Below are 113,708 nucleotides of genomic sequence, written 5' to 3' on the forward strand. Positions count from 1 at the left end.
CAACGGCGGTCACCAGACGTTGATAAACTTCCGGTGTCATTGCTTCTAACATCTCGTCCAGGTTCATCATGCGGCAAGTTCCTGTGGAATAATTTGCTGAATCGATTTTTCAACCTTCGATTTGCTCACCGTTTTGGTCGTCGGTGAAGTTTAATGAGGCTGAATTCACGCAGTAACGTTCACCTGTTGGCTGCGGGCCATCCGGGAAAACATGGCCTAAGTGGGCTTCACAATTGCCGCAGCGGATTTCAATCCGCTCCATACCATGTGAGAAGTCCTTGATGTAGTTAATAGCGCTGTCGCTTACTGGTTCATAGAAGCTAGGCCAGCCGCAGCCTGAGTCATACTTAGACTCTGACATAAACAACGGTGCGTCGCAGACCAGGCAGTGATACACCCCTTCCCGTTTGTTATGCAGCAGACGCCCGGAAAACGGTGGCTCAGTGCCATGCTTCTGGGTGACATAAAACTGCATCTCAGAAAGGTTTTTTTTCGATAAATCAGGAGGTAATTGGTTAGCCATATGCGTACATCTCGGGCAGTGGGAACTGTAACTGATAACAGCATGATTCTAACAAAAAATTAACAACACCGTGCTGTTTTTTGTTCTAAACTTAGCCCTGAATTTCTGGCGCAGCGTCAATTGTGATCGCCGTCACATTCTTGTTGGAATGGTCCTTTAAAATTCCTCGCATCGTCCCCATTTGGATAAAGAGCCAAAAGGGAAGCGCGAGGCGGTTCAGTCGTTCAAATGATGTCCATAGGATTGATTTGTCGCAATGATTGACACGATTCCGCTTGACGCTGAGTAAGGTTTTTGTAATTTTACAGGCAACCTTTTATTCACTAACAAATAGCTGGTGGAATATATGACTATCAAAGTAGGTATCAACGGTTTTGGCCGTATCGGCCGTATTGTTTTCCGTGCTGCTCAGGAACGTTCTGACATCGAGATCGTTGCAATCAACGACCTGTTAGACGCTGAATACATGGCTTACATGCTGAAGTACGACTCAACTCACGGTCGTTTCAACGGCACTGTAGAAGTCAAAGACGGCCACCTGGTTGTTAACGGCAAAACTATCCGTGTTACCGCAGAACGTGACCCGGCTAACCTGAAGTGGAACGAAGTCAACGTAGACGTTGTTGCTGAAGCAACTGGTCTGTTCCTGACTGACGAAACTGCTCGTAAGCACATCACTGCTGGCGCTAAAAAGGTTGTTCTGACTGGTCCTTCTAAAGACAGCACTCCTATGTTCGTTAAAGGTGCTAACTTCGAGAAATATGCTGGCCAGGATATCGTTTCTAACGCATCTTGCACCACTAACTGCCTGGCTCCACTGGCTAAAGTTATCAACGACAACTTCGGTATCGTTGAAGGCCTGATGACCACTGTTCACGCAACTACCGCTACTCAGAAAACTGTTGATGGCCCGTCTCACAAAGACTGGCGCGGCGGCCGCGGCGCAGCTCAGAACATCATCCCTTCTTCTACCGGTGCTGCTAAAGCTGTAGGCGTTGTACTGCCAGAGCTGAACGGCAAAATCACTGGTATGGCGTTCCGCGTTCCAACTCCAAACGTGTCTGTAGTTGACCTGACCGTTCGTCTGGAAAAAGCTGCGTCTTACGAAGAAATCAAGAAAGCAATCAAAGCGGCTTCTGAAGGCCCAATGAAAGGCGTTCTGGGTTACACCGAAGACGACGTTGTATCTACTGATTTCAACGGCGAAATCTGTACTTCTGTGTTCGATGCTAAAGCTGGTATCGCACTGAACGACCACTTTGTGAAACTGGTTTCCTGGTACGACAACGAAACTGGCTACTCAAACAAAGTACTGGACCTGATCGCTCACATCTCCAAATAAGTTGAGATGAGCTATTAGTCCTGAAGGCGACCCATGCGGTCGCCTTTTTTTTGCCTTCGATTGATAGGTGAGTCAATGATTAACAAAATTTTTGCCCTTCCAGTAGTTGAACAAATCACTCCTTCTATTTCCCGCCGTCAAATTGATGAGCTGGAAGTTATCGTGGTTGAACATCCACAAGCTCGTGGTGCTGTGACTTTGCAAGGCGCACACCTTTTGTCATGGAAACCAGCTGGTGAAGAAGAAGTGCTTTGGCTCAGCGGCAATACACCGTTCAAGCACGGCACGGCCATTCGTGGCGGCGTGCCAATTTGCTGGCCATGGTTTGGCCCTGGTGCACAAGCAGACCTGCCAGCACATGGTTTTGCCCGCAACCTGCCATGGACTCTGACTGCGCATAACGAAGATGAAAGTGGCGTTGCCCTGACCTTCGAATTGCAAAGCAGCGATGCGACTCGCAAGTACTGGCCACATGACTTTACCCTGTATGCTCGTTACAAACTGGGTAAAACCTGTGAGATGGAACTGGAAGCGCACGGCGAGTTCGAAGTTAACTCCGCTCTGCATACTTATTTCAACGTTGGCGATATTGCTGATGTGAAAGTGAGTGGTCTGGGTAAAAAATATATCGATAAAGTGCTTAACGCTTCTGAAGGTCAGTTAACCGACGGCGTGCAGACCTTCCCGGATCGCACAGACCGTGTTTATCTGGAACCAGAAGAGTGCAGCGTCATTCATGATGCGAGCCTGAACCGCACCATCGACGTTGTTCACCACCACCACGTCAATGTGGTTGGCTGGAACCCAGGCCCGGCACTGTCTACTTCAATGGCAGATATGCCAGATGATGGTTACAAGACTTTTGTGTGTGTTGAAACCGCATGTGCAAGCGCAACGCAGAAAGCGACCGCTGATAAACCAGCTCGTTTAGCGACAACTATTCGTGTAGCGAAAAAAGCTTAAACCATATCTAAAGGCGTTTTGCGGCCCGGTGCCGGGAACGCCTTTTCCATCAGTGCTATTTCTTCCTGACTCAAGGCAATTTCGAGTGCCGCCGCATTTTCTTTCACATGCGCCACACTCCCCGCTTTCGGAATGGCCATCACACCATCATGGTGAATGACCCACGCCAGTAATAGCTGCGCGACGCTCACACCCTTATGGTTTGCCAACTCATTGAGCGCCGGATGGTTCATCAACCCACTACGCAAACGTCCAGCTTGAGCTAACGGGCAATAAGCCATAACAGGCATATGTTGTTGCTGGCACCATGGCAATAAATCATGTTCAATCCCACGAGATGCAAGGTGATAAAGCACCTGGTTGGTAGCACAACCACGCCCACCAGACGTACTCCATAACTCCTGCATATCTACATAGTCGAGATTCGAAACACCCCAGCGGCGAATTTTGCCTTGCTCAATCAGTTGCTGCATAACACTGACCGTATCCTGCAGGGGGATCTCACCACGCCAGTGCAGTAAATAGAGGTCGAGATAATCTGTTTTTAGCCGTTTCAGGCTCGCCTCGCAGGCGGCAATTGCCTGCTGCCCCGACGCATTCCATGGGTACACTTTTGAAACGAGGAAAACGTCATCGCGTCTGCCGCTAATAGCTTCACCCACCACTTTTTCCGCCTCGCCATCAGCATACATTTCAGCGGTGTCAATAAGCGTTAAGCCGAGATCAAGGCCCGTTTGGAGCGCACGCACTTCATCCGCACGTTGCGAGGTGTTTTCACCCATATACCAGGTACCCTGCCCGATACCAGGCAAAGGTTTTGATGCAGAAAAAGAAATTTGATTCGCCATGACAACTCTCCTTAAATCATTGCACCACCATAATGAAAACGGGGCGCAAGCGCCCCGTTGAAGTGCATGAGTTGCACCATCAGAAACTGTAGGTCACGCCAGTCAGCAATACCCCAGTCCACTGCTTATCGATCATTGGGCTGTCAGTAACTTCGTCTGCCAGACGAACATAACGACCCATACCGAATACATTCCAGCTGTCTGTCAGCTTGTAATTCACTGACAGCTCAACATACGGTGACCAACTGCTTTCAGCTTCGTAAGAACTCAGGCCACTGCGGCTGGACTCTTTCTTGCTGACACCATAGTAGTAATCGTTCTGGTTATCGCTACTCCACTGCACACCGATACCTGGTGTCAGAGTCAATCTGTCGCTGTTGTAGCGATATAACCATGCGGTATCCCAGGTGATGCCATTACTGTTGTCCAGGGTATCACCTGCAAGCACGGTACGCAGGAAACCATAATCGGTGTAATGCACATAAGAAAGGCCAGCCATCAGCGTCGCGTGACGATTGTCCAACTGACGCATACTTTTTGAATCACTGTCTTTCGCACGGAAGAAGAGCGGTGAATAATACGCAGTCACAGACAATTTATCGGTCTTGTCATTCCACAGGTAGTAACCCGCATTTAAACCACGTAAGTAAAAACTATCACCTTCGTAACCCACCATCGGAACTGGATACACACGATCCTGATCGCCTTTATATGGATTTGGGGTAACGAGGGCTGCAGCGCCTAAAGACCATGGGCCGTCAGCGGCATGCACAACAGAAAAAGATGAGGCAAGCAATGCCCCTAATGTCAGAATTTTGAATTTGCTCACAATCCATTAAGTCCTTTAATCAAATAATCAGCGGTAAGAGTGTAACCTCCGAAGCTCCTCACCCCAAATTTTTTACTCAAATTAAACCTAAAAGCAACTTATCAACATCTCGCATACAGGTTTCACCTTCTTTTCATTTTTATGAACGACATATGAACGCCGTAGCTTCCTTTAACAACAAAAGGAGAAATAAATGGATGAGTTATTGATATGTCATTGAAATTGGCTTGTGGCCGTATGCAAGTTTTGCAAATGCCATCTACGCTTTATTTTAGGAAGATGAAATACGCTGAACGCAGCAATAAAACTGCCACTAACGAAGTTGGCATAAGGGTTGCTCAAGATTCAGGAGACGTCTTCCGGGAGCCCCCATTACTATTACCTTCGGCTCTCTAACCTGTGCTAAAAACGAAAGGACGGCATGCCATGAATATATTCGATCACTATCGCCAGCGTTATGAAGCTGCCAAGGACGAAGAGTTCACACTGCAGGAGTTTCTTGCTGTATGTAAGCAAGATCGCAGTGCCTATGCTAACGCGGCAGAAAGGCTATTGATGGCCATTGGTGAGCCAGTGATGGTGGATACTGCCACTGAGCCACGGCTATCCCGTCTCTTTTCGAACCGTGTGATTTCCCGATATCCGGCGTTTGAAGAGTTCTATGGCATGGAAGAAGCCATCGAGCAGATTGTTGCCTATCTCAAACACGCAGCCCAAGGGCTGGAAGAGAAGAAACAGATACTCTATTTACTCGGGCCGGTCGGTGGTGGTAAGTCCTCACTCGCTGAACGTCTGAAAGCATTGATGCAGCGTGTGCCGATTTACACATTGAGTGCCAATGGCGAACGCAGCCCGGTGAATGACCACCCGCTGTGTCTGTTCAATCCGCAAGAAGATGCCTCGATTCTTGAAAAAGAGTACGGCGTCCCAAACCGCTATCTCGGCACGATTATGTCACCGTGGGCGGCAAAACGGCTGCATGAGTTTGGTGGCGACATCACCAAATTCCGCGTGGTAAAAGTCTGGCCGTCGATTCTGGCGCAAATTGCCATCGCCAAAACCGAACCGGGTGACGAAAACAACCAGGATATTTCGGCGCTGGTCGGTAAAGTGGATATCCGTAAACTGGAAAACCACGCGCAAAACGATCCTGATGCTTATGGTTATTCCGGTGCTTTGTGCCGCGCAAACCAGGGCATCATGGAATTCGTGGAGATGTTCAAAGCCCCAATTAAAGTGCTCCACCCGTTGCTGACTGCAACTCAGGAGGGGAACTATAACGGGACTGAAGGTATCTCCGCCCTGCCGTTTAACGGCATTATTCTGGCGCACTCCAACGAATCTGAGTGGGTGACGTTCCGTAATAACAAAAACAATGAGGCGTTCCTTGACCGTGTTTACATCGTCAAAGTGCCTTATTGCCTGCGGATTTCCGAAGAGATCAAAATCTACGAGAAACTGCTGACTCACTCTGAATTGATGCACGCGCCATGTGCCCCTGGCACGCTGGAAACACTGTCGCGCTTCTCAATTCTGTCGCGCCTGAAAGAGCCAGAAAACTCCAGTATTTACTCCAAAATGCGGGTATATGACGGTGAAAGTCTGAAAGATACCGACCCGAAAGCGAAATCCTACCAGGAGTATCGTGATTACGCCGGTGTAGACGAAGGCATGAACGGGCTGTCGACACGTTTTGCGTTCAAAATCCTCTCCCGTGTGTTCAACTTTGACCACGTGGAAGTAGCTGCCAACCCGGTACACCTGTTCTACGTCCTGGAGCAGCAGATAGAGCGCGAGCAGTTCCCGCAGGATATTGCAGAGAAATATCTTGAGCACTTGAAAGGCTATCTGATCCCTAAATACGCTGAATTTATCGGTAAAGAGATTCAGACGGCGTACCTCGAATCTTACTCAGAGTACGGGCAAAACATTTTCGACCGTTATGTAACCTACGCTGACTTCTGGATTCAGGATCAGGAGTACCGCGACCCGGATACCGGCCAGTTGTTTGACCGTGAATCCCTGAACGCGGAACTGGAAAAAATTGAAAAACCGGCTGGCATCAGCAACCCGAAAGATTTCCGTAATGAGATCGTTAACTTCGTCTTGCGTGCCCGAGCCAACAATAATGGTCGTAACCCTAACTGGACCAGCTACGAGAAGCTGCGCACGGTTATCGAGAAGAAAATGTTCTCGAACACCGAAGAGTTGCTGCCCGTTATCTCGTTCAATGCCAAAACCTCGACCGACGAGCAGAAGAAACACGATGACTTTGTCGATCGTATGATGGAGAAAGGCTATACCCGCAAACAAGTCCGTCTGCTGTGCGAATGGTATCTGCGGGTGCGCAAATCTTCATAACGTCTAAGTCAAAATGGGTGCCACAACCGTGGCACCCCTGCGCAGTTGGCAAAGAAGTTTGGGGGAAATATGGCCTATTTTATTGACAGGCGACTGAACGGAAAAAATAAAAGCGCGGTAAATCGCCAGCGTTTTTTGCGCCGTTATAAAGCTCAGATTAAACAGTCGATTTCCGAGGCCATCAACAAGCGTTCGGTAACCGACGTGGACAGCGGCGAATCCGTCTCTATCCCAAGTGAAGATATTAGCGAACCGATGTTTCATCAGGGGCGTGGTGGACTGCGCCATCGTGTTCACCCGGGTAACGATCACTTTGTACAGAACGACCGTATCGAGCGCCCGCAAGGTGGTGGCGGTGGTTCAGGTGGTGGCCAGGGCCAGGCAAGTCAGGATGGTGAAGGCCAGGATGAGTTCGTCTTTCAAATCTCTAAAGATGAATATCTCGACTTATTGTTTGAAGATCTGGCATTGCCGAATCTGAAGAAGAATCAGCATCGCCAGATAACCGAGTTTAAATCACACCGTGCGGGTTACACCTCGAATGGTGTACCGGCGAATATCAGTGTTGTTCGTTCATTGCAAAACTCACTGGCACGCCGCACTGCAATGACTGCCGGTAAACGGCGTCAGTTACACGAACTTGAAGACAGTCTTGAAACGGTGAGCAACAGCGAACCCGCCCAGTTGCTTGAAGAAGAACGCTTGCGCAAAGAGATTGCCGAACTGCGCGAGAAAATAGCCCGTGTGCCGTTTATCGATACCTTCGATTTACGCTACAAAAACTACGAAAAACGCCCTGAGCCTTCAAGCCAGGCGGTAATGTTCTGTTTGATGGACGTTTCCGGTTCGATGGATCAGGCAACCAAAGATATGGCAAAACGCTTTTATATTTTGCTCTATCTGTTCCTGAGTCGAACCTATAAAAACGTGGAAGTGGTTTATATTCGCCACCACACCCAGGCCAAAGAGGTCGATGAGCACGAGTTCTTTTACTCGCAGGAAACGGGGGGTACGATTGTCTCAAGCGCCCTGAAACTGATGGATGAAGTCATGAAGGAGCGCTACGACCCGGCACTGTGGAATATTTACGCCGCACAAGCTTCTGATGGTGATAACTGGGCTGATGATTCGCCGTTGTGTCATGAATTACTGGCGAAGAAATTACTGCCAATGGTGCGTTATTACAGCTATATCGAAATTACGCGCCGTGCACACCAAACCCTGTGGCGTGAATATGAGGATTTACAATCTACATTTGATAACTTCGCGATGCAGCATATTCGCGACCAGGATGATATCTACCCTGTATTCCGTGAGCTTTTCCAAAAGCAGGCGAGTAAAAGTTACAACTAACCCCAAAATCAGCCAGCCTTATACTGGCTGATTTTCTTTATATCCCTCAAATAAAGTCATTTGTTTTTTTATATTCCTCAGCAAAGACATAACCTGCGAAAAACCTGCAATATCAATAAACATCATGCATTTGCACAAAAGCACAGGGAATAACTTAAAAAGGCTGACGCCATAACCCTCGTGCGCGTAAAGTGGTTAATAACAATAAAAATAGTTTTCTCTTATTATATTTCGCAAGGAACAAAAATGATTTTCGACTCCACGTTATTAATCCTGCTGGCTCTCGCCGGGCTTGGGTTTGTCAGCCATAACACCACCGTTGCTGTATCAATTCTGGTACTGATTATTGTCCGCGTAACGCCTTTAAGTCATTTTTTCCCGTGGATTGAAAAGCAGGGTCTGACTGTGGGGATAATTATTCTGACTATCGGTGTGATGGCCCCGATTGCCAGTGGCACTCTGCCCGCCAGTACCCTTTTGCACTCTTTCACCAACTGGAAATCGCTGGTTGCTATCGCTGTGGGTGTATTTGTTTCATGGCTTGGCGGACGTGGCGTTACGCTCATGAGTAGCCAGCCGAGTTTAGTGGCGGGCCTATTAGTAGGCACTGTTCTTGGCGTAGCTCTATTCCGCGGTGTACCTGTAGGGCCGCTTATCGCAGCCGGACTGGTTTCACTAATCATAGGGAAACAGTAACAGCGCTACTGTGGTTCCAGTGATGCAAGGTAACGCCCTGGCGTGTTGCCAAGCGCTTTCTTAAACATGGTGATAAAGGCGTTGGTCGAGTCATACCCGAGTTCGCTCGCTACCTGTTGCACAGACGAACCACTAATTAATAACCTCAGCGCGATGATTAATTGCAGCTGTTGCCGCCAGCGCCGAAAACTAAGCCCTGTCTCTTTCACCACCAGGCGGGCCAGATTGCGCTCACTCATCGCCAGTTGTGAAGCCCATTGTTGCAGAGTCTGACGCTGCTGCGGATGCTGCGCCAGTTGGTCAGCGATAAAGCGAATCTTCGGATGCCCTGACATCGGTAAATGCAGTGGCTCTACCGCCTGGCGCGGCAATTCATCAAACAACACCTGCACCAGTCTTTGAGTTGTGGGCTGCGATAAATCACCTTCATGTTGTTCAGTCAGATGCAGGATAAGCTCGCGGACCAACGGTGAAATTCTCAGTGTGCAGCATTGAGCGGGCATCTCTACCGCCCCCGGTTCAATAAACAGAAAACACAGGCGTGCATTAGCCGTAGCCCGGTTACTGTGAGGCATTTCTCCGGGGATCCAGACCGCATGCTGAGTTGGCACCATCCACAGCGCCTGTTCAACTTCGCAGGTAATCCCACCGTGCAAAGCCAGAATCAATTGCCCTTTTCTATGCTGATGGAAGGCAATTTCGTTCTCACTTTCTGACACCAGGATACGAAATGCCTGCGCAGGATGGCAATTGCTATCAGGGTCGAAACCTTCGAGGGCTAAACCGCGCTCCATAACCTTGTCCGAATTTAGGGATAAACTGGCATTTTACGTTGATTCCATCCATTCCTAAAGCGTGTATCTTGAGCGCTTCGTATTAAGGGATATTTCTATGACGTCAATTTCTTCCACAAGCGTGAAAAAACACGGCTTGTTGCTGCTCGGCATTTTAATGATTGCCACAACCCTTCGCGTTACGTTTACCGGTGCAGCACCATTGCTGGATATGATTCGCGATACTTTTGGGCTGACTACGGCACAAACGGGCATTCTTACCACTCTCCCGCTATTAGCGTTTGCGATAGTTTCTCCACTAGCTGCAGGTATTGCCCGCCGCTTCGGTATTGAACGCAGCCTGTTTGCTGCCATGGTGATTATCTGCGGGGGGATAGCACTTCGCTCTGCAGGAAATACTGCACTGTTATATATCGGTACCGCTGTTATTGGCAGCGGGATTGCGATGGGTAATGTGCTATTACCCGGCCTGATTAAGCGTGATTTTCCAGGCCAGGTCGCACGCCTGACTGGCGCGTACTCTCTGACCATGGGCGTTGCGGCGGCGATTGGCTCAATGATGGTGGTCCCGATCGCACAGCATGGTTACGGCTGGCCCGGTGCACTAATGGCGTTAATGATTTTCCCAATAGTCGCTTTGCTTATCTGGCTGCCACAGCTATCGAACCACACCAAAGCTGCGTTGAGTTCAAGTAACGCTCTCCATAGCCGTGGGATCTGGACATCCGCGCTGGCGTGGCAGGTCACGCTTTTCCTGGGTATTAACTCGCTAATTTATTATGTCGTGATTGGCTGGTTGCCTTCGATACTTATCAGCCACGGTTATAGCGAAGCGCAAGCCGGTTCACTCCACGGGCTGATGCAACTGGCGACCGCCGCACCGGGTCTGCTGATTGGTTTGATGCTAAGCCGCCTGAAAGATCAACGAGGGATCGCGATCCTGATGGCTTTGCTGTGTGCGGCCAGCGCCATCGGCTTACTGTTTATGCCAGCGCTTGCCAGCCTCTGGGTGGTGTTATTTGGTTTTGGCACGGGTGCGACGATGATCCTCGGCCTGACGTTTATCGGGTTGCGTGCTAACAGTGCGCACCAGGCGGCAGCGCTGTCTGGCATGGCACAATGCGTCGGTTATTTACTGGCGGCGTTCGGCCCGCCAGTCATGGGGAAAGTCCACGATATTACTGGCCAGTGGAGCCTGCCGTTACTTGGCTGCGCGGTGCTGGCATGCGTGATGGCGATATTCGGTAGCCTCGCCGGGCGTGATGCGGAGATCAGCCCAGCTCGTTCTCATCACTCTTCCTGACTAACGCTGCGCCGCTATGAGCAACGCCTCAACCAGCGGCGCAGGTTTGTCCTTCAGGGCGTTACGCTCATGCTGGAAAAGCGTTGCGACGAAAAAGGGATGCCCGCTTAACTCAACGACACGAATATCACCTTGTCCATCCCACCCAGTAGCATGTAGTTGAGACTGATTCAGCTGTTCGGCAAAATTTTCGGCTATCCCATAATTACAATGGTAGCCTTCCTCAATTCTCCCCCTGCCATACGCTTTAGCAATTATTGAGTTGGGTTCAAGTTCTATAACGTCGGATTTCTCCACCAGCGAACAGATGAGTGGCGCAATAACCAGTCGGCCCTGGCTTTCAGTTTCCGCATGACCAGCATCTTCCCAGCCCATTACGTTTCGCGCGTACTCGATAATTGCGTGCTGGAACCCACCGCAGGTTCCCAGGAATGGAATCTGGTTCTCTCGGGCAAAACGAATTGCCAAAAAAGCACCCTTCTCATTCTGATAAGGACTGGCTGGAACACACCAGATAGCGTCATACCCCACCAGGTCTTCCGGACTTGTGACTTCTGGTGTTGGCAACCAATCGTAGTCAACAGTGACGCCAACATATTCAGCAGCATTATCTAAAGTAAGAGGAATAGCCTGATGTGCAATGACCGACGGGTTATAGTCACCAACCAGCGCAACGCGAAGGGTTTGTTTCAAAGGTAATGGAGGCATTTAATTGATTATCCTTATGTTTAACAGCATCTACTACATAAGGAATGATAGAGTATGCCATTACCTTTTGCCCTGCAACGCCCAAAATTAGCAGGGTGGCGTAAGCACAACATACTGTAGTAACGTGCATTGTCTCTCACTTCTGCGTGATGTAATGAAAACAAAAATACTGGTCAGTGCCTGCCTGATGGGCTTTAAAATTCGCTATAACGGTCAAGATAAGCCGCTGATTGCAGAGGTGTTAGCTCGCTGGCAGCAAGAGCAACGTCTGGTCGTTCATTGTCCTGAATTAGCCGCGGGGCTTGCAACGCCGCGACTCCCGGCAGAGTTGGTTGGCGGCGGCGGGCAGGAAGCACTAAAAGGCATGGCAACCATTCTGGAAAGTGATGGGACGGACGTTAGCCAGCACTATTTATTAGCCGCATGGCTTGCGTTAAAAACCGCACAAGATTCCGGGTGCCAGCTGGCTTTAATGACGGATGGCAGCCCTACCTGTGGCAGTCAGAAAATTTATGATGGTTCTTTTCAGGGGGTAACGCAGCCTGGAATGGGCGTTGCAGCCGCATTGTTGCGACAGCACGGTATCGAAGTTTATGCGGAAACTGAACTCGTCGAACTGATTGCCAGAGTCGACGAGCTAGATAAGGCTAACGGCTGATAGTCGTGAATGAAGGCAATAGTTGCGAGTAGCTCACCTCCTCTGCCTTCATACTCTTTAATAAACCACCTGCGCTTCATCAACCTCAGGCAATAATGTCTTATCCAGTGGCATCAAATATTCGCCGCGAACAAAGGTATAACCTTCGCGACCATCAAATGCCACGACATTGCCCGTGACCAGCCACAGCGGATAATTCGCATCATGTGGGAGTTGTGTCACAACACCGGTTACTGGGTTCAAAAAGCTTTCACCCGGCTCACACAGCCCAAAAAGCTCGACTGATTTGCCCACATTCACACGCCCGGCGGCAGTACGGGAACCGATGATTATTGCCAGCATTCCCGGTTTTAACTGAAACATAAAGTAACTCTGTAGCTCATTAAATAATTGGCTATATCAGAACATTCTTAGGCGAAAATGTAAACAGGGTGGTGATGAGTGGTAATGCGAGGAACACGGCAAGTAGGGTTGCCGCTCGTACGTTACGCCACTTTATATAGTTTGCGTAACGTACGTAAAAAACTAGCCTGCGTGTTTTATTTTATTTATCGCGGCTTTGCACCCAGAACGCATGAATCAGGCCAGGGATGTAACCCAGTAGCGTTAGTACAATATTCAAAAGAAATGCCCAACCGAACCCTTTACCCAGCAAGACACCAAGCGGTGGTAAAATAATCGTAAAAACAATACGCCAAAAGCCCATAAAAAAACTCCAGTTATTAATGCATGCGAAGCTGAAATAAGTATATTTCACTGGAAGCATAGTCTACCTGGTGTAAACCTACTGAGGGTGCAGCGTTATTTAATGTAAATAATTGAGTAACCACATAAGATATATGGCATTGATAATAAGGAAAAAAGGTGGGATTCAGGAAATTCAGACAACAAAAAACCCGCACCAGGCGGGTTTATTCACTTCGACTTAACGGCTCGGGTTATTCACCGTCTTCGCATGCGTCAGTCTTAGTATGCGTTAGCAGTCTTACAGAGCAACAACGTTAGTTGCTGATGGACCTTTAGCGCCGTTCTCAACAGAGAACTCAACTTTCTGGCCTTCGTCCAGAGTTTTGAAATCATTGCTCTGAATGGCAGAGAAGTGAACGAACACATCTTTGCTACCATTGTCAGGAGTGATGAAGCCGAAACCTTTTTCTGGGTTAAACCATTTTACTAAACCAGTCATTTTAGACATAGATACTTCCTCGATATTTTATAGCCATTTAATATGGCGAACGTGGTCTGTATTGCAGAACGTTTCTTATTTAGGCACTTAGGAGGAGACTCACGAAGAAGGGTATCTGATGACTTGATAGCGCTTGAACTGAGGACTGCTTTACTAAAACTGCTTTCATAAGGTCTGTCTTCCAAACCGATGACGCATTTACTCATAGACGCTCATTGGAAGCAAGAATTATTTTCAAATAATAATTTTCTCATCCAGGCGGCAGACCGTTCTCTGTGACTCTCACTCCGATCATAAATCGTGCATTTATTAATCAAACCATCAGGGTGCAAGCTATAGTTAAACAGTACCCGGCTGGAAGGCTTAGATGGTGTAGCCATGATCCGCTTGCTGTTGGTAGTACTATTGATCACCACGTTTTTGCCGATGACGCACGCAGCCACCGAAGACCCCCCTTTGAAATTCGAAACCAAAGTTAATACCGTTCTGGGCGACTTTGATGTGATGCAAAAAAGGCGCGTCGTGCGCGTTTTGATTCCATACAGTAAAACTTTCTACTTTATTGATAACGGCGGCACACAACGCGGCATCATGGTCGAACTGATGCAAGAGTTTGATAAACAAATTAATAAGGGTTTAAAACCCTCTCAGAAAACACATCTTCTATTTATTCCGACCGCACGCGATCAACTTATCCCTCAACTTGTCGCCGGGCGTGGCGATATAATTGCGGCTAATATGACGATTACAGAGGAGCGCGAAAAACTCGTCGACTTCAGCGCGCCATTGGCGCAAAACGTCCGCGAGGTCGTTATTGCCAGTAGCAAAGCGCCTGAATTAAAGAATGTTGAATCCCTGTCGGGTAAGTCTCTGTTTGTGAATCCTTCGACCAGTTACATTTCCAGTATTGATGCACTGAATAAAAGCTTAGTAGCGAAGAAACTCCCTCCAGCGGTCATCACTAAAGCCCCTGGTAATTTTGAACCAGAAGATATTCTTGAGATGGTGAATGCGAACCTTGCGGATTACACCGTTGTCGACAGGTACCTGGCACTATTATGGAAGCAAATTTATCCCAATCTAGTGGTATATGAAGACATTACTCTTCGTGATGATGGTTCTATCGCGTTGGCAATGCGCAAAAACTCCCCTCTCCTTCGTAAACAATTAGATAAATTCACCACCGCACATAAAATTGGTACTTCATTCGGAAATCAACAAGTTTATAAATATTTGCGTAATACAAAATGGGTGAAAGACTCCCGCTCACAAGAGGAGTTAGATAAGTTTTACCAGGTAACCGAAATTTTCCGCAAATATGGCGAACAATATAATATCGACTGGCTATTGATGGCAGCGCAAGGCTATCAGGAGTCTCGCCTTGACCAGAAGGTGCGCAGTAAAAGCGGTGCGATTGGCGTAATGCAAGTGCTCCCCACGACCGGGAAAGAGTTAAAAGTCGGTGATATACGGTTAATCGACCCAAACATTAACGCGGGTGTGAAATATATCCGCTTTATGTGCGACCGCTATTTTGCAGACCAGCCCATGACCGAAATGAACAAACTGCTGTTCACCTTTGCTTCCTATAATGCAGGGCCGGCTAAAATTGCCCGGCTACGTAAAGAAGCCGAGGCCAAAGGTCTTGATCCCAACGTCTGGTTTGATAATGTCGAACGCATCGCACAACTGCGCATTGGCAATGAAACAGTGCAATACGTGAGCAATATCTTCAAGTATTACATTGCTTATCAATTAATCATGGAACAGATGAAAGCACGTGAACATGAGACTCCGCTTACAGGAGTTAAAGCAGAATAACCCTCACCTCACCTCTGCACACACTGTGTTTTTTGGGAACAGGCTTGCCTTAAATACCGATATTTATTACTGTATATAAATACAGCTTTAGAAGGAGCATTTTAATGTTCGTTGAATTGGTTTACGACAAACGAAATGTAGCGGGCCTTCCCGGTGCAAATGAAAAAATTCTTAATGAACTGACTCGAAGGGTTCAGGTCATTTTCCCCGATGCCGATGTCAGGGTAAAACCGATGCAGACTAATGCAGTTCACAGCGACTGCACCAAGAATGAAAAAGAAAAGATTAACCGTCTGGTTGAAGAGATGTTCGACGAAGCCGATTTTTGGTTGGTTTGCGAAGAGTAGAACCACACCAATTCAGTAAAAACGTTAGGTTTTCCGTCTTCAACTCCTGATATCATCCTCGCCCCTCATCGTCAGTTGTTTTAAACGGGTTTCGCAGTTATGAGAAAAACAACCATCGTATTAATAGTGGTAGCAATTCTTGTATGGCTAGCAAGCCAGCAGGGTTGGATCTAGGAAATTAGAAGGAAGTGCTATCAACAGCTAGCCTTCCTTTTTCACTAAAATACAGACGAAAAAAAACCACCTAAAAGGTGGCTTTTTTAATGTATGGTGCCGACTACCGGAATCGAACTGGTGACCTACTGATTACAAGTCAGTTGCTCTACCTACTGAGCTAAGTCGGCGTGGAAAACATATTATACAAAGCCGGGCAGCTATGCAAACCCCTGTGAATCGTTCGCTCAAAAATTCAACTTATTGATTTTAAATGAACCATTTCAGGCATAAAAAAGCAGCAAAGCATTTAAAAAGGGCTAAATTATTCAAAACCAAAGCACCATTTGCAGATTAATATCTCATGATGCGAGTAACCCGTGAAGTTAAACTCCATAGCGAAACGTGTTACCTTATTATTACAATGCATTACAAATAAGATATTTTATGAAACTCATTCTCTTAATTACCCTTCTGGGTTTTGCTCAATCTTCCGCTTTTGCTGCTACAGCGACCCAGCTTTCATGCCCCCAACGCGAAAATGTAGTGATATCACGGTTTAGCCACAATCTTTCGACAATGAAATGGGACGATCACTTTATGGTTGCGTCTGGCATTAGGGTAACCAAAACAAAAAATAACGTTCCCTTTCGCGTAACTAGTTTCCAGAATGGAGATGATCTGGTTTTCTTCCCGGAGAAACAGCAGTATTTTTTGTTTTATTCAGGAATACCGACGCCGGACAGATGCACCATCGAAAGCACGAAAGTTTATCAAGTCACCCAATTGCCACGTTACGAAAAACCTGAAGTATAAATTTGCCCATAAAAAAACGGGAGCACCAGGCTCCCGTTTTAGCATTAGCAAACTTTGCTAATTACATATGTTCGATCATTGCATCGCCAAACTCTGAACATTTCAGCAGCTTAGCGCCTTCCATCAGGCGTTCGAAATCGTAAGTCACGGTTTTGGCGTTAATCGCGCCTTCCATACCTTTAACAATTAAGTCAGCCGCTTCGAACCATTCCATATGACGGAGCATCATTTCTGCGGACAGAATAATAGAACCTGGGTTCACTTTATCCTGGCCTGCATATTTTGGTGCGGTGCCGTGGGTGGCTTCGAACAGGGCACATTCATCACCGATGTTCGCACCTGGTGCAATACCGATACCACCAACCTGAGCGGCCAGAGCGTCGGAGATGTAGTCACCGTTCAGGTTCATACAAGCGATAACGTCGTATTCAGCCGGACGCAGCAAGATCTGTTGCAGGAACGCATCAGCAATCACGTCTTTTACAACAATCTCTTTGCCAGTATTTGGGTTCTTCAGTTTCACCCATGGGCCGCCGTCGATCAGCTCGCCGCCGAACTCTTCACGCGCCAGCTGGTAGCCCCAGTCTTTGAAAGCACCTTCGGTGAATTTCATGATGTTGCCTTTGTGAACCAAGGTCACGGAATCACGGTCGTTGGTGATTGCGTATTCGATGGCTGCACGAACCAGGCGTTTGGTGCCTTCTTCAGAGCAAGGCTTGATGCCGATACCGCAATGTTCTGGGAAACGAATTTTCGTCACACCCATTTCATCACGCAGGAATTTGATGACTTTTTCAGCTTCAGCGCTGTCAGCCTTCCACTCGATGCCCGCATAAATATCTTCTGAGTTTTCACGGAAGATAACCATGTTGGTCAGCTCTGGGTGTTTAACCGGGCTTGGTGTGCCCTGGTAGTAACGCACCGGACGCAGGCACACGTACAGGTCAAGTTGCTGGCGCAGAGCAACGTTCAGAGAACGAATGCCGCCGCCAACTGGCGTGGTCAGTGGCCCTTTAATCGCCACACGGTAATCACGAATCAGGTCCAGAGTTTCTTCTGGCAGCCAGACGTCCTGGCCATAAAGTTGGGTAGATTTTTCGCCGGTATAGATTTCCATCCAGGAAATTTTCCGCTCGCCTTTGTAGGCCTTCTGCACAGCGGCATCAACCACTTTAATCATAGCTGGCGTCACGTCCACACCGATACCATCACCTTCAATGAAAGGAATGATTGGGTTGTGAGGAACATTCAGTTTGCCATCTTGCAGGGTGATCTTTTTACCTTCCGCCGGAACAACTACTTTGCTTTCCATTAACCTTCTCCTTCGAGCGCTTCTTTTTGTTAATGATTTGTAATGTGCGTGTCAATACTACTTGAATATCAGGCCCGCGCCAATCACTGGTGATTTCCGTTATAATGCGTTAATACCTAACGTCTGAAAACACTATGAATAAAACTTCTTTTAGAAACCAGCAAGTTAAACGATTCAGCACACAACGACCTGCCAAAAAACCACAGCATAGCGGACCGAAGCGGCTGGTTATCTTCAATAAACCCTATGATGTGCTACCGCAATTCACCGACGAAGCAGGCCGCAGCACGCTGAAAGATTACATACCGTTACAAGGAATTTACGCGGCGGGCCGTCTGGACAGAGATAGCGAAGGTTTGCTGGTGTTAACCAATGACGGCGCATTGCAGGCAAAACTGACGGAACCCGGTAAACGCACCGGTAAAATTTATTTCGTGCAGGTTGAAGGCGTGCCGACGGAAGAGGCGCTGGAATCTTTGCGAAATGGTGTGACGCTCAACGATGGTCCGACTCTGCCAGCAGGCGCTGAGTTAGTTGATGAGCCAACATGGATATGGGCACGTAATCCTCCAATTCGTGAGCGTAAGGCCATTCCAACCAGTTGGTTAAAGATAACGTTGTATGAAGGCCGTAATCGCCAGGTTCGGCGGATGACGGCGCATGTCGGTTACCCGACTCTGCGCCTGGTGCGTTATGCAATGGGGACGCTGGAACTGGCAGATTTAGCGCCGGGTGAATGGCGCGAAATCCCCATCGACACGCTATAAAAGGTGTTGAGTATTCACGCCGTGTTGAGTGACATGCGAAACGCGGCTACTGAGGAAAGCATCGCCATCAGGCACGGTGATTTCCAACGCCTGCTCAAAGAGCGACGAGTGAATCAAAAAGTTAGCGCTACATGCGTTGCTGGCAATCGGGATATTCCAGGCCGTTGCTAGCCGCATCAAAGCTTTGACATCAGAATGATGTGGCACTGCGCTGAGCGGGTCCCAGAAGAAAATCAGCACATCTATCTGGCCTGATGCAATCAGATATCCTAGCTGTTGGTCGCCCCCTATCGAACCACTCATCAGCGCCAGAACGGATAACCGAGTGTGCGCCTGCAATAAGTTTCCGGTGGTGCCAGTTGCGTAAATGATATGTTGGCTAAGAGCCGTCTGGTTATCAACCGCCCAGTTCAACAAGTCGGGTTTACAAGGATCGTGAGCTACTAAAGCGATACGTTTCTGTTGCGGCATAATACGCGTGGTAAGCTGCATGATGGTACCCTCGTGGGATTTTTGAAATCCAACAGAGTATAGGTCACAGAAAAAATATGTGATCCAGATCGCTTTCTAATGATCGCACTAACGAATTTGAGACAGGAAGAATAACGATGTTTAAACCGCACGTTACCGTCGCCTGCGTGGTTCAGGCACAAGGGAAATTTTTGGTTGTTGAAGAAACAATCAATGGCAAAGCCACGTGGAATCAGCCTGCCGGGCACCTGGAAGCTGACGAAACGTTAATAGAAGCGGCTAAGCGCGAATTATATGAAGAAACCGGTATTTGTGCGCAACCGCAGACGTTTATCCGCATGCACCAGTGGATAGCCCCGGATAAAACCCCTTTCCTGCGATTTCTGTTTTCCATCGATCTCGACGAACAACTCCCGACAACGCCACACGATAGCGACATCGATCGTTGTTTATGGCTCGATGCGCAACAAATTGTTAACGCTGATAATTTGCGCTCACCGCTGGTTGCCGAAAGTATCCGCTGCTACCAACGTGCTGAACGTTATCCGCTCAGCATTCTGGGTGCATTTAACTGGCCGTTTAGTTAGGGGTGATAGCTTTGGGGATGCGTGATAGAATACGCCGCCTTATAAGTTCAATGTCGTGAGTTACTCCAATGTCTGAAAGCCCAAAAAAAGTGATCGTCGGGATGTCCGGCGGTGTCGATTCCTCCGTTTCCGCGTACCTGTTGCAACAACAAGGTTACAAGGTGGAAGGCCTGTTCATGAAGAACTGGGAAGAGGATGATGGCGAGGAGTACTGCACTGCAGCTGCTGATTTAGCGGATGCACAAGCCGTTTGTGACAAACTCGGCATTGAACTGCACACCGTAAACTTTGCCGCAGAATACTGGGATAACGTGTTTGAACACTTCCTGGAAGAGTACAAAGCCGGGCGCACACCAAACCCGGATATTCTGTGCAACAAAGAGATCAAATTTAAAGCTTTCCTCGAATTTGCCGCCGAAGATTTAGGTGCCGATTACATCGCCACCGGTCACTACGTGCGTCGCGAAGATGTGGACGGTAAAAGTCGCCTGTTGCGCGGCTTAGACAGCAACAAAGATCAGAGCTACTTCCTTTATACGCTGGGGCACGAGCAAATCGCACAAAGCCTGTTCCCGGTCGGCGAGCTGGAAAAGCCAGAAGTGCGTCGCATCGCCGAAGAGTTAGATTTGATCACCGCGAAGAAAAAAGACTCCACCGGTATCTGTTTTATCGGCGAGCGCAAATTCCGTGAATTCCTCGGCCGCTACCTACCCGCGCAACCCGGTAAAATTGTCACCGTTGATGGCGAAACCATTGGTGAGCACCAGGGTTTGATGTACCACACTTTGGGCCAGCGTAAAGGTCTGGGCATTGGTGGCACCAAAGACGGTAGCGAAGAGCCGTGGTACACCGTCGATAAAGACGTTGAGAACAATATTCTGGTTGTGGCTCAGGGTAGTGAGCATCCACGACTGATGTCCGTTGGCTTAATTGCACAGCAACTGCATTGGGTTGACCGTGAAACGTTGACCGAACCACTGAAGTGTACGGTCAAAACCCGCTATCGCCAGTCTGACCTTCCATGCGTGATTACACCGCTGGATGCAGACCGTATTGAAGTGCGTTTTGATGTACCTGTTGCTGCCGTCACACCAGGCCAGTCTGCCGTGTTCTATCTCGGTGAAGTATGCCTCGGTGGTGGTGTTATTGAGCAGCGTCTGCCGCTCACTGTTTAAAAATTGTCAGCAAGGAAGAAGCTCCGTGGCCAAGAATTACTATGACATCACCATCGCACTGGCAGGAATCTGCCAGTCTGCCCGTCTGGTTCAGCAATTGGCTCACCAGGGGCATTGCGATAACGATGCGCTGCATGTCTCGTTGAACAGCGTTATCGATCAAAACCCAGGCTCCACGCTGGATGTTTTTGGTGGCAACGAAGCCAATCTTAAACTCGGTCTGGAAACCTTGCTCGGCGTGTTGAACGCCAGTAATCGCCAGGGTCTGAACGCTGAACTGACGCGCTACACATTAAGTCTCATGGTGCTGGAACGTAAGCTTCACGGCAGCAAAGGCGCCATGGACAAACTCGGCTCAAGCATTGCCGGGTTGCAGCGTCAGCTTGATCATTTTGACCTTGAGTCCGATACGCTTCTGAGCGCCATGGCCGGGATTTATGTTGATGTTATTAGCCCACTTGGCCCACGTATTCAGGTCACCGGCTCCCCTGCAGTGCTGCAAAGCCCGCAGGTGCAGAGCAAAGTTCGCGCCTCATTATTGGCCGGTATCCGTGCCGCCGTGTTGTGGCATCAAGTTGGCGGTGGCCGCTTGCAGTTAATGTTTTCTCGTAGTCGCCTGTGTGCTCAGGCCAAACAAATTCTTGCTCAATGTTAACCTCTCTGGAGTTGTAACTTATGGAATTATCCTCACTGACCGCCGTTTCCCCCGTTGATGGACGTTACGGCGACAAAGTCAGCGCTCTGCGCGCTATTTTCAGCGAATTTGGTTTGCTGAAATTCCGCGTACAAGTCGAAGTACGTTGGCTGCAAAAACTGGCCACGCACGCAGCGATCAAGGAAGTTCCTGCTTTTGACGCAGACGCAATCGGTTACCTTGATAAAATTGTTGCTGAGTTTAGTGAAGAAGATGCAGCACGCATCAAAACTATTGAACGCACCACCAATCACGACGTAAAAGCGGTTGAGTATTTCCTGAAAGAAAAAGTAGAGGCCGTTCCTGCCCTGCATGCGGTATCTGAATTTATTCACTTCGCCTGTACTTCTGAAGATATCAACAACCTGTCCCACGCGTTGATGCTGCAAACTGCACGCCAGGACGTGGTACTGCCGTACTGGCGCAAAGTGATCGACGCGGTGAAAGATCTGTCGGTTCAGTATCGCGATATTCCACTGCTTTCCCGTACCCACGGCCAGCCAGCCACCCCATCAACAATGGGTAAAGAGATGGCGAACGTGGCATACCGTATGGAACGCCAGTTCCGTCAGTTAGAGAAAGTGGACATTCTGGGCAAAATCAACGGCGCTGTGGGTAACTATAATGCCCACATGGTTGCTTACCCGGAAGTTGACTGGCACCAGTTCAGCGAAGAGTTCGTGACTTCACTGGGCATTCAGTGGAACCCGTACACCACACAAATCGAGCCGCACGATTACATCGCTGAGCTGTTTGACTGCATCGCACGCTTTAACACCATTCTGATCGACTTCGATCGTGACGTCTGGGGTTACATCGCGCTGAACCACTTCAAGCAGAAAACGATTGCTGGCGAAATCGGCTCCTCTACTATGCCGCACAAAGTTAACCCAATTGACTTCGAAAACTCCGAAGGCAACCTGGGCCTGTCTAACGCGATGCTGCAACATCTGGCGAGCAAACTGCCTGTTTCACGCTGGCAGCGCGACCTGACTGACTCCACCGTGCTGCGTAACCTGGGAGTTGGTATTGGCTATGCGCTGATTGCATACCAGTCAACCCTGAAAGGTGTGAGCAAGCTGGAAGTGAACCGTGACCGTCTGCTGGCAGAACTTGATCTCAACTGGGAAGTGTTGGCTGAGCCAATTCAGACCGTGATGCGCCGTTACGGCATTGAAAAGCCTTACGAGAAGCTCAAAGAACTGACTCGCGGCAAACGCGTTGATGCGGAAGGCATGAAGCAGTTTATCGACAGCCTTGAGCTGCCAGAAGAGGAAAAAACTCGCCTGAAAGCGATGACCCCGGCTAACTATATTGGCCGCGCAATCACCATGGTTGACGAACTGAAATAACTTTCCTACGCCACCCTCTGCGGTGGCGTTTTTTTCATCCCCGCCTGTTTACGCATGGTTTATGCCCCCTCGTTGATAATTAGCGTTAAACTATCAATGCCGTTTATATTCTGGGGGATAAAGAATGCGAGTTCTGGTTGTAGAAGATAATGCTCTGTTACGTCACCATCTCAAGGTTCAGCTTCGTGAGTCCGGGCATCAGGTCGATGCTGCTGAAGATGCCAAAGAAGCTGACTATTTCCTGAATGAACATACCCCCGATATTGCCATTGTCGATTTAGGCCTGCCCGATGAAGATGGCCTGAGCCTGATTCGCCGCTGGCGCAGCCACGACGTGACAATTCCTATTCTGGTGCTTACCGCGCGTGAGGGCTGGCAGGACAAGGTCGAAGTGCTGGGAGCAGGTGCTGATGATTACGTGACTAAGCCGTTTCATCTTGAAGAAGTGGTCGCACGCATGCAGGTTTTAATGCGCCGCAACAGCGGCCTGGCATCACAGGTTATTTCCCTGCCCCCTTTCCAGGTCGATTTGTCACGCCGCGAGCTGCTTATCAACGACAACCTTATCAAGCTTACTGCCTTTGAATACACCATTATGGAAACGCTGATCCGCAATAATGGCAAAGTGGTCAGTAAAGATTCACTCATGCTCCAGCTTTACCCCGATGCCGAACTGCGCGAAAGCCACACCATTGATGTATTGATGGGACGTCTGCGCAAGAAGATCCTGGCTGAATACCCCCACGAAGCCATCACAACGGTGCGCGGTCAGGGTTACCGCTTCGATTTGCGTTAACCATGAAATTCATCCGACATTTTTTACCGTTATCGTTACGGGTTCGCTTTTTACTCGCAACCGCCGCCGTGGTTTTGGTGCTGTCGCTGGCCTACGGCGTTGTGGCACTGGTGGGTTATAACATCAGTTTTGATAAAACAACTTTTCGTTTGCTGCGCGGCGAGAGCAACCTGTTTTATACCCTCGCGACCTACGAGAACGGCAAGATAAATGTCGTGATTCCTGAAAACCTGAATCTGAAAACTCCGACTATGGCCCTTATCTACGATGATAAAGGCAAGCTGATGTGGGCTCAGCGTGATTTGCCACATGTGGTGCAGCAAATTAAAAAAGAATGGCTCGTCACCGACGGTTTTCACGACCTGGAAGCCAATTTTGATACCAGCCATGACTTGTTAGGCAACGACCAAAATCTCCAGAACCAGCTAAAAGATTTTTATAATGGCGACTACAGCGATGAAGTCAGCCACTCCGTTGCAGTCAACAAATACCCGGCAATGGGCAAAATGCCCGCTTTAACCATTGTGGTGGTCGACACCATTCCAATCGAGTTAAAACGCTCGTATACGGTCTGGAGTTTGTTTACCTGTGTTTTCCTCGCCAACCTATTATTGGTTATCCCGTTGCTTTGGTTAGCCGCGCGCTGGAGCTTGCGCCCTATCGAAGAGTTGGCAAAAGAAGTACGTGAACTGGAAAAACACGACCGTGACAGCCTGAACTCCGAAACCACACGCGAATTGACCAGCCTGGTGCGCAATCTCAACCGCCTGCTGCGCACTGAACGCGACCGTTACGATAAATACCGCACTACTCTGACCGATTTAACGCACAGTCTGAAAACACCGCTGGCGGTGTTACAAAGCACCCTGCGTTCAATGCGCACTAAGAAGCTAAATATCGAAGAAGCGGAACCGTTGATGCTGGAACAAATCAGCCGAATATCACAGCAAATTGGCTATTACCTGCATCGCGCCAGCATGCGTGGCGACAGTGCGCTTATCAGCCGTGAGCTTCATCCGGTCGCCCCGCTACTCGACAGCCTGTGTTCCGCGCTTAACAAGGTTTATCAACGCAAAGGGGTGAATATCACGCTCGATATTTCACCGGAAATCACTTTTGTGGGCGAGAAAAATGACTTTATGGAAGTAATGGGTAATGTGCTCGATAACGCCTGCAAATATTGCCTTGAATTTGTTGAAATATCTGGCCGACAGCTCGATGACACGCTGCATTTAATCGTTGACGACGACGGCCCAGGAATCCCGGAAAGCAAACGCAGCATGGTGTTTGACCGTGGGCAACGCGCAGACACCTTGCGACCTGGGCAAGGTGTCGGATTATCCGTCGCTCGTGAAATCGTGGAGCAATACGACGGCGAGATTCAAACCTCGACCAGTGAACTGGGTGGTGCACGTATGGAAGTGATTTTTGCGCGCCAGCGTCCAGACCGAGAAGAAGATTGAAAATACTCCCGTAACGGCGGGCACCATCCGTTATAATCCTCGGCAGGCTCCTTCACCTGCCGGATAATAATATGGACTATCAACTCGACCTAAATTGGCCCGATTTCATCGCGAACTACTGGCAAAAACGCCCGGTGGTTCTAAAACGTGGCTTCAAAAATTTCATCGACCCTATCTCCCCTGATGAACTGGCAGGCCTTGCCATGGAAAACGAGGTGGACAGCCGCCTGGTCAGCCATAACGACGGCAGATGGCAAGTCAGTCACGGTCCGTTCCAGAGCTACGATCACCTGGGCGAAAACAACTGGTCTTTACTGGTTCAGGCGGTTAACCACTGGCATGAACAAAGTGCCCGCCTGATGCGCCCATTCCGTGCCCTGCCAGACTGGCGAATTGACGATCTGATGATCTCTTTCTCGGTTCCAGGCGGCGGCGTTGGCCCGCATTTCGATCAGTACGACGTATTTATCATTCAGGGGGTTGGCCGCCGCCGCTGGCGTGTCGGGGAGAAAGTCGCCCTGAAACAACACTGCCCGCACCCTGATTTGCTGCAAGTTGAGCCGTTCGACGCCATCATCGACGAAGAGCTGGAGCCGGGAGATATTATCTATATTCCGCCTGGTTTCCCGCACGAAGGTTACTCGCTGGAAAACTCGATGAACTACTCGGTAGGTTTCCGTGCGCCAAGTGGCCGCGAGCTGATTAGTGGTTTTGCCGATTATGTGTTGCAACGCGAACTGGGCAGCCAGCGTTATACCGACCCTGACGTGCCTGCACGCCAGCATCCGGCTGATGTTCTGCCACAGGAAATGGACAAGTTACGCGAAATGATGCTGGGACTGATTAACCAGCCAGAGCATTTTAAAACCTGGTTCGGCGAGTTTGTTTCCCAGTCACGCCACGAACTTGACGTTGCACCACCAGAGCCACCCTATCAGCCTGACGAGATTTATGACGCACTGAAACAAGGTGATGCCATTACTCGCCTCGGTGGATTACGCGTGCTGCGTATTGCCGATGAGATTTACGTCAACGGCGAGAAAATTGACAGCCCGCATCGCCCTGCGCTTGAAGCATTAGCGAGCAATATCACACTGAAAGCAGAAATGTTTGGTGATGCGTTAGAAGACCCGTCGTTCCTTGCCATGCTGGCAGCGCTGGTGAATAGCGGGTACTGGTATTTCGAAGATTAAATAGAAACGTATGGGTGGATGTCACTTGCGTTAATCCACCCTACATCAGTCTTCCGTAGGTCGGATTAGCGCAAGCGACATCCGACTTATGTTTACCCCCGCTTAGCCACCAGCTCCGCAATCCTCACAATCACAGCCACCGCTTTTTCCATCCCCTCCAGCGTCACAAACTCGTGTTTGCCGTGATAGTTATAGCCGCCGGTGAACAGGTTAGGACAAGGCAAACCTTTAAACGACAGTTGTGCGCCATCGGTGCCACCGCGAATCGGTTTCATGATCGGTTCGATGTCGCAGTCACGCATCGCCTGCTGCGCCACTTCGATAATATAAGGGTGCTCGGCCACTTTCTCGCGCATGTTGTAATAGCTGTCGTCGATCACCAGCTCGATATAGCAATCCGGGTGCAGGCCTTTGCCCACCTTCTTTGCGATATCCATCATCTTGCGTTTACGCGCTTCAAATTGTTCACGGTCAAAATCGCGGATGATGTAGTGCATTTCCGCTTTATCAACCGAGCCTTTAATGCCGTGCAGATGGTAGAAACCTTCATAGCCATCGGTGCATTCAGGGCTTTCATTAGCCGGCACTTCAGCGTGAATGCGCGCAGCAAGTGACAACGCATTCACCATCACCCCTTTCGCAGAGCCCGGGTGAACATTGTTGCCAACGATTTTGATAGTGACCGATGCCGCATTGAAGTTCTCGCACTCCAGTTCACCGACACCACCGCCATCAACGGTATAGGCCCAGCGTGCATCAAATGCGTCAACGTCAAAGTGCTTAGCACCTTTGCCCACTTCTTCATCCGGAGTGAACGCCACACGAATATCACCGTGCGGGATTTTTTTCTCCTGGAGTACCGCCAGCGCGGTCATGATCTCAGCAATACCGGCTTTGTCATCGGCACCAAGCAGCGTCTTGCCATCGGTGGTAATCAGCGTTTGCCCAAGTAACTGGTGTAAAACCGGGAACATCACCGGTGATAGCACTTCATCGCCAATGCCTAGCGCGATATCACCACCACGATAGTTTTCGACAATCTGCGGATTAACGTTTTTGCCCGAAAAGTCAGGTGCGGTATCCACATGAGAGATAAAACCAATAGCCGGGACTTTTTTATCGACGGTAGACGGAAGTGTTCCCATGACTGTGCCATGCTCAGCAATAGTCACATTCACTAAACCCATATCTTCCATTTGTTCTTTTAGCAACCGCAACAACTTCCACTGACCTTCAGTGCTGGGAACTTGTTTTACGCCGGATTTGGACTGCGTATCCAAAGAGACATAATGTAAGAAACGTTCAAGTAATTTATCCATGTCGCGCTACCCTCAATTTTTGTGACTTCATTATCAGTAAGCCACAGATGCAAATATTGCGTTAGGTCACTTTTAGCCTGGTAGTGTTGAAAATAGTCACGAATGTAATGCAATGCGAGAGGATTTGGTGTTTGCTGCTTTAAACATCTTCATAATCAATCCCCAGGAAAGCATCAAGGATTGGCGATTTCAATGCTTTGCCGTAGAATGCCTGCCCTTACTTAAACGTGCAGAAACCGCAAGGTGGTTAATCACAAACCCCGCATCAGCCCGCAATTTGATGCGTCTTATATGGGACAGCGTAAAAAATTGAATAAACAGCAATGTTCGCTCTCTCCGCTGGTAGAACTGGTGGGAGTAAGAAAGAGCTTTGATGGTAAAACCGTTATTTCTGATTTATCTCTCACCATTAATGATGGTGAATTCCTGACACTCCTTGGCCCTTCCGGCTGTGGCAAAACTACTGTGCTGCGCTTAATTGCCGGACTGGAAAGCGTTGACTCCGGGACTATCTCTCTTGAGGACCTGGACATTACACGGGTTCCGGCTGAGCATCGCCACGTCAACACCGTCTTCCAGAGCTACGCTCTTTTCCCTCACATGACCGTTTTTGAAAACGTGGCATTCGGTCTAAGAATGCAAAAAACACCCGCTGCCGAGATACCTCCGCGCGTGAATGACGCGTTGAAAATGGTGCAGCTTGAGGAATTTGCGCAGCGTTTACCGCATCAGCTTTCTGGCGGCCAGCAACAGCGCGTGGCGATTGCGCGTGCGGTAGTCAACAAACCCCGTCTGTTGCTGCTTGATGAGTCACTTTCCGCACTCGATTACAAATTGCGCAAGCAGATGCAGAACGAATTAAAGGCGCTGCAACGTAAACTCGGAATCACCTTTGTCTTCGTCACTCACGACCAGGAAGAAGCATTGACCATGTCCGACAGGATTGTGGTGATGCGTGATGGTCACATTGAGCAAGACGGCACGCCGCGTGAAATTTACGAAGAGCCGAAAAACCTGTTTGTGGCGAGTTTCATTGGTGAAATCAATATCTTCGATGCCATCGTCATTGAGCGGGTTGACGAGCAGCGCGTGCTGGCGAACGTTGAAGGCCGCGAATGCCATATTTACGTAACGATGCCAGTCACCGCAGGCCAACGGCTGAAAGTGCTGCTGCGCCCAGAAGATCTGCGTGTTGAAGAGATCAACGATACCCACGTTGCCGATGGTTTAATTGGCTATGTGCGTGAACGAAACTATAAAGGTATGACGCTGGAATCTAACGTTGAGTTGGAAAACGGCAAAATGGTGATGGTCAGCGAATTCTTCAATGAAGATGACCCTGATTTTGACCATACACTTGATCAAAAGATGGCTGTGAATTGGGTTGAAAGCTGGGAGGTAGTGCTGGCAGATGAAGAGCTCACGTAAGTTCCAGAATCTGGTGATCGCCACCATCGTCGGTTGGTTGCTGTTGTTTGTGTTCTTGCCCAACCTGATGATCATTGGGACAAGTTTCCTGACGCGTGATGATGCTAATTTCGTCAGCATGGTTTTCACGCTGGATAACTACACCCGGCTTGCCGACCCACTGTATGCACAAGTGCTACTTCACTCGCTAAATATGGCGGTGATAGCCACCCTCGCCTGCCTGGTGCTGGGCTATCCGTTTGCCTGGTTCCTTGCTCGCCTGCCAGAACGCGTGCGCCCGCTGCTGTTGTTTTTGCTGATTGTTCCCTTCTGGACTAACTCACTGATTCGCATTTATGGGCTGAAGATTTTCCTCAGCACCAAAGGTTACATGAATGCGTTCCTGCTGTGGCTCGGCGTGATTGATACCCCGATTCGAATCATGTACACCGAAAGCGCGGTCATCCTCGGCCTGGTTTATATCCTGCTACCGTTTATGGTGATGCCACTCTATTCGAGCATCGAGAAGCTCGACAAACCGCTACTGGAAGCGGCGCGTGATTTGGGTGCGAGCAAACTACAGACCTTTATCCGGATTATTATCCCGCTCACCATGCCGGGAATTATTGCCGGTTGTTTGCTGGTTATGCTGCCTGCAATGGGGCTTTTTTACGTGTCAGACCTGATGGGTGGCGCGAAAAACCTGCTGATTGGCAACGTCATTAAGAGCCAGTTCCTGAATATTCGTGACTGGCCGTTTGGGGCGGCCACCAGCATTACACTGACACTGGTGATGGGTCTGATGCTGCTTATTTACTGGCGTGCCGCCAGATTGCTGAATAAAAAGGTGGAATTAGAATGATGGGTCGCCTGCTCCGTGGCGGCTTTATGACCGCCATCTACGCGTATCTGTACATCCCGATTATCATTTTGATCGTCAACTCATTTAACAGTTCGCGTTTCGGTATTAACTGGCAAGGCTTTACCGGCAAGTGGTATAGCCTGCTGATGAACAACGATAGTCTGCTGCAAGCTGCTCAACACTCGCTGACTATGGCGGTGTTTTCTGCCACCGCGGCGACGTTAATTGGCTCGTTAACGGCCGTGGCGTTATACCGCTACCGTTTTCGCGGCAAGCCTTTCGTCAGCGGTATGTTGTTTGTGGTGATGATGTCGCCCGATATTGTGATGGCGATTTCACTGTTGGTGCTGTTTATGCTGCTGGGCGTTTCGCTCGGATTCTGGTCGCTGCTGTTCTCACACATCACCTTCTGCCTGCCGTTTGTGGTGGTGACCGTCTATTCCCGCCTCAAAGGGTTTGATGTACGGATGTTAGAAGCGGCGAAAGATTTAGGTGCCAGCGAACTGACAATTCTGCGCAAGATCCTCTTACCGCTGGCAATGCCTGCCGTTGCCGCCGGCTGGTTGCTCAGTTTTACGCTCTCGATGGATGATGTTGTGGTTTCATCGTTCGTTACCGGGCCGAGTTATGAAATTTTACCGTTGAAGATTTACTCAATGGTGAAGGTCGGAGTTTCACCCGAGGTGAACGCACTTGCGACCATTCTGTTAGTACTCTCGCTGGTCCTGGTTGTTGCCAGTCAGCTTATTCTTCGTGATAAAACTCAGGGGACGTTAAAATGACTAAATGGCCACGCCACCTGCTCGCTGCGGGCGCTCTGGTACTGGGTATGGGCGTTGCACATGCCGACGATAGCAAGACGCTCTACTTCTATAACTGGACCGAGTATGTGCCGCCAGGCCTGCTTGAGCAGTTCACTAAAGAAACCGGTATTAAGGTGATTTATTCGACCTACGAGTCGAATGAAACCATGTACGCCAAGTTGAAAACCTATAAAGAAGGTGCCTACGATTTAGTGGTGCCATCGACCTACTTTGTCGCGAAAATGCGCAATGAAGGCATGATCCAGAAGATCGATAAAAGCAAACTGAGCAACTTCAAGAATCTCGATCCGGAAATGCTCAACAAGCCCTTCGACCCGAATAATGACTATTCCATTCCTTATATCTGGGGTGCTACGGCGATTGGTGTGAATAGCGACTCAATCGATCCGAAAACCATCACCAGCTGGGCCGATTTATGGAAGCCGGAATATAAACAAAGCCTGTTGATGACCGATGATGCCCGCGAAGTTTTCCAGGTGGCGCTGATGAAACTCGGTTATTCCGGCAACACCACCAATCCGAAAGAGATTGAAGCGGCCTTTCACGAACTGCAAAAGCTGATGCCAAACGTCGCCGCATTCAACTCCGATAACCCGGCCAACCCGTTTATGGAAGGCGAAGTGAATCTTGGGATGGTGTGGAATGGCTCCGCTTACGTTGCCCGTCAAGCGGGGACTCCGCTGGAAATTGTCTGGCCAAAAGAAGGCGGGATTTTCTGGATGGATAACCTATCTATTCCGGCAAATGCTAAAAACGTCGACGGTGCGCTGAAACTGATTAACTTCCTGCTGCGCCCGGATGTGGCAAAACAGGTGGCTGAAACCATAGGCTACCCAACGCCAAATCTTGAAGCACGCAAACTTCTGCCGAAAGAAGTGTCTGGCGATAAGACGCTCTACCCGGATGAAGCGGTGCTGAAGAATGGTGAGTGGCAAAACGATGTTGGCGATGCCAGCACGATTTATGAGAATTACTATCAGAAGCTGAAAGCAGGCCGTTAATTTTTATACCAGGCGGGGCAATCGTCCCGCCTTTTTAATTCATCCTTTCGCCTTATGGCATCAGTTCCCTCTCTTTCTACGCTTGAATGAGTGCCTGACTGTTGCCGTTATCTCACTACACCCGCTCGTTGCAGACTGAGTGAAAATCGTGATGAATACATTCTTTATACTCGCCCAACTGCTCAACCTTGGTATTTTCACCGCGTTTATTCTCGCGAGGAAAGAGAAGCCCGAGGCTAAACCACTGATTGATCTCAGAGCGATACAACTCTTACGGCTGACTTATTTACTGCCAATAATCGCCTTCGCCTGGAGCCTTTTCCTTGTGGAATACGTTACGCCGCTGGATTGGGTTTGTTTGCTGATAGCAATTGCAGGAACCGTTCTGGTGGTGAAAGGGAAAATCGATTTAGGGACACATCATACCTGGGCGGGGTATTACCTTCCTCATGCGCAGCGAATACACAGCGGGATCTTTTCGTGGATAGCTCACCCCATGTACGCGGGAATCATTATGGTGATCCTCTCTTGCAGCGCAGTGTATGTGACCCGATTGCCGTGGTATATCAACGCATTGGCATTACTTTGTTGCGCGTATATTTCGCTATTTTTGATTGTCGTGGCTTTGCGGGAAGAGAAGTTATTTGTCACGGCGAAAGCGTAATTTGTTGATATTAATAGGCGGGCAGCATCGGCTACCCGCTATTTGTTATAGACCTTTCAACAAGCGGTCGACATACTCAGGCACCACTTCACTGGCTAAGCCGTAGAATTTTTCCTCGAACTCACTGCCAACCTGGCTCGGTTCAAGATTCAGCTCAACCGTATGCGCGCCTTGCAAACGGGCTTCGTGTACGAACCCGGCAGCTGGGTACACATGGCCCGAGGTGCCGATAGCAATAAAGTAGTCAGCTGTAGCAATAGCCTGATAAATCTCATCCATACCCAGTGGCATTTCGCCAAACCACACCACATGTGGGCGAAGCGGTGCAGAAAGCTGGCAGCAATGGCAGCGGTCTTCCCGGGTAATATCCCCTTTCCACTCCAGCACTTGCCCACTGCGCGCACAGCGAACTTTCAGCAGTTCACCATGCATATGGATAATGTTTTTATTGCCGGCTCGTTCATGGAGGTTATCAATATTCTGCGTCACCAACAGGAAGTGATCACCCAGCTCTTCTTCCAGACGGGCCAGTGCCAGATGGGCAGCATTCGGTTTGATTTCCGACTGCTGAAGTTGCTGGCGGCGAGCGTTATAAAACGCCTGTACCAATTCAGGATCGCGTGCGAAGCCTTCAGGCGTCGCAACATCTTCAACCCTATGCTCTTCCCACAAACCATCAGTGGCGCGGAACGTTCGAATGCCTGACTCAGCGGAAATTCCCGCTCCGGTCAGAACCACAACTCTGGGTTTTTCCATCGCTTCGGGTCCAGGTATATCTCTGAAAAAAGCACGCTGACGTAAACGCTGACGGAGCAGGCGCTTAGTTTTGCGAAACCGGCTTAGCCGATGTTGACGACGCGATAGCATAATTTACTCCGTGAGATGGAGGAATGCCGCACCACGCATGCCACCGGCATCACCATGACGCGCAGGTTCAATACGCGGTACTTTTGCCACAGGCAGAAGATACTTAGGCAGACGCTCAGGCAGTTGCTGGTACATCTCAGTAAAGTTAGACAACCCGCCGCCGATCACGACCAGATGCGCATCAATGGCCGTTAACAAGCTGCCAAGGCAGCAGGCCAGCAGCTCAACGAAGCGATCGACATGGGCTACAGCCTTTTCATCACCTGCGCGGTAGCGGGCAACAATTTCTTTAGAGTCCAGTGGTTCAGAGTAGAAGTGCTGATAAACCCACGCAAATCCACGGCCAGAAAGATAGTTTTCAATACAGCCATGTTGCCCGCAACCGCAGCGCGTGAGGGGAATATCACGGCCCAGCACGTTAAGTGCATCAACTGGCAGGCGGGTATGACCAAATTCGCCGGTAATATAGTTGCGCCCGGTAATGGATTTACCGTTGACAATGATGCCACCACCAACACCCGTACCGAGAATCAGGCCCATAACCACCGGGTAATCACGAAACTCATCGTCCCAGGCCTCAGAGAGCGCAAAACAGTTCGCATCGTTGTCCATGCGTACATCACGCCCGAGCATCGCGCTCAGATCTGCCTGTACCGGTTTCCCGCTGGCTGCCGGGACATTCGCTGCGTATAACGTGCCATCATCTGTGACGGGCATTCCGGGGATACCAATACCCACCGAGCCTTTAATACCAAAACGGCTATCGGCTTCCTGTACCATGGAAGCGATAGCCGCTAAAAAGTTCTCATAACTGTCATGCGGGGTGGGAACACGTTTTTCCCATTGCAGACGACGCTCACTGTCGTAGACCCCAAGAGCCATCTTGCTGCCACCAATATCAAATCCGTAATACATCGTTTCTCCCTATACCCGTCAAACTTCAAGCTGCAGGAGTGCCGCCTACCTGCAACTTGAATTATTCGGGGTATATATTTTTGGTGAAGAATTTATTGTCCGCTTAATACTCGCGCCGGATCGATATTACTGGCTCGACGCGCCGGATACCAACTGGCAAGTAAACTCAGTAGCAATGCTGTGATCAGGACATAAAATACATCCAGCCAATGCAGTTCAGATGGCAAGAAATCAATGAAGTAGATATCGCCGGACAAGAACTGGTGACCGATTAATTTTTCAATCACGTGGATAATATTGGTCAATTGCCAGGAGGCCAGCACCCCAACAATCACACCACTTACACTACCCAGCAACCCCGCCAGCAGACCGTACCAGACGAAAATGGCGCGAATCAGACCATCTTTTGCCCCAAGGGTACGCAATACAGCAATGTCGCTACTCTTGTCTTTAACCGCCATGACAAGCGTGGAAACGATGTTAAAACAGGCAACGCCGATAACCAGCACCATCGCCAGATACATGATGGCGCGAATCATTTGAATATCGCGATACATATAGCCGTAGGTGCCAATCCAGCTTTTGATATAAACGTAAGCATTAGTCACTTCGCCCGCATCACGCACAAGCTTATTGGCATTGAAGACGTCATTGACCTTGATAGCGATACCGGTGACGCTATCGCCCATATCAAGATAGCTCTGCGCATCAGCCATTGGCACCATTGCCAGGCTGTGGTCAAGCTGACCACTGAGAGCCAGGATTCCAGTGACATGCAGGCGAACACGTTTCGGTTGCAGAAGTTTGGTACCACCATCACTGTTCGGAATCATGATGGAGACCCAGTCGCCCTGCTTCACCTTCAGCGCATCGGCAACACCTTTACCAATAATGATTTGCTGCTGACCCGCTTTAAAATCCTTCCAGCCATTGTTCTGCACATATTCTGGCAACGCGCTCAGGTGAGTTTCCTGCTCCGGATCGACGCCTTTTACCACGATGGCTCGCAGGTTCGCACCGCTTTCCACCAGGCCAGTGAAGTTGATGTATGGCGCAGCTGCAACGATGCCTTTAACCTTCTCGACACGTTGCAACACACCTTTCCAATCGTGGAATGGCTGATTAACCGGCTCGATTTCACCATGTGGCACAACGGCAAGCACGCGATTATTCAGCTCGCGCTCAAAACCGTTCATCGCACTCAGACCCACAATCAGTACCGCTACACCTAATGCGATACCTAACGTGGAGATAATGGAGATGAGAGACACCATGCCGCTGCGACGACGCCCGCGGCTAAAACGTAAACCAATCAGCAGTGACAGTGGCGAAGCCATTAATCGGCTCCCATCAAAGTCAGCTCATGAGTCAGCCGGCCATCTTGCATTTCTAACTGACGAGACATGCGCTTCGCCAGTTTGAGGTCGTGAGTAACCACTAAGAACGCGGTTCCCTGACGCACATTCAGTTCGCCCAGCAGTTCGAAAATGCTATCTGCATTTCGTGCATCGAGGTTACCAGTCGGTTCATCAGCCAATACCAGGCGCGGGTTATTTACCAGCGCACGAGCAATCGCCACACGCTGGCGCTCGCCACCTGACAACTCTGACGGACGGTGATTGCTGCGGTGATCAAGCCCTACCGCTTTTAGCATATCCAGCGCACGTTGCTTTGTTTCATCGGTATTCTTTTTGCCGATGAGCAGTGGCATGGCGACGTTTTCCATCGCGGTAAAATCAGGCAGCAAATGGTGGAACTGATAAATAAACCCCAGTTCCCGATTGCGCAGTTCCGCTTTTGCGGAAGAGGACATTGAACTCATTGCTTTGCCATTAAAAATGACATCGCCTGACGTTGGCGTATCCAGGCCGCCCAACAGGTGAAGCAAAGTACTTTTACCAGAACCAGAGCTGCCGACAATCGCCATCAACTCACCGGTATTGATGCTGAAGCTGACATCATGCAACACGTCCGTTTGCACTTTGCCTTCCTGATAGCGTTTGCACAGCTTGTCACACTGCAACAGGACAGAATTACTCATAACGTAAAGCCTCAGCGGGAAGTGTCGCGGCGGCACGCCACGATGGATAAAGCGTGGATAACAAAGCGACAGCCATAGCAATAATCGCAATCACAATAACTTGTACAGGGTCGATAGCGACCGGCAGCGCAGCACCATCGAGCAACGCGCCAATAATCGGCATCAAGTTGTTCAACTGGCTGGCAAGTAGCGCGCCAAGTAACGCACCCAGCAAAGCGCCGATAACACCCGCACTCGCCCCCTGCACCATAAACACTGCCATGATTTGGCGACGCGTAAGCCCCTGAGTCTGGAGAATGGCAACTTCGCCTTGTTTCTCCATCACCAGCAAACCGAGCGACGTGATGATGTTAAATGCGGCAACGGCCACAATCAGGCTCAGCAGCAGCCCCATCATATTTTTTTCCATGCGCACAGCCTGGAACAGCTCACCTTTACGCTCGCGCCAGTCTTTCCACTCGGTGCCCTGAGGCAAGGTTTGCTGGCTCAGGACATCCACCTTAAGTGGCTCAGCCAGCCACAAACGCCAGCCGGTAATATTGCCTAACGGGTAACGCATCAGGCGTGATGCATCTTGCTGGTTCACCAGCATTTGATAACCATCGACTTCACTATTAGCCGCGAAGGTACCAATCACATTAAACAAACGCTGACTTGGTAAACGTCCCATAGGCGTAAACTGACTGGCGGAAGGCACCATCACGCGGATGCTATCGCCACGCTTAATACCCAATTGCCCGGCAAGCTGTTCGCCGAGAATAATGTTGTACTGCCCAGCGACCAGGTCTGTTTGTTTCACGTTGACCAGGAACGGCGAAAGCGGATCTTTTTCTTCCGGATTAACCCCTAGCATGACGCCCACAGCAACGCTGCGCGCACTCTGCAGTACTACGTCACCCGTAGTAATCGGTGCAATTCGCGTAACACCTTCGAGTTTTAGGTCTTTCGCAGGAAGTGTTTCAGGGTTAATAGAGCCACTGGTTGAGGTGATAACAGCTTGTGGCATCAAGCCAAGAATGTTGTTTTGCAGCTCACGTTCAAAGCCGTTCATCACGGAAAGCACCGTGACCAGCGCCATTACGCCAAGCGTAATGCCAATAGTCGACAGCCAGGAGACGAAGCGACCGAAGCGGTCAGCTGCTCGCCCACGCATGTAGCGCAGGCCTATAAATAACGCGACAGGTTGATACATGTATTCCGTCTTGTGGCAGTTGCGGATGCAAAGTTGGCAAGAAGTATATAAGCGATACCGTATCAAGTAAATGAAACGTAACGTTTTTTTGATATTTCAGAACATGTGAAATACCAATTAAATCATACTCATAACATCTTGTTTTCGCTGTAAAGCCACATCAATTCGGTTATTAATTAATCATGCGGAATTTCTGAATTGCGCCTGATTCTTACAAAAACAGACAAATCAGGTAAAAAAATGGCCAGCGATCTTCCACCCTGAAAGCAAATACAGGCCAACAGAAGATTAAGTCCGCGCATGAAAAACAAACAACTGTGGATCAACCATATCAAGGGGCTATGTATCTGCCTTGTCGTTATCTATCACTCGGTGATCACCTTTTACCCGCATTTGACGCAACTCGAAGCTGGTCTGCCTGAATACATTGCGAAAAGCTGGATCTACCTGAATCTCTATCTGGCACCTTTTCGTATGCCAGTGTTCTTCTTTATTTCTGGCTTTTTGATCACTCGCTATATCGAGTCGGTGAAATGGCGTGACTGCGTGGATAAGCGCATCTGGAATATTTTCTATGTCCTGGTTCTATGGGGAGTTTTGCAATGGTTGGGGATTTCGCTTATCAACCAGTGGCTTGCCCCCGACCTGGTACGCAACCCCACGTCTAATGCCGCGTACTCGGAAACCCTGTTGCAATTTGCCACCAGCATGGCAAAAGCCAGCACCAGCCTTTGGTATCTCTATGCGCTGATAATCTATTTCGCGATATTCAAAAGTCTGCGTCGCTATAAAGTTCCGGTCATCATCATGCTGCTTGGAGTAAACGTGGCAATCAGCTTTATGCCGTTACCGTGGTGGGGCATGAACAGCGTGGTGCGCAATATGTGTTATTACGGTTTGGGCGCATGGTTCGGCCCACAATTGATGACGTGGATGAAAACGACCCATTTCCGCCGACATCCGTTGCTGTGTACGGCAGTCGCTCTGCTCTGCGTGGCGCTGTATCTGGTGAATGTCCCTGTAGTGATTTCCGTGGTGTCTATTTTTGTCATCATGAAGCTGTTTTATATTCTGGATAGTTGGCGCGAGAGCCGTTCCGATGCATTTCTGAATATTGTTGGTTCAAACACCATCGCCATTTACACCACCCACCGTATCATCATCGAAGCGTTGAGTTTGTTTATGATCGGGCAAATTAATGCAGACAGAATCTCCGATAACCTGCTGATCGTCGTTTTACTGGTGTATCCGTTTGTCAGCCTGGCAACCTGCACTCTAATAGGTTTGGGATTCAGGAAATTATCACGCGCGCTATGGGGCGATATGCTTTTTACTCCTCCGGCTAAAATGGCGTACGCGGCTGGCATACGTTAAGCGGTCTCGATTGGGTTGCTAATACAAAACGATCGCGGATAATAAACAACATTGTTTTCGAGTGCTTATCAATACCCTGCAGCTTGATAGATGAAGGGTAAACACGGCGCAACCTGAGAGATGCTGACGTCCACCATGTCTGAAAATTATCGCTATTCCTTACCTGTTAAAGCTGGCGATCAGCGCCAGCTTGGAGAACTCACCGGTTCAGCTTGTGCGACCGAAGTTGCCGAGATCGTCGAGCGCCATAGTGGGCCGGTGGTGCTGATTGCCCCTGATATGCAGAATGCCCTGCGTCTGCATGACGAAATTAGCCAGTTTACGGATAGCCTGGTGGTGAATCTTGCCGACTGGGAAACGCTGCCGTACGACAGTTTTTCACCGCATCAGGAAATCATCTCTTCGCGTTTATCCACGCTGTATCAATTGCCAACCATGCAGCGCGGCGTGCTGATATTGCCAGTCAACACCTTGATGCAACGCGTTTGCCCGCATAGTTATTTGCATGGCCACGCGCTGGTGATGAAAAAAGGTCAACGTTTATCGCGTGATAACCTACGTAGCCAATTAGAACAGGCAGGTTACCGCAGCGTTGATCAAGTCATGGAACACGGCGAATTTGCTACCCGTGGTGCATTGCTAGATTTGTACCCGATGGGCAGTGAGCAGCCTTATCGCATCGACTTTTTCGATGATGAAATCGACAGCCTGCGTGTGTTTGATGTCGATACACAGCGCACACTCCAGGAAGTTGATGCCATCAACTTACTCCCTGCTCACGAATTCCCGACCGATAAAACGGCTATTGAGCTATTCCGTAGCCAATGGCGCGACAAGTTTGACGTGAAGCGCGAGCCTGAGCATATTTACCAGCAAGTCAGTAAAGGCATGCTCCCGGCAGGGATTGAATACTGGCAGCCGCTGTTCTTTAGCGAGCCACTACCGCCGCTGTTCAGCTATTTCCCGAAAAATACCTTGCTGATAAACACCGGCGATATTGAAAGCAGTGCCGAGCGCTTCTGGCAGGATACGTTCGCCCGCTTCGAAAACCGTGGTGTTGATCCAATGCGCCCTCTGCTGCCACCGGAAAGTCTGTGGCTGCGCGTTGATGAACTCTTCAGCGAGTTAAAAGCCTGGCCGCGAATCCAGCTAAAAACCGACTCTCTGGCCGATAAAGCCGCGTTTACCAATCTGGGTTATCGCGCCCTGCCGGATCTTTCTGTTCAGGCGCAGCAAAAAGCGCCGCTCGATAACCTGCGTAAATTTCTTGAGTCTTTCGCCGGGCCGGTAGTGTTTTCCGTAGAAAGCGAAGGCCGCCGCGAAGCATTGGGCGAGCTGTTAGCTCGCATTAAAGTGGCACCAAAACGTATTTACCGTCTCGATGAAGTGACGGATAAAGGCCGCTACTTAATGCTTGGCTCCAGTGAGCATGGTTTTATCGACACGCTGCGCAACCGCGCGTTGATTTGTGAAAGCGATCTGCTGGGCGAGCGCGTTAGTCGTCGACGTCAGGACAGCCGTCGCACCATTAACCCGGATACGTTGATTCGTAACCTCGCAGAGCTGCGTACCGGGCAACCGGTCGTGCATCTTGAACATGGCGTTGGCCGATATGCGGGTTTAACTACCCTTGAAGCGGGTGGCATAACAGCTGAATATTTGATGCTGACCTATCATGGCGATGCAAAACTGTACGTGCCGGTTTCGTCGCTACATTTGATTAGCCGCTATGCAGGCGGTGCCGAAGAAAACGCGCCACTGCATAAACTCGGCAGCGATGCATGGTCCCGTGCGCGCCAGAAAGCGGCAGAAAAAGTGCGCGATGTTGCTGCTGAACTGCTGGATATTTACGCGCAACGCGCTGCCAAAGAGGGCTTTGCCTTTAAGCATGACCGCGAGCAGTATCAGTTGTTCTGCGACGCCTTCCCATTTGAAACCACACCAGATCAGGCACAAGCCATCAATGCGGTATTAAGTGATATGTGCCAGCCGCTGGCGATGGATCGGCTGGTATGTGGCGATGTGGGCTTTGGTAAAACTGAAGTCGCCATGCGCGCCGCCTTCCTTGCGGTTGAAAACCATAAGCAAGTTGCGGTGCTGGTGCCAACCACCCTGCTTGCGCAGCAGCACCTGGACAACTTCCGCGACCGTTTCGCCAACTGGCCAGTGCGCATCGAAATGCTGTCACGTTTCCGTACGGCTAAAGAGCAGGCGCAAATTCTCGAAGAAGCACGAGAAGGGAAAGTCGATATTCTGATCGGTACGCATAAGCTATTGCAGAATGACGTGAAGATGAAAGATCTCGGCCTGCTGATTGTCGACGAAGAACACCGCTTTGGTGTGCGTCATAAAGAGCGCATCAAAGCCATGCGTGCCGATGTCGATATCCTGACGCTAACTGCCACACCAATTCCACGTACGCTGAATATGGCAATGAGCGGAATGCGCGATTTGTCGATTATCGCAACGCCTCCGGCACGCCGACTGGCAGTTAAAACCTTCGTTCGCGAGTACGACAGTCTGGTGGTTCGCGAAGCAATCTTGCGTGAAGTGCTGCGTGGTGGCCAGGTCTACTATCTCTATAACGATGTAGAAAACATCCAGAAAGCAGCAGATCGCCTCGCCGAGCTTGTACCGGAAGCACGTATTACTATCGGCCACGGCCAAATGCGCGAGCGCGAGCTGGAACGAGTGATGAACGACTTCCACCACCAGCGGTTTAACGTGCTGGTGTGTACCACGATCATCGAAACGGGTATCGATATTCCGACTGCGAATACCATCATTATTGAACGCGCAGACCATTTCGGTCTTGCACAGTTACACCAGTTGCGTGGCCGCGTCGGGCGTTCGCATCACCAGGCTTATGCATGGCTTCTGACGCCACATCCGAAAGCAATGACCACCGATGCGCAGAAACGCCTGGAAGCTATCGCATCGCTAGAAGACCTGGGTGCGGGCTTTGCGCTGGCGACTCACGATCTTGAAATTCGCGGTGCGGGTGAATTACTTGGCGAAGGCCAGAGTGGTTCGATGGAATCTATCGGGTTCTCGCTGTACATGGAGATGCTGGAAAACGCCGTCGATGCGCTTAAAGAGGGTCGCGAGCCGTCACTTGAGGATTTGACCAGTAGCCAAACCGAAGTTGAACTGCGTATGCCCGCGTTGTTGCCGGATGATTTCATCCCGGACGTCAACACCCGTCTGTCGTTCTATAAACGCATTGCCAGTGCCAAAACGGCGCATGAGCTTGATGAATTAAAAGTGGAATTGATTGACCGTTTTGGCCTGTTGCCGGATGCCGCTCGTAATCTGCTGGATATTGCGGCATTGCGCCAGCAGGCACAAAAACTCGGCGTACGTAAGATTGAAGGCCATGATAAAGGTGGTGTGATTGAGTTTGCTGAGAAAAACCACGTTGACCCGGTTTGGTTGATTGGTTTGCTGCAAAAACAGCCGCAACATTACCGTCTGGATGGGCCAACCCGACTCAAATTTATTGAAGACCTCGCAGATCGTAAAGCGCGTATGGAATGGGTACGTAACTTTATGCATCAGTTGGCGCAGAACGCTGTAGCGTAGTTCTCATGATGGCGGGTAGCGCTTGCGCTTACCCGCCATCCCCCATTTAATCGTAACATTTACACATCCTTTCAATCCGCCAGGATTTCCCGACATCCCCCCCTGCCATAATCATCGATTAACTTTTTTATAACATTAACCATAATACTTATAGGGTTTATCGTGATTACCTCTTTGAGCGTTTTATCATCTCGCAAGGCACGCGCTATGCGTTGGCTGGCGTCGATTATGCTGCTTAGCGCAGCATTCACCGCTTTTAACGCGAATGCCAACTCTTATCCTCTGCCAGCAGAAGGCAGCCGTCTTATCGGTCAGAACTTTTTCCATGAGGTAAAAGATGACGGTGGTTCACTTGAGGCTATCGCAAAAAAATACAATGTTGGCTTCCTTGCTTTATTACAGGCCAACCCTGGTGTGGATCCCTATGTTCCCCGTGCGGGCAGTGTTTTGACCATTCCGAGCCAAATGATATTGCCGGATGCGCCACGTGAAGGGCTGGTTCTCAATCTTGCCGAGCTACGCGTTTACTATTATCCCAAAGGAAAGAACAGCGTGACGGTTTATCCGATTGGTATCGGCCAACTTGGCGGTGATACGGTAACGCCAACGATGGTGACCAGTGTTTCAGATAAACGAGCCAATCCAACCTGGACTCCAACTGCAAATATTCGCGCTCGTTACCTGGCAAATGGCATCAAGCTTCCAGCTGTTGTTCCTGCCGGGCCGGAGAACCCAATGGGTCACCATGCGATTCGTCTCGCAGCCTTTGGCGGTGTTTATCTGCTGCACGGAACTAACGCAGATTTCGGCATTGGTATGCGTGTCAGCTCGGGCTGTATTCGTCTGCGTGATGACGATATTAAAGCGCTGTATAAAGATATGCCTGTCGGAACGCCCGTTCGCATTATTAATACCGCGATTAAAACGTCCATCGAGCCAGATGGCAGACGTTTAGTTGAGGTACATCAGCCACTGTCGAAAAATATTAATGATGATCCTCAAGTGCTGCCGATTACGCTGACTGAACAAATGAAACAGTTCCAGGCCGCACCTGAAACTGATGCGACAGTTATGGAACAGGCGATGCAACACCGCTCGGGCATGCCAATTGAAGTCAACGCGCATACTGTAGCGACGAACGAAATCTGATTATCACGGTCGTTCGGAATAGAACAAAGGCCCTGTTTTTCAACAGGGCCTTTTTTATTGAATTGGCGTTATAAAGTGGCGCTACCCGATGAGCTTACTCAAGGGTTTGTCAGCGCTACCAACACCGCTGCAACTTGAAGTATGAAGGGAATGCTTATTTATAAATTACCGCAGTACCGTGCAAAGTGTTCGGGCCGGTAACTGAAGTAATACGGAATGAGCTGGCACCCATTTGATCGGCTTTCTCAGCCAGTTGATCTTCCAGCGACCCCAGGTTTGTCCCAGCTGTTGCGGTGATTGTGCCGACTTTCTGTTGACCGGTTGGCGTCGCCTGAACTTCAACAGCCGCAAAACTTGCAAAAGACAGGGAGCTAAGAACAGCAGCAACGATCAGAGTTTTTACGTTTTTCATGTTATTTACCTTGAGCAGATTATTTGGAAGACCGTTAAATCTATTTACTTAACGTTCGATAAGTAAATATTAAACGTGATCTGAATCACGGTCAAATAATTTTTATAATGATCGTTAATTATTTTATAAAAACACTATTTTTCATAAAGATAGAATTAATTTATTTTTATACCTAAAGCCTCTGGCTCCTACATGATATTATTTTTATAATGATCGTTCACTAAACAGACAAAGGTTAAACGGTTCCCATGTCCACTGACACTAGTTGCATTAAAAAAAGCCGTGGCCGACCGAAGGTGTTTGATAGGGAAGCTGCACTTGACAAGGCCATGGCTTTGTTCTGGAAACACGGCTACGAAGCCACCTCTATGGCACATTTAGTTGAAGCAACAGGTGCAAAAGCGCCAACGCTTTATGCAGAGTTCACCAACAAAGAAGGTATGTTCAAGGCAGTATTAGATCGCTATATCGCACGAGTAACGCAGCAGCGTGAGACTTGCCTTTATTGCGAAGATCGTACTCTGGAACAGACCCTGGAAGATTATCTCTCTTTGCTGGCAGAGATGTTTACTGACAAAGAGACACCATCAGGCTGCTTTATGATATGTACCTCTGCGGTGCTGGCCGTCTCTTCGGAAGATATCTCCGCGATGATAAAAATGCGTCAGTCGATGCAGGAAGCAACTCTGGTTCACTTCCTTGAGCAGCGACAGCAAAAAGGTGAAATTCCGGCAACCACAAGCGTACGCAATCTGGCGAAATATCTCTGTTGTATCATTCAGGGGATGTCGATCAGTGCAATCGAAAATGCCAGCTATGAAGAGCTGATGCAGATCGTGAAAACCACACTACGATTGTTGCCGGAACTAAAGAAAATCTAACCATGGGCGGCTTTGCCGCCCTTTTTGTATTAACGCTCTCGCCCTTTGCTCCAGTAGGCCATAAAGTTGATAGCGTCATGGCTCACACCGCATTCTCCAATTAAGTAACGGCGCAGCATTTTCACAACCGATGATTCCGCCGCAACCCAGCCGTAAAAAGCGTTACTGGCCGTTGTGGCTTTATCCCACAACAGTTCACCTTCAGCTTCTTCATTAACTGTTTCTGTAATCCCCGCAGCTGTAGGGAGTTTGGCACATTCACTCACCGCCTTGAGTAAGCACTCCCCATGCCTTGCGTTGACAGCCTTTCGCGGCAACCAATGAATTTTCGCAAAACCAAATTCACTTAAATCCATGCAATCCCCCTGCTCCGGGACTTCAAAAAACGCCTGAATTTCTGGCGGATTTTGCTGTTTCGACAGAAGTTCAAGTATGCCTCGCGCCGCAGGCATTGCAGTTTCATCAGCAATAATTAACCCCTGGCACAAACCCGCAGGTGGCGTCCATTCATAACCGCCGCTGTCTGCCGGGTAATCGGCATTCGGTGCGACAATTTGTATTTTGTCACCGGATTGGGAGCTAATCGCCCATGCGGAGGCAGGCCCTTCCGTGCCGTGACTGACGAATTCAACCGTCACTTGCTGACGCTCGCGGTCAACGTGGCGCAAGGTATAAGTGCGCACAATCGGCCGCTTTTCTTTGGGTAATTCTTGCAGTAACGAATACCACTGCCCATGTTCTGGCAAGCTCGGAATTGAGCCATCTTCAGACGGGAACAACATTTTGATTCGCTGGTCGGGTGAATCACATTTCATGTTTGCCACATCCGGACCGCCGAATACCAGACTCAACAGCGAAGGTGAAACGTGTGATTTATGCAATAGCTGCACATTAAACAATCTGTAGCTTTGTACCTCTGCCATTTCAACTCCTTTGCCTGGGCTTGCCATCAACAAATAAATAACCCACAGAAATCATATGATTATTCATAAGATTAATTTGAGAAATACTATCAATTGAGATTGATAATGAGAACTGTTATCGGCAGAATTCAGCTCGTTCTTATTTCAAAACATTTTCAAATGTTAATATTTCCCCATCCAAGGAATGATGATGATGCATAACAACGCACGCTGGGTGCTTAACCCGTTGCTTCTGGCGATGATGGCCCCGGCTTTCGCGCAGCAAACTTCCGAAGAAAATATTCTGGTTTCTGCGAACCGTATGCACCGTACGGTAGCTGAAATGGCGCAGACCACCTGGGTTATTGAAGGTACCGAGCTTGAGCAACAGATTCAGGGAGGCAAGGAGCTGAAAGACGCACTTGCACAGTTAATTCCCGGTCTGGATGTCAGCAGCCAAAGCCGTACCAATTACGGTATGAACATGCGTGGCCGTTCTATCGTGGTTTTAGTGGATGGCGTTCGTCTGAACTCTTCCCGTACCGATAGCCGCCAACTCGACTCTATCGACCCTTTTAACATCGAACACATCGAAGTTATCTCTGGTGCAACTTCGCTGTATGGCGGTGGTAGTACTGGCGGTCTGATTAATATCGTGACGAAAAAGGGCCAGCCTGACACTCAGGTCGAATTTGAAACTGGGATTAAGTCTGGTTTTAACAGCAGTAAAGATCATGATGAACGTGTCGCCAGCGCCATTTCTGGCGGTAACGATAATGCCTCTGGCCGTTTATCTGTGGCTTATCAGAAATTTGGTGGCTGGTTTGATGGTAACGGCGACCAGACCTTGCTTGATAACACGCAAACCGGTTTACAGTATTCCGACCGCCTGGATGTGATGGGTACCGGCACGATAAACATTGATGAAACCCAGCAACTGCAGGTGGTGACACAATATTATAAGAGCCAGGGAGACGATGATTACGGGCTGAATCTGGGTGAAAACTTTTCCGCAGTGACCGGTAATGGCAAAGCGTTTGTCAGTGACAATCTTAATTCTGACCGCATTCCTGGTACCGAACGCCATCTGATTAGCCTGCAATACTCCAACAGCGACTTCCTCGGCCAGGAAGTGGTTGGGCAGATTTACTATCGTGATGAGTCTCTGACCTTCTATCCTTTCCCGACGCTAACGCGTGGAGCCGTAACCAGTTTCTCGGCCTCCCAGCAGGATACCGATCAGTACGGTGCGAAACTGGCTCTGACCAGCCAACCGCTGGATGGCTGGCAGATTACCTATGGCGTCGATGCCGATCACGAGAGCTTTACCTCGAACCAGATGTTCTTTGATCTCGCAAAAGCCAATGCTTCTGGTGGCCTGAATAACCAGAGCATTTACACCACCGGTCGTTATCCGGGTTACACCATCACTAACCTCGCTCCGTTCCTGCAAAGCAGTTATGACATCAACGAACTGTTTACCCTGAGCGGCGGCGTGCGCTATCAGTGGACTGAGAACAAAGTCGATGACTTTGTTGGCTTTACTCAGCAACAAGGTATTGCAAACGGCATCGCTCAGTCTGCAGACGCAATCCCTGGCGGCAGCACGGATTATGACAATGCGTTATTCAATGCCGGTCTGTTAATGCATATTACTGACCGCCAGCAAGCGTGGTTTAACTTCTCGCAAGGTGTGGAGCTTCCTGACCCTGGCAAATACTACGGTAATGGCACTTACCGACTGGTGAATGGCCATTATCAACTGGTAAATAGCGTGAATGTCGGGCAGTCAAAACTTCAGGGGATCAAGGTCGATTCTTATGAGCTGGGTTGGCGTTATACCGGCGATAACCTGCGCAGCCAAATTGCGGCGTACTACTCGTTGTCTGACAAGTCCATCTCCATCAACCGTGCAGATATGACCATCAATGTGGAAGATGACAAGCGTCGTATTTACGGTGTTGAAGGTGCTGTGGATTACTTTATTCCAGACTCGAACTGGAGCACCGGCGTTAACTTTAACGTGCTGAAGTCCGAAACTAAAGTGGATGGCAAATGGCAGAAATGGGACGTGATTTACGCAAGCCCTTCAAAAGCCACCGCGTATGTTGGCTGGGCGCCAGATCCATGGAGCCTGCGCATTCAAAGCCAGCAGACCTTTGATTTAACCGATGCCAGCGACAATAAGATCAATGGTTATAACACCGTCGACTTTATTGGCAGCTACGCTCTACCGTTAGGCAAACTCAGCTTCAGCATCGAAAACCTGCTGGATAAAGACTACACCACCGTGTGGGGCCAGCGCGCACCATTGCTTTACAGCCCAACTTACGGCAGCCCTTCGCTGTACGAATATAAAGGACGTGGGCGCACTTACGGTGTGAATTACTCCCTGCAATTCTAAATTGACCACAACAGGCTGGCTAAAAACCAGCCTGTTTTTTACTCTCCTACACAAAATCCTTCTCGACCAAAACCCAGTAGTCATTTAAAACATAGGGACTCTAATGATAGGTACAGCTTATATTTGGTAGGATTATCTTATGTTGGCAGGTTTAATCGGTTTAGGTTCAGTCATCGAAACAGCATATCTCCCGGCGCTACGCCGCATCTCTCCCCCCTTGCTCGAATGTTACGGTTATGACGCTGACCCAGCGCGTCAGATTGACGGCATTACCCGTTGTGATTCCCTGGATGCACTTTTAGCAATGCCGCTCGACGTGGTGCTAATCACGACTTCTTCTCTGCATCACCTTCCCGTGCTTGAGCGAGTCTTGCAAAGTGATGTGCCCGCGATTGTGGTAGAAAAACCGGTTGCTGCCACACTGGCACAACTTGAGACACTTAAAAAGCTGCTCGCGAAACCAAAAAATGCCGCGCGTGTTCTGGCTTTGGATCACTGGATGGTTCGTACTCAAGCCTGTAATCACATTCACAGAATCAATGAAATAAAGTGCATCGAAGGTTTTCTACTGGAGCCAAGTGGTTTTAATGCCGCGGGTGAACCTATTGCCCTGAACTTTGCAACGGGTGAAGCGGACACCCGCCAGTTGCGTCATCCTGACGGTGTCATTGTGGATATCGGCACACATACTCTCGCCATGATGCGTGAAACTGTTCATCAGTTAGGTGGCAACGACCAGCTCATGGTGGAGCTCAGTTACGCACGCGACCGCCTGGGGAATGCAATTGCGGCGGGTGACTTCACTACCGCGGAAGGTGAAGCGCTGTTAACCGGAACGATGAGCGGCATTCCCTTTACGCTCCATCTCAATAAATATGCCGGGCCTGCTGGCGGCCAAAAAGGGATGCGAATTCATCTTCATAACGGGCAAATTATCAATATTGATCGTCAAGGTTTGAATGAGGTAGTTGAACGGATTTCTGAACAGGGAACCGAGCGTAACACCCTCGCAGGGCCGCTTTACGACCGTTGTTTGCATGATGTCGTCTTTGGCGAGCAAAGGCTGTTCTTGCGCACGCATGAAGAAATACCAGCCTACACTCAGCGCCGGATAGCAGAAGTTACTGCGTTGCTGGAGTTGCAACAGCAGCTACGCGGCACACATTGATGGGATTTTCAGGGAGCGAAAGAACAACTTTATGGATTGCCAGAGACCGGCCATTTGTTTGTGGAAAATATTTGACTGATCGTTCCATAATCAATACTATGCCGCTTCAACTCATTTCGAGTCACCCTTCCCTATGAGTGTCGAAAAACCAACTTATCCTGGTCGTCCAAGAACGTTCGAAGACAAGGATGTCATTGATGCCGCTGTAGCTGTTTTTAGTACTCATGGTTACGCGGGCACCTCTGCGCAAGATTTATGCAATGGCACCGGATTAGGGCGGGGAAGCTTATATAACGCCTTTGGTAGCAAGCAGGCTCTGTATGAGCAAGCTTTGTTGCGTAGCCATGAGCAAACAATGTCGGCACAGCTAGCAATTCTTACACAATCTGGTCCGGTGAAAGAACGATTACATACCCTTCTGCTCTGGGGTATTACCGAAGATCTCTCGCAGCCAGAACAACATGATGCAATGGTCCTTTTTTCTGCTCTGGAGCAAGGCAGTAAAGACGGAACAGTTGCCAACCTGAACAGGGAATATCGCCAGCGTTTAGAACAAACTTTGGTATTGGTATTTTCCGAGGGTCAACAGAATGGTGAACTAAGCAATAAAGCTTCTGCTATAGAAATGGCCAGAGGTTTTATGGCGGGTTACTATGGTTTACGTGTTCTAAGCAAAAATATTTCAGATAGAAAAACCCTCGAAGATGTCGTCGTTGGCCTGTTAATCAACTTGTAATTTCCATCTAAAACATTCATCTATTTTCACCTTTCATTTTGTAATGATCATTCCAATACATGGAGAAAATTAAAAATTATGCCGTTAGTTGTTTATATTTTAGGATTGGCTATTTTTTCACTTGGCACTGCTGAATTAATGGTAGCGGGTATGATGTCTACCCTATCAGAAGCATTCGATATTACGGTGGGTGAAGTCGGGCATCTCATCTCTTATTATGCTTTTGGCGTGATGCTGGGCGGCCCAATATTAACCTACGTTTTTCTAAAATTTAAAGCTCCCTATAGAACAACATTATTATGGCTATTAGGGCTGTATGTTATCGTTCAAGGATTCAGTGCGTTTGTCACGGATTACAATGTTCTGGTCGTAATACGAATTGTGACAGGTATTTTGTGCGCGGGTTGTTTGAGTCTGTCTTTGGCAACAAGCATGGCACTCGTGCCAGTGGAGAGCCGTCCACGCGCGGCTTCAATCGTCATCGCTGGCTTTATGGTATCTAACGTTTTTGGCGTCCCGCTTGCGACTATCATTGATCAGCAATGGGGCTGGCGAATGAGCTTTGGATTAGTCGCCATTCTTGTCTTCATATGCCTGTGCGCATTAGTGCGTTTACTACCGCCTATGGCTGGCGGTAGTACCATCAAAATGGCAGAAGAAATCAAAGCCTTTAAAAACAAAGCTTACTGGAAAGCCTGTACCACAAGCTGCTTAATTTTAGGTGCCAGTTTCGCAGCCTTTAGTTATTTCGTACCCGTATTGGTTGATGTGTCTGATTTTAATATGCAGACAGTTCCCTTTATTCTGATGCTCTATGGGCTGGCGAACATTGTGGGTAATATGATAACCGGAAGGCTGGCATATCGTCATAGCTTAGCCATTATGGTTGTCGGGTTAATTGTTTTAAGCATTTCATTATTAGGTATGGCCTTATTTGCACAATATCAATCGATTGCAATTCTGGCAGTCATATTTATCGGTTTATCTGGCGTCCCTATGAATCCGGCTATGATGGCACGTATTGTTAGTGTGGCTCATCCAGGTCCGATGGTAAATGCGGTTCATACTTCGGTAATTAATATTGGTTTGGGTGGCGGTTCTTATTTAGGTGGAATGGCTATTTCATCTGGGTATGGATTACGTTCAGCTTTATGGATTGGTCTGATATTAGCTCTTCTGGCTTTATTGTCTGTTTTACCTTATGCACGCCGTGGAAAACAGGGATGGAATTAATCTACTGAATCGTAACTAAAACGCCCGGTTCATTAATGAACCGGGCGTTTAGCGATCAATTTAAAACAGTTAGATTTTGTTTAAAACTAACTGGCCATTGTCATTGAGCGGAATCTGCGTACCAGGGTCTTTATCCATACGAATTTTGCCCTGCTGATCGCCAATGCGATAAGTTACGTCATAACCGATCATTTTCTCTGATTTGTCATAGACGGTTTTGCATTTCTGCTGGCTAGTTGTGTAGGTGTCGCGGTCTTGCATTGCGCCCTGAACCTGGTTACCCGCGTAACCACCACCTAATGCACCGGCCACCGTTGCAACATCTTTACCACGCCCGCCACCAAACTGATGGCCAATCACGCCGCCAGCAACCGCACCCAACGCGGAACCGAGCAGACGGTTTTCATCCTGAACCGGACGCCGATGAGTGGTGGTAACGTTACGGCATTCCTGGCGTGGCGTTTTTACCGTTTCCTTAATTGGTGTCGCTGACACCACCTGTGCGAACTGAGGGCCACGGTCAAAAACATTCATGCTGGCAACCGCTGCCACACCCAGTGCTGCGGCCACACCGATACCTATACCCGCTAACATTGATTTATTCACAGGACATCCTCCTGATTGTGCAATTGCTTACAATTTTGCAGCCAAAGGAGGCTTTCCACAAATCAGACAACGGATGAAAAATGCGGATTCATAGGCTGAAACTATGTGTTTGAGAGAAATCCTAAGCATGAAATGTTCATTTATGGATTTTTATGCTGCCATGTATAAAAAACCCGGCTCAAGGCCGGGTTTGAATATCAATCTTAATCGCGATTAGTGCAGTTTCAGGCGCGGACGAATCACGCGGTTAATACTACCTACCAGCATCATCAAGCCAGTTTTGAAGTAGCCATGCAGTGCGACCTGATGCATACGGTAAAGCGAGATATAGACGAAACGTGCCATACGCCCTTCTACCATCATCGAGCCTCGCATCAGGTTACCCATCAGGCTGCCAACAGTTGAGAACTTAGACAGCGACACCAGTGAACCGTGATCCTTATAAACATAGGACTTCAGCGGTTTATCTTTCATCTGCGCCAGAATATTGGTCAGAACCAATGAGGCCATCTGGTGGGCCGCTTGTGCACGTGGAGGCACAAAGCCGCCTTCAGGACGTGCGCAGGATGCACAGTCACCAATCGCGAAAATATCAGGGTCGCGGGTGGTTTGCAGCGTAGGCTCAGTCACCAGTTGATTGATACGGTTAGTCTCAAGACCACCGATATCTTTCATAAAGTCTGGTGCTTTGATACCTGCAGCCCAAACCATCAGATCTGCTGCGATATATTCGCCATCTTTGGTATTGAGTCCACCAGCATCCGCAGAAGTCACCATGGTTTGCGTCAGAACACGCACGCCCAGTTTAGTCAACTCGCTGTGAGCCGCTGCTGAAATACGTGGTGGCAGCGCAGGCAGAATACGTTCACCAGCTTCCACCAGCGTTACATTTAGCGCTTCGTTCGTCAGGCCTTTGTAGCCGTAGCTATGCAGCTGTTTCACTGCGTTATGCAGTTCGGCAGACAGCTCAACACCAGTTGCCCCGCCACCCACGATAGCAATATTCACTTTGCCACTGGCACCCAGATTTGCAGAATACTTGAGGAACAAATTCAGCATTTCAGAGTGGAAACGACGCGCCTGATGCGGGTTATCGAGGAAGATACAGTTATCTTTCACGCCCGGCGTGTTGAAGTCGTTGGAAGTACTACCCAGCGCCATCACCAGCGTGTCGTAAGGGATTTTGCGTTCAGGAACCAGCAACTCGCCTTTGTCGTCACGCAGTTCTGACAGCGTCAGCGTTTTGCTTTCACGGTTGATATCAACCACTGAACCAAGCTGGAACTGGAAGTGATGGTTACGGGCATGAGCCAGATAGCTAAGCGCGTCCACACCTTCATCCAGTGAACCAGTTGCCACTTCGTGCAGCAGCGGTTTCCATAAATGGCTGTGGTTACGGTCGATAAGCGTAACCTTCGCTTTCTTTCCACGACCCAGTTTTTTACCTAACTGTGTGGCCAGTTCAAGTCCGCCAGCACCACCACCGACAATGACAATCTTTCTTAATGGCGTAGTCAAAGTGACCCCCTTAAAATATTAACCAATTGTTAATGAAAGGTTATGTAAATAGCATTTAATTAACAACAAGTTACCTAAACAAACTCACTAATGTGACCAAAGAATAACATGGATGGTGTATTGGTCATACCAAAATTGATGTGCATCAAATTTTTATGCCGAAAAGATAAACAAAAAGGGCCAGCACATGGCTGACCCTTTCATTTTCACGCCTTTAAGCCCCGGTTAGCCGAGGGTTTTGAAAGCTTTTATACGTTGCAAATGTGGTGAGATATTTTTGAATTTATGGGTCTGTTCCTGATCCCATACAATTTCATAATAATGATGCAGTAATTCTGCGGCACGGGCATTATCCAGCGCTTCGTCATTACGCGACAAAATCGCCAGGCAACGATCGCGATTTTTCTCGCGGAAGTTTTGCACGCACTTAGTCGAAATGTCGGTGTACTCTTCAGGACGGTCTATTTTCCCTTCCATGTTCTCTTGCGGGAACAAATTCGGGTTAAAGATCACTTGACGAATATCGCACAAGAAACCGATGCGTTCCGCCCAGAAACCGCCAAGCCCTACGCCACAAATCAGTGGGCGCTCATCGGCACTCAGTTGCAGCATCTTGTCGACTTCTTTGAGTAGATGCTGCATGTCGTGTTTCGGATGCCGCGTGCTGTAGCTGATAAGCCGCACGTCCGGGTCGATAAACTGGAGTTGCAAAACCTTTTCATGGTTACCAGGACTGTTAGAGTCGAAACCGTGTAAATAGATAATCATTACATCCATCCTCACCACACGAATTCAGGCCTTCTGGCCTGAGGAGTTAAAGACCCGCCTTGTGGGCTTGCCACTGCTCATGCAGCGCCTCAAGTTGCTGGTTTGCTGCCTTCCAGCGCGCTGATGACATCAGCTCCTGACGGGTAAATGAACCTTTATGATACAAACCTGTAACACGCTCTGCTTTGACCGGAGACAGGTTATCTAACACGCTCACTGCACCATTACGATTATTGCAGACCAGGATCATATCGCAACCTGCATTCAGTGACGCCTGGCCACGTTCCGCATAGCTGCCCATAATCGCCGCCCCTTCCATCGACAAGTCGTCAGAGAAGATAACGCCATTAAAGCCAAGCTCACCACGTAACACGGTTTTCAGCCAGTGTGGGGAACCACTCGCCGGAAGTGGGTCAACGTCAGTGTAGATAACGTGTGCAGGCATAATGGCATCAAGTTTGTTATCGGTGATAAGCGTACGGAAAATCTGCATATCGTGTTCGCGGATAAGCGCTTCATCACGCGGGTCACGCGGCGTTTCTTTATGAGAGTCGGCAGTAACCGCACCATGCCCCGGGAAGTGTTTGCCGGTAGTTTTCATGCCTGCAGCATGCATGCCTTCAATAAAACGTGTCGCCATAGCCAATGCTTTGCGCGGATCTTCATGATACGAACGCTCGCCAATGGCGGCACTGATATGGCCGATATCCAGCACTGGCGCGAAGCTGATGTCGATATCCATAGCGATCATCTCGCTCGCCATCAACCAGCCTGCTTCCTGAGCCAGTTTGCCGCCCTGCTCAAGCCCATGTAACGCAGCAAAAGATTGGGCCGCCGGTAGAAGGGTAAAACCTTCACGAAAACGCTGAACACGACCGCCTTCCTGGTCAACGGCAACCACCAGACGATTGCGGGAAGCCTCGCGAATTTGACGCACCAGTTCACGCAGTTGCTCGGGATCGTGATAGTTGCGGGTAAACAGAATCAGCCCACCGACCAGTGGATGTTTTAGAATTTCACGCTCTTCGGCATCCAGCTCAAAGCCTGCCACATCTAACATTACCGGACCCACATCAACCTCTCTTTATCAATTCTTATCCCGCAGCTGGCTCCAGGCCTCGTCTGCAAGAGTTATAAATGTTCTATCCTGCGTTTGCGACCAACGGCATTCATACCAGGATGCCATCAGCATGATGACCCAAGGTTGCCAACGTGCGACCTGTCGGGCTAACGCCTCTGGCGGAATATGGCTTAACTGCGCGTAAGCATGAAGCAACCGCTCACTATCAACGTTACTAGCCAGCGTGATTGCCGCCAACTCTAGTGCCACATCCCCATCACCGGCATATTCCCAGTCGATAAGCTTGATACCGTCCGGCTGATTTACCAGATTTCCGGCATGCACATCCATATGCAGTGGTGCCAGACGCAGTGGCTTCGGTTCACCCTGCCGCTTCATTTGTTTCAACAACCGCAACCAGAGCAAACTTCTTCGTTCTGATGCGGCATTTTTCCAATAATGCTCAAGCAATGGCAACAGACTGATTCGCCAGCCAAAACAGTGTTGACGATGCAAATCATACAGCAATGAAGTGAGCGCTTGCAGTGAGGGGAGTTCCGATTTCACCTCCCCATTCAGCCATTCAACAATAAGCCAGCCTTCTGCCAGACAAACGGGCTGAGGCCCTATTCCGGTCGGAATACGCCTCAGTGCCCGATATTGCCTGCTGAGAGAAACCCCAGGCATTGGCGCCGCAAGCTGATGCCGGGCAACATACTCTTTCCTACCAAGGGTGAAATGCAGACTGCCGCCGCTTAATCCCTGAAGATGAGAAAAGCAACCGGCGGCCTGAGCCGCCGGAAGGTATTTCTCAATCACACGTTGCAGTGTCGAATTATTGAGTTTGTTGTACAGCACCGCTTCCTGACCAGATAATTTCGCCAGTTTGTACCAACATCAACTGCATTTTCAGCGTCGGGGCGTTCACATTACCGCTGGCGTTGCTGTAGAGCACGTATTGCGCGCCAACATTACGGGCAATGCCAATCGCTTTACTGCGCGATCCAAGGCTGTCTTGCGGTGATAGCCCTAATTGCTGTTTCGCCAGCGAAAGCTGTTGTGCTGAAACAAGGGTAAATTTGGCATTGTTTTCCAGCGCACCACGTAGTGCTTCTGTCGCTTTGCTGGTTTGCAGTGAACCATTAGTGTGGTTATTTACGCTGTCCACCAGTAAGACTCCACCAGCTGTCACACCATCGGCTTGCAGCATTTTTCCAACCATCGGCTGCATGGTGCTGCCCCAATCGTAGCTGCGCACTTTTGGTGTCGCAGGAATGGTTGGCTGTGGTTGTTCAATCGGGCCTGGCTGAGTGGGTACAGTTGGCACTGTTGGAACAGTTGGTTGCGGCTCTACTGGTTGCTGCGGAACAGGTTTTACTTCTTCCACAGGTGCAGGCGCTTCACCACGGTTAATACACCCGGATAAAATCATCGCCGCAGCGAGAATAACCAGATAACGATAGATTCCCTTAATCAAAATTCACCCCTTACAAAGAGAGAGAAAGACGAACTTTATGTGCGTCTGGATAACTGGCTATGGATGACACCGAAACGCTTGATTTCGCTGGTAACGTAATCGTACGCGGCTGCTCGAGAGGATGAATCTCAAGACCCTTTTCGTCATACCAATAGAAACGATAGTTGATGATGACTGGGTTAGACTGTTCATTATATAGCTGGCTGCGAGAAACAGTGGCGCCCTTGTCAGTTGAAATTTCAGGCTTTTCAGCACTGACTCCCGCCGCCAGCACAGATGCCTCCATGACCAGCGTTTGCCCATCGTTGACAGGGATAGCAGGTTTAGAGCTACACCCTGCCATCACAACGACGGCTAATAGCATTAACAGCGGGTTATTTTTCATCAACTTATCCTTTATGCGCCAACATCGGCCCCAACACGCGACCGCCCAGCAGATGCATGTGGATATGATAGACTTCCTGCCCGCCATGACGATTACAGTTCATGATCAGACGATAGCCATCTTCAGCAATCCCTTCTTGCTCAGCAATTTTTGCAGCAACGGTCAACATGCGCCCCAGCGCCAATTCATGCTCGGCAGTGACATCGTTCACTGTTGGGATCAGTATGTTCGGAATAATGAGGATGTGGGTTGGAGCCTGCGGAGATATGTCACGGAATGCAGTAACTAACTCATCTTGATAAACGATATCTGCCGGAATTTCGCGGCGAATAATTTTACTGAAAATAGTTTCTTCGGCCATGACGTTACCTTTATTCATTAATTGCTGGCTATTTGCTCGTTTAAGCCACTGCGCGCACAGGCTTAAAGGCATAACGTAAGAGTATGAGCGAGTTACTCGTGCTCTTTCAACCTTAACCCATTATTTCTTTATCACTCTTTGGGCAACCAGCTTCTCAGATCTTTCGTAAACCCTGCACTTCTCGTGATTAAAACGATATTTCATTTGGGCTGTAACATATGTTTACAGCCTATCAATGAATGAGTATATTTCTCATTTGCATTTTCATTCGTATGACATATGTAAAATCGCAAACAATCAATGTACTCCGTGACCGGACTCCTTTGGCACTGAGACACAACCTCCAACAATTCATAAGGGTTTTAAGATGTCTTTAACCATTTCTACCAGGGATGGGCAGCGCGCACCTGCCAGCGCTATTTCTATGCTGGCATCCTGTATTGCTTTCGCACTCCTTCCTTCTACCGCTTTCTCCGCCACTCAAAATGCAGAAGAAACGCTGGTTGTCGAAAACTCGGTGTCCAATACACCCGATATAGAAGATAAGGATTACAGTGTTAAAACCACCACCAGCGGGACGAAAATGTTGCTGGTACCGCGTGATATTCCGCAGTCCGTTAGCATCATCAGCGAACAGCGCATGCAGGACCAGAATCTGGAGTCACTGGGCGATGTACTGAGAAACACCACGGGTATATCCGAAAGTGTTGCCGACTCCGACCGTAGCAACTTCTACTCGCGCGGATTTTTAATAGACAACTACATGGTCGATGGTATCCCAACGCTGTTTGAATCGCGCTGGAACCTGGGCGACGCCCTGACCGATACCGCGATGTATCAGCAGATTGAAGTTGTCCGTGGTGCTAATGGCCTGATGACCGGTTCCGGTAACCCTTCAGCCGCCGTCAATATGGTACGTAAACATGCCGATAGCCGTGAATTCCAGACCAACGTTTCGGCAGAGTATGGAAGCTGGAATAAACAGCGCTATGTTGCTGATATGTCTACGCCACTGACCGACAACGGTAATGTTCGCGGCCGCATGGTTGCAGGTTACCAGGATAACGACAGTTGGCTTGACCGCTACAATCAGAAGAAAAAATTCTTCTATGGTGTGCTCGATGCGGATTTGACCGAGGCCACCAGTTTCTCAGTCGGTTATGACTATCAGGAAACCAACGTTAACAGCCCGACCTGGGGTGGCATTCCGCGCTGGAACACCGATGGCAGCAAAACTGATCCGGATCGCAGTTACAGCACGGCCCCTGAATGGGCTTACAACGACAAAGAATCGCAGCGCACCTTCGTCACTCTGAAGCAAAAGTTGGGCAATGACTGGCAGCTCACGGTGAACGGTACGCACACGGAAATGGACCTCGAGAGTAAGCAGCTTTACCTGGATGGACTGGTAGATAAGAACAGCGGCATGATGGTTAGCCCATATGGCGCATCCTACCCCTATGTGGGTGGCACGGGTTACAACACAGGTAAACGCAAAGTTGATGCTCTCGATACCTTTGCCAATGGCTCTTATGAGCTCTTTGGCCGCCAGCATGAACTAATGATTGGCACCAGCTATACCAAACAGAACAACACCTATTACAGCTCCTGGGAAAATATCAGCGATACCCAGCTAGGTAATTACAATGACTATGACGGTAACTTCCCGGAAACCAACTGGACGCCGTTGAGTCTCGCTCAGGAAGATACGGTTCGCCAGAAGTCTGCTTATATGGCGACTCGTATTACTCTAGCCGACCCTTTGCACGTGATCCTCGGCGCACGTTATACCAAATACAACCTGCATACCCTGACCCAGGAACTTGAAAAAAATAACACCTCGCCTTACGCCGGTGTGGTGTTTGATATCAATGATGACTGGTCAACTTACGCAAGCTATACCTCAGTCTTTAAGCCGCAAACCGAACGCGATGAGCAAGGCAACTACCTCACCCCCATCACCGGTAATAACTATGAAGCAGGTGTGAAATCAGACTGGATGAATAGCCGCCTGACCACGTCTCTTGCCATCTTCCGTATTGAGCAAGATAACCTCGCGCAATCGACCGGCATGGTAATTCCAGACAGCAACGGTGAGACAGCCTACCGTGAAGCTGATGGTACCGTAAGTAAAGGTGTGGAGTTTGAGATCAACGGCGCGCTGACTGATGACTGGCAGATGACATTTGGTGCAACACGCTATGTTGCAGAAGACAGCGATGGTAAAGCGGTTAACCCTAACCTGCCTCGCACTTCAGTTAAATTGTTCACCAGTTACCGCATCCCGACACTGCGCGAGCTAACAGTGGGTGGTGGTGTTAACTGGCAAGATCATGTGTGGGCGGATGTTCCAGTACCGGGTGGTACTTTCCGTTCGGAACAAGGCAGTTATGCGTTGGTTGATTTGTTTGCCCGTTATCAGGTTACAAAAGCATTCTCCATGCAGGCGAACCTCGATAACCTGTTCGATAAAACTTACGACACCAACATCGACAGCCGTTCCATCGTCTACGGCGCACCACGCAACTTCTCTGTAAGCGCTAATTACGCTTTCTAGTCTTCTCCATGGCGGATGACGCAAGTTATCCGCCCTACAAAGCAAATTAATTTCCACAATATTGCCTAAATAATTCAGATTGCAGGTAGGCGGCAAGAGAACGAATCCCCGGAGCTTACTAAAGTAAGTGACCGGGGTGAGAGAACGCAGCCAACACCCCTGCGACTTGAAATATGACGGCTATGTGATGGCAATAAAAAAGGGAGGCCAATGGCCTCCCTCAGTTCTCCCCAACGACTTCTTAGCTGTTACGGATCCACTCATCCATTTCAGTTTTCAGGTTATCGGATTTAGTACCGAAGATTGCCTGAACACCTGAACCAGCTACAACTACACCTGCTGCACCCAATTTCTTCAGGCCAGCCTGGTCGACTTTAGAAATGTCGGCCACGCTAACACGCAGACGGGTAATACACGCATCCAGGTTAGTGATGTTTTCTTTACCGCCGAAAGCGCTAACCAGAGCTGGTGCCATTTCGCTTGTGGAAGTGGTCGTAGTCTCTGAAGTTGCGTCTTCACGACCTGGAGTTTTCAGGTCCAGCGCTTTAATCAGCACACGGAACACGGTGTAGTACACAGCCGCGTAGCACAAGCCAACGATTGGGAACAGCCACAATTTGCTGCTGTTACCGCTCAGCACGATGAAGTCAATCAGACCGTGTGAGAACGAAGTACCGTCACGCATACCCAGCAGGATACAGATTGGGAACGCCAGGCCTGCCAGCACCGCGTGGATGAGGTACAGGATTGGAGCGACGAACATGAAGGAGAACTCGATTGGCTCGGTAATACCGGTCAGGAACGAGGTCAACGCAGCGGAGATCATGATACCGCCGACTTTTGCACGGTTCTCAGGTTTAGCTGAGTGCCAGATTGCGATAGCCGCAGCAGGCAGACCGTACATTTTAAACAGGAAGCCACCAGACAGTTTGCCCGCAGTTGGGTCACCTGCCATATAACGTGGGATATCGCCGTGGAATACCTGACCTGCAGCGTTGGTGTATTCACCAATTTGCATCTGGAATGGAACGTTCCAGATGTGGTGCAGACCGAATGGTACCAGGCAGCGCTCGATGAAGCCGTAGATACCAAACGCAACAACCGGGTTCTGGTATGCAGCCCACTGAGAGAAGGTCTGGATAGCCGTACCGATTGGAGGCCAGATGAAGGACAGCACAACGCCCATGAAGATCGCAGCCAGACCAGAGATGATCGGCACGAAACGTTTACCGGCGAAGAAGCCCAGATACTCAGGCAGCTTGATACGGTAGAAACGGTTAAACATGTAGGCCGCGATCGCACCCGCGATGATCCCGCCCAGAACACCGGTATCAGCCAGGTGTTTTGCGGTGATCTCTTCTGCAGGAAGATGCAGAACCAACGGTGCAACAACTGCCATGGTTTTAACCATGATGCCGTAAGCGACTACAGCAGCCAGCGCAGAAACGCCATCGTTATTCGTGAAGCCTAACGCCACACCGATAGCAAAGATAAGCGGCATGTTGGCGAATACTGAACCGCCCGCTTCCGCCATAACATGAGAAACCACTGCTGGCAGCCAGCTGAAGTTTGCAGAACCGACGCCCAGCAGGATACCTGCGATAGGCAGTACGGATACTGGCAACATCAGCGATTTACCCACCTTTTGCAGGTTAGCAAATGCATTCTTAAACATAATTGAGAGTGCTCCTGAGTATTTGTGCTTTTTTTTACGCGTTATGCGCATCGGTCTGGGGGGAGATCCAGCCCATTAACAGGCATCTAAGTGCCTTTTGATTTATTACGCAGAGTAAAATAAATCGAAGAAAGTTTGTTTGACGGCTATCACGTTTCTCAAACAGCCCAGTGAAAAACTTTCATAAGTTTACATTATGCGTATCTGAATGTTACAAAAACAGCCTTCACCGCCATTTTTATGGCGGTGAACTTTACTCGCTTAGATAATTAATTACGAGCTTTAAAATAAGTCTGATTTATCATGCGGATTGCAAGCGGGAGTCAGGAATATGGAACAAAGTGGCGAAGTTTTTTGTCGTCGCAACGGCCAACTCCTCAAGTGAAACACCTTTCAGTACCGCCATATATTCCGCTACATCGCGCGTCATTGCCGGTTGGTTTTCCTTGCCGCGGTGCGGTACTGGCGCAAGATAAGGTGAATCAGTCTCCACCAGTATGCGATCCAGTGGCACATAACGCGCCGCATCCCTGAGTTGTTCAGCATTGCGGAAGGTCACAATGCCGGAGAAAGAGATGTAAAAGCCCATGTCGAGCAATTTTCCAGCAGTTTCTCTATCTTCCGTAAAACAGTGTAGTACCCCACCGCAGTCTGTCACTTTCTCTTCGCGCAGAATGGCCAGGGTATCGGCACGAGCATCACGGGTATGAACAATCACTGGTTTGTTAAGCTCGCGGCCAATCTGAATGTGATGGCGGAATGATTCCTGCTGGCGTGGCTTGGTTTCCGGAGTATAGAAATAATCCAACCCGGTCTCCCCCATTGCCACCACACCCGGATCTGCGGCCAGGCGGCGAAGTTCTTCAACATCATATTCTTCGGCCTGGTTTAGCGGGTGTACACCACACGAATAAGCTACGTTCTGGCGCTCGCCCACCAACTGACGCATATCGCGATAACCTTCTAGCGTCGTCGCAACTGCAAGGCAGAACTTCACATCGCGCGCGGCAGCTTTTTCCAGGACATCATCGACGCTTTTGTGTAGGGATTGATAATCGAGGCCATCAAGATGGCAATGTGAGTCAACCAGGAACATACAAATACTCTTTAAAGATGGAAGGTAGGAAGGACAGCACCCGGTTGCATTAAACGCTCCCAGGTGAGCAATTGTTCAGTCAGCATTAATTCTCGGTTCACACCCACAACACTTAACAGTGTTTCACGGCATGAAAACCAACTATGCAGTATAGCTTGTAGCATCGCAGGGGTTGCGCTGGAGGCAAGGTTTGCTACCAATGTGTGTTGGTCATCATTGGTCAACCAAGTTGTAGCCCCTTGCTGCCATTTTAGTGCATCAACCAAAAGAGAGCATAACCAGTGAACACGGACAGCTGCATCATCGCTATTTAACGCGGGCAATAACGCCAGCATGTTTTTAGTGGCACAGGCCTCATTGAGTTTGTCACACAGCAACTGCCGATGTTTCCACTGCTCGGGTTGCAGCAACGCCAAAGCGCCTGCTGGTGCTCCAGAACTTAAACGTAACGCAGCACGCAATTGTGCGTTATCAAGCGTGATTTCCCGTGCCAGCCAGGCAAGGGCAAAATTTTCATCCGGTGGAGTCAAATACCAGTACAGGCAGCGGCTTCTGAGCGTGGCGGGTAAACGAGCCGGTTCGCGGCTACCCAGGAAAAACCAGGTGTTCGCTGGCGGCTCTTCAAGCGTTTTTAACAGCGCATTGGCGGCCGCTTCAGTAAGCAGTCCGGCATCTTCAAGCCAGACGACTTTTGCCCCGCCCTGCTGAGCATGACTGTAGAGCTTCTCAGTAATTTCGCGGATAGCGTCAATGCCAAGGCTTGATTTGCCCTTCTCCGGCGCAACCACATAGCTGTCCGGGTGCGTACCGGCCTGCATCAACTGGCAACTGCGACACTTGCCGCAGCTTTTACTCCCTTGTGGTTTCTGGCACATCAACCAGCGGGTGAGTGCGTAAATTAACGCGTCATCACCCATACCGGACAATGAATGAAGCAGTAATGCATGGTGCCCACGCCCGGCCTGATACTGACTGAGGATTTGCTCAAACGGCGCGCGTAACCATGGATACCATTTCATTACACCAGCCCCTTAGCCCACTCAAGTACGGCGTTACGCACGTCTTGCGACACTTCATCCAGCGATTGTGTTGCATCAATCGTATGAATACGGCTGTCGGCTGCTGCGAGTTCAAGGTAACGCGCACGGGTGCGGTTAAAGAAGTCGACAGACTCCTGTTCGATGCGGTCTAGCTCGCCACGCGCACGCGCACGTGTCAGACCCACTTCTGGCGTGACATCAAGATAAATCGTCAGGTCCGGGTAAAAATCACCAAGCACGGTGTTACGCAGTGCCATCAGTAATTCCTGATCGATGCAACGACCACCGCCCTGATAAGCCTGAGTAGAGAGATCATGGCGATCGCCTATCACCCAGGCACCACGTGACAATGCCGGTTTGATAACCGTTTCCACCAGTTGCACACGTGCCGCGTAGAACATCAGCACTTCGGCTTTATCAGTAACGATTTCATCACCGATACCTTTGTTGTTCAGCGTCAGCTCGCGCAATCTCTCAGCAAGAGGGGTACCGCCGGGCTCACGCGTGAACACCAGATCGGTTACTCCCAGCTCTTTTAAAGTCGCAACTACCACATTGTGCGCGTTAGTTTTCCCTGCTCCTTCGAGCCCTTCAATGACGATAAATTTACTGACCATTCTTATCCTTCAGCGCTTTGATATACACCTGCACAGCCTGGTTATGGCCAGCAAGGTTGGTATTGAATGTGTGGCCGCCCTTTCCATCAGCGACAAAATAGAGATACGGCGTTTTCGCAGGGTGAGCGGCAGCCTGTAGCGATGCATTGCCTGGAATCGCAATTGGCCCAGGCGGCATACCGCTAATCACATAAGTATTATACGGTGTAGGCGTTTCAAGATCTTTACGTGACAGCTTACCGTTGTAGCTTTCACCCATGCCGTAAATTACCGTAGGGTCAGTTTGCAGACGCATGCCAATACGCAGACGGTTGATGAACACCGATGCGACCTGATCGCGCTCTGCTGCAACAGCCGTTTCTTTCTCGATGATCGAGGCCATAGTGACCAAATCATTTTGCGTTTTGTACGGTAGCCCCTCTTTTTTACCATCCCAGGCAACCTGCACCGCTTTGAGCATCCGCTCATGGGCACGCTTTAAGAGGGCAATATCTGTGGTGTTTGCGGTGTACAGCCAGGTGTCAGGGAAAAACCAGCCTTCAACCCATTCCGGGTTTTCGAATTTTAATGCCTCGGCGACGGTCGCATAGCTGTCATCTTTAAGCTTGTGTTGAATGTATGGCGCTTCACGCAATTGTTTAAGCCAGTCACTCAGGCGAGTCCCTTCCACAAAGCGAATAGGGAACTGCGCTTCTTTGCCGCTCGCTAACAGTTTGAGCATCTCACGCACTGTCATTTGCGGCGTAAAGCGGTAAGTACCCGCTTTAAATTTCGCGAGATCGGGTTCAGCTTTAAGCAGCCACTGGAATACACGCGGGCGGTTTAGCAGCTTTTCATCATAAAGCTGTTTACCCAACGCCAGGCGCCCGGTTCCAGGTTTAAGGGTAAAAATGGTTTCTTGCGCAATGGTCAGATGGCTGTTGGCGAGCTGACGGACTTTATATAAGCCAACGCCTGCCGCCACGCCAAATACCACTAACAGCAGCAGAAAGAAACGTAGCATCTTTTTCATCGTTAATCGGTTACTCACAAAGTGGTGCTAAAAATTGATAAAGCTCGCGAGATTCAAATCGCCATAATTCAGCCTGGTTCACAGGGACAACCGGCATCAATGCATTGCAAATGAGTAACTCGTCGGCTTGAGCCAGACTTTCAGGACGCTCCCGCACTTGCGTTACTTGCCAGGGTGAGTCTGCAAGACAGGCAATAATATGCTGGCGCATCGTGCCGTTTACACCAGATTTATCCATATAAGGGGTAAAGACCTGAGATCCTTTACGCCAGAATAAATTAGCGGCACAGCATTCCGTAAGCCACCCATCACTGTCAAGAACCAGGGCTTCCTGGGCTTGCGTCTGTTCAAGATGCGTACGAATCAGCACTTGCTCGAGCCGGTTCAGGTGTTTAATTCCGGCAAGATGCGGATTGATGCCCAATCGAATGGGGCTTAATGCCAGGGTAATCCCCTGCTCACGCCATTGTGGATAAAACGAAGGGTAAGCTGAAACGCTGAGTAACCGTGTCGGATGTTGGCAATTTGCTGCACTGTAACCGCGCCCACCGCTTCCACGAGTGATCATCACTTTTAGTACGGCTTGTGATTGTGACAATGCAAGCTGCTGCATTTCACTTTCCAGCACTGACCATTCGACAAACGGGATAAGAAGTTTTTCACAGGCTTGTTTTAAACGCCCAAGGTGCTGCGCTAAAAACCGAACGCTACCGTCTTTGACCCGTGCCGTTGTGAAACAGCCATCGCCAAACTGCACTGCGCGATCGTTCGCCGGTAGATTTGCCGTTAACTCACCATTGATTAAATACATCATCGCTCCTCAATGTTCCGTGAATTAAGAGTGCCAGTGTGGAGGATTTGCAGCAAGAGGGGGGAACTTTAGATGTATAAAGGGCCCGCAAGCGAGCCCTTTATTATTAGCAGGTTAGACCTTTTTAAAGATCAACGAGCCGTTTGTACCACCAAACCCGAAGGAGTTACACAGAGTGTATTCCATTCCTGTTACCTGGCGCGCTTCATGTGGGACAAAGTCCAAATCGCACCCTTCATCAGGATTATCGAGGTTAATGGTTGGCGGAATAGCCTGGTCACGAAGTGCAAGAACAGAGAAGATTGACTCTACTGCTCCAGCAGCACCTAACAGGTGACCGGTCATAGACTTGGTTGAGCTCACCAGGACACGGTAGGCATCTTCACCAAAAATAGTCTTAACCGCTTGCGTTTCAGCTTTATCGCCTGCAGGTGTTGAGGTGCCATGCGCATTCACATAGCCCACCATGCCCGGAGTCAGACCTGCATCACGCAGAGCATTTTCCATGGCCAGTGCCGCACCCGCGCCGTTTTCTGGCGGAGAAGTCATGTGATAAGCATCGCTGCTCATACCAAAACCAACGACTTCTGCGTAGATTTTCGCGCCACGTTTTTTAGCATGTTCGTACTCTTCGAGTACCATCATGCCCGCACCATCACCCAGTACAAAGCCATCACGATCTTTGTCCCACGGACGGCTCGCCGCTTGTGGGTTTTCATTACGGGTAGAAAGCGCACGCGCAGCACCAAAGCCGCCCACGCCCAACGGAGTACTGGCTTTTTCTGCACCACCTGCCAGCATAGCGTCTGCATCGCCATAAGCGATCATACGCGCTGCCTGACCGATGTTATGCACACCAGAAGTACACGCTGTAGCAATGGAAATGCTTGGACCACGCAGGCCGAACATAATGGTCAGGTGACCTGCCACCATATTCACAATAGTAGACGGCACAAAGAATGGGCTGATCTTACGTGGACCACCGTTGACCAACGAGGAGTGGTTCTCTTCGATAAGACCCAGACCACCAATACCAGAACCAATTGCGGCGCCGATACGGATTGCATTCTCTTCCGTTACTTCCAGACCAGAATCCAGCATGGCCTGGTGGCCAGCAACAATTCCATATTGAATGAAGGCATCCATTTTGCGCTGTTCTTTGCGCGAAATGATGTCGTCACAGTTAAAATCCTTTACTAAGCCAGCAAATTTCGTTGCATAGGCGGTAGTATCGAAATGGTCGATTAGGCTGATGCCACTCTGACCGGCAAGGAGAGCTTTCCAGGTAGACTCTACGGTATTGCCGACAGGAGACAACATGCCCAGTCCGGTCACAACTACACGACGCTTAGACACGTTTGTCCTCCAGGGAGGGAAAAAATAATACTAGTGGGACACTTAGATAAAACTCAGGCGGTCGAATGACCGCCTGGAGATGTTCACTTACGCTTGGTGACCGTTGATGTAATCAATGGCAGCCTGAACGGTGGTGATTTTCTCAGCTTCTTCGTCCGGAATCTCAGTATCAAACTCTTCTTCCAGAGCCATTACCAGCTCAACGGTGTCAAGAGAATCAGCGCCCAGGTCCTCTACGAAGGAAGCGGAGTTGATAACTTCTTCCTGCTTAACGCCCAGTTGTTCGCCGATAATTTTCTTAACGCGTTCTTCGATAGTGCTCATACTCTTAAATTTCCTATCAAAACTCGCTTTCGCGATGGTTTTCGTAGTGTATAAAATGTTGAAAAAGATGCAACTAAATCCCGGCAGGTCATACCACGATTTTACGCTATTTTGCGGGCATTCGCCCAAATAACGCAAATAGTTTTATCTTGCGGTTAAACCATGTACATTCCGCCATTGACGTGCAGGGTCTCACCAGAGATGTAACCCGCCTCGTCAGAGGCTAAAAATGCAACAGCACTGGCGATTTCTTTTGCGTCGCCTAAACGACCCGCTGGAACTTCCGCCAGTATACCCGCACGCTGTTCATCAGAAAGCGCACGTGTCATGTCCGTTTCAATAAAGCCCGGAGCAACAACGTTTACAGTAATACCTCGTGACGCAACTTCACGTGCCAGAGATTTACTGAAACCGATCAGACCCGCTTTCGCCGCAGCGTAGTTAGCCTGACCAGCATTTCCCATGGTACCAACCACAGAACCAATAGTGATAATACGACCATGACGCTTTTTCATCATAGCGCGCATTACCGCTTTTGACAGACGGAAAACTGATGACAGATTGGTTTCGATGATATCGTTCCATTCGTCATCTTTCATGCGCATTAACAGGTTATCACGAGTGATACCGGCATTATTAACCAGAATGTCGACTTCGCCAAATTCTGCGCGAATATTTCCTAAAACAGCTTCGATAGAAGCTGGATCGGTGACATTAAGCATATAACCTTTGCCGTTATCGCCCAGATAGTCACTGATCGCCTGCGCACCGCTTTCACTGGTAGCAGTACCGATAACTTTCGCACCACGGGCCACTAAGGTTTCCGCGATTGCGCGGCCAATACCGCGGCTTGCGCCGGTTACCAGCGCAATTTTTCCTTCAAAACTCATGGTTTTCCTCGTCTTATTGCTCGAGCGCTGCTGACATCGCTACCGGCTCGTTAATGGCCGATGCAGTCAGTGTGTCAACAATACGTTTTGTTAGGCCAGTCAATACCTTACCAGGCCCTACTTCCAGCAACTGGGTCACACCCTGCGCTGCCATAAATTCTACTGATTTAGTCCACTGTACCGGGCTGTAGAGCTGGCGTACCAGAGCACTACGAATAGCTTCCGGGGAGGTTTCACATTTCACGTCAACGTTGTTCACAACCGGAACAACTGGAGTATTGAAAGTAATATCTTCCAGCGCAACGGCAAGTTTATCTGCCGCAGGTTTCATCAATGCACAGTGAGATGGCACACTAACAGGCAGTGGCAGAGCACGTTTTGCACCAGCGGCTTTACAAGCTGCACCGGCACGCTCTACAGCGTCTTTGTTACCCGCAATCACAACCTGACCTGGTGAGTTAAAGTTCACCGGAGAAACCACTTCGCCCTGAGCTGCTTCTTCACAGGCTTTTGCAATAGACGCATCATCAAGACCGATGATGGCATACATTGCGCCTGTGCCCGCTGGGACCGCTTCTTGCATCAATTTGCCGCGTAATTCAACCAGACGCACCGCATCTGCGAAATCAATGACGCCAGCACAAACCAGAGCAGAGTACTCGCCCAGGCTGTGTCCTGCCATCATTGCAGGGGTTTTGCCACCCAGCTGCTCCCAGACACGCCATAATGCGACAGAGGCTGCCAGCAATGCTGGCTGAGTTTGCCAGGTTTTGTTCAGTTCTTCAGCCGGACCTTGTTGAGTCAGCGCCCATAAATCATAGCCCAGCACATCAGAAGCTTCACGGAAGGTTGCTTCAACAACAGGATTAGCTGCTGCGATTTCTGCCAGCATACCAACTGCTTGCGAACCTTGCCCTGGAAAAACAAAAGCAAATTGAGTCATGGTTAAATCCCTAATAATCAAAAACGAACCAGTGCTGAACCCCAGGTAAAGCCGCCGCCGAAGGCTTCGAGCAATACCAGTTGGCCACGTTTAATCCGCCCGTCGCGTACCGCTTCATCCAGCGCTGCCGGAACAGAAGCTGCAGAGGTATTACCGTGACGATCAAGAGTAACGACCACATTATCGAGTGACATGCCGAGTTTTTTGGCCGTCGCGCTGATAATGCGCAGGTTAGCCTGATGCGGAACTAACCAATCCAGATCGGAACGATCCAGATTATTCGCCTCAAGGGTTTCATCAACAATGTGCGCAAGCTCTGTAACTGCGACTTTAAAGACTTCATTACCAGCCATCGACAGGTGAATCGAATTTTCAGGATTCACGCGATCGACATTCGGTAGCGTCAGCAGTTCACCATAGCTACCGTCAGCATGCAGGTGGGTTGAAATGATACCAGGCTCTTCAGAAGCACTCAGTACAACCGCCCCTGCACCATCACCAAAAATAATAATTGTGCCGCGATCGGTAGGATCGCAAGTACGGGCCAGCACATCAGAACCAATAACCAGCGCTTTTTTTACTGCGCCGGATTTCACATATTGGTCTGCCACGCTTAATGCGTAGGTAAAACCTGCGCAAGCGGCTGCAACATCAAATGCAGGGCAGCCTTTAATCCCTAACATTGCCTGTACCTGGCAGGCAGCACTTGGGAAAGCGTGAGTTGAAGAAGTTGTGGCAACGATAATCAGCCCAATTTCAGACTTATCGATTTCTGCCATTTCAAGCGCACGCGTAGCCGCAGCAAAAGCCATTGTTGCAACGGTTTCATCTGGCCCAGCAATTCGACGTTCACGAATACCTGTGCGGGTGACAATCCACTCGTCAGAAGTATCCACCATTTTTTCCAGGTCGGCGTTGGTACGCACGTGTTCTGGCAGATAGCTACCAGTACCAATAATCTTCGTATACATGTACGTCAGTCACTCTTGGGTAATACAGATTCCAGGCGGGCAGCAATCCGTGTAGGGACTTGCCGCACCACCGCCTGCACTGCCTGTTCTATCGCGACAACAAACGCTCGCTGATTGGCCGCTCCGTGACTCTTAATCACTGTGCCGCGCAATCCTAACAGACAGGCGCCATTATACTGGTCGGGGTTGAGGTGACTGAATCGCCTTGTCAGGCTTTTTTGTAACCAATGCTTCAATATAATTAGCCACCACGACCTTTTTTTCCCTTCGCCCTGTGATTTCAAAAGCGAGAGGAACATCCTTGCAACCCCTTCCATCGTCTTGAGGGTGACGTTACCGACAAAACCATCGCAGACCAGCACGTCGGTTTTTCCCGTCAACAACTCGTTCGCTTCAAGATAACCAATATAGTTGATAGAAGGCATTGTTTTTAATAAAGCTGAAGCATCGCGAATGCTATCAAGACCTTTCGTCTCTTCTTCGCCGATGTTCAGCAATGCGACACGTGGAGAGTTGATGCCGAGGAGTTCCTCAGCCATCACTGAACCCATTATCGCAAATTGCACCAGCATATTACTGTCACAATCCACATTCGCGCCAAGATCAAGCACGACTGTTTTACCTTTTTGCTGATGCGGCAATACTGTCATCAACGCCGGGCGCTCAATCCCTTCAATCGGTTTGAGCAATAGTTTGGCCAGGCCCATCAGAGCACCGGTATTCCCTGCACTGACGCAAGCTTCTGCTCGCCCTTCTTTTACTAACTCAAGCGCCACTCGCATCGAGGATCCGCGACTATTTCGGATCGCATACGATGGTCTTGCATCACTGGCAATAACCGACTCTGCAGGAACTATCTGCGCACGAGAGCGTTTTTCAAAATCAGCTTTGGCAAGTAATGGCGTGATGGCGTCGGGGTCGCCGACTAATAGAAGGTTTAGCTGAGAGTTAGAGTCCAGTGCCTGCAATGCTGCAGGCACTGTCACGGAAGGACCGAAGTCCCCACCCATGGCATCTAACGCAAGGGTTAGACGTCTCAAGGTATCGCCAATTACTTAGCGATAACCTTGCGACCGCGGTAGAAACCGTCGGCGGTGATGTGGTGACGCAGATGAGTTTCGCCAGAAACTTTGTCCACGGACACTGCTGCTGTGGTCAGCGCGTCATGGGAACGACGCATGCCACGTTTAGAACGGGTTGGTTTATTCTGTTGTACGGCCATGGACCTTACTCCTTAATTACTTATGCTTTAAACTGGCTAATACGGCAAATGGGTTTGGTTTCTCCGCCTCGGAAGGCAGTTTGCCAAATACCATGTCCGCCTCGGACACTTCACAGTGTTCAGAATCATGCACCGGAACAACTGGCAAGGAGAGGATAATTTCATCTTCAACCAACGCCAGAAGATCGATTTCACCAAATTCGTTGACCTGAACTGGTTCATATCCTTCCGGGAGTGCTTCAGCCTGCTCGTCTTTGACGATCGGGCTAAAACAATACTGTGTGTAAACCTGATGGGCAAATGGCTTTCCGCAACGCTGACACGCCAATGTTACCGAAACTTTCGCATCACCAGTAAGAACTGCGAGGCGTTGGTTATCGATGGCAAATGACATATCGCATTCCACATCACTGTCTACACTGACTACAAACTCGGCGACACGCTCCACCTGAATAGGGGTGTAAACACCCGTGTAATCAAGGCGTTTTTGAGCCGTGCGAACCGGATCGAGAGTCAGGGGTAATTTTACTTTTTGCATAGGGCGCGCATATTAACTTTGTAACGTCATAGAGTCAAAGAAAAAGCCTGTAAACAGTGCCTTTTCTACTTATTCGCACACATTGCGGTGGCATAGTTTAAAATGCCTTTTCTCGGATCGCTATCATTAATGAAAAAAATATGACGCAAATTGTTCTGGCCTCAACTTCGCCATACCGTCGAGAGCTGCTTGAAAAGCTCGGCATGCCCTTTATCACCGCGGCCCCACAGGTCGATGAAACGCCAATTCCCGGTGAGGATGCTCGTCATCTCGTCATGCGACTGGCGCAAGCCAAAGCACAGGCGTTGAGCCCGGAGTACCCAAATCATTTGATTATCGGCTCAGATCAGGTCTGCGTTTTAGAAGGGAACATCGTCGGCAAGCCGCACACAGAAGAAAAAGCAGTCGAACAATTGCTGATTGCGCGCAACAGTATTGTTACTTTTTATACCGGCCTTGCACTTTATAATTCCTCCGCAGGGAATTTACAGGTGATTTGCGAACCCTTTGATGTGCATTTTCGTCATCTGAGTGAGCAAGAAATCCGCAATTACGTGCGTAAAGAACAGCCGTTGCAATGTGCCGGAAGTTTTAAGAGTGAAGGCTTGGGCATTACATTGTTTGAGCGGCTTTCAGGAAAAGATCCCAATACCCTGGTGGGCCTGCCGCTTATTAGCTTGGGTGAAATGCTGCGCAACGAAGGTGTCAATCCGCTGCTGATATAAGTGGCCAAGGGTGGATAGCTCCACCCTGGCAGCAACAACTAGCGCGCGTTGTTACGCAATACAGTAAGACAACGCTTTAGTTTCTCATCCAGCGGCGCTTCAACTCGCATAATTTCACCGGTGTTAGGATGAGTGAAGCGCAAGGCCGCAGCGTGCAAGAACAAGCGATTCAGACCCGTTCCTGCGAGTTGCTTATCAAATTCACGATCGCCATAACGATCGTCAAACGCAATCGGGTGACCTGCGTGAAGCGTGTGCACACGAATCTGGTGAGTTCGCCCGGTAATCGGGCTACAACGCACAAGTGTGGCAAACTCGTAACGTTCTTCCACTTTAAAACGCGTCTCTGAAGGTTTCCCTTCGCTATTTACGCGCACAATGCGCTCACCGCTTTGCAAAATATTCTTAATCAACGGAGCCTGCACAGCTTTCACATGCGATTGCCATTGGCCCCGAACTAACGCCAGGTAATCCTTCTGCATTCCTTTTTCACGCAGTTGCTCGTGTAACGAACGTAATGCAGAACGTTTCTTCGCAACCAGCAAAATCCCGGAAGTATCACGGTCCAGACGGTGAACCAATTCGAGGAAACGCGCTTCAGGGCGTAACGCACGCAAACCCTCAATCACACCAAAGCTTAAACCGGAGCCGCCGTGAACTGCTGTGCCCGATGGCTTATTTAGTACCAGAATGTGGTCGTCTTCATAGAGAATCGCATCGGTCAATGCCGCCACTTTTTGCAGATGCGGGGAAACCGCCTCTTCTTCACGTTCAGCAACGCGAACTGGTGGAATACGGATTTCGTCACCATCCTGAATTTTATATTCAGGCTTGATGCGTTTTTTATTCACGCGCACCTCGCCTTTACGCAAAATGCGATAAATCATACTTTTCGGTACGCCTTTTAAGCGCGAGAGCAAAAAGTTATCGATACGCTGCCCGGCTTCGTCGGACGAAATGGCAACGATTTGTACTGAAGGTGTCTGAGTTTTCATGGTCGGCGATTCTAAATAGCGTGCGCGCATAGCGCCACTCATTTTTATGTGCTTAACTGAGAAATTGCCTGGTTTTAAGTCGCCTGACTCTCCTTTTTCAAATTTCTGCGACGCACAGCGAAAAAGTGAGTTAAAAAACTGTAAGAAACGAGGCATCAAAGGCAAAAGTCATCTTGCTATAATAAGGTTAGCAATGGAATAATGTTGCGGTTTTCCGTGTTGATACTTGTTAGAACAAGGAATTTTGCGGAATTACCAGTTTTGCCTGAATGTTCATCCACGCAGCAATGGCGTAAGACGTATTGTACTTTCAGGCAGTTAGCGGGCTGCGGGTTGCAGCCTGACCGGTAAAATGGAATCAACTCTTAAGAAATTTTCTAAGGTTATTCCCACGATAATTGCGCTGTATTTCCGTATGAAATACAGGCTACCGACACTTTGCGCCTCTCAGCAAGCGACAACCGTGAGGTTGGCGACTTAATGCGTTTAGTCACGAGGCCATCGGTTCACTCCCGGTCAGCGTCACCATGCCCGTAGCTCTGTCACCAATGTAAGAATAATGAGTAAGTTACGATGAAAAGAATGCTAATAAACGCGACTCAGCAAGAAGAGTTGCGTGTCGCCCTTGTAGATGGGCAGCGCCTGTACGATCTGGATATTGAAAGTCCTGGACACGAACAGAAAAAAGCCAACATCTATAAAGGTAAAATCACCCGTATTGAACCAAGTCTGGAAGCGGCATTTGTAGATTACGGCGCGGAACGTCATGGTTTCCTTCCTTTAAAAGAAATTGCCCGCGAATATTTCCCGTCTAATTATTCATCACATGGTCGTCCAAACATCAAAGATGTTCTGCGCGAAGGCCAGGAAGTGATCGTCCAGATTGATAAAGAAGAACGTGGTAATAAAGGCGCAGCCTTAACCACCTTTATTAGCCTGGCAGGTAGTTATTTGGTACTGATGCCTAACAACCCACGTGCTGGTGGTATTTCCCGCCGCATTGAAGGTGACGATCGTACCGAACTGAAAGAAGCACTGTCTTCTCTTGAACTGCCAGATGGCATGGGTCTGATTGTACGTACAGCTGGCGTGGGCAAATCCGCCGAAGCACTGCAATGGGACTTAAGTTTCCGTCTGAAGCATTGGGAAGCCATTCAAAAAGCGGCAGAAAATCGCCCGGCTCCATTCCTTATCCATCAGGAAAGTAACGTTATCGTCCGTGCTTTCCGTGATTATCTGCGTCAGGATATCGGTGAAATTCTTATCGATAACCCGAAAGTGCTCGAACTGGCTCGCCAGCATATCGGTGCGTTGGGTCGTCCTGATTTCAGCAGCAAAATTAAGCTCTACACCGGTGAAATCCCGCTGTTTAGCCACTATCAAATTGAATCGCAGATTGAATCCGCTTTCCAGCGTGAAGTTCGCCTGCCTTCCGGCGGCTCGATTGTTATCGACTCCACCGAAGCATTAACCGCCATCGACATCAACTCCGCGCGCGCAACTCGCGGCGGCGATATCGAAGAAACGGCGTTCAATACCAACCTTGAAGCTGCTGATGAAATCGCGCGCCAACTGCGCTTGCGTGACCTCGGTGGCCTGATTGTTATCGACTTCATCGACATGACGCCTGTGCGCCACCAGCGCGCGGTAGAAAACCGTCTGCGCGAAGCGGTACGTCAGGACCGTGCTCGTATCCAGATTAGCCATATTTCACGCTTTGGCTTGCTGGAAATGTCCCGTCAGCGTCTCTCCCCTTCTCTGGGCGAGTCCAGCCACCACGTCTGCCCGCGTTGTAGCGGAACAGGTACGGTACGTGACAACGAATCTATGGCACTCTCCATTCTGCGTCTGATTGAAGAAGAAGCGCTGAAAGAGAATACCCAGGAAGTTCACGCGATTGTTCCAGTACCCATTGCCTCTTACCTGCTGAACGAAAAACGTGATGCGGTGAGCGCGATTGAAACCCGTCAGGGCGGTGTGAAAGCTATCATCGTTCCTAACGATCAGATGGAAACTCCACACTATTCCGTATTGCGCGTACGTAAAGGCGAAGAAAGCAAAACTCTGAGCTACATGCTGCCGAAGCGGTATGAAGAAGAGATGGCTGTGCCGTCTGAAGAAGAGTACGCAGAGCGTAAACGTCCTGAGCAACCTGCACTGGCAACCTTCGTGATGCCTGAAGTGCCGCTAGCTCCGCCTGAGTCAGCTCCCGCAGCAACTGCGGTGCAAACTCCAGTGACTAAACCAGTAGCTGCGAAAGTAGCAACAACAGAGCAGCCTGGCTTGCTTAGCCGCTTCTTCGGTGCGTTGAAAAACCTGTTTGCAGGTGAACCAACTACTGAAAGCAAAGAAGTTCAGGAAGCAAAACCTGCTGAGACTGAAGGCCAACGTCAAAATCAGGATCGCCGTAATAACCGTCGCCAGAATAACCGTCGTGACCGTAACGACCGTGGCGATCGTAATAACCGCGATCGTGATAATCGTGGCGAAGGCCGTGGAGAAAATCGCAGCGAAAATCGTGACAACCGCGAGCCGCGTGAAAACCGCGACCGCGACGACAACCGCCGTAATCGCCGTCAGGGTCAGCAGCAAAATACTGAAGTGCGTGAAAACCGCCCTGCAGTTGCTGAAGAAATTGAGAAGCCAAAAGCACGCGACGAGCAGCAACCACGTCGTGAGCGCAACCGTCGTCGTAGCGATGACAAGCGTCAGGCGCAGCAAGAAGTTAAAGTTCTGCAACGTGATGAAACTGTAGAAGTTGAAGTCGAGACTGAGCAGGAAGAACGCGTCCAGGTTATGCCTCGTCGTAAACAGCGTCAGCTGAGCCAAAAAGTTCGATTCGAATCAGCTCAAGATTCTGCTGTTGAAATTGTGGCTACCCCTGAAATCGCTGAAACAGTTGCAGCACCAGTTACCCACACTAAACTGGCAACTATCCCGTTACCAGCCGTTATCGAGAAGCCAGTTGTTGAGCAAGAAGACAACAACGATTCACGTAACGACTCTAACGGTATGCCGCGCCGTTCTCGCCGCTCTCCACGTCATTTACGTGTTAGTGGCCAGCGTCGTCGTCGTTACCGTGATGAGCGTTACCCAGCACAGTCGCCAATGCCGTTGACCGTAGCATGTGCTTCTCCTGAACTGGCCTCTGGTAAAGCCTGGATTAGCTATCCGGTTGCCCGTTCGCAAGAAGAGTCGCAGTACGACAACGTTGACCGTACCCCGGTCTTCGTCTCTCACGAGCAAGAAGTTCCAGAAGTGATTATTTCACAACCAGTTGTTGAGACTGCACATGTTGAAACGACACATCCGGAAGTGATTGCAACGCCAGTTAGCGAGCAGCCACACCTGATTGCTTCTGAAGATGACGTTGTCGCTGAACAAGTGATTGACGAAGTTGCACCTGCACAAGATGAAGTAATTGTAGAAACTCATCCGCAGCAGGCCGCTGAAGTGGCTCAGGAAGCGCCGGTTGTTGTTGTTGCAGAAACTGTGCCAGTGGCTCCGGTTGAAGAAACAAAACCAGTCGAAGTGGTTGAAGTGCAAACTTCTGTTACTCAAGAAGCAGCTGTTGCAGAAACTGCCGCTAAAACTGTGCCAGAGGTGAAAGCAGCCCCTGCAGAAGTAGCCGTAGTTGCTCACGCCGTTAAGCATGCGACGGCACCGATGACTCGTGCTCCAGCACCGGAATATGCGCCAGAATCACCACGTCAAAGTGATTGGGTACGCCCAACTTATGACTTTAGTGGTCGCGGTTCTGCCGGTGGTAGCAGTGCAACTCATCAGGCAGCAGCACCAGCAACACGCCCGCAAAGCACTGACTAATCGCTAAGCGTTGCTAAAAAGCCGACCAGGACTCTGGTCGGCTTTTTTATTTCTGCGTGTGCTGTCATGTAGCAACCCGGATCCTACCTACAAAAGCAATTTGTCTATTCATAGGGAAATTGCCAGCGCCCCCCCTTACCCTCTATTTTTAGGCAAAAAAAAAGCCCACTCTGGGGTGCAGAAGCGGGCATATAAAGCGTGCCCAGTTTCATGGCACACCCAAAATGTTAAAGCTTATTTGTTTAGCTGGAACAAGGACATCCCTTGCATATCGCTGAAAGCTTTATAAGAGGCCTGAAGGGCTGCCTGCTGCATCACATAAGAAGAGATTGCTGAGTTCCAGTCCACATCAACCAAATCACTCATTTGCTGAGCCTGACCCAACGCGCGATCGCTACCTAACTCATCAAGCTTATCCAACTCGTTCAGTTGCGTACCGAGTTCAGCACGCACAGTCAGCACGTTATTGAGGGAGTTTCTCAACCCACGGTTGGTTTTATCAATAGCCGCGCCCAAGTCAGCTTTCTGAGTGTCATCCAGACCTTCTGTTGGAGTTCTCAGCGTCGCAATAGCTGAGTCAAGCATATTGAAAAGACTCTTCTCAGACTTACCAGTACCCGGTTCAGGCACCGCATTACTGGTCAGTGACTCGAAAATCTCTGAGCCGAGATGCCCTACGGTCATGGTGCGAGATGCGTCTACAGACTGAGTTACCGATGTACTACCACCGGTATAAGTGATGCTGTTGGCCCCACCGCTAAACGGTGCCGAATCCGTTTTGTAACCCGCAAAAATATAGCGCCCGTTGCCATCAGTACTGTTGGCAAGATTCAATATCTGATTGCGAATACCTTCCAGATCTGTCGCCAGTGATGCACGGTCGTCATCGCTTAACGTACCGTTACCGGCGTTAACGATTCTTTCTTGTGCTGACTGGATAGCTGTTGTCACCTGCCCTAACACGTTTTCTTCCAGCGAAATCTTTTGAGTTGCAAAGGTACGCGCCAACGCATACTGGCTGTTTTGTGCCTGAGCCTGAGACAGCACTACGGCCTGCGATGCAGCAATCGGATCGTCAGAAGGTTTAGTAACTCGCTTACCGGTCGACATCTGCTCGCCATAACGCAACCACTCACTTTGCGAGTTAGTTATGCCGCGCATGTTCTGTTGGTACATCATTGCGGTACTGATACGCATACGCCAGATTCCTTAATTAACGAATGGACAGTAACGCATCAAACAGAGTTGATGCCGTCTGTAGTACCTGGGCATTGGCCAGGTAATATTGTTGGAAACGCTGCAAGTTACCGTACTCTTCGTCGAGATTGACGCCAGAGATAGACTGCTGTTGGTTACTCAACTGCGTGACCACGTTGTTTTGTGTGGTGCTGGTGACTTTCAGCGTGCTGGTTTTGTTGCCAACATCGCTTACAAGGCTCGCATACGCATCGTTAAACGATTTGTTACCGTTAACGATTTTGCCACTTTGCAAATCCAGCATTGCCTGGGCATTACGGTTGTCGCTTGCACCACCGCTGGTATTGCCAGTGCCACCATTAGGGTCACCCGCCAGGGCCAGCATACTTTCGTCGGTAATCAGCACGCCCATGTTCACAACAGCGTCAGAAACAGGTTTAACTATGAAGCTGTCATTTTCGCTCGGCGCCGTACCGCTAATATCAAGTTTCAGACCATCAAAGCTCATGCTTTTGCCATCAGTGGAGAGCGTGGCTTTGAATTGCTTATTATCCGCCAGGCGCGTGACTTGCCAGTCCTTGCCGTCATAGACCACTTTGTAGTCGCTGGCCTGCACTTCCGAGCTGTTCGTCATGCTTACTTTAAGCGAGGTATCTTTAGCGACATTGTTGGCATTCCCCCAGGCTGTCGGCCCACCGATTGAAAAGAACTTGCCGCCAGCATCACCATTGGCATCAACCCCTTTGCCATGTTGTTGATTTATCGCATCGGCAAATGTCAGAGCCAGTTGCCCCAGGCGGTTGCGAGCGCTATCAAGGTCTTGAGAACGGAAGGTCAACACGCCGCCCAGCGTGCCGCTGCTCAATTGGTTTTCCGGGATTTCCTTAGTGCCGGAAACTGGGTCAACATACGCAACAGTAGTGCGTGAAGGGTCAGCACTGGAAGGGACTGCCGCCAGTTTATTGGCTTTATCACCCTGCACCAGGGACAAACCATTCGCGATGGAGACGTTATAAGTACCGCCATCCTGAACACTGACTTCAACACCGACAATCTGGTTTAACTCGCTAACCAGTTGGTCGCGCTGATCGAGCAGATCGTTCGGTGCTGCACCTGCGCCCACACCCGTCAGACGCGAAATCTGGTTATTCAGATTGGCAATCTGGCTGGCGTAATTGTTGATTTGCTCCACGCTGCTCTGGATGCTGGTATTCACCTGCTTATCCTGGTCGCGTAGATACTGATCGGTCACCTTAAACTGGTTTACCAGACCGTTGGCATTGCCAAGCAGAGCCTGGCGTGCCGCCGGGTCTTCGGAGTTACTAACCAGAGTCTGCAAGCCGCTAAAGAAGCTCTGCATGGTTGTTGCGAGGGTATTTGTAGTGCCAGACAGAATATTGTCAATTTTAGACATCTGTTGGTACTGAGTATTCAGACCACTGCTTTGCGTTTGTGCCGCACGCAGTTGATTAGTGATGAACGCATCATATTCACGTTGCACACCGCTGACTTGCACGCCATTACCAATCCAGCCACCTGCGCCAAACGTACTTTGCGACTGCGACAACACGGTAGTCTGGCGGGTATAGCCTGTGACGTTATAGTTAGAAATGTTGTTACTGACAGTATTCAGTGCCGCCTGGGCAGCACCCAGGCCACTCATGGCACTGTTAATCAGGCTACTGGACATGAAATTTCCTTAGCGCGTTAATCACGATTCCTGTTGGTAAGTATCGGCAGCGTCTGGCAACACTTGAGGTGTTAGCTCTAAATAATTCGAGTTGCAGGAAGGTGGCAAGGGAGCAAATCCCCAGGAACTTACATAAAGTAAGTGACTGGGGTTTGTGAGTGCAGCCAACGCACCTGCGGCTCGAAGTATGATGAGCTTCAGAATAAATTGGATAAGTCATTGCTATAAGCTTTTGCGACCTTCTCACCCATCGCCTTCATCTGTTGAATCATGCCCGTCAGCTTACGGGCATAGTTCGGGTCGGTTGCGTAACCGGCATTCTGCAATGCCTGTGCACCCTGTTCTGCGGTATTGGCGTTAGTGACTGCGGCGTATCGCGGGTTGCGCGTCAGCAAACCGACGTAATCAGAAAGTGCTTCGAGGTAAGAGCTATAGACACGGAATTTCGCTTTCACCTTTTTCGCTTCACCATTTTCATACTCAGTAGTGGTGATTTCCGTCGTCGGGCCTTTCCAACTTCCCGACGCCTTCACGCCAAACAAGTTAAAACTCGGCTCACCTTTCTCAGTAAGAATCTGCCGCTGACCCCACCCTGACTCCAGCGCAGCCTGCGCCAGAATCAAGTGATGCGGAATACCGCTCTGTTCACTGGCAAGCCTTGCTGGTAAAGAAAGCTGCGCCAGGAAGTCTTTGCTGTCACCCGTCAGCGGTTCTTCGTTAGAAGGTGCTTTTGGAATGGCCTGGCGCACCATTTGCGTTAACGCCTGGTTCTGGAAACTGGTCACAGTTTGCAGATCAAACTTCATCGGCACTTTGCCAGCATCTTCCGATGGGTCGGCATTACCGCCCATTTGCTCCACCATCATATCGGCCAGACCAAGCCCTTTGGAGCTTAGCTGCTGCGCAATTTGCTGGTCATAGATGCTGGTGTACATGCGTGTCTGCTCGCTGCTAAACAAGCCATCTTTTGGCAGAGCCTCACGCATGCTTTTCAGCATCATCTGCACGAACATCCCTTCCACCTGGCGAGCAACCGATTTCATGTTGCCCTTTGGGTCTTGCCCGGTTTTCGCTTTTAGCTCGTTAAGAGAGTTAGCATCCCATGCAGCATTCGCCAGTGACTGGGTATCGTTAAGCATCAGATGATTTCCACTTTGGCACGCAGACATCCCGCGGTTTGCATCGATTGCAGAATCGACATCAATTCCATTGGTGAAGCACCCAGCGTATTCAGTGCACGAACCACATTATTCAGATTGGCACTGGCGTTAACCCGTTGCAGCGCACCACCGTTCTGACGCAGATCGATTTGGGTTTGCGGCGTCACAACTGTTTGGCCGCCACCAAATGGCGTATCCGGCTGGCTTACCTGTGCTGAACGGTTAACCGTTACAGACAAGTTACCCTGCGCCACAGCACAAGTGTCAAGTGTCACTTCCTGGTTCATCACCACCGAGCCGGTACGTGAGTTGATAATCACTTTCGCGTCCTGCGCAGGCATGTTGACTTCAAGGTTCTGAATATCAGCCAACAAACGCACTTGCGAACTGTTACCGCTTGGTACACGAATCTGAATAGTGCGCGCATCTAAAGCTGAAGCACTGCCAAAACCACGTGAGCGGTTGATGGTGTCAGTTATCTGCTGCGCAAGAGTGAAATCATCGTTGTTAAGTTGCAGGCTAATCATATTCCCGGTGCCAAAAGTGCCCGGCAACTCACGTTCGATAACCGCACCGTTTGTGATACGACCGCCGTTAAGCTGGTTAACCTGAACGCTGCTGCCGCCCGCTGAAGCCCCGGCACCGCCTACCAGAATGTTACCCTGCGCGAGCGCATAAACCTGGTTATCAACACCTTTCATCGGCGTCATCAGCAAGGTGCCACCACGCAGGCTTTTGGCGTTACCCATGGATGAAACCACCACATCAATATTCTGCCCGGATCGTGCAAATGCTGGGTATTTTGCCGTCACCATTACCGCTGCGACGTTTTTAAGCTGCATGTTGGTGCCCGCCGGAACGGTGATCCCCAACTGCGAAAGCATGTTGTTAAGTGTCTGGGTAGTGAACGGTGTTTGTGTGGTTTGGTCGCCTGTGCCATCGAGCCCAACCACCAGACCGTAACCAATCAGGGAGTTTTCACGCACGCCCTGAACCGTTGTCAGGTCGCGGATACGGTCGGCTTGCGCAAAGGTTGCCACCAGAATCAGCAATCCGAATAAATATTTGGTCATGAGTTTCCTCGCTTACATCGGCGATAAATTAAGGAAGAAGCGTTGCAACCAACCCATATTCTGCGCTTCGTTGATATAGCCGTTACCGACATATTCGATGCGTGCATCCGCCACTTGCGTAGACGGCACGGTATTGGAGCCGCTAATAGTGCGAGGATTCACCACGCCGGAGAAACGAATAAATTCGGTGCCCTGGTTAATGGCTATCTGTTTTTCACCCACGACGTGCAGGTTGCCGTTTGCCAGTACCTGATCCACCGTCACGGTTAAGGTTCCACTAAAGGTATTACTGGCGTTTGCCCCACCTTTACCGTTGAAACTGTTGCCGCCAGAGGCATCCACTGACGCGCGATCGTTGCCGAATAGCCCCTCGAGATAACGAGGCGTTACGTCAAAGCCAAAGTTTGTTTTGCCATCACGGCTGGCATTAGCCGACGAGCTTTTGCTGGCACTGACATTTTCCTGGAGCTGAATAGTCAAGGTATCGCCGACATTCCTTGGACGGCGGTCTTCGAACAAAGGTTGATACCCATAGTTCACCGGTTGCGCCGTCTGGAAAATTGAACCATTGACGATAGGCGCAGGGCCTGGCACTGGCTGGGCCGTTGTCGCCCCTTCCACCAGCGGTTTAGTTGGTATCAGCGCGCAGCCCGTTGAGGCGAGCACCAGACACATCACGATAGGACGGAGAACCATTGGGTTTTGCATTGCTTTCATCTTCAGGTCATTCAGATAAAGACAGCCGGTGCAAAACTGCACACCGGCAAACGCCTTACAGTTGCGTCAGTTTTTGCAGCATCTGATCGGTGGTAGAAACGGCTTTACTGTTGATTTCGTAAGCGCGCTGAACCTGGATCATATTCACCAGCTCTTCTGCCACGTTCACGTTAGAGGTTTCAACATACCCCTGGTACAAAAGCCCCGCGCCGTTAAGCCCCGGAGTACTTTCATTAGGCGTTCCGGAGGACTGGGTTTCGGCATAGAGGTTTTCACCCAGGCTTTCCAGACCCGTGTCGTTCATAAAGGTGGTCAAGTTAAGCTGGCCTACCTGCACGGGTTGCGCCTGACCCTGCTGAGTCACACTCACGATGCCGTCACGTCCAACGGTAATCGTCAGGGCGTTAGCAGGAATGGTGATTGCTGGCTGAACCTGGAAACCACCCGCCGTCACCAGTTGGCCGTTTTGATCAACCTGGAATGAACCATCGCGCGTGTAGGCACTGGTTCCATCCGGCAGTTGTACCTGGAAGAAACCCTGACCTTTGATAGCCACATCTTTACTGTTGTTAGTCTGAGAAAGGTTACCCTGGCTATGCAGACGCTCAGTGGCGACCGGACGCACACCCGTACCAATCTGCAAACCTGACGGCAACGTGGTTTGCTCAGAAGATTGCGCACCAGGCTGGCGAATAGTCTGGTAAAGAAGATCTTCAAACACAGCACGCTGACGCTTAAAACCATTGGTGGAGACGTTTGCCAGGTTGTTGGCAATCACATCCATGTTGGTTTGCTGGGCATCAAGACCGGTTTTGGCGATCCATAAAGAACTGATCATTTTGAATTCCTGTTAGTTTCGCGGCTGATTATCACGTCATCGACAGCAGTTGGTTGGCCCGTTGCTCGTTTTCATCCACGCTCGAAATAATCTTCATCTGCATTTCAAAACGACGGGCGTTGGAAATCATGTCCGCCATGGCTTCAACCGGTTTAACGTTACTGCCTTCCAGTACGCCAGGCATCAAAGAGATGCTGGCATCGGCTTGTAAAGTCGCACCGCGCGTGGCTTGGGCAGCCGGGCTCAAACGGAAAAATCCATCATCGCCACGTACAACTTCTGTACCGGTAGCTTTCACCAGTTTCAGGCGGCCAATCGGTGCTACCGTATTAGGCTGGTCACCCGCGTTAAGTGCAGAAATGGTGCCATCAGCCGCGATAGTTAGCTGTGCGCCTTGAGGAACAGCAATCGGGCCACCTTCCCCCATCACCGGTTGCCCGCCGATGGTCAGTTGCCCGGCAGGACTCACCTGCATATTGCCGTTACGGGTATAAGCTTCTGTACCATCAGCACTTTGTACCGCCAGCCAGCCATCTTGTTGCAGGGCAACATCCAGCGGGCGTTGGGTGTAATCAAGCTGACCTTGGGACATATCAGCGCCAGGCGTTGACGCGGTCACCAGCGTACGCGTTGGCAAAGAAAGCCCTTCCACCGGAACTGCGCGCAAAGCCGTTAGCTGTGCACGAAAGCCGGGAGTTGAAGCATTCGCCAGGTTGCTGGCCGTCACCGCTTGTTGATTCAGCGTCTGACTGGCCGCGCCCATGGCGGTATAAATTGCGTGATCCATTAAGCTTTCCCGTCAGTGCTTAGCGCAGGTTAACCAGGGTGTTAAGAATCTGGTCCTGGGTTTTGATGGTCTGCGCGTTAGATTGGTAATTGCGCTGTGCGACAATCATATTGACCAGTTCTTTACTCAGATCGACGTTTGAGGCTTCCAGCGCACCGTTAGTCAGCGTACCGAAGTTACCTGAACCTGCCGTACCCAACAGCGCAACACCTGAAGCATTGGTCGCCGCCCAGACGTTGTTACCCTCAGAGGACAAGCCTTCCGGGTTGGCAAAGTTGGACAACACAATCTGCCCGAGCAATTGGTTTTGTTCGTTGGAGTAGTTACCGACTACGGTTCCATCTTCATTGATCTGATAGCTCACCAAATCGCCTGGCTTGTAGCCATTCTGGTTCGCGGCAACGATGTTGTTGGAGCCGGTGTTTTGCTGCATGGAGTTGAGGAAGCTGAGATTGAATGTCGCAGGCGTTGCACCATTAATAGCCTCAGTCTTAAAATCGCTAGCGGTACCTTTGGTTAAGACACCACTACTACTGAACTCCAGAGATGTCCCTTTTTGAATCGGGCTCCCCGCAACGCTGCTGTCCTGGGTATAAACATCCCAGGTATTTGCCGTAGAAGACTTCACAAAGAAGACGTTCATATCATGGGAGTTACCCTGGCTGTCATAGACAGTGATTGAGCCTTTTTTGTTGTAACTCTCTGAATCTGCTGGATCAAACTTCGCGTTGGCGGGCACCTTATCAGTAGAGTTCAGGTTAATCTGCATTGAGGCCGTGGTAGTGATTTTCGCCGCCATCAAAGTATTCGGAATTGAAAGCCCTACCGGGTTTGCCCCTTCCTGAATCGTTGGCGGTGTGCCGGTTGCCGGATAACCCGTCAGTTGCATACCCTGCATGTTCACCAGGTTGCGGTTTTGATCCAGTTTGAACTGACCGTTGCGGCTGTAATAGACCGAACCGTTAGTGTCCACCATACGGAAGAAACCATTCTGGCTAATCGCCACATCCAGGCCACGCCCGGTGTTGGTCGTAGTACCGTCGCCAAAGTCCTGCGTGATGCCTGCGACTTTAACGCCCAGACCCACTTTAGAACCTGCAAACATGTCAGCGAAAGATACGCTGCCGGACTTAAAGCCATAGGTGGCGGAGTTGGCAATGTTGTTACCAATTACGTCCAGGTTGGTGGCGGCGGCATTCAGGCCGCTGACCGCTTGAGAAAAGGCCATGTCTTACTCCTGCAAAGGGTTATAGGCTTAAATAATCTGCCTGATGTCGTCGAGAGTGGAGGTGCCGTAAGTACCGAGGTCGAGCAAGGTCTTGCCATTACTGAGTGTCACACCGTTGACCATCGCAAAATTGAGCGGCTGAGCAACCAGCTGTGTCCCACCATTGGTGGCATTGATAGCGACGTTATAAGCACCGTCTGGCGCCGTCGAACCGTCCGTCATCGTCCCATCCCAGGTAAAGGTATGAACGCCTGCGCTTAGACCACCAATATCGAGCGTGCGTACCACTTTGCCGGTGTTATCGGTGATCGTTGCGGTAACTTTATCGGCGGCTTGTTGCAGCTCCACACCAAACGGCGTGGTCGCCTCTTTGCCTGCCAGAATTTTAGAACCAGGGATCATCACGCCATGACCAATCAGGGCGCTTGCCTGAACTGACTGGTTATTGTTTAACTGGCCTGACACTGAACCGAGCGTGGTGTTGAGTTTTTCAATACCGCTCACGGTACTGATTTGCGCAAGCTGCGTAGTCAGTTCGTTATTTTGCAGAGGGTTGGTCGGGTCCTGGTTTTTGAGCTGCGCAACCAGCAGGGTCAGGAAACTACTTTGAAGATCGGCAGCATTGTTCCCGGTAATGCTGCTATTTCCCGATAAAGTATTAACACCACTGGTCGTGGTGTCGTTCATATTAACGGCTATGCCCATCAGTCACTCCTTTACTGACCAAGAGTCAGGGTTTTCAACATCATGCTTTTCACCGTGTTGAGTACTTCCACATTTGCCTGGTAGCTACGGGAGGCAGACATGCTGTTGACCATCTCACCTACCACATCAACGTTTGGCATCCGCACGTAACCTTTAGCGTCAGCGAGCGGGTTACCCGGCTGAAAGACCAGCTTGTCCGGAGCCTGGCTCTCTTCAACACCCGTCACTTTCACACCACCGGTTTCAGCACCCGGTGCTGCATCCACCTGGAAAATAACTTGCCTGGCACGGTACGGTTGACCATCCGGGCCAGTGACGCTGTCGGCGTTAGCCAGGTTACTCGCCGCCACGTTCATACGCTTGGACTGCGCGGCCATCGCTGAACCGGCAATATCAAAAATATTCAGTAAAGCCATCTATTAGCCACCCTGTTGCAGCACAGACATCATGCCCTTGATTTGGCCGCCGAGAACCGTCAGGTCTGACTGGTATTTCAGGCTGTTATCGGCAAATTGTGTACGTTCGCGGTCCATGTCGACGGTGTTACCATCCATAGATGGTTGGTCAGGAATGCGGTAGAGGAGATCAAGCTGTGGGACAGTTTGAGTTTGTGCCGGAATATGGCGCGAAGAGGTAAGAGCAAGCGAGACACCGCTGCCTTCAACACGTCCTCTGTCCATCACTTTTTTCATTTCACTGGCAAAATCAATATCGCGAGCCTGATAACCTGGGGTATCGGCATTAGCGATATTCCCTGCCAGAATTTCCTGACGCTGGGCGCGCAAATTTATCGCTTCTTGCTGAAATCGCAGCGCGGCATCCAGTTTGTCTAGCATGTTCCCTCCGCATAATTAGGATTTGTCCGACAGCTTAAAGCCCCTTACGCGTGCGTTATCGTTGGAATAGACACAAAATGCGTCGCTATTTGTCGCCTTGATCAATTCCGAGTGCGGTTAAAATCACTGCAACCTGAACAAGGAGAGACGTTATGAACGGTCTGAAAACCTGGAGCACGATTGCGCTTTTACTGGCATGCCCACCGGCATTTGCCAGTATTCTGGATGCACCTTTGAACCAGTTTTTTCAGCAACGTCTGGCGGGCATAAGCGATGAAGTATCGGTAAAAGTGAAAACACCCGATGCACAATTACCCTCCTGCCCGCTTCCCGATTTTTCAATGCCGGGTAATGGTCGCCTTTGGGGAACCGTGAGCGTGTTAGCACGATGTGGTGATACCAAACGATTTATTCAGGCAGAAGTGCAGGCTATTGGAAATTACGTCGTTGCAGCCCAGGCGCTACCACGTGGCAGTGTCATTAATGAAAGTCAGGTACAACTTAAACGCGGGAGATTGGATCAACTCCCTCCGCGTGCCATGTTGGATATCCGCCAGGCAAATGATGCTGTAACTCTGCGCGACATCGCACCAAATCAGCCAATTATGCTGTCGATGGTGCGTCAATCATGGCGAGTCAAAGCCGGGCAACGAGTCCAGGTGGTGGCTGCAGGTGAAGGTTTTAGTGTGAATAGCGAAGGTAAAGCACTGAACAATGCCGCTGTCGCACAGAATGCGCGGGTACGAATGGATTCTGGTCAGATTGTGAGCGGAACAGTCGACGTTGATGGGAATATTCTGATTAACTTGTAATATTCAACGGGTGATTAAGAAGGGTATAAAGGTTCTGCGGCGACTGCCGATAGTGTGTTAACAGATGATAGATATTGGCAGGCTCAAATGCTGCGAGCCACCTCGATGAGGATAGAATAATGAGCATTGATCGCACTTCTCCTTTAAAGCCGGTAAGTACCGTACAACCACGTGAAACAACAGAAGCTCCGATTCAAAAGAGCCGTCTGGAAAAAAGTACCACGCCAAACAGCACCAATGTGACACTCAGTGACGCGCAGGCTAAGTTAATTCAGCCAGGCAGCGGTGATATTAATATGGAACGCGTTGAAGCACTCAAAACGGCGATCCGCAACGGTGAGCTTAAAATGGATACCGGCAAAATCGCCGATGCATTAATCCAGGAAGCTCTCAGCGATACCCAAAATAATTTAAGTGGCGGGAAGGCGACCAGGCCGTAAGTCCCCAGGAGCATAGATAACTATGTGACTGGGGCGCACGGGTGCAGTCAACGCACCAGCAGCTTGAAGTATGACGGGTATATATCGAGTAAATAATTGCATGAATCGTCTGTTAGAAGTGATGGATCAAATGACTGTGGTGCTCAACTCTCTTAAAGAGGTGATGGACGCCGAGCAGCAACAACTATCCGCAGGCCATGTGAATGGCAGTGCATTGCAGCGCATTACCGAAGATAAAAGCTCGTTACTTGCGACGCTGGATTATCTCGAACAGCTTCGCCGTGACGCACAGAAAGCCGAAAACACCAGCAGCACGGATATTAGCCAGCGTTGGCAGACGATTACGCAGAAAACGCAGCACTTACGTGATATCAACCAGCATAACGGTTGGCTATTAGAGGATCAGTTAGCGCGTAATGAACAAGCGCTGGCGGTACTCAAACCGCATCAGGAACCTAATCTTTATGGGGCTGATGGGCAGGCGACGACGGTGAGTCGCGGCGGGAAGAAAATAACGATTTAGTGCCAGAAAGAATAAGGGCGGTTTCAAAGCACCGCCCTGGTAACGCGTTAAAGACCCTTCAGAATCTTCATTGTTGCTTCAACATCAATTTCATCTTCAGAGAAGATCAACGTTGTGCCCTGGAAAGTGGTCACTGCCAGCTTTTTCAAGGTACGCATCTCACCCTGTTTCGGGTCAGCCTTCGGACGAATGCTATTCATCAATACGCCCACAGACAGCACCGCATTCTCTTTATCAATCTTGGTTTCGGCAGGCACTTCTTCGCTGTAAACCAGGAAGGATTTAATCGACGTGATTTTGATGCGCTCGCCTGCGATATAAATGTACTTGCTATCAGGTTCAACCTTCACAGCAAACGCCGACAGGCCTTTATTGTTGGTCGTTGGCTCGAAAGTGACTGATGCGTCTTTCTTAATCAGTTCAGGGTTGGCGACCTTAATCACATGAAAATAACGATTGTCACCGTTTTCATCTTTGATAAAACCGAAACCTTTATCTTCAAACCAGGTTGTGATTGTCCCGTGCATCGCTATTACCGCCTAATTAATCGTTCAATAAGTCAAATTTTGCAGCGCGCAGTTTAATGCAGAATGCGCGTGCCGACTATGCCTTTGGCACGTGTCGGCACGATAAATTGCCATCACGTTACATTGTGCGTCGGGCAAAATCCTTCACTCTGAATCCCAGCACCGTAAGCGTTGCGAAATAAGCCGCGATACCAGCCACGACAACGGCCATTAAGCGCAGTAAACGGTACGGCATGGTGCCCAGATCCCAGGCAGGCATAATGTGCATCACGCCAAGCAGAACCGCCGCCATCACAATGACACCAGCAAACAGACGCCAGAGGAATGCGCTCCAGCCCGGCTGAGGTTGGAAAATATCCTGTTTACGCAGTTGCCAGTATAGCAGGCTGGCATTCAGGCAAGCCCCCAAACCAATCGACAACGACAACCCTGCATGCTTGAGCGGGCCAATAAACGCAAGATTCATTACCTGGGTCAAAATCAGCGTCACGATAGCGATTTTAACCGGGGTTTTGATGTCCTGGCGCGAATAGAAACCAGGCGCCAACACCTTCACTACGATCAACCCCATCAAGCCGACAGAATAAGCCACCAGCGCACGTTGCGTCATAGAGGCATCAAAAGCGGTGAACTTGCCGTACTGGAACAGTGAAACGGTGAGCGGCTTAGCCAGAATCCCCAATGCAACCGCACTTGGCAGCGCCAGCAGGAAACACAGACGTAAACCCCAGTCCATCAGGCGTGAATATTCATCGTGATTACCGCTGGCAAAACTTTTCGCCAGTGAAGGCAGCAAAATGGTACCCAGTGCCACACCAAGCACACCAGATGGGAATTCCATCAGACGGTCAGCGTAGTACATCCAGGACACAGAGCCGGATGCGAGGAATGAGGCGAAAATGGTGTTGATGATTAATGAGATTTGGCTGACGGAGACGCCAAGAATCGCAGGTCCCATCTGCTTAATCACCCGCATTGCACCTGCATCTTTCAAGTTCACACGCGGTAAAACCAGCATGCCAATCTTTTTCAGATGCGGTAACTGATACGCCAGTTGCAAAACACCACCAACGGTAACCGCCCACGCCAACGCCAGAATCGGCGGGTTAAAGTGCGGTGAGGCAAAGAGTGCAAAGCCAATCATGCTGAGGTTTAAGAAGGTTGGCGCGAACGCGGGGACCGAGAAGCGGTTCCAGGTATTCAGTATCGCCCCACATAATGATGCCAGAGAGATCAGGAAAATATACGGGAAAGTAATTCGTAGCAGGCTGGAGGTGAGCGCGAATTTATCGGCAGTATCCGCAAAGCCAGGTGCTGTGACCAGAATAACCCACGGTGCTGCAATCATCCCGATAACAGTAACAACCGCCAGTGCCAGCGTCAGCAGTCCGGAAACATAAGAGACAAACACGCGTGTTGCGTCTTCACCTTGCTTACTTTTGTATTCAGCAAGAATCGGGACGAACGCCTGCGAAAATGCACCTTCGGCGAAAATACGGCGCAAAAGGTTCGGTAATTTGAATGCCACAAAAAAGGCATCCGTCGCCATCCCTGCCCCAAAAACCCTTGCCACAATGGCGTCACGTGCAAATCCGAGCACGCGAGAAAACATCGTCATCGAGCTGACTGCTGCCAGCGATTTTAATAGATTCATTTATTATATGGTTCCACAAACATCAACGCCTGCAAGGCAGGCGTTGTTAAGGGCATTTCGATCAGGCGCTTAGTCTACCGATACCCAGCCGAATTACTACTATCAGATGTTACCGCATTATTCGCTCATGGCATCGCGCCACAGTTTCTCGACCACGCGCTGGGCCATCAATGCCTGCTCACCTGAGGTTTCAGGAACTGTCTGATTTGCCACACAATCAAGGAAATGACGCGCACATCCAGCGAAACCGCGTTGTTCGAGTGTGGTTTGCCAGCCCGGAATTGGACGATTCACCACGCCATTGCCGCACTCTTCACGCCATTCACGCATATCTGTAACATCGTACAAACCACCCTCTGTGACCGCCTGAACCCACTCACGTTGGCTACCCGCCCGACGATGCATACTGGTGGTGATTTGTAGGTTGCCCCGGGCAAAGTGATGCTCAGCAAAAAGCATCTGCCCCTGGTCGTTGGTCAACAGGGTTCCACTTTGCAATTGTGCTTCACCGCCAGACAGCCACAGTGCGGTATCAACCACATGCAGATAATCATCAAGCAAGGTAAAACGCAGATCGTTGGGCCCAACGCTGTCTGCTCGATGTTTATCCATGCGTACTGATGAACCATTCGCCAGTGTCGCTTTGAGATCTTGGTACAACGGTGAAAAACGGCGGTTAAAACCAACCATTAGCGTACGCTTTTGACGCTGTGCCATTTCCACTAAGCGTTCAGCATCGGCAAGGTTTTCAGCAAGCGGCTTATCCACACAAACATGGACACCTGCCTGCAATAACTCGCTCACTACCGCGTAATGGCTGCTGGTCGCACTGTGAACGAACACGGCATCACACTGTGCCGCAAGTTCAGCAATAGAAGGAATATAGGGGATACGCCAGGTGTCACAGACTTTCTGCGCTTTCGCCTGTGTTGGGGAAAATGCCCCCTGAAGCGTCCAGTCGCTGGAGGCCCCCAGAACGGGTAACCATGCTTTTTGTGCAATGCCACCTAAACCGACAACGCCTACTCGAAGTTTAGTCATCAATTAATCTCCGAGATGAGCGAGCAATGAATCCAGGCGTTGCTTAAGATCGGCAACTTCATTTTCGAGCTGTTCGACACGCGCCGTTAAATCACCAGCAGGTGTAACGCATCTTTCTTGCGCTGTTACCTGGGACGCATCAACCTCTCCGCTGAAAAGATGCATATAGCGGCTTTCGCGTTTGCCTGGTTCGCGCGGTAAACGCACCACAAAAGGGCCGTCTTCGCGATTCGCGAGATGTTCAAGGGTCGCTTCTACCTGCGCCATATCGCTGAATTCAAACATTCTTCCGGAGCGGGTGCGCAATTCTCCTGGCGTTTGGGCGCCACGTAGCAGTAAGGCAGTGACCACCGCAACTTCTGCCGCAGAAAGTTTAAGGTCACCAAACTCTGAATTACAGAAACGTTGCTCATATTTCGTTACGCGATTGCCAAACCCGCTGACGGTGCGCAAAAAATGGCGTTTGACCAGAGTATCCAACGTTTCCTGAACATCATGCTCTTTCAGATCCATCACCGGCTCGCGGTTGGTCTTCTGGTTACATGCCGTCACCACACCGTTGACCGACATCGGATACTGTTCGGGAGTGGTCACCTGCTTTTCCATCAAGCTACCCACCACTCGCGCTTCAACCGCAGTTAACTGATATTTCATTTCTTGTCCTTAACGGCCAGGGGTCCATTCTTTGGTGGTTAGCGCGGTCAAAACATGATCCCGCCACACGCCATCAATCAGTAAATACTCTTTGGCATAGCCTTCTTTTTCAAAACCAAGGCGAGCGAGCAGATCGCCACTGCGCTGGTTATGCGGCATGTAGTTCGCCATGATGCGATGGATATGCTGGCTACGCTGCATATAGCGAATAGCCGTGGTCAGTGCTTCAAACATCATTCCCTGCCCTTGCCATTTCTCACCAAGTGAGTAGCCGAGATAGCAGGCATGAAATGAGCCCCGTACTACGTTGGAGAAGTTGGCAACGCCAAGGATCTCTTTCTCTTCTGGATCGAGCAGCGCAAAGTAATAAGCGCTACCGGTTTTATGCATTTCGCTAATCATGCCAAGCCGCGCTTGCCAGCCGGAAGGATAGCAATGGCTGTCATCACGAATGGGTTCCCAGGGTTTCAGGAACTGACGGTTTTCGGCGTAATAATCTGCCAGACGCCAGGCATCTCGCTCGTACACCAGACGCACCACCATGCGGTCCGTTGTTAAGCGTACTTTCGGCACGTTACTGCGGTAGCCAAACATGTTCACCCTACTCCTCACATCCCACGTATTTTTGAGCCAACGTAATTACTATACCTGCCCCTTGCGATGGAAGGAAAACAACAACATGCAGATTTCTCATCCGGTCATACTTTTTTCGATTAACGAGTTAAATCAAAGCGCCGGATTGATAAAAAAATATTGTCGCCGTACGCCCTGTCAAAAAACCTGAGAGCAGTGGAGAATAGAGGTTTGTCACACTTTTAAGTTCCCTGGAGGGGAGATGTCACGGGTAGCGCAGGCCAGGAGCCTGGGTAAATACTTCTTATTGCTCGATAACATGTTAGTTGTATTAGGCTTCTTCGTGGTTTTCCCTCTTATTTCCATTCGCTTTGTCGACCAAATGGGTTGGGCGGCGTTAATGGTCGGCATTGCGCTGGGCCTGCGTCAGCTTACTCAACAAGGGCTAGGTATTTTCGGTGGTGCCATCGCCGACCGGCTAGGTGCCAAACCGATGATTGTCACCGGAATGCTGCTGCGCGCCGTTGGTTTTGCGCTGATGGGTATAGCTCATGAACCCTGGGTTTTGTGGCTGTCGTGTTTTATTTCCGCTATCGGCGGCACACTATTCGACCCACCGCGCGCAGCCCTTGTCGTCAAACTGGTGCGTCCACATCAACGCGGCCGTTTCTTCTCGATATTAATGATGCAAGACAGCGCTGGAGCAGTCATTGGGGCGCTGCTCGGCAGTTGGCTGCTGCAATACGATTTTCGTCTGGTGTGCGGTGCGGGCGCGGTGATGTTTGTGATTTGTGCGATGGTCAACGCCTGGCTGCTTCCAGCTTATAAACTCTCTACCATTCGCACGCCAATGCTTGAAGGCATGGGGCGCGTGCTGCGTGACAAACGTTTCATCACTTATGTGTTAACGCTGGCCGGATATTACATGCTGGCGGTGCAGGTGATGTTAATGCTGCCGATTATGGTGAACGAAATTGCCGGTACGCCTGCCGCCGTGAAGTGGATGTATGCCATTGAAGCGGCACTATCCTTAACGCTGCTCTACCCGATTGCGCGCTGGAGCGAAAAACGCTTCCGTCTCGAGCAGCGCCTGATGGCGGGTTTATTCCTGATGTCCCTCGCCATGTTACCGATGGGATTGGCTAACAACCTCCAACAACTGTTCACTCTAATTTGCGTGTTTTATGTTGGTTCAATCATTGCGGAACCTGCCCGTGAAACGCTGGGCGCATCACTTGCCGATTCCCGCGCTCGCGGCAGTTACATGGGCTTTAGCCGACTGGGTCTGGCGATTGGCGGCGCATTTGGTTACGCCGGTGGCGGTTGGTTATTTGATGCCGGGAAAAGCATCAACCAGCCGGAACTTCCGTGGCTGATGTTAGGGATTATAGGTTTCATCACGCTTATCGCATTATGGTGGCAATTTAGCCCGAAACCGATAGACCCCTCTATGCTTGAGCCCGGCAGCTAGTTTGCAGCCCCTGGTATTCTCCTCCATACTCAAAAATTGACGGATTTTTCCTGACGATTGATATGGAGGAGTAACGTGAAGCTTTATATTTACGATCACTGCCCTTTCTGCCTTAAAGCACGCATGATTTTTGGCTTAAAGAATATCCCCGTTGAGCTGGTCGTCTTGCTAAACGACGATGAAGTAACCCCGACGAAAATGATTGGCAAGAAAATGGCGCCAATCCTGCAAAAAGATGACAGTCGCTACCTGCCTGAAAGCATGGATATCGTGCACTACGTCGACAAACTTGATGGTGAACCACTTTTGACCGGCGCTGCTAATTCGGCCATCAGTGACTGGTTGCGTCACGTCAATAGCTATGTCCAACACCTGTTATTGCCGCGTATTGCGAAAGCGCCTTTTGATGAGTTTGCCACGCCTGCTGCCCGTGCTTACTTCACACAGAAAAAAGAGGCAATGATCGGTTCTTTTGCCGACCATCTGACGCATTCACCGGGTCTGACCAAAAAAATCAGCGACGACTTACGCAAGCTCGATAAACTTATCGTGCAGCCCAATGCCGTCAACGGTGAGTTGTCCGATGACGATATCCACCTCTTCCCGCTGCTGCGTAACCTGACGCTGGTTGCCGGAATTGAGTGGCCGAGTCGTGTTGCGGCATACCGCGATAATATGGCCAAACAGACTCAAATTAACCTGCTGTCATCCCACGCTATTTAAAGATTGTTAATGGTTCTAAGGCGGGTAAGTTAACCCGCCTTTATCTCATGATTAAGAAACTCATTGTGTCTAATAAAAAATTAAGCCTTTTCCTGTAGCACGCCCGGCACTGGTACATCATGATGCTTTATGTCAGGATCTGTGACCGATGCAGCATGTTAAGGATATCCATGAAAAAAATAGTATTAGCCGCAGCCTTGATGCTCAGCGGATTAGTGGTGGGTTGTAACCAGCTAACGCAATACACCGTCAGCGAACAGGAAATCAACCAGGCGCTGCATAAACGGAATAATTTCTCTAAAGACATTGGCCTGCCAGGCGTTGCCGATGCCCACATTGTCTTAACTAATTTAGCCAGTGCGATTGGCCGAGAAGAACCAAACAAAATCACCCTGACTGGTGATGCCAAACTGGATATGACATCTTTGTTCGGCAATCAAAAAGCTAATATCAAACTTAAACTCAAAGCCCTGCCAACCTTTAATAAAGAGCAAGGTGCTATCTATTTGCAAGAAATGGAAGTGGTAGAGGCAACCGTCGAGCCTGAGAAAATGCAGACGATTGTCCAGACACTGATTCCCTATCTCAATCAGTCGCTACGCAATTACTTCAACCAACAGCCAGCTTACGTGTTGAGTGAAGATAACAGTGCAGGCGAAAAACTGGCGAAGAAATATGCCAAAGGGATTGAGGTCAAGCCAGGCGAAATCATTATCCCGTTCACCGAGTAAGCCCTCAAACACAGGGGAGGCACATCCTCCCCAAGAAAATCTCAACGAAAATGGTGCAAAGCTAAACGTTTGCGCTTATCCTTTGTGCCCGGCATAAATCATCGTTATTTCCTTCCTACGCCGGAGCACTTTCATGACCGTATTACCTCAGGTATTAAAAATTCGCCGCCCAGACGACTGGCATGTTCACCTTCGTGATGGTGATATGCTAAAAACGGTTGTGCCTTATACCAGCGAAATTTATGGTCGCGCGATTGTGATGCCAAACCTGGCGCCGCCAGTGACAACGGTTGAAGCTGCCATCGCTTATCGCCAGCGTATTCTCGACGCCGTACCGCAAGGGCATAGTTTTGAGCCTTTAATGACCTGCTACCTGACTGACTCTCTGGACCCGAACGAAGTTGAACGTGGGTTTAACGAAGGTGTGTTTACTGCGGCAAAACTGTACCCGGCAAATGCGACAACTAACTCAAGCCATGGTGTCACCAGCACTGCTGCGATTTTGCCAGTACTTGAGCGCATGCAGAAAATCGGTATGCCGCTGCTGATTCACGGTGAAGTAACTCACGCTGACATTGATATTTTTGACCGTGAAGCACGCTTTATCGAAACTGTGATGGAACCGCTGCGTAAGCAACTGCCGGAACTAAAAGTGGTATTTGAACATATCACCACCAAAGACGCCGCACAGTATGTGAAGGAAGGCAATTCCCTGTTAGGTGCAACTATTACCCCGCAACACCTGATGTTTAACCGCAACCACATGCTGGTTGGCGGCGTTCGCCCTCATCTGTATTGCCTGCCTATTTTAAAACGCAGCGTGCATCAGGAAGCGTTACGCGCGCTGGTAGCAAGCGGATGCGACCGTGTGTTCCTGGGGACTGACTCCGCACCACACGCACGTCATCGTAAAGAAGCAAGTTGTGGTTGTGCTGGCTGCTTTAACGCCCCTTCGGCTTTGGGTGCTTACGCGACGGTATTTGAAGAGATGAATGCAATGCAGCACTTCGAAGCGTTCACATCCCTCAATGGCCCGCGTTTCTACGGTTTACCTGTTAACGAAGAGACTATCGAACTGGTTCGCACGCCGGTTGAAATGCCAGAAACCATCGAAACATCCGATGACAGCATCGTGCCATTCCTGGCCGGTGAGAAAGTAGCCTGGTCAGTTAAAGCATAATTTTTATCGCCCCCTGTTGCATCACTGGCAATATGACTGTATAAATATCCAGTATATTATATAGGGGGCTGTTATGCGTATTGAAGTCACTATTGCCAAAACTACATCTCTGCCACCAGGCGCTATTGATGCGCTTGCCAATGAACTTTCACGCCGTATTACTCAACACTATCCTGAAAACGTTAACCACGTTCAGGTACGTTATGCCGCTGCAAATAACCTGTCGGTTTTAGGGGCTACCAAAGAAGACCGCGATCGCATTAGCGAAATATTGCAAGAGACCTGGGAAAGCGCTGACGACTGGTTTGCTGCGGATTAAAAAACATAATGGGAATGGGCTGGCTTTAGATCAATTCGCCGTTCATTTCAGGTAAAAATTCCCTCGTTGTTATCTTTATACCGGGTGTCGCCATCCGGTTTTTTTAATTGTATGAAATTTACTCATTTAAATAATTTCCCTTCTTATACGTTACCCAGAATCATCTGATTCAATAAAGAATATCATGCCGGTTTATTGTGCAATTAAGCGCTTTATTGTAAAAAAAGTGTTGCAGGGTATTTATTTCTCCGTCGAATTAGCTTAATCATTGATATACTTAACTGGCTTCACATTAAACAAGCATTAAACCTCACGAACCGTTGTCTCAAACACACGTATAAAAGGGGTTATGATGGAAAAAAATAGTGATGTTATCCAGACCCATCCCCTTATCGGATGGGACATCAGCACCGTTGATAGCTACGATGCGCTGATGCTTCGCCTGCACTACCTGACCTCGAATACGCAAAAGCACGACGAAACTGAAATCGGTCAAACTTTATGGCTGACCACGGATGTTGCCCGGCAATTTATTTCTATTTTAGAAGCCGGGATTGCTAAGATTGAATCTAGTGATTACCAGGTAAACGATTATCGTAAGCATTGATTGTCGATGCTGCTCAAATAACGCAAGGCACCGTAGAGGTGCCTTTTTTATTATTCAGGTTTCGCTCAATTGCCAGTCGGTCGAGAATTAATTAACCTGCTATATACTTTTTGCCAGAGAGAAGAGAAAAGCATCATGCATTATGACCTTATCATCGTCGGTAGTGGTTCCGTTGGCGCAGCCGCCGGATGCTATGCCACTCACTCCGGCTTAAACGTGCTTATGATCGACAGCAACCACCCTCCCCACCAGCAAGGTAGCCATCATGGTGATACTCGCCTGATGCGCCACGCTTATGGCGAAGGGGAAAAATATGTCCCGCTGGTGTTACGCGCTCAGACTTTATGGGATGCGTTGCAGGAAATCAGCGGTGAGAAAGTCTTTCATCGCACTGGTGTGATTAACCTCGGCCCTGAGGATTCAGCATTTATATCAACGGTGCAAAGCAGTGCGCAAACCTGGTCACTACCGCTTGAAACGCTGACGGCTGAACAAGTGATGACACGCTGGCCGCAAATTACCGTTCCTGAAAACTATCTTGGCTTGTTTGAGCCAGATTCTGGTGTGCTGCGCAGCGAGTTGGCGGTGGAAACTTATATCCGTCTGGCAAACCAGGGTGGTTGCGCGCAGCTGTTTAATTGCCCGGTGACGGACATTCGCCATACCTCAGACGGTGTGGTAGTCGATACCCCAGAAGGCGAATTTACCGCCGATAAACTTTTGGTGAGCGCAGGAACCTGGGTCTCTAAATTATTACCCGAACTGCCCGTAACGCCATGGCGCAAAATCTTTAGCTGGCATCAGGCCGACGGGCGCTATAGCGAAAAAAATAACTTCCCAGCGTTTACCGCTCAATTGCCTGACGGGAGCCAGTACTACGGGTTCCCGGCTGGTGAAGATAACGAGCTGAAACTGGGCAAGCATGATGGCGGGCAGATGATAAGCGAGCCGCAACAGCGTAAACCGTTTGGCGCTATCGCCACCGACGGCAGCGAAGTGTTCAGCTTCTTGCGCCAGATAATGCCAGGTGTGGGGGTTTGTATGCATGGCGCGGCCTGCACTTACGATATGTCACCGGATGAAGATTTTATTATTGATACCCTGCCCGGTCATGACAACACGATGGTGATCACCGGCCTGAGCGGGCATGGTTTTAAATTCGCTTCGGTGCTTGGGGAAATTGCCTGTCAGTTTGCACTGGGCAAAGAGTCGAGTTTCGATCTGACGCCGTTTTCGCTTTCACGATTTAGCTAGTATTGAGTGATGTCGGATGACGCTTACGCTTATCCGACCTACTTAAGCGCAAGCGACATCCATTTTTTCACTCTGGGTCAGGAATGCCCAACGTGGTGTTCAACACGCCACGCGATTTATTGAAAATCTTATTGCCGTTTTCACGGCCAGCGCGGCGGCGGCGCTGTTCTTCAGGTGAGAGTGCCAGTTCTTCGCGGCAAATGTCGCTACAGCATCCGGCATATTTCTCAGCGCAGCTTGGGCACTGAATAAACAGCAAATGGCAGCCGTCATTTTTGCAGTTGGTGTGGCTGTCGCAGGAAGCGCCACACTGGTGGCAATGCGCAATCACATCATCCGAAATGCGCTCGCCCATACGCTCGTCAAAGACAAAGTTTTTGCCGACAAAGCGCACCGGGATCCCTTGCTCACGAGCACGACGGGCGTATTCAATAATCCCGCCTTCGATGTGGTAGACGTTCTTGAATCCGTTATGCATCATCCAGGCGCTGGCCTTTTCACAGCGGATCCCACCGGTGCAATACATGACGATTTTTTTGTCTTTGTCGTCCTGCAACATATCTACCGCTTTCGGCAACTGCTCACGAAACGTGTCTGCGGGGATTTCCATAGCGTCCTGGAAATGGCCCACTTCATATTCGTAATGGTTCCGCATGTCGATAAACACGGCATCCGGATCGTCGAGCATCGCGTTAACGTCTGCGGCTTTCAGATAAGCACCGACATTGCTGGCATCAAACGACGGGTCATCAATCCCATCGGCAACAATACGGTCACGCACTTTCATGCGCAGCACCCAGAACGACTTTCCGTCGTCTTCAAGCGCGATATTCAGACGCACGCCATTGAGCGCGGCATGGAAACCGTAGAGTGTTTCGCGGAAGGCATCGACACGGCTTTGAGGAACGCTAATTTGCGCGTTGATCCCTTCATGGGCGAGATACACGCGACCAAAAACATTCAGCGCGGTAAACGCCAGATAAAGCGCATCGCGCGTGGTTTGAGGTTCTTCAATATGGAAATATTTATAGAATGAGATTGTGGTGCGTGGCTCGGTTTCAGCCAACATACGCACGCGCAATTCATCATTCGATATGCGGTTGTGTAACACTGGCATGGTGTTCGCTCGGCTATCGTTGATAAGAAAAAACTGGGCAGCATCATAAAGCAATTATCGTTAATTTACATCCACGTATTTTGCGCTACATTTCAATTATTACTTCGCATTTAATTCAACAATTGCTGAAATATCAAACACTCTGCTGCCGTTAATTTTGGATGTTCCATGATTAATGTCACAATAGACCGACTCAAGAAGATCCGGCATTTGCCGTCACAATAGGTTTTACATGACGAACTTACCGCAATTCTCGCGCGCTTTGCTTCACCCCCGCTATTGGGGAATCTGGTTTGGTATTGGCCTGCTGTATCTCATTACCCTGCTCCCCTACCCCGTGATTTATCGAATTGGCTGCGGCCTCGGCCATTTAGCTATGCGGTTTATGAAACGCCGCGTCAGAATTACCCGCCGGAATATTGAACTCGCTTTCCCACACGTCACGCCCGAAAAGCGTGAATATTATCTGAAGAAAAATTTCGAGTCCGTGGGGATGGGGCTGATGGAAACCGGCATCGCCTGGTTCTGGCCAACATGGCGTATCCGGCGCTGGTGCGACGTTAGCGGCGTCGACCAGATTCATGCGGTACAAGAAGCCAAACGCGGCGTACTCCTGATTGGTATTCACTTCCTGACGCTTGAATTAGGTGCACGCATGTTCGGCATGAACACACCCGGCATTGGCGTTTACCGTCCGAATGACAATCCCCTGTTAGACTGGCTGCAAACCTGGGGTCGAATGCGCTCCAACAAAAGCATGATCGATCGTAAAGATCTCAAAGGGATGATCCGCGCGCTCAAACAGGGCGAGATCATCTGGTACGCGCCTGACCATGACTACGGCCCGCGCGGCAGCGTCTTTGTACCATTTTTTGGCGTTGATCAGGCGGCTACAACCACCGGTACCTATACGCTGGCACGCATGTCAGGTGCGGCGATTGTCCCGATGGTGCCACGCCGCAAACCTGACGGAAAAGGCTATGAGTTGATTATTCTACCTGCAGAGTTTTCACCACCATTAGAAACCCCGGAAGGCACAGCGCTGTGGATGAACAAAATCATCGAAGAATGCATCATGATGGCGCCTGAGCAATACATGTGGCTGCATCGCCGTTTTAAGACACGTCCAGAGGGTGTGCCGTCGCGTTACTGATTCGCTATTCGATTAAGTCATAGGGCGACGTAAAGTCGCCTTTAATCGTTCTAAAACTGCATTTCATAAACATTGCCACTCTCCATTCATCAGGCGCATAATTAGCAAGGTAATAATTCCCCCGCATATCTTCTCTGCACTAAACTGGAGCGTTATGACTCTCCCCGAGAGCAACATCAACTGGAAAAGAAATCTCACCGTCGCCTGGCTTGGGTGTTTTCTGACCGGCGTCGCATTCAGCCTGGTCATGCCTTTCCTGCCCTTGTACGTCGAAAGTCTTGGCGTGACGGGCCACAGCGCATTGAATATGTGGTCGGGCATCGTTTTCAGTATTACGTTCCTTTTCTCCGCGATAGCATCGCCTTTCTGGGGCGGGCTTGCCGACCGTAAAGGCCGCAAAATCATGCTGCTGCGTTCAGCGCTTGGCATGTCTATCGTGATGGTGTTGATGGGCTTTGCGAGCAATATCTGGCAATTTTTAGCGCTGCGCGCCCTGCTCGGTTTGCTGGGTGGATTTGTCCCCAATGCCAACGCGCTGATTGCGACTCAGGTTCCGCGCCATAAAAGCGGCTGGGCGCTCGGCACGTTATCGACCGGAGGCGTGAGCGGTGCGCTGCTCGGCCCAATGATTGGCGGTTTTTTGGCGGATACTTACGGCCTGCGCCCGGTGTTTTTCATCACCGCCGCCGTGTTATTTACCTGCTTCGTTTTCACTCTTTTCTGCATCCGCGAGCAATTCACGCCGGTTAACAAGAAAGATATGCTGCACGCGCGTCAGGTTCTCATGTCGCTTAAAAACCCAAAACTAGTGCTGAGTCTGTTTGTCACCACCATGATTATCCAGGTGGCGACCGGTTCGATTGCACCAATTCTGACGCTTTATGTGCGCGAGCTGGCAGGGAATGTCAGTAACCTGGCGTTTATTAGCGGCATGATTGCTTCCGTTCCCGGTGTGGCCGCGTTGATAAGCGCACCGCGCCTCGGGAAGCTGGGTGACAGAATCGGGCCGGAGAGAATTTTAATCTGCGCGCTGGTGATTTCGGTTCTGCTACTTATCCCCATGTCGATGGTGCAAACGCCATGGCAGCTTGGCGTGTTACGTTTTCTGCTCGGTGCCGCCGACGGCGCGCTGTTACCCGCCGTACAAACGCTGCTTATCTACAACTCCAGCAACCAGATTGCCGGGCGTATCTTTAGCTACAACCAGTCTTTCCGCGATATTGGTAACGTCACCGGCCCGCTGGTCGGGGCCGCCGTTTCGGCCAACTACGGCTTCCGCACGGTATTTTTAGTCACCGCTTGCGTGGTGCTTTTCAACGCGCTTTACTCCTGGATTAGCTTGCGACGCCCTACTGAACGAGTGACGGCTCCCGATTAAGGAGCAGAGACAACTCGAAGTACGACGAGGATTAAATTTCATACTTGCAACTTTGCAAACAGCGTCAACAATTAACTTGAAATTGCACCGGAGCGCGTGCTCCCTGACCTGTAACAAAAGGAGATGAGTATGAGTCTGTACGCGACGCTGGAAGAGGCCATTGATGCCGCACGCGAGCTTTTCCTTGTAGACAACCCTGAACTTGATGAAGAGAGTGCCAGTGTTCAGCAACTGAACATTCAGAAGTACATTCTTCAGGATGGCGACATCATGTGGCAGGCTGAATTCTTTGCCGATGATAGTGAAGATGGCGAATGTTTCCCGATGCTGAGCGGTGAAGCGGCACAAAGCGTGTTTGATGGTGACTTTGATGAAATCGAGTTACGTCAGGAATGGATTGAAGAAAACACGCTGCATGAATGGGACGAAGGTGAATTTCAACTTGAGCCGCCGTTAGATACCGAGGAAGGGCAAACTGCGGCTGATGAATGGGATGAGCGGTAACGCTTATTCGTACGGGCCGTGGCTGGCATCAATCGGCAGCAACAGGGTGTCGAAGACCAGCGAAAACGGTAAGTCTAATACCGTGATATAGCGCCATGCACTATCACGCACGTCCCACTGCACGCCGGGGTAATACTGATTACCATGTCCCTGCCCCGGTACTGCACGGCTGATAATGCTGCCACAGCCGCTGAGCAAGCACGCAACCGTTATCACAACCATCATTCTTAACATGCTTTTACTCCAAAAAAATACCGGCCCGAAGGCCGGCATTGTGAGCGCGTTTGCCGGGTTACTTAGTCGGCAACGCCTCAGGGTTAAGCTCAACCGTTTTGTAGCTATCCACCCACGAAGAGTAACGCTGCGGGTTGGACCACACACGGTAATGCAGACGGGACATAGTCACCGGGTCGCTTAACAGCACCAGACGACGATCGCGGTTCAGCTTATCAGGCGTTTCGTTCAGCGCCTGTTCAACGTGACGATCGCGGGCGATTTCCAGCACCTGGCTGGCACGGTGACGTGCAGTTGCCATTGCGGTTGCCAGGGCATTAAACGAAGGATTAAACACCGCGTGCATAAAGCCATCGTCGAGCGTGCGGCTGCGGTTCAGCTTCAGGTAGTTGTCGGTATCGACCAGCACCTGCGGAGGAGAATACTCTTCCGGGATCAGGAACAGCTTCCAGCGCTTGGTGCGTAAACCGAGGGTCGCGCGGCTCGACAGCACCGAAACAAACGGCGACAGGATCAGCGAGAACACGATTGGCGCAAGCCAGAACAGGAAGCGTAAATCCAGCCACGCCATGCCAACAGCCCACACCAGACCCAGCAGAAGCTGAGAACCGTGGCGCATAAACGCTTCGCCCCAAGGGGTTGAATCGTCATCACGCTGTGGTGAATTCCAGACCACTTCCCAACCGAGGAACGCGCTCACCACAAACACGGTGTGGAACAGCATACGTACCGGTGCCAGCAGCACGGAGAACAGCACTTCCAGCAACAGAGAAGCCGTTACGCGGAAGAATCCACCGAACTCTTTCGAGCCTTTGCACCAGATCAGAATGATGCTCAGAAGCTTCGGCAGGAACAACAACACCATGGTGGACGCGAACAACGCAATCGCAAGCTCCGGACGCCACTGCGGCCACACTGGGAACAACTGGCGCGGTTGCAGGAAGTATTGCGGTTCTGTCAGCGCATGCACCACCTGCAAGGCAGTTGATAATGCGAGGAACATAAACCACAACGGCGCAGACAGGTAAGACATAACGCCCGTCAGGAACACCGCACGGTGAACCGGGTGCATGCCTTTTACCAGGAACAGACGGAAGTTCATCAAGTTACCGTGGCACCAGCGGCGGTCACGCTTGAGCTCATCCAGCAAGTTCGGCGGCAGCTCTTCATAAGAACCCGGCAAGTCATAGGCAATCCACACGCCCCAACCTGCACGACGCATCAGCGCTGCTTCTACGAAGTCGTGAGAGAGGATGGAACCGGCGAATGAACCTTCACCTGGCAGCGGTGCTAAAGCACAGTGCTCAATGAACGGCTTAACGCGGATAATCGCATTGTGACCCCAGTAGTGGGACTCACCCAACTGCCAGAAGTGCAAACCCGCCGTAAACAGCGGCCCGTATACACGTGTCGCAAACTGCTGGCAACGTGCATACAGAGTGTCCATGCCCGACGCTTTTGGTGAAGACTGAATAATGCCCGCATTCGGGTTAGCATTCATCAGGCGTACCAGGTTAGTCAGACAGTCACCGCTCATTACTGAGTCGGCATCCAGTACAACCATGTAGCTGTACTGATTACCCCAACGACGACAGAAGTCATCGATGTTGCCACTTTTACGCTTCACGCGACGACGACGGCGACGGTAGAAAATCTGCCCTTCGCCCTGCACTTCGTTGATGAGTTCCATCCACGCTTTCTGCTCGGCAACACAGATATCCGGGTTGTAGCTGTCGCTTAAGATGTAAACGTCGAAGTGCTGCTGTTGGCCAGTTGCTTTTACCGATTCCCACGTCGCGCGCAGGCCCGCAAACACACGGTCAACGTCTTCGTTACAAATAGGCATGATAAGCGCGGTGCGGTTCGCCGGGTCAATAGGTTCATCGCCCACCGTTGAGGCAGAGATACTGTATTTATCTTTGCCCATCAGCAGTTGCAGGAAGCCCATCAGCGCGGTCCAGAAACCCGCCGACACCCAACAGAACAGGATAGCGAACAGGATCAGGATGCCCGTTTGCAGCACATACGGCAGCAGCTGCATAAAGGAAACCCATAAATCCTGGCCAATCATGTCTGACGGATTGATCAGCGCCCAGCCCTGATAAGGAAGAATGGTCTTCATATACCAGGTTGCTACGACAGTCTGAGCAATAGTCAGCACCAGCAGAATGTAACGTCGGATAGTCCCGACGGTACGCCATTTCTGCTCGGCTTCCGCCTCTTCCTTCGACATATAGCGAGGGTTAACTTCACGCCCGCGTAAACGATCCCAGAAACGACCAATCGGGTTTGTGCGCCACGGATCGGGGAACATAGAAGAACGCGTTGCTTTAGGCATTGCCTGCAGCTGGGTGCGCCCCTCTTCGTCCTCAATCAGTTGATCACCGCCCAACGATCCAGGCCAGCTTGCTTCAAGCCGGGCCTTTACCGAGGCTAAAGGGGAATCATCGGCTCTGTCATAGTGGTGCCCTTGCGCATCAAGCGCTTCATGCACCGCTTGCAGATCTGATGCAGGAAGAGCCGCCTTCTGCTGCGCAGAAAGCGGAAGAGCATCAATATAATCAGACGCAGTATCAGTAATCTTATTCATTGGCAGGTAGCTGGTAGCTCCAGGTTTCACTCAACGTTTGATCACCATTGACCAGCGCTGCACGCATTTCAGTCGGTTTCTTCTCATCTTTGACTTTCACACGTACAGTCAAACGCCAGCCTTTAGTGACCGGGTTGTAACGTACCTGGCTGTCAACGATTTCACCGTTGTCACCAATGCTGGTTTGCGCGGTAACCGGCGTATCTTGCGGCAGTTTTTTCATGTCCGCGCCGACATAATCCACGACAAACGCAATAGTGCCGTCTGGCTGGCGAATCAGATTCGACTGCTTCACATCACCGGTTGAGCGGCGAGTCTGCGCAACGTATGCGTTATCAGGCGCATGCATTTTGTCTTCATCACGGCTGAAGGTAATGGTGTACTTGAAGTTCATCTCTTTGCCTGGTTCCGGGAGCTGATCCGGAGTCCAGTAAGCAACGATGTTGTCGTTAGTTTCGTCGTTGGTTGGAATTTCAACCAGCTCAACGCGACCTTTACCCCAATCACCTTGCGGCGCAACCCATGCACTTGGGCGCTGATCGTAACGATCGTCTAAATCCTCGAAACGAGAGAACTGGCGGCCGCGTTGCAGCAAACCGAAGCCAACTGGATTCTCGGTTGCAAACGAGCTCACCGCCAGATGTTTCGGGTTATTCAACGGACGCCAAATCCATTCACCGTTACCGGCATGGATAGACAGACCGTTGGAGTCATGCAATTCCGGACGGAAGTTGGTGCTTGGCGACGGCTGATTTGGCCCAAACAGGAACATACTGGTCAGCGGTGCAACACCCAGTTTGCCGACTTTATCGCGCAGATAAACCTTCGACTGCACGTTAACCACAGTGTCGCGACCAGGAGTAATCACAAAGCGATACGCACCGGTTGCACGTGGGGAATCGAGCAACGCATAAAGAGTCAGCGTTTTCTCGCCAGCTTTCGGGCGTTCAATCCAGTATTCACGGAAACGTGGGAACTCTTCGCCAGATGGCAAAGCAGTATCAATAGCCAAACCACGAGCAGACAGGCCATAAACCTGACCTGAGCCAATCACACGAAAGTAACTCGCCCCGAGCATGCTGACAATTTCGTCGTTCTTATCTTTGCTGTTGATCGGATAGAGCACTTTGAACCCGGCAAAGCCGAGATCTTTCACGGTGTCTTTATCGTGTTTTACATCACCGAAATTAAAGTAATCCGGGTTGTATTTGATCTTATGGACCGCAGTTGCTGTCACTTCATTGATAGCAACCGGGGTGTCGAAATACATACCCTGGTGATAAAATTCAAGCTTAAATGGGGTCTTTAACTTGCTCCAGTAGGCTTTGTCGTGATTGAACTGGATCTGCTGGTAGTCCGCATATTTCATGTCACGGAACTGCGATGGCAGATTAGTTTTAGGTGCTTCGTAGCTTTTGCCCGCTAATGTTTTCGCTTGTTTTGCGACATCATCGATATTGAAGGCCCAAACTGAGGTGGTATAAAGTGACAGCATGACTGCAGCACCGAGCCCACACACTTTCATCATTTTTAGTTTATGTTTCATATTAACCAGCACATCCCCCTTTGTGTGCTTAAATCAATCCAATCCATTTTAATGGAAACTTCTGCTTTCCGACAACCAATTACCCGCATTGTTCAGCGCACCGGCTCAGCCTTTAAGCAAAAAAAGACAACTGCTTACGCTTTCAGCATCCATCCTGGAGACAGGATGTCATGGTTAGTGTAGGGTTGCCACGGAATTGATACCGTTCGGGACTTTAAGCCTATTGGGATATGTTCTTAAGGATAAGGCGATTCGTCCGATAATGTTTGGAGTATTATGAGTAAAGCACCACAACAACGCGAGTTTTTCCTGGATTCTATCCGGGCCTGGTTAATGCTTTTAGGCATCCCGTTTCATATCTCGCTCATCTATTCAAGCCATACCTGGCATGTCAACAGCACTGAAGCATCGTGGGGTTTAACCCTGTTTAATGATTTTATTCATGCCTTCCGCATGCAGGTATTCTTTGTTATTTCAGGATATTTTTCTTACATGCTGTTTCTGCGCTACCCGCTAAAACGCTGGTGGAAAGTACGCGTGGAGCGCGTCGGCATCCCTATGCTGACGGCCATTCCATTGCTAACCTTGCCGCAATTTTTAATGTTGCAACACGTTAATGACAAAGCAAAAAACTGGCCAGGACTGACGCCATACGAAAAATACAACACACTGGTGTGGGAGCTAGTTTCTCACCTCTGGTTCTTATTAGTCATGGTGGTGCTGACGACTATTTGTTTATTTTTGTTTCAACAAATGAAAGCACGTATTACTGAAAAGTCAGAAAACATCCCATCTTCTATTACTTTAGGAAAGCTCTCAATCGCCTTCCTGGGGTTCGGTATTCTATACGGTGTTATTCGCCGTACTATTTTTATTATTTACTCACCGATATTAAGTGATGGATTATTTAACTTCGTAGTGATGCAAACGCTGTTTTATCTACCATTCTTCATGCTCGGAGCTCTGGTGTTTGTACGCCCACAGTTAAAAGCGCTATTTACCACACCGTCCCCATGGTGTGCGGTGGGAGCGGCACTGGCATTTTGCGCCTATCTGCTTAACCAACGTTACGGTAGCGGTGACGCCTGGATGTATGAAACCGAGAGCGTGATCACCACGGTGATGGGTTTGTGGATGGTCAACGTGGTGTTCTCGCTGGGCCATAAGCTGCTGAACTTCCAGTCAAAACGTGTGACCTATTTCGTGAATGCGTCGCTGTTTATTTACCTGGTGCACCATCCGTTGACGCTGTTCTTTGGCGCGTACATCACGCCGCATATTGCGTCTAACGCGCTGGGCTTTATCACCGGATTAATTTTCGTGATTGGTATCGCGGTGATTCTGTATGAAATCCACCTGCGCATTCCGTTGCTGCGTTTCCTGTTCTCCGGCAAGCCGCAGAATGTGGCGGTTAAGGTGACGAGTTAACCCGACCAAAAAACAAAGAATAAACTCAAAATAATTCGAGTTGCAGCACAAAAGGCTTTAGCCTTTTGAACAGCGCTTGCGCTGGCCCCGAAGGGGCGAGGCCACTGGCCGAGTAACGCGGCAAGGGAGCAAATCCCCAGGAGCTTACTTAAGTAAGTGACTGGGGTTTGTGAGTGCAGCCAACACAGCTGCGACTTGAAGTATGAAGAGTTTTATAAAAGCCACTCAATAGGCAGTCGATAAACTAACCTCACCAACACCCGCTGCCAAAAGCGGGTGTGCGGTTCTTTCTTCCAGACAATCTCTTTGCCTTCACTGTGTTCCACCCAATTCACTCGCCCCCACTTATCCAGACGCAGCGCCCAGGCATTCTCTTTCTGGCTTTGGGTAAAACGCTGGTGGATATCTTGCGCCAGCGCTTCGCTCTCAATGACAAATCCCATTTCGGTATTCAACATCGCCGAGCGCGGGTCAAAATTAAATGAGCCGATAAACACCTTTTGTTTATCTACACTAAACGTTTTGGCATGCAGGCTGGAACCTGAATTCCCTGTTAAGCCACGATCATGTGGTCTGCGTAGGCCATCCTGCTCAGGCTTTAACTCATAAAGCTCGACTCCGTGGCGCATCAGTTTTTTGCGCCAACGCGCGTAACCAGCATGAACGACCGCCACATCGTTTGCGGCCAGTGAGTTAGTCAGGATGGCTATTTTTACCCCTTTACGCACAAGCCCTAAGATTTGTGCGATGCCCGCGCGAGTGGGCACAAAATAGGCTGAAATAATATCTATCTCACGCTCCGGCATACCAATCACATTCATCAGGCGTTGCGGCAGTAACGTGTGATTGCGCGCTCTGCCCTGCCCCTTACGCGGGTCATCGCTGAGTAAGCGTGTTTTCGCCCAGTACATATTAAGCGTGCGGGCGACCAGATCGGTCGCAAACTGGCTGGTTGTCAGGCGGTCAAGATAGCGGCGAGCCTTCGGGTCATCGCGCCAGTCATCTGGCAATTGCACCCGCTGCTGCAAGGCATCGGTATCGACATCCAGCACCTTTTCCAGTGTCGAGACACACTGGCTATTCCAGTAGCGCTCAAAATCCTGGCTGACATCCTCGACAACCGGGCCTACGGCCAGCACATCTAAGTCTGAAAACAGCGGTTGTTTACCCACACCAAAGTACTCATCCCCCACATTTCGCCCGCCAATAATCGTAGTTTCACCATCAACAGTGAATGATTTGTTGTGCATACGACGGTTAAGCCTGGCAAAGTCGGTCAGATAGCCGATGGCGCGAAACAGGCGAAATGAAAAAGGATTAAACAGGCGCACTTCAATCTGCGGATGGGAATTGAGCAACTCTAAAATATCATCAAGGCCGTTGGTGTTGTTATCGTCAAGCAACAGGCGAACTTTCACTCCACGGTCAGCCGCCGCCAGCAACGCGCTGAACAGCAAGCGCCCGGACATATCGTCCTGCCAGATGTAATACTGCACATCGAGGGTTTTCTCGGCCATCCCGCACAGCAGATAGCGCGCAGCAAAAGCGTCGAGGCTATCCGACAAAGGGTGAATCCCGCTAAACCCAGGATGTTCGGCAAGCGATGGAGTAATCGCCCTTCCAAGACGTGTGGCGTGATGATTTTTCAAATTAGAGTTGAGCAAGAAGTTGTTGATAGATGAGGGTATTTTCGTCATCAAAGCAGACAAAAACGACCTCTTCAGGTAATGGACGTATGCCTATATAGCGGTAAACGGTATCAACGGCGATTTTCGCGGCCTCCTCTTTCGGATAACCATAAGCACCCGTGCTAATTGCCGGGAAGGCAATGGTGCGATAACCGTTGGCGGCGGCTAAGTCCAGGCAGTTACGATAGGTTTGTTCGAGCAACTCGGCCTCGTGTTTTTCGCCACCGTGCCACACCGGGCCAACGGCGTGAATCACCGCTTTAACCGGAATATTCCCAGCCTCGGTAATCACCGCGTGTCCAGGCGCACATTCGCCCTGTTGGCGAACAATCACTTTGCAGGCTTCCAGTAAAACAGGCCCCGCCGCACGATGAATCGCACCATCAACACCACCGCCCCCCATCAGGGATGAATTCGCCGCGTTGACAATGACGTCAACCTCGACGCGGGTGATATCACCTTGTATCACCGACATTCTTTCGCTCATTGGGAAATCTCCAGTTAGTCTTTGAGAGTAGTCTAAACTTACCGAATAGTCGGCGTATATCCCTTACTTAGGATTTGTTGACATTGCCCCACCCCAGCTTTTTTCTCGTTTACTACAAGACCCAGCAAAGCTAATGCGTTTATTAACGCATTTCAGTGGCAACTTCGTTTCAGGAGAGGTTCTATGGCTAGTGAAGCGCAAAAAGTCGGGCTGGTCCCGGTGATGTTAATGGTTGCGGGTAACATAATGGGTTCCGGGGTTTTCCTGCTCCCGGCGAACCTTGCAGCAACGGGCGGGATTGCCATTTTTGGCTGGATGGTGACGATTATCGGTGCGCTGTCGCTATCCATGGTATACGCCAAAATGTCATCTCTCGATGACAGCCCCGGCGGTTCTTACGCCTACGCCCGGCGGGCATTCGGCCCGTTTCTGGGTTATCAAACCAATCTGCTTTACTGGCTGGCCTGCTGGATAGGTAACGTCGCCATGGTGGTAATTGGCGTCGGTTATCTGAGTTATTTCTTCCCGATGTTAAACCAACCATGGCCGCTCACCGTCACCTGTATCGCCATTTTGTGGTTGTTCGTCGGGCTCAATATTGTTGGCCCGAAAATGATCACCCGCGTG

The 113,708-nt window shown here is 49.9% G+C and carries 113 protein-coding genes and 1 tRNA gene (2 of these 114 cut by a window edge); 49 read left to right on the forward strand and 65 right to left on the reverse strand.

The features are described from left to right. Nucleotides 1-67: the beginning of a YeaC family protein gene (locus LVQ79_RS14455; RefSeq protein ID WP_122974001.1), read on the reverse strand. 209 nt of this gene lie to the left of the window's left edge; only the first 67 of its 276 coding nucleotides appear in the window; its start codon is at nucleotides 65-67; its stop codon lies off the left edge, out of view. A gap of 42 nt (nucleotides 68-109) precedes the next feature. Next, complete coding sequence (gene msrB / locus LVQ79_RS14460; protein ID WP_151995474.1) at nucleotides 110-523, reverse strand: peptide-methionine (R)-S-oxide reductase MsrB; 414 nt, start codon at nucleotides 521-523, stop codon at nucleotides 110-112. Between the two features lie 346 nt (nucleotides 524-869). Here msrB and gapA point away from each other — a divergent pair, with 346 nt between their 5' ends. Both gapA and LVQ79_RS14470 read left to right on the forward strand, forming a co-directional pair. Continuing rightward, on the forward strand, nucleotides 870-1,865 hold the full coding sequence (gene gapA / locus LVQ79_RS14465; RefSeq protein ID WP_064518118.1) for a glyceraldehyde-3-phosphate dehydrogenase: 996 nt from the start codon (nucleotides 870-872) through the stop codon (nucleotides 1,863-1,865). Nucleotides 1,866-1,940: 75 nt separating this feature from the next. Next, entirely contained in the window at nucleotides 1,941-2,828 is an 888-nt protein-coding gene (locus LVQ79_RS14470) for a D-hexose-6-phosphate mutarotase (protein ID WP_232865497.1), read from the forward strand. Here LVQ79_RS14470 and LVQ79_RS14475 read toward each other — a convergent pair. After that, entirely contained in the window at nucleotides 2,825-3,676 is an 852-nt protein-coding gene (locus tag LVQ79_RS14475; RefSeq protein WP_232865498.1) for an aldo/keto reductase, read from the reverse strand. The genes LVQ79_RS14470 and LVQ79_RS14475 overlap by 4 nt on opposite strands. 79 nt (nucleotides 3,677-3,755) lie before the next feature. Next, entirely contained in the window at nucleotides 3,756-4,505 is a 750-nt protein-coding gene (locus tag LVQ79_RS14480) for a MipA/OmpV family protein (protein ID WP_232865499.1), read from the reverse strand. 426 nt (nucleotides 4,506-4,931) lie between these two features. Between LVQ79_RS14480 and yeaG the strand changes: the two genes are divergently transcribed. From yeaG to LVQ79_RS14495, 3 genes are all read left to right on the forward strand, one after another. Next, nucleotides 4,932-6,866, forward strand: coding sequence for a protein kinase YeaG (yeaG, locus tag LVQ79_RS14485; protein ID WP_232865500.1), 1,935 nt, complete (start codon nucleotides 4,932-4,934; stop codon nucleotides 6,864-6,866). 69 nt (nucleotides 6,867-6,935) lie between these two features. Then, the gene (locus tag LVQ79_RS14490) at nucleotides 6,936-8,219 is read left to right on the forward strand and encodes a YeaH/YhbH family protein (RefSeq protein WP_064518108.1); all 1,284 of its coding nucleotides are present in this window, start codon (nucleotides 6,936-6,938) and stop codon (nucleotides 8,217-8,219) included. 249 nt (nucleotides 8,220-8,468) lie between these two features. Next, a complete protein-coding gene (locus LVQ79_RS14495) occupies nucleotides 8,469-8,915 on the forward strand; it encodes a DUF441 domain-containing protein (RefSeq protein ID WP_151995523.1) in 447 nt (148 codons plus the stop codon). Nucleotides 8,916-8,920: 5 nt separating this feature from the next. On the opposite strand, the gene LVQ79_RS14500 is transcribed toward LVQ79_RS14495, so the two are convergent. Then, a complete protein-coding gene (locus LVQ79_RS14500) occupies nucleotides 8,921-9,709 on the reverse strand; it encodes an AraC family transcriptional regulator (RefSeq protein ID WP_232865501.1) in 789 nt (262 codons plus the stop codon). A gap of 97 nt (nucleotides 9,710-9,806) precedes the next feature. Here LVQ79_RS14500 and LVQ79_RS14505 point away from each other — a divergent pair, with 97 nt between their 5' ends. Next, nucleotides 9,807-11,012: a CynX/NimT family MFS transporter gene (locus tag LVQ79_RS14505; RefSeq protein ID WP_232865502.1), complete on the forward strand. Its 1,206-nt coding sequence runs from the start codon at nucleotides 9,807-9,809 to the stop codon at nucleotides 11,010-11,012. Here the strand turns inward: LVQ79_RS14505 and LVQ79_RS14510 are convergent, their stop codons facing one another. Continuing rightward, nucleotides 11,013-11,720 (reverse strand): CTP synthase C-terminal region-related (seleno)protein, encoded by a 708-nt coding sequence (locus LVQ79_RS14510; RefSeq protein WP_232865503.1) that lies wholly within the window; start codon nucleotides 11,718-11,720, stop codon nucleotides 11,013-11,015. Between the two features lie 154 nt (nucleotides 11,721-11,874). On the opposite strand from LVQ79_RS14510, the gene LVQ79_RS14515 reads away from it, so the two are divergent. After that, complete coding sequence (locus LVQ79_RS14515) at nucleotides 11,875-12,378, forward strand: 2-thiouracil desulfurase family protein (protein ID WP_232865504.1); 504 nt, start codon at nucleotides 11,875-11,877, stop codon at nucleotides 12,376-12,378. Nucleotides 12,379-12,435: 57 nt separating this feature from the next. On the opposite strand, the gene LVQ79_RS14520 is transcribed toward LVQ79_RS14515, so the two are convergent. The 3 genes from LVQ79_RS14520 to cspE all read right to left on the reverse strand — a co-directional run bounded on the left by LVQ79_RS14520 (nucleotide 12,436) and on the right by cspE (nucleotide 13,573). Further along, entirely contained in the window at nucleotides 12,436-12,741 is a 306-nt protein-coding gene (locus LVQ79_RS14520) for a hypothetical protein (RefSeq protein WP_232865505.1), read from the reverse strand. Nucleotides 12,742-12,922: 181 nt separating this feature from the next. Continuing rightward, entirely contained in the window at nucleotides 12,923-13,084 is a 162-nt protein-coding gene (locus LVQ79_RS14525) for a YqaE/Pmp3 family membrane protein (RefSeq protein WP_064518094.1), read from the reverse strand. A 279-nt stretch (nucleotides 13,085-13,363) separates the two neighbouring features. After that, nucleotides 13,364-13,573 carry a transcription antiterminator/RNA stability regulator CspE gene (gene cspE / locus LVQ79_RS14530; RefSeq protein WP_034456078.1) on the reverse strand — a complete coding sequence of 70 codons (210 nt, stop codon included), beginning with the start codon at nucleotides 13,571-13,573 and terminating at the stop codon, nucleotides 13,364-13,366. Nucleotides 13,574-13,942: 369 nt separating this feature from the next. Here cspE and LVQ79_RS14535 point away from each other — a divergent pair, with 369 nt between their 5' ends. Next, on the forward strand, nucleotides 13,943-15,385 hold the full coding sequence (locus LVQ79_RS14535) for an MltF family protein (protein ID WP_232865506.1): 1,443 nt from the start codon (nucleotides 13,943-13,945) through the stop codon (nucleotides 15,383-15,385). 104 nt (nucleotides 15,386-15,489) lie between these two features. Continuing rightward, nucleotides 15,490-15,732 (forward strand): DinI-like family protein, encoded by a 243-nt coding sequence (locus LVQ79_RS14540; protein WP_232865507.1) that lies wholly within the window; start codon nucleotides 15,490-15,492, stop codon nucleotides 15,730-15,732. 268 nt (nucleotides 15,733-16,000) lie between these two features. On the opposite strand, the gene LVQ79_RS14545 is transcribed toward LVQ79_RS14540, so the two are convergent. After that, nucleotides 16,001-16,076, reverse strand: a tRNA-Thr gene (locus tag LVQ79_RS14545). 256 nt (nucleotides 16,077-16,332) lie between these two features. Between LVQ79_RS14545 and LVQ79_RS14550 the strand changes: the two genes are divergently transcribed. Beyond that, on the forward strand, nucleotides 16,333-16,701 hold the full coding sequence (locus LVQ79_RS14550) for a hypothetical protein (RefSeq protein ID WP_232865508.1): 369 nt from the start codon (nucleotides 16,333-16,335) through the stop codon (nucleotides 16,699-16,701). Between the two features lie 61 nt (nucleotides 16,702-16,762). On the opposite strand, the gene icd is transcribed toward LVQ79_RS14550, so the two are convergent. Then, nucleotides 16,763-18,013 (reverse strand): NADP-dependent isocitrate dehydrogenase, encoded by a 1,251-nt coding sequence (gene icd / locus LVQ79_RS14555; protein WP_034456083.1) that lies wholly within the window; start codon nucleotides 18,011-18,013, stop codon nucleotides 16,763-16,765. A 134-nt stretch (nucleotides 18,014-18,147) separates the two neighbouring features. On the opposite strand from icd, the gene rluE reads away from it, so the two are divergent. Further along, a complete protein-coding gene (rluE, locus tag LVQ79_RS14560; RefSeq protein ID WP_232865509.1) occupies nucleotides 18,148-18,780 on the forward strand; it encodes a 23S rRNA pseudouridine(2457) synthase RluE in 633 nt (210 codons plus the stop codon). Here the strand turns inward: rluE and LVQ79_RS14565 are convergent. Then, nucleotides 18,775-19,272 carry a methylglyoxal synthase gene (locus LVQ79_RS14565; RefSeq protein WP_151995488.1) on the reverse strand — a complete coding sequence of 166 codons (498 nt, stop codon included), beginning with the start codon at nucleotides 19,270-19,272 and terminating at the stop codon, nucleotides 18,775-18,777. The genes rluE and LVQ79_RS14565 overlap by 6 nt on opposite strands. Nucleotides 19,273-19,388: 116 nt before the next feature. Between LVQ79_RS14565 and LVQ79_RS14570 the strand changes: the two genes are divergently transcribed. The 7 genes from LVQ79_RS14570 (at nucleotide 19,389) to LVQ79_RS14600 (ending at nucleotide 26,511) form a co-directional block, all read left to right on the forward strand. After that, nucleotides 19,389-19,838 (forward strand): NUDIX hydrolase, encoded by a 450-nt coding sequence (locus LVQ79_RS14570; RefSeq protein WP_232865510.1) that lies wholly within the window; start codon nucleotides 19,389-19,391, stop codon nucleotides 19,836-19,838. A gap of 68 nt (nucleotides 19,839-19,906) precedes the next feature. Then, complete coding sequence (gene mnmA, locus LVQ79_RS14575; protein ID WP_232865511.1) at nucleotides 19,907-21,013, forward strand: tRNA 2-thiouridine(34) synthase MnmA; 1,107 nt, start codon at nucleotides 19,907-19,909, stop codon at nucleotides 21,011-21,013. A gap of 25 nt (nucleotides 21,014-21,038) precedes the next feature. Continuing rightward, on the forward strand, nucleotides 21,039-21,668 hold the full coding sequence (gene hflD / locus LVQ79_RS14580; protein ID WP_134183377.1) for a high frequency lysogenization protein HflD: 630 nt from the start codon (nucleotides 21,039-21,041) through the stop codon (nucleotides 21,666-21,668). A 20-nt stretch (nucleotides 21,669-21,688) separates the two neighbouring features. Next, entirely contained in the window at nucleotides 21,689-23,059 is a 1,371-nt protein-coding gene (gene purB / locus LVQ79_RS14585) for an adenylosuccinate lyase (RefSeq protein ID WP_154153033.1), read from the forward strand. A 124-nt stretch (nucleotides 23,060-23,183) separates the two neighbouring features. Next, nucleotides 23,184-23,855, forward strand: coding sequence for a two-component system response regulator PhoP (phoP, locus tag LVQ79_RS14590; protein ID WP_151995492.1), 672 nt, complete (start codon nucleotides 23,184-23,186; stop codon nucleotides 23,853-23,855). Nucleotides 23,856-23,857: 2 nt separating this feature from the next. Next, on the forward strand, nucleotides 23,858-25,318 hold the full coding sequence (gene phoQ / locus LVQ79_RS14595; RefSeq protein ID WP_232865512.1) for a two-component system sensor histidine kinase PhoQ: 1,461 nt from the start codon (nucleotides 23,858-23,860) through the stop codon (nucleotides 25,316-25,318). Nucleotides 25,319-25,389: 71 nt separating this feature from the next. Then, entirely contained in the window at nucleotides 25,390-26,511 is a 1,122-nt protein-coding gene (locus LVQ79_RS14600) for a ribosomal protein uL16 3-hydroxylase (RefSeq protein ID WP_232865513.1), read from the forward strand. Nucleotides 26,512-26,603: 92 nt separating this feature from the next. Here the strand turns inward: LVQ79_RS14600 and pepT are convergent, their stop codons facing one another. Further along, nucleotides 26,604-27,830 (reverse strand): peptidase T, encoded by a 1,227-nt coding sequence (gene pepT, locus LVQ79_RS14605; RefSeq protein WP_232865514.1) that lies wholly within the window; start codon nucleotides 27,828-27,830, stop codon nucleotides 26,604-26,606. A 291-nt stretch (nucleotides 27,831-28,121) separates the two neighbouring features. On the opposite strand from pepT, the gene potA reads away from it, so the two are divergent. From potA to LVQ79_RS14630, 5 genes are all read left to right on the forward strand, one after another. Continuing rightward, entirely contained in the window at nucleotides 28,122-29,258 is a 1,137-nt protein-coding gene (potA, locus tag LVQ79_RS14610; RefSeq protein WP_034457169.1) for a spermidine/putrescine ABC transporter ATP-binding protein PotA, read from the forward strand. Continuing rightward, nucleotides 29,242-30,099 carry a spermidine/putrescine ABC transporter permease PotB gene (potB, locus tag LVQ79_RS14615; protein ID WP_064517974.1) on the forward strand — a complete coding sequence of 286 codons (858 nt, stop codon included), beginning with the start codon at nucleotides 29,242-29,244 and terminating at the stop codon, nucleotides 30,097-30,099. The genes potA and potB overlap by 17 nt, the downstream gene beginning before the upstream one ends. Continuing rightward, nucleotides 30,096-30,881: a spermidine/putrescine ABC transporter permease PotC gene (gene potC / locus LVQ79_RS14620; protein WP_232865515.1), complete on the forward strand. Its 786-nt coding sequence runs from the start codon at nucleotides 30,096-30,098 to the stop codon at nucleotides 30,879-30,881. Before potB ends, potC begins: the two co-directional genes overlap by 4 nt. After that, entirely contained in the window at nucleotides 30,878-31,924 is a 1,047-nt protein-coding gene (potD, locus tag LVQ79_RS14625; protein ID WP_232865516.1) for a spermidine/putrescine ABC transporter substrate-binding protein PotD, read from the forward strand. The genes potC and potD overlap by 4 nt, the downstream gene beginning before the upstream one ends. Before the next feature lie 151 nt (nucleotides 31,925-32,075). Continuing rightward, a complete protein-coding gene (locus LVQ79_RS14630; RefSeq protein ID WP_232865517.1) occupies nucleotides 32,076-32,588 on the forward strand; it encodes a methyltransferase in 513 nt (170 codons plus the stop codon). 45 nt (nucleotides 32,589-32,633) lie between these two features. Here LVQ79_RS14630 and cobB read toward each other — a convergent pair whose 3' ends face one another. The 5 genes from cobB to lolC form a co-directional block, all read right to left on the reverse strand. Beyond that, on the reverse strand, nucleotides 32,634-33,455 hold the full coding sequence (gene cobB, locus LVQ79_RS14635; protein WP_064517967.1) for a Sir2 family NAD+-dependent deacetylase: 822 nt from the start codon (nucleotides 33,453-33,455) through the stop codon (nucleotides 32,634-32,636). Nucleotides 33,456-33,458: 3 nt separating this feature from the next. Then, nucleotides 33,459-34,370, reverse strand: coding sequence for an N-acetylglucosamine kinase (gene nagK / locus LVQ79_RS14640; RefSeq protein WP_232865518.1), 912 nt, complete (start codon nucleotides 34,368-34,370; stop codon nucleotides 33,459-33,461). A 92-nt stretch (nucleotides 34,371-34,462) separates the two neighbouring features. Next, nucleotides 34,463-35,707: a lipoprotein-releasing ABC transporter permease subunit LolE gene (lolE, locus tag LVQ79_RS14645; protein WP_134183432.1), complete on the reverse strand. Its 1,245-nt coding sequence runs from the start codon at nucleotides 35,705-35,707 to the stop codon at nucleotides 34,463-34,465. After that, nucleotides 35,707-36,411 (reverse strand): lipoprotein-releasing ABC transporter ATP-binding protein LolD, encoded by a 705-nt coding sequence (gene lolD, locus LVQ79_RS14650; RefSeq protein ID WP_064517961.1) that lies wholly within the window; start codon nucleotides 36,409-36,411, stop codon nucleotides 35,707-35,709. Before lolD ends, lolE begins: the two co-directional genes overlap by 1 nt. Beyond that, a complete protein-coding gene (lolC, locus tag LVQ79_RS14655) occupies nucleotides 36,404-37,603 on the reverse strand; it encodes a lipoprotein-releasing ABC transporter permease subunit LolC (protein WP_151995504.1) in 1,200 nt (399 codons plus the stop codon). Before lolC ends, lolD begins: the two co-directional genes overlap by 8 nt. Nucleotides 37,604-37,903: 300 nt before the next feature. On the opposite strand from lolC, the gene LVQ79_RS14660 reads away from it, so the two are divergent. From LVQ79_RS14660 to ldtC, 3 genes are all read left to right on the forward strand, one after another. Further along, entirely contained in the window at nucleotides 37,904-38,977 is a 1,074-nt protein-coding gene (locus LVQ79_RS14660) for an acyltransferase family protein (RefSeq protein WP_232865519.1), read from the forward strand. A 135-nt stretch (nucleotides 38,978-39,112) separates the two neighbouring features. Then, nucleotides 39,113-42,559, forward strand: coding sequence for a transcription-repair coupling factor (gene mfd, locus LVQ79_RS14665; protein ID WP_232865520.1), 3,447 nt, complete (start codon nucleotides 39,113-39,115; stop codon nucleotides 42,557-42,559). Between the two features lie 207 nt (nucleotides 42,560-42,766). Then, complete coding sequence (gene ldtC / locus LVQ79_RS14670) at nucleotides 42,767-43,708, forward strand: L,D-transpeptidase LdtC (protein WP_232865521.1); 942 nt, start codon at nucleotides 42,767-42,769, stop codon at nucleotides 43,706-43,708. Between the two features lie 154 nt (nucleotides 43,709-43,862). On the opposite strand, the gene bhsA is transcribed toward ldtC, so the two are convergent. Next, complete coding sequence (bhsA, locus tag LVQ79_RS14675; RefSeq protein WP_232865522.1) at nucleotides 43,863-44,120, reverse strand: multiple stress resistance protein BhsA; 258 nt, start codon at nucleotides 44,118-44,120, stop codon at nucleotides 43,863-43,865. Between the two features lie 248 nt (nucleotides 44,121-44,368). Between bhsA and LVQ79_RS14680 the strand changes: the two genes are divergently transcribed. Further along, nucleotides 44,369-45,001, forward strand: a complete 633-nt coding sequence (locus LVQ79_RS14680; protein WP_232865523.1) for a TetR/AcrR family transcriptional regulator — start codon at nucleotides 44,369-44,371, stop codon at nucleotides 44,999-45,001. 29 nt (nucleotides 45,002-45,030) lie between these two features. On the opposite strand, the gene LVQ79_RS14685 is transcribed toward LVQ79_RS14680, so the two are convergent. Beyond that, nucleotides 45,031-45,924 (reverse strand): siderophore-interacting protein, encoded by an 894-nt coding sequence (locus LVQ79_RS14685; RefSeq protein WP_232865524.1) that lies wholly within the window; start codon nucleotides 45,922-45,924, stop codon nucleotides 45,031-45,033. 193 nt (nucleotides 45,925-46,117) lie between these two features. On the opposite strand from LVQ79_RS14685, the gene LVQ79_RS14690 reads away from it, so the two are divergent. The 4 genes from LVQ79_RS14690 (at nucleotide 46,118) to LVQ79_RS14705 (ending at nucleotide 51,444) form a co-directional block, all read left to right on the forward strand. Further along, nucleotides 46,118-48,307: a TonB-dependent siderophore receptor gene (locus LVQ79_RS14690; protein ID WP_370639858.1), complete on the forward strand. Its 2,190-nt coding sequence runs from the start codon at nucleotides 46,118-46,120 to the stop codon at nucleotides 48,305-48,307. A gap of 139 nt (nucleotides 48,308-48,446) precedes the next feature. Further along, nucleotides 48,447-49,475 (forward strand): Gfo/Idh/MocA family oxidoreductase, encoded by a 1,029-nt coding sequence (locus tag LVQ79_RS14695; protein ID WP_232865526.1) that lies wholly within the window; start codon nucleotides 48,447-48,449, stop codon nucleotides 49,473-49,475. A 133-nt stretch (nucleotides 49,476-49,608) separates the two neighbouring features. Then, a complete protein-coding gene (locus LVQ79_RS14700; protein WP_064517944.1) occupies nucleotides 49,609-50,211 on the forward strand; it encodes a TetR/AcrR family transcriptional regulator in 603 nt (200 codons plus the stop codon). Between the two features lie 78 nt (nucleotides 50,212-50,289). Then, on the forward strand, nucleotides 50,290-51,444 hold the full coding sequence (locus tag LVQ79_RS14705) for an MFS transporter (protein WP_232865527.1): 1,155 nt from the start codon (nucleotides 50,290-50,292) through the stop codon (nucleotides 51,442-51,444). Nucleotides 51,445-51,513: 69 nt separating this feature from the next. On the opposite strand, the gene LVQ79_RS14710 is transcribed toward LVQ79_RS14705, so the two are convergent. From LVQ79_RS14710 to hinT, 8 genes are all read right to left on the reverse strand, one after another. Continuing rightward, the gene (locus LVQ79_RS14710) at nucleotides 51,514-52,050 is read right to left on the reverse strand and encodes a glycine zipper 2TM domain-containing protein (RefSeq protein WP_232865528.1); all 537 of its coding nucleotides are present in this window, start codon (nucleotides 52,048-52,050) and stop codon (nucleotides 51,514-51,516) included. 213 nt (nucleotides 52,051-52,263) lie between these two features. After that, entirely contained in the window at nucleotides 52,264-53,568 is a 1,305-nt protein-coding gene (locus LVQ79_RS14715; protein WP_034456136.1) for an NAD(P)/FAD-dependent oxidoreductase, read from the reverse strand. 225 nt (nucleotides 53,569-53,793) lie between these two features. Continuing rightward, the gene (gene ycfP / locus LVQ79_RS14720) at nucleotides 53,794-54,336 is read right to left on the reverse strand and encodes an alpha/beta hydrolase YcfP (protein WP_034494636.1); all 543 of its coding nucleotides are present in this window, start codon (nucleotides 54,334-54,336) and stop codon (nucleotides 53,794-53,796) included. A gap of 46 nt (nucleotides 54,337-54,382) precedes the next feature. Next, complete coding sequence (gene nagZ / locus LVQ79_RS14725) at nucleotides 54,383-55,408, reverse strand: beta-N-acetylhexosaminidase (RefSeq protein ID WP_232865529.1); 1,026 nt, start codon at nucleotides 55,406-55,408, stop codon at nucleotides 54,383-54,385. Nucleotides 55,409-55,423: 15 nt separating this feature from the next. Next, nucleotides 55,424-56,254, reverse strand: coding sequence for a thiamine kinase (gene thiK, locus LVQ79_RS14730; RefSeq protein ID WP_232865530.1), 831 nt, complete (start codon nucleotides 56,252-56,254; stop codon nucleotides 55,424-55,426). Next, nucleotides 56,232-56,828: a penicillin-binding protein activator LpoB gene (lpoB, locus tag LVQ79_RS14735; protein ID WP_255668976.1), complete on the reverse strand. Its 597-nt coding sequence runs from the start codon at nucleotides 56,826-56,828 to the stop codon at nucleotides 56,232-56,234. The genes thiK and lpoB overlap by 23 nt, the downstream gene beginning before the upstream one ends. A 55-nt stretch (nucleotides 56,829-56,883) precedes the next feature. Further along, nucleotides 56,884-57,258, reverse strand: a complete 375-nt coding sequence (locus LVQ79_RS14740) for a YcfL family putative periplasmic lipoprotein (protein ID WP_151995516.1) — start codon at nucleotides 57,256-57,258, stop codon at nucleotides 56,884-56,886. Between the two features lie 4 nt (nucleotides 57,259-57,262). Next, nucleotides 57,263-57,619 carry a purine nucleoside phosphoramidase gene (hinT, locus tag LVQ79_RS14745; protein WP_034494554.1) on the reverse strand — a complete coding sequence of 119 codons (357 nt, stop codon included), beginning with the start codon at nucleotides 57,617-57,619 and terminating at the stop codon, nucleotides 57,263-57,265. A gap of 367 nt (nucleotides 57,620-57,986) precedes the next feature. Here hinT and fhuE point away from each other — a divergent pair, with 367 nt between their 5' ends. Beyond that, nucleotides 57,987-60,176 carry a ferric-rhodotorulic acid/ferric-coprogen receptor FhuE gene (gene fhuE, locus LVQ79_RS14750; RefSeq protein ID WP_232865531.1) on the forward strand — a complete coding sequence of 730 codons (2,190 nt, stop codon included), beginning with the start codon at nucleotides 57,987-57,989 and terminating at the stop codon, nucleotides 60,174-60,176. Between the two features lie 241 nt (nucleotides 60,177-60,417). Here fhuE and ptsG read toward each other — a convergent pair whose 3' ends face one another. The 14 genes from ptsG to yceD form a co-directional block, all read right to left on the reverse strand. Then, complete coding sequence (gene ptsG, locus LVQ79_RS14755; RefSeq protein ID WP_232865532.1) at nucleotides 60,418-61,851, reverse strand: PTS glucose transporter subunit IIBC; 1,434 nt, start codon at nucleotides 61,849-61,851, stop codon at nucleotides 60,418-60,420. A 301-nt stretch (nucleotides 61,852-62,152) separates the two neighbouring features. Beyond that, entirely contained in the window at nucleotides 62,153-62,947 is a 795-nt protein-coding gene (locus LVQ79_RS14760) for a metal-dependent hydrolase (RefSeq protein ID WP_151992586.1), read from the reverse strand. Nucleotides 62,948-62,958: 11 nt separating this feature from the next. After that, nucleotides 62,959-63,966, reverse strand: a complete 1,008-nt coding sequence (gene holB, locus LVQ79_RS14765; RefSeq protein WP_232865533.1) for a DNA polymerase III subunit delta' — start codon at nucleotides 63,964-63,966, stop codon at nucleotides 62,959-62,961. After that, complete coding sequence (tmk, locus tag LVQ79_RS14770) at nucleotides 63,966-64,604, reverse strand: dTMP kinase (protein ID WP_151992588.1); 639 nt, start codon at nucleotides 64,602-64,604, stop codon at nucleotides 63,966-63,968. The genes holB and tmk overlap by 1 nt, the downstream gene beginning before the upstream one ends. After that, on the reverse strand, nucleotides 64,594-65,616 hold the full coding sequence (gene yceG / locus LVQ79_RS14775) for a cell division protein YceG (protein ID WP_151992589.1): 1,023 nt from the start codon (nucleotides 65,614-65,616) through the stop codon (nucleotides 64,594-64,596). Before yceG ends, tmk begins: the two co-directional genes overlap by 11 nt. Nucleotides 65,617-65,626: 10 nt before the next feature. After that, nucleotides 65,627-66,427, reverse strand: coding sequence for an aminodeoxychorismate lyase (pabC, locus tag LVQ79_RS14780; RefSeq protein ID WP_232865581.1), 801 nt, complete (start codon nucleotides 66,425-66,427; stop codon nucleotides 65,627-65,629). Between the two features lie 114 nt (nucleotides 66,428-66,541). Next, entirely contained in the window at nucleotides 66,542-67,783 is a 1,242-nt protein-coding gene (gene fabF, locus LVQ79_RS14785; protein ID WP_232865534.1) for a beta-ketoacyl-ACP synthase II, read from the reverse strand. 87 nt (nucleotides 67,784-67,870) lie between these two features. Then, complete coding sequence (gene acpP, locus LVQ79_RS14790; protein ID WP_034456161.1) at nucleotides 67,871-68,107, reverse strand: acyl carrier protein; 237 nt, start codon at nucleotides 68,105-68,107, stop codon at nucleotides 67,871-67,873. 155 nt (nucleotides 68,108-68,262) lie between these two features. Then, nucleotides 68,263-68,997, reverse strand: a complete 735-nt coding sequence (gene fabG, locus LVQ79_RS14795; RefSeq protein WP_034456162.1) for a 3-oxoacyl-ACP reductase FabG — start codon at nucleotides 68,995-68,997, stop codon at nucleotides 68,263-68,265. 13 nt (nucleotides 68,998-69,010) lie between these two features. Then, on the reverse strand, nucleotides 69,011-69,940 hold the full coding sequence (gene fabD / locus LVQ79_RS14800; protein WP_232865535.1) for an ACP S-malonyltransferase: 930 nt from the start codon (nucleotides 69,938-69,940) through the stop codon (nucleotides 69,011-69,013). Nucleotides 69,941-69,957: 17 nt separating this feature from the next. Further along, nucleotides 69,958-70,911 carry a beta-ketoacyl-ACP synthase III gene (locus LVQ79_RS14805; RefSeq protein ID WP_232865536.1) on the reverse strand — a complete coding sequence of 318 codons (954 nt, stop codon included), beginning with the start codon at nucleotides 70,909-70,911 and terminating at the stop codon, nucleotides 69,958-69,960. Between the two features lie 5 nt (nucleotides 70,912-70,916). Next, nucleotides 70,917-71,951, reverse strand: coding sequence for a phosphate acyltransferase PlsX (gene plsX / locus LVQ79_RS14810; RefSeq protein ID WP_232865537.1), 1,035 nt, complete (start codon nucleotides 71,949-71,951; stop codon nucleotides 70,917-70,919). 11 nt (nucleotides 71,952-71,962) lie between these two features. After that, the gene (rpmF, locus tag LVQ79_RS14815; protein WP_034456167.1) at nucleotides 71,963-72,133 is read right to left on the reverse strand and encodes a 50S ribosomal protein L32; all 171 of its coding nucleotides are present in this window, start codon (nucleotides 72,131-72,133) and stop codon (nucleotides 71,963-71,965) included. A gap of 16 nt (nucleotides 72,134-72,149) precedes the next feature. Continuing rightward, entirely contained in the window at nucleotides 72,150-72,671 is a 522-nt protein-coding gene (yceD, locus tag LVQ79_RS14820; RefSeq protein WP_034456169.1) for a 23S rRNA accumulation protein YceD, read from the reverse strand. Between the two features lie 140 nt (nucleotides 72,672-72,811). Here yceD and LVQ79_RS14825 point away from each other — a divergent pair, with 140 nt between their 5' ends. Further along, nucleotides 72,812-73,396 (forward strand): Maf family protein, encoded by a 585-nt coding sequence (locus LVQ79_RS14825; protein WP_232865538.1) that lies wholly within the window; start codon nucleotides 72,812-72,814, stop codon nucleotides 73,394-73,396. Nucleotides 73,397-73,434: 38 nt separating this feature from the next. Here the strand turns inward: LVQ79_RS14825 and rluC are convergent, their stop codons facing one another. Continuing rightward, the gene (gene rluC / locus LVQ79_RS14830) at nucleotides 73,435-74,391 is read right to left on the reverse strand and encodes a 23S rRNA pseudouridine(955/2504/2580) synthase RluC (RefSeq protein ID WP_232865582.1); all 957 of its coding nucleotides are present in this window, start codon (nucleotides 74,389-74,391) and stop codon (nucleotides 73,435-73,437) included. Nucleotides 74,392-74,964: 573 nt separating this feature from the next. On the opposite strand from rluC, the gene rne reads away from it, so the two are divergent. Continuing rightward, nucleotides 74,965-78,216: a ribonuclease E gene (rne, locus tag LVQ79_RS14835; protein ID WP_232865539.1), complete on the forward strand. Its 3,252-nt coding sequence runs from the start codon at nucleotides 74,965-74,967 to the stop codon at nucleotides 78,214-78,216. A 234-nt stretch (nucleotides 78,217-78,450) separates the two neighbouring features. Here the strand turns inward: rne and flgL are convergent, their stop codons facing one another. The 11 genes from flgL to flgB form a co-directional block, all read right to left on the reverse strand. Then, on the reverse strand, nucleotides 78,451-79,413 hold the full coding sequence (gene flgL, locus LVQ79_RS14840; protein ID WP_232865540.1) for a flagellar hook-associated protein FlgL: 963 nt from the start codon (nucleotides 79,411-79,413) through the stop codon (nucleotides 78,451-78,453). A gap of 16 nt (nucleotides 79,414-79,429) precedes the next feature. Next, nucleotides 79,430-81,103, reverse strand: coding sequence for a flagellar hook-associated protein FlgK (gene flgK, locus LVQ79_RS14845; RefSeq protein ID WP_232865541.1), 1,674 nt, complete (start codon nucleotides 81,101-81,103; stop codon nucleotides 79,430-79,432). A gap of 197 nt (nucleotides 81,104-81,300) precedes the next feature. Continuing rightward, nucleotides 81,301-82,242: a flagellar assembly peptidoglycan hydrolase FlgJ gene (gene flgJ / locus LVQ79_RS14850; protein ID WP_064517893.1), complete on the reverse strand. Its 942-nt coding sequence runs from the start codon at nucleotides 82,240-82,242 to the stop codon at nucleotides 81,301-81,303. Then, a complete protein-coding gene (locus LVQ79_RS14855; RefSeq protein WP_151992600.1) occupies nucleotides 82,242-83,336 on the reverse strand; it encodes a flagellar basal body P-ring protein FlgI in 1,095 nt (364 codons plus the stop codon). Before LVQ79_RS14855 ends, flgJ begins: the two co-directional genes overlap by 1 nt. Before the next feature lie 12 nt (nucleotides 83,337-83,348). Then, nucleotides 83,349-84,044: a flagellar basal body L-ring protein FlgH gene (gene flgH, locus LVQ79_RS14860; RefSeq protein ID WP_151992923.1), complete on the reverse strand. Its 696-nt coding sequence runs from the start codon at nucleotides 84,042-84,044 to the stop codon at nucleotides 83,349-83,351. A 64-nt stretch (nucleotides 84,045-84,108) separates the two neighbouring features. Beyond that, a complete protein-coding gene (gene flgG, locus LVQ79_RS14865) occupies nucleotides 84,109-84,891 on the reverse strand; it encodes a flagellar basal-body rod protein FlgG (protein ID WP_064517889.1) in 783 nt (260 codons plus the stop codon). A 31-nt stretch (nucleotides 84,892-84,922) separates the two neighbouring features. After that, nucleotides 84,923-85,678, reverse strand: coding sequence for a flagellar basal body rod protein FlgF (locus tag LVQ79_RS14870; protein WP_151992601.1), 756 nt, complete (start codon nucleotides 85,676-85,678; stop codon nucleotides 84,923-84,925). Between the two features lie 19 nt (nucleotides 85,679-85,697). Further along, nucleotides 85,698-86,906, reverse strand: a complete 1,209-nt coding sequence (flgE, locus tag LVQ79_RS14875) for a flagellar hook protein FlgE (protein ID WP_232865542.1) — start codon at nucleotides 86,904-86,906, stop codon at nucleotides 85,698-85,700. Nucleotides 86,907-86,933: 27 nt separating this feature from the next. After that, nucleotides 86,934-87,611 (reverse strand): flagellar hook assembly protein FlgD, encoded by a 678-nt coding sequence (gene flgD / locus LVQ79_RS14880; RefSeq protein WP_064517883.1) that lies wholly within the window; start codon nucleotides 87,609-87,611, stop codon nucleotides 86,934-86,936. An 11-nt stretch (nucleotides 87,612-87,622) separates the two neighbouring features. Next, nucleotides 87,623-88,027: a flagellar basal body rod protein FlgC gene (flgC, locus tag LVQ79_RS14885; RefSeq protein ID WP_151992603.1), complete on the reverse strand. Its 405-nt coding sequence runs from the start codon at nucleotides 88,025-88,027 to the stop codon at nucleotides 87,623-87,625. A 3-nt stretch (nucleotides 88,028-88,030) separates the two neighbouring features. Beyond that, entirely contained in the window at nucleotides 88,031-88,447 is a 417-nt protein-coding gene (gene flgB, locus LVQ79_RS14890; RefSeq protein ID WP_064517881.1) for a flagellar basal body rod protein FlgB, read from the reverse strand. Between the two features lie 152 nt (nucleotides 88,448-88,599). Between flgB and flgA the strand changes: the two genes are divergently transcribed. From flgA to flgN, 3 genes are all read left to right on the forward strand, one after another. Continuing rightward, nucleotides 88,600-89,259, forward strand: a complete 660-nt coding sequence (gene flgA / locus LVQ79_RS14895) for a flagellar basal body P-ring formation chaperone FlgA (RefSeq protein WP_134183460.1) — start codon at nucleotides 88,600-88,602, stop codon at nucleotides 89,257-89,259. Between the two features lie 119 nt (nucleotides 89,260-89,378). Further along, nucleotides 89,379-89,699, forward strand: coding sequence for a flagellar biosynthesis anti-sigma factor FlgM (gene flgM / locus LVQ79_RS14900; protein WP_232865543.1), 321 nt, complete (start codon nucleotides 89,379-89,381; stop codon nucleotides 89,697-89,699). A gap of 100 nt (nucleotides 89,700-89,799) precedes the next feature. Next, the gene (flgN, locus tag LVQ79_RS14905; protein ID WP_232865544.1) at nucleotides 89,800-90,222 is read left to right on the forward strand and encodes a flagella biosynthesis chaperone FlgN; all 423 of its coding nucleotides are present in this window, start codon (nucleotides 89,800-89,802) and stop codon (nucleotides 90,220-90,222) included. A gap of 47 nt (nucleotides 90,223-90,269) precedes the next feature. On the opposite strand, the gene LVQ79_RS14910 is transcribed toward flgN, so the two are convergent. From LVQ79_RS14910 to rimJ, 5 genes are all read right to left on the reverse strand, one after another. Beyond that, nucleotides 90,270-90,755 (reverse strand): cold shock domain-containing protein, encoded by a 486-nt coding sequence (locus LVQ79_RS14910; RefSeq protein WP_232865583.1) that lies wholly within the window; start codon nucleotides 90,753-90,755, stop codon nucleotides 90,270-90,272. Nucleotides 90,756-90,867: 112 nt separating this feature from the next. After that, on the reverse strand, nucleotides 90,868-92,403 hold the full coding sequence (murJ, locus tag LVQ79_RS14915) for a murein biosynthesis integral membrane protein MurJ (protein ID WP_232865545.1): 1,536 nt from the start codon (nucleotides 92,401-92,403) through the stop codon (nucleotides 90,868-90,870). Nucleotides 92,404-92,520: 117 nt separating this feature from the next. After that, complete coding sequence (locus tag LVQ79_RS14920) at nucleotides 92,521-93,444, reverse strand: Gfo/Idh/MocA family protein (RefSeq protein ID WP_232865546.1); 924 nt, start codon at nucleotides 93,442-93,444, stop codon at nucleotides 92,521-92,523. A gap of 3 nt (nucleotides 93,445-93,447) precedes the next feature. Continuing rightward, a complete protein-coding gene (locus LVQ79_RS14925) occupies nucleotides 93,448-94,098 on the reverse strand; it encodes a YceH family protein (protein WP_232865547.1) in 651 nt (216 codons plus the stop codon). Nucleotides 94,099-94,107: 9 nt separating this feature from the next. Beyond that, complete coding sequence (rimJ, locus tag LVQ79_RS14930; protein ID WP_034456200.1) at nucleotides 94,108-94,692, reverse strand: ribosomal protein S5-alanine N-acetyltransferase; 585 nt, start codon at nucleotides 94,690-94,692, stop codon at nucleotides 94,108-94,110. Nucleotides 94,693-94,933: 241 nt separating this feature from the next. Between rimJ and mdtH the strand changes: the two genes are divergently transcribed. The 7 genes from mdtH to solA all read left to right on the forward strand — a co-directional run bounded on the left by mdtH (nucleotide 94,934) and on the right by solA (nucleotide 100,956). After that, nucleotides 94,934-96,142: a multidrug efflux MFS transporter MdtH gene (gene mdtH / locus LVQ79_RS14935; RefSeq protein ID WP_232865548.1), complete on the forward strand. Its 1,209-nt coding sequence runs from the start codon at nucleotides 94,934-94,936 to the stop codon at nucleotides 96,140-96,142. 75 nt (nucleotides 96,143-96,217) lie between these two features. Next, entirely contained in the window at nucleotides 96,218-96,865 is a 648-nt protein-coding gene (gene grxB / locus LVQ79_RS14940; protein ID WP_232865549.1) for a glutaredoxin 2, read from the forward strand. A 170-nt stretch (nucleotides 96,866-97,035) separates the two neighbouring features. Next, on the forward strand, nucleotides 97,036-97,596 hold the full coding sequence (locus tag LVQ79_RS14945) for a lipoprotein (RefSeq protein WP_232865550.1): 561 nt from the start codon (nucleotides 97,036-97,038) through the stop codon (nucleotides 97,594-97,596). A gap of 133 nt (nucleotides 97,597-97,729) precedes the next feature. After that, nucleotides 97,730-98,776 (forward strand): dihydroorotase, encoded by a 1,047-nt coding sequence (pyrC, locus tag LVQ79_RS14950; RefSeq protein ID WP_232865551.1) that lies wholly within the window; start codon nucleotides 97,730-97,732, stop codon nucleotides 98,774-98,776. 73 nt (nucleotides 98,777-98,849) lie between these two features. Further along, entirely contained in the window at nucleotides 98,850-99,095 is a 246-nt protein-coding gene (gene dinI / locus LVQ79_RS14955) for a DNA damage-inducible protein I (RefSeq protein WP_064517858.1), read from the forward strand. A gap of 352 nt (nucleotides 99,096-99,447) precedes the next feature. Beyond that, a complete protein-coding gene (gene bssS, locus LVQ79_RS14960; protein WP_034456211.1) occupies nucleotides 99,448-99,702 on the forward strand; it encodes a biofilm formation regulator BssS in 255 nt (84 codons plus the stop codon). 135 nt (nucleotides 99,703-99,837) lie between these two features. Continuing rightward, nucleotides 99,838-100,956 (forward strand): N-methyl-L-tryptophan oxidase, encoded by a 1,119-nt coding sequence (gene solA, locus LVQ79_RS14965; RefSeq protein ID WP_232865552.1) that lies wholly within the window; start codon nucleotides 99,838-99,840, stop codon nucleotides 100,954-100,956. Nucleotides 100,957-101,023: 67 nt separating this feature from the next. Here solA and trhO read toward each other — a convergent pair whose 3' ends face one another. Further along, a complete protein-coding gene (trhO, locus tag LVQ79_RS14970) occupies nucleotides 101,024-102,073 on the reverse strand; it encodes an oxygen-dependent tRNA uridine(34) hydroxylase TrhO (protein ID WP_232865553.1) in 1,050 nt (349 codons plus the stop codon). 232 nt (nucleotides 102,074-102,305) lie between these two features. On the opposite strand from trhO, the gene LVQ79_RS14975 reads away from it, so the two are divergent. From LVQ79_RS14975 to LVQ79_RS14985, 3 genes are all read left to right on the forward strand, one after another. Further along, on the forward strand, nucleotides 102,306-103,226 hold the full coding sequence (locus LVQ79_RS14975) for a Kdo(2)-lipid IV(A) acyltransferase (protein ID WP_232865554.1): 921 nt from the start codon (nucleotides 102,306-102,308) through the stop codon (nucleotides 103,224-103,226). Nucleotides 103,227-103,380: 154 nt separating this feature from the next. Next, entirely contained in the window at nucleotides 103,381-104,604 is a 1,224-nt protein-coding gene (gene mdtG, locus LVQ79_RS14980) for a multidrug efflux MFS transporter MdtG (RefSeq protein ID WP_232865555.1), read from the forward strand. 129 nt (nucleotides 104,605-104,733) lie between these two features. Further along, nucleotides 104,734-105,108, forward strand: coding sequence for a MysB family protein (locus tag LVQ79_RS14985; protein WP_120066517.1), 375 nt, complete (start codon nucleotides 104,734-104,736; stop codon nucleotides 105,106-105,108). Nucleotides 105,109-105,111: 3 nt separating this feature from the next. On the opposite strand, the gene LVQ79_RS14990 is transcribed toward LVQ79_RS14985, so the two are convergent. The 3 genes from LVQ79_RS14990 to mdoG all read right to left on the reverse strand — a co-directional run bounded on the left by LVQ79_RS14990 (nucleotide 105,112) and on the right by mdoG (nucleotide 109,460). Continuing rightward, nucleotides 105,112-105,333, reverse strand: a complete 222-nt coding sequence (locus LVQ79_RS14990; protein WP_370639859.1) for a YceK/YidQ family lipoprotein — start codon at nucleotides 105,331-105,333, stop codon at nucleotides 105,112-105,114. A 67-nt stretch (nucleotides 105,334-105,400) separates the two neighbouring features. Beyond that, entirely contained in the window at nucleotides 105,401-107,932 is a 2,532-nt protein-coding gene (gene mdoH, locus LVQ79_RS14995; protein ID WP_151992619.1) for a glucans biosynthesis glucosyltransferase MdoH, read from the reverse strand. Further along, nucleotides 107,925-109,460 (reverse strand): glucans biosynthesis protein MdoG, encoded by a 1,536-nt coding sequence (mdoG, locus tag LVQ79_RS15000; RefSeq protein WP_151992924.1) that lies wholly within the window; start codon nucleotides 109,458-109,460, stop codon nucleotides 107,925-107,927. Before mdoG ends, mdoH begins: the two co-directional genes overlap by 8 nt. A gap of 294 nt (nucleotides 109,461-109,754) precedes the next feature. Between mdoG and mdoC the strand changes: the two genes are divergently transcribed. After that, entirely contained in the window at nucleotides 109,755-110,906 is a 1,152-nt protein-coding gene (mdoC, locus tag LVQ79_RS15005) for a glucans biosynthesis protein MdoC (protein ID WP_232865557.1), read from the forward strand. 212 nt (nucleotides 110,907-111,118) lie between these two features. Here the strand turns inward: mdoC and LVQ79_RS15010 are convergent, their stop codons facing one another. Beyond that, nucleotides 111,119-112,606, reverse strand: coding sequence for a phospholipase D family protein (locus LVQ79_RS15010; protein WP_232865584.1), 1,488 nt, complete (start codon nucleotides 112,604-112,606; stop codon nucleotides 111,119-111,121). Next, a complete protein-coding gene (gene ymdB / locus LVQ79_RS15015; RefSeq protein WP_232865558.1) occupies nucleotides 112,557-113,081 on the reverse strand; it encodes an O-acetyl-ADP-ribose deacetylase in 525 nt (174 codons plus the stop codon). Before ymdB ends, LVQ79_RS15010 begins: the two co-directional genes overlap by 50 nt. Nucleotides 113,082-113,264: 183 nt before the next feature. Between ymdB and adiC the strand changes: the two genes are divergently transcribed. After that, nucleotides 113,265-113,708, forward strand: the 5' portion of a protein-coding gene (adiC, locus tag LVQ79_RS15020) for an arginine/agmatine antiporter (RefSeq protein WP_064517817.1). The gene runs 888 nt beyond the window's last position; the window shows 444 of its 1,332 coding nt (coding positions 1-444); it begins with the start codon at nucleotides 113,265-113,267; its stop codon lies off the right edge, out of view.

The organism is Buttiauxella cochleicola (assembly GCF_021282405.1).
Lineage (GTDB): Bacteria > Pseudomonadota > Gammaproteobacteria > Enterobacterales > Enterobacteriaceae > Buttiauxella > Buttiauxella massiliensis.

What these genes read in the sequence shown, in the direction of transcription:
- msrB (WP_151995474.1), bottom strand. Translation starts at nt 523, where the DNA reads ATGGCTAACCAATTACCTCCTGATTTATCGAAAAAAAACCTTTCTGAG.
- gapA (WP_064518118.1), top strand. Translation starts at nt 870, where the DNA reads ATGACTATCAAAGTAGGTATCAACGGTTTTGGCCGTATCGGCCGTATT.
- LVQ79_RS14470 (WP_232865497.1), top strand. Translation starts at nt 1,941, where the DNA reads ATGATTAACAAAATTTTTGCCCTTCCAGTAGTTGAACAAATCACTCCT.
- LVQ79_RS14475 (WP_232865498.1), bottom strand. Translation starts at nt 3,676, where the DNA reads ATGGCGAATCAAATTTCTTTTTCTGCATCAAAACCTTTGCCTGGTATC.
- yeaG (WP_232865500.1), top strand. Translation starts at nt 4,932, where the DNA reads ATGAATATATTCGATCACTATCGCCAGCGTTATGAAGCTGCCAAGGAC.
- LVQ79_RS14490 (WP_064518108.1), top strand. Translation starts at nt 6,936, where the DNA reads ATGGCCTATTTTATTGACAGGCGACTGAACGGAAAAAATAAAAGCGCG.
- LVQ79_RS14500 (WP_232865501.1), bottom strand. Translation starts at nt 9,709, where the DNA reads ATGGAGCGCGGTTTAGCCCTCGAAGGTTTCGACCCTGATAGCAATTGC.
- LVQ79_RS14505 (WP_232865502.1), top strand. Translation starts at nt 9,807, where the DNA reads ATGACGTCAATTTCTTCCACAAGCGTGAAAAAACACGGCTTGTTGCTG.
- LVQ79_RS14510 (WP_232865503.1), bottom strand. Translation starts at nt 11,720, where the DNA reads ATGCCTCCATTACCTTTGAAACAAACCCTTCGCGTTGCGCTGGTTGGT.
- LVQ79_RS14515 (WP_232865504.1), top strand. Translation starts at nt 11,875, where the DNA reads ATGAAAACAAAAATACTGGTCAGTGCCTGCCTGATGGGCTTTAAAATT.
- LVQ79_RS14520 (WP_232865505.1), bottom strand. Translation starts at nt 12,741, where the DNA reads ATGTTTCAGTTAAAACCGGGAATGCTGGCAATAATCATCGGTTCCCGT.
- LVQ79_RS14525 (WP_064518094.1), bottom strand. Translation starts at nt 13,084, where the DNA reads ATGGGCTTTTGGCGTATTGTTTTTACGATTATTTTACCACCGCTTGGT.
- cspE (WP_034456078.1), bottom strand. Translation starts at nt 13,573, where the DNA reads ATGTCTAAAATGACTGGTTTAGTAAAATGGTTTAACCCAGAAAAAGGT.
- LVQ79_RS14535 (WP_232865506.1), top strand. Translation starts at nt 13,943, where the DNA reads ATGATCCGCTTGCTGTTGGTAGTACTATTGATCACCACGTTTTTGCCG.
- LVQ79_RS14540 (WP_232865507.1), top strand. Translation starts at nt 15,490, where the DNA reads ATGTTCGTTGAATTGGTTTACGACAAACGAAATGTAGCGGGCCTTCCC.
- LVQ79_RS14550 (WP_232865508.1), top strand. Translation starts at nt 16,333, where the DNA reads ATGAAACTCATTCTCTTAATTACCCTTCTGGGTTTTGCTCAATCTTCC.
- icd (WP_034456083.1), bottom strand. Translation starts at nt 18,013, where the DNA reads ATGGAAAGCAAAGTAGTTGTTCCGGCGGAAGGTAAAAAGATCACCCTG.
- rluE (WP_232865509.1), top strand. Translation starts at nt 18,148, where the DNA reads ATGAATAAAACTTCTTTTAGAAACCAGCAAGTTAAACGATTCAGCACA.
- LVQ79_RS14565 (WP_151995488.1), bottom strand. Translation starts at nt 19,272, where the DNA reads ATGCAGCTTACCACGCGTATTATGCCGCAACAGAAACGTATCGCTTTA.
- LVQ79_RS14570 (WP_232865510.1), top strand. Translation starts at nt 19,389, where the DNA reads ATGTTTAAACCGCACGTTACCGTCGCCTGCGTGGTTCAGGCACAAGGG.
- mnmA (WP_232865511.1), top strand. Translation starts at nt 19,907, where the DNA reads ATGTCTGAAAGCCCAAAAAAAGTGATCGTCGGGATGTCCGGCGGTGTC.
- purB (WP_154153033.1), top strand. Translation starts at nt 21,689, where the DNA reads ATGGAATTATCCTCACTGACCGCCGTTTCCCCCGTTGATGGACGTTAC.
- phoP (WP_151995492.1), top strand. Translation starts at nt 23,184, where the DNA reads ATGCGAGTTCTGGTTGTAGAAGATAATGCTCTGTTACGTCACCATCTC.
- phoQ (WP_232865512.1), top strand. Translation starts at nt 23,858, where the DNA reads ATGAAATTCATCCGACATTTTTTACCGTTATCGTTACGGGTTCGCTTT.
- LVQ79_RS14600 (WP_232865513.1), top strand. Translation starts at nt 25,390, where the DNA reads ATGGACTATCAACTCGACCTAAATTGGCCCGATTTCATCGCGAACTAC.
- pepT (WP_232865514.1), bottom strand. Translation starts at nt 27,830, where the DNA reads ATGGATAAATTACTTGAACGTTTCTTACATTATGTCTCTTTGGATACG.
- potA (WP_034457169.1), top strand. Translation starts at nt 28,122, where the DNA reads ATGGGACAGCGTAAAAAATTGAATAAACAGCAATGTTCGCTCTCTCCG.
- potB (WP_064517974.1), top strand. Translation starts at nt 29,242, where the DNA reads ATGAAGAGCTCACGTAAGTTCCAGAATCTGGTGATCGCCACCATCGTC.
- potC (WP_232865515.1), top strand. Translation starts at nt 30,096, where the DNA reads ATGATGGGTCGCCTGCTCCGTGGCGGCTTTATGACCGCCATCTACGCG.
- potD (WP_232865516.1), top strand. Translation starts at nt 30,878, where the DNA reads ATGACTAAATGGCCACGCCACCTGCTCGCTGCGGGCGCTCTGGTACTG.
- LVQ79_RS14630 (WP_232865517.1), top strand. Translation starts at nt 32,076, where the DNA reads ATGAATACATTCTTTATACTCGCCCAACTGCTCAACCTTGGTATTTTC.
- cobB (WP_064517967.1), bottom strand. Translation starts at nt 33,455, where the DNA reads ATGCTATCGCGTCGTCAACATCGGCTAAGCCGGTTTCGCAAAACTAAG.
- nagK (WP_232865518.1), bottom strand. Translation starts at nt 34,370, where the DNA reads ATGTATTACGGATTTGATATTGGTGGCAGCAAGATGGCTCTTGGGGTC.
- lolE (WP_134183432.1), bottom strand. Translation starts at nt 35,707, where the DNA reads ATGGCTTCGCCACTGTCACTGCTGATTGGTTTACGTTTTAGCCGCGGG.
- lolD (WP_064517961.1), bottom strand. Translation starts at nt 36,411, where the DNA reads ATGAGTAATTCTGTCCTGTTGCAGTGTGACAAGCTGTGCAAACGCTAT.
- lolC (WP_151995504.1), bottom strand. Translation starts at nt 37,603, where the DNA reads ATGTATCAACCTGTCGCGTTATTTATAGGCCTGCGCTACATGCGTGGG.
- LVQ79_RS14660 (WP_232865519.1), top strand. Translation starts at nt 37,904, where the DNA reads ATGAAAAACAAACAACTGTGGATCAACCATATCAAGGGGCTATGTATC.
- mfd (WP_232865520.1), top strand. Translation starts at nt 39,113, where the DNA reads ATGTCTGAAAATTATCGCTATTCCTTACCTGTTAAAGCTGGCGATCAG.
- ldtC (WP_232865521.1), top strand. Translation starts at nt 42,767, where the DNA reads ATGCGTTGGCTGGCGTCGATTATGCTGCTTAGCGCAGCATTCACCGCT.
- bhsA (WP_232865522.1), bottom strand. Translation starts at nt 44,120, where the DNA reads ATGAAAAACGTAAAAACTCTGATCGTTGCTGCTGTTCTTAGCTCCCTG.
- LVQ79_RS14680 (WP_232865523.1), top strand. Translation starts at nt 44,369, where the DNA reads ATGTCCACTGACACTAGTTGCATTAAAAAAAGCCGTGGCCGACCGAAG.
- LVQ79_RS14685 (WP_232865524.1), bottom strand. Translation starts at nt 45,924, where the DNA reads ATGGCAGAGGTACAAAGCTACAGATTGTTTAATGTGCAGCTATTGCAT.
- LVQ79_RS14690 (WP_370639858.1), top strand. Translation starts at nt 46,118, where the DNA reads ATGCATAACAACGCACGCTGGGTGCTTAACCCGTTGCTTCTGGCGATG.
- LVQ79_RS14695 (WP_232865526.1), top strand. Translation starts at nt 48,447, where the DNA reads ATGTTGGCAGGTTTAATCGGTTTAGGTTCAGTCATCGAAACAGCATAT.
- LVQ79_RS14700 (WP_064517944.1), top strand. Translation starts at nt 49,609, where the DNA reads ATGAGTGTCGAAAAACCAACTTATCCTGGTCGTCCAAGAACGTTCGAA.
- LVQ79_RS14705 (WP_232865527.1), top strand. Translation starts at nt 50,290, where the DNA reads ATGCCGTTAGTTGTTTATATTTTAGGATTGGCTATTTTTTCACTTGGC.
- ycfP (WP_034494636.1), bottom strand. Translation starts at nt 54,336, where the DNA reads ATGATTATCTATTTACACGGTTTCGACTCTAACAGTCCTGGTAACCAT.
- lpoB (WP_255668976.1), bottom strand. Translation starts at nt 56,828, where the DNA reads ATGATTTTATCCGGGTGTATTAACCGTGGTGAAGCGCCTGCACCTGTG.
- LVQ79_RS14740 (WP_151995516.1), bottom strand. Translation starts at nt 57,258, where the DNA reads ATGAAAAATAACCCGCTGTTAATGCTATTAGCCGTCGTTGTGATGGCA.
- hinT (WP_034494554.1), bottom strand. Translation starts at nt 57,619, where the DNA reads ATGGCCGAAGAAACTATTTTCAGTAAAATTATTCGCCGCGAAATTCCG.
- fhuE (WP_232865531.1), top strand. Translation starts at nt 57,987, where the DNA reads ATGTCTTTAACCATTTCTACCAGGGATGGGCAGCGCGCACCTGCCAGC.
- ptsG (WP_232865532.1), bottom strand. Translation starts at nt 61,851, where the DNA reads ATGTTTAAGAATGCATTTGCTAACCTGCAAAAGGTGGGTAAATCGCTG.
- LVQ79_RS14760 (WP_151992586.1), bottom strand. Translation starts at nt 62,947, where the DNA reads ATGTTCCTGGTTGACTCACATTGCCATCTTGATGGCCTCGATTATCAA.
- holB (WP_232865533.1), bottom strand. Translation starts at nt 63,966, where the DNA reads ATGAAATGGTATCCATGGTTACGCGCGCCGTTTGAGCAAATCCTCAGT.
- tmk (WP_151992588.1), bottom strand. Translation starts at nt 64,604, where the DNA reads ATGGTCAGTAAATTTATCGTCATTGAAGGGCTCGAAGGAGCAGGGAAA.
- yceG (WP_151992589.1), bottom strand. Translation starts at nt 65,616, where the DNA reads ATGAAAAAGATGCTACGTTTCTTTCTGCTGCTGTTAGTGGTATTTGGC.
- pabC (WP_232865581.1), bottom strand. Translation starts at nt 66,427, where the DNA reads ATGTATTTAATCAATGGTGAGTTAACGGCAAATCTACCGGCGAACGAT.
- acpP (WP_034456161.1), bottom strand. Translation starts at nt 68,107, where the DNA reads ATGAGCACTATCGAAGAACGCGTTAAGAAAATTATCGGCGAACAACTG.
- fabG (WP_034456162.1), bottom strand. Translation starts at nt 68,997, where the DNA reads ATGAGTTTTGAAGGAAAAATTGCGCTGGTAACCGGCGCAAGCCGCGGT.
- fabD (WP_232865535.1), bottom strand. Translation starts at nt 69,940, where the DNA reads ATGACTCAATTTGCTTTTGTTTTTCCAGGGCAAGGTTCGCAAGCAGTT.
- LVQ79_RS14805 (WP_232865536.1), bottom strand. Translation starts at nt 70,911, where the DNA reads ATGTATACGAAGATTATTGGTACTGGTAGCTATCTGCCAGAACACGTG.
- rpmF (WP_034456167.1), bottom strand. Translation starts at nt 72,133, where the DNA reads ATGGCCGTACAACAGAATAAACCAACCCGTTCTAAACGTGGCATGCGT.
- yceD (WP_034456169.1), bottom strand. Translation starts at nt 72,671, where the DNA reads ATGCAAAAAGTAAAATTACCCCTGACTCTCGATCCGGTTCGCACGGCT.
- LVQ79_RS14825 (WP_232865538.1), top strand. Translation starts at nt 72,812, where the DNA reads ATGACGCAAATTGTTCTGGCCTCAACTTCGCCATACCGTCGAGAGCTG.
- rluC (WP_232865582.1), bottom strand. Translation starts at nt 74,391, where the DNA reads ATGAAAACTCAGACACCTTCAGTACAAATCGTTGCCATTTCGTCCGAC.
- rne (WP_232865539.1), top strand. Translation starts at nt 74,965, where the DNA reads ATGAAAAGAATGCTAATAAACGCGACTCAGCAAGAAGAGTTGCGTGTC.
- flgL (WP_232865540.1), bottom strand. Translation starts at nt 79,413, where the DNA reads ATGCGTATCAGTACCGCAATGATGTACCAACAGAACATGCGCGGCATA.
- flgK (WP_232865541.1), bottom strand. Translation starts at nt 81,103, where the DNA reads ATGTCCAGTAGCCTGATTAACAGTGCCATGAGTGGCCTGGGTGCTGCC.
- flgJ (WP_064517893.1), bottom strand. Translation starts at nt 82,242, where the DNA reads ATGCTTAACGATACCCAGTCACTGGCGAATGCTGCATGGGATGCTAAC.
- LVQ79_RS14855 (WP_151992600.1), bottom strand. Translation starts at nt 83,336, where the DNA reads ATGACCAAATATTTATTCGGATTGCTGATTCTGGTGGCAACCTTTGCG.
- flgH (WP_151992923.1), bottom strand. Translation starts at nt 84,044, where the DNA reads ATGCAAAACCCAATGGTTCTCCGTCCTATCGTGATGTGTCTGGTGCTC.
- flgG (WP_064517889.1), bottom strand. Translation starts at nt 84,891, where the DNA reads ATGATCAGTTCTTTATGGATCGCCAAAACCGGTCTTGATGCCCAGCAA.
- LVQ79_RS14870 (WP_151992601.1), bottom strand. Translation starts at nt 85,678, where the DNA reads ATGGATCACGCAATTTATACCGCCATGGGCGCGGCCAGTCAGACGCTG.
- flgE (WP_232865542.1), bottom strand. Translation starts at nt 86,906, where the DNA reads ATGGCCTTTTCTCAAGCGGTCAGCGGCCTGAATGCCGCCGCCACCAAC.
- flgD (WP_064517883.1), bottom strand. Translation starts at nt 87,611, where the DNA reads ATGGGCATAGCCGTTAATATGAACGACACCACGACCAGTGGTGTTAAT.
- flgC (WP_151992603.1), bottom strand. Translation starts at nt 88,027, where the DNA reads ATGGCTTTACTGAATATTTTTGATATTGCCGGTTCAGCGATGGCCGCG.
- flgB (WP_064517881.1), bottom strand. Translation starts at nt 88,447, where the DNA reads ATGCTAGACAAACTGGATGCCGCGCTGCGATTTCAGCAAGAAGCGATA.
- flgA (WP_134183460.1), top strand. Translation starts at nt 88,600, where the DNA reads ATGAACGGTCTGAAAACCTGGAGCACGATTGCGCTTTTACTGGCATGC.
- flgM (WP_232865543.1), top strand. Translation starts at nt 89,379, where the DNA reads ATGAGCATTGATCGCACTTCTCCTTTAAAGCCGGTAAGTACCGTACAA.
- flgN (WP_232865544.1), top strand. Translation starts at nt 89,800, where the DNA reads ATGAATCGTCTGTTAGAAGTGATGGATCAAATGACTGTGGTGCTCAAC.
- murJ (WP_232865545.1), bottom strand. Translation starts at nt 92,403, where the DNA reads ATGAATCTATTAAAATCGCTGGCAGCAGTCAGCTCGATGACGATGTTT.
- LVQ79_RS14920 (WP_232865546.1), bottom strand. Translation starts at nt 93,444, where the DNA reads ATGACTAAACTTCGAGTAGGCGTTGTCGGTTTAGGTGGCATTGCACAA.
- LVQ79_RS14925 (WP_232865547.1), bottom strand. Translation starts at nt 94,098, where the DNA reads ATGAAATATCAGTTAACTGCGGTTGAAGCGCGAGTGGTGGGTAGCTTG.
- rimJ (WP_034456200.1), bottom strand. Translation starts at nt 94,692, where the DNA reads ATGTTTGGCTACCGCAGTAACGTGCCGAAAGTACGCTTAACAACGGAC.
- mdtH (WP_232865548.1), top strand. Translation starts at nt 94,934, where the DNA reads ATGTCACGGGTAGCGCAGGCCAGGAGCCTGGGTAAATACTTCTTATTG.
- LVQ79_RS14945 (WP_232865550.1), top strand. Translation starts at nt 97,036, where the DNA reads ATGAAAAAAATAGTATTAGCCGCAGCCTTGATGCTCAGCGGATTAGTG.
- pyrC (WP_232865551.1), top strand. Translation starts at nt 97,730, where the DNA reads ATGACCGTATTACCTCAGGTATTAAAAATTCGCCGCCCAGACGACTGG.
- dinI (WP_064517858.1), top strand. Translation starts at nt 98,850, where the DNA reads ATGCGTATTGAAGTCACTATTGCCAAAACTACATCTCTGCCACCAGGC.
- bssS (WP_034456211.1), top strand. Translation starts at nt 99,448, where the DNA reads ATGGAAAAAAATAGTGATGTTATCCAGACCCATCCCCTTATCGGATGG.
- solA (WP_232865552.1), top strand. Translation starts at nt 99,838, where the DNA reads ATGCATTATGACCTTATCATCGTCGGTAGTGGTTCCGTTGGCGCAGCC.
- trhO (WP_232865553.1), bottom strand. Translation starts at nt 102,073, where the DNA reads ATGCCAGTGTTACACAACCGCATATCGAATGATGAATTGCGCGTGCGT.
- LVQ79_RS14975 (WP_232865554.1), top strand. Translation starts at nt 102,306, where the DNA reads ATGACGAACTTACCGCAATTCTCGCGCGCTTTGCTTCACCCCCGCTAT.
- mdtG (WP_232865555.1), top strand. Translation starts at nt 103,381, where the DNA reads ATGACTCTCCCCGAGAGCAACATCAACTGGAAAAGAAATCTCACCGTC.
- LVQ79_RS14985 (WP_120066517.1), top strand. Translation starts at nt 104,734, where the DNA reads ATGAGTCTGTACGCGACGCTGGAAGAGGCCATTGATGCCGCACGCGAG.
- LVQ79_RS14990 (WP_370639859.1), bottom strand. Translation starts at nt 105,333, where the DNA reads ATGATGGTTGTGATAACGGTTGCGTGCTTGCTCAGCGGCTGTGGCAGC.
- mdoH (WP_151992619.1), bottom strand. Translation starts at nt 107,932, where the DNA reads ATGAATAAGATTACTGATACTGCGTCTGATTATATTGATGCTCTTCCG.
- mdoG (WP_151992924.1), bottom strand. Translation starts at nt 109,460, where the DNA reads ATGATGAAAGTGTGTGGGCTCGGTGCTGCAGTCATGCTGTCACTTTAT.
- mdoC (WP_232865557.1), top strand. Translation starts at nt 109,755, where the DNA reads ATGAGTAAAGCACCACAACAACGCGAGTTTTTCCTGGATTCTATCCGG.
- ymdB (WP_232865558.1), bottom strand. Translation starts at nt 113,081, where the DNA reads ATGAGCGAAAGAATGTCGGTGATACAAGGTGATATCACCCGCGTCGAG.